The 95864-nt window shown below is 44.0% G+C and carries 82 protein-coding genes and 1 tRNA gene; 37 read left to right on the plus strand and 46 right to left on the minus strand.

Translation table 11 applies throughout. The annotated features are described in order from the left end of the window. Positions 1–136: 136 nt before the first annotated feature. Entirely contained in the window at positions 137–1357 is a 1221-nt protein-coding gene (locus F0261_RS01005; RefSeq protein WP_171336976.1) for an acyl-CoA dehydrogenase family protein, read from the plus strand. Positions 1358–1417: 60 nt separating this feature from the next. Here F0261_RS01005 and F0261_RS01010 read toward each other — a convergent pair whose 3' ends face one another. From F0261_RS01010 to F0261_RS19820, 3 genes are all read right to left on the minus strand, one after another. Next, positions 1418–1975 (minus strand): hypothetical protein, encoded by a 558-nt coding sequence (locus F0261_RS01010; protein ID WP_253819150.1) that lies wholly within the window; start codon positions 1973–1975, stop codon positions 1418–1420. Between the two features lie 110 nt (positions 1976–2085). Further along, on the minus strand, positions 2086–2325 hold the full coding sequence (locus tag F0261_RS19815; RefSeq protein WP_253819151.1) for a hypothetical protein: 240 nt from the start codon (positions 2323–2325) through the stop codon (positions 2086–2088). A 126-nt stretch (positions 2326–2451) separates the two neighbouring features. Next, the gene (locus F0261_RS19820) at positions 2452–2607 is read right to left on the minus strand and encodes a hypothetical protein (RefSeq protein ID WP_253819152.1); all 156 of its coding nucleotides are present in this window, start codon (positions 2605–2607) and stop codon (positions 2452–2454) included. A 281-nt stretch (positions 2608–2888) separates the two neighbouring features. Between F0261_RS19820 and F0261_RS01020 the strand changes: the two genes are divergently transcribed. Beyond that, positions 2889–3425 (plus strand): heme NO-binding domain-containing protein, encoded by a 537-nt coding sequence (locus tag F0261_RS01020; RefSeq protein ID WP_240618805.1) that lies wholly within the window; start codon positions 2889–2891, stop codon positions 3423–3425. Between the two features lie 8 nt (positions 3426–3433). Continuing rightward, on the plus strand, positions 3434–4699 hold the full coding sequence (locus F0261_RS20175; RefSeq protein ID WP_171336977.1) for a sensor histidine kinase: 1266 nt from the start codon (positions 3434–3436) through the stop codon (positions 4697–4699). A gap of 101 nt (positions 4700–4800) precedes the next feature. Here F0261_RS20175 and F0261_RS01030 read toward each other — a convergent pair whose 3' ends face one another. The 4 genes from F0261_RS01030 to F0261_RS01045 all read right to left on the minus strand — a co-directional run bounded on the left by F0261_RS01030 (position 4801) and on the right by F0261_RS01045 (position 11954). Next, entirely contained in the window at positions 4801–6894 is a 2094-nt protein-coding gene (locus tag F0261_RS01030) for a TonB-dependent siderophore receptor (protein ID WP_171336978.1), read from the minus strand. A gap of 150 nt (positions 6895–7044) precedes the next feature. Next, a complete protein-coding gene (locus F0261_RS01035) occupies positions 7045–8166 on the minus strand; it encodes an ABC transporter permease (protein ID WP_171336979.1) in 1122 nt (373 codons plus the stop codon). Between the two features lie 3 nt (positions 8167–8169). Beyond that, a complete protein-coding gene (gene rbbA, locus F0261_RS01040) occupies positions 8170–10902 on the minus strand; it encodes a ribosome-associated ATPase/putative transporter RbbA (RefSeq protein ID WP_171336980.1) in 2733 nt (910 codons plus the stop codon). Further along, positions 10902–11954, minus strand: coding sequence for an HlyD family efflux transporter periplasmic adaptor subunit (locus F0261_RS01045; RefSeq protein ID WP_171336981.1), 1053 nt, complete (start codon positions 11952–11954; stop codon positions 10902–10904). Before F0261_RS01045 ends, rbbA begins: the two co-directional genes overlap by 1 nt. A gap of 189 nt (positions 11955–12143) precedes the next feature. On the opposite strand from F0261_RS01045, the gene F0261_RS01050 reads away from it, so the two are divergent. The 3 genes from F0261_RS01050 to F0261_RS01060 all read left to right on the plus strand — a co-directional run bounded on the left by F0261_RS01050 (position 12144) and on the right by F0261_RS01060 (position 17022). Then, the gene (locus tag F0261_RS01050; RefSeq protein ID WP_367613844.1) at positions 12144–12746 is read left to right on the plus strand and encodes a class I SAM-dependent methyltransferase; all 603 of its coding nucleotides are present in this window, start codon (positions 12144–12146) and stop codon (positions 12744–12746) included. 37 nt (positions 12747–12783) lie between these two features. Then, a complete protein-coding gene (locus F0261_RS01055) occupies positions 12784–15360 on the plus strand; it encodes a DEAD/DEAH box helicase (RefSeq protein WP_171336982.1) in 2577 nt (858 codons plus the stop codon). 117 nt (positions 15361–15477) lie between these two features. Further along, the gene (locus tag F0261_RS01060; RefSeq protein ID WP_171336983.1) at positions 15478–17022 is read left to right on the plus strand and encodes a DNA (cytosine-5-)-methyltransferase; all 1545 of its coding nucleotides are present in this window, start codon (positions 15478–15480) and stop codon (positions 17020–17022) included. 156 nt (positions 17023–17178) lie between these two features. On the opposite strand, the gene F0261_RS20180 is transcribed toward F0261_RS01060, so the two are convergent. The 4 genes from F0261_RS20180 to F0261_RS01080 are packed head-to-tail and all read right to left on the minus strand — an operon-like array spanning position 17179 to position 24699. Further along, positions 17179–19047, minus strand: coding sequence for an AIPR family protein (locus F0261_RS20180; RefSeq protein WP_171336984.1), 1869 nt, complete (start codon positions 19045–19047; stop codon positions 17179–17181). Continuing rightward, positions 19047–20009: a PD-(D/E)XK motif protein gene (locus F0261_RS01070; protein ID WP_171336985.1), complete on the minus strand. Its 963-nt coding sequence runs from the start codon at positions 20007–20009 to the stop codon at positions 19047–19049. The genes F0261_RS20180 and F0261_RS01070 overlap by 1 nt, the downstream gene beginning before the upstream one ends. Beyond that, positions 20009–23173 carry a Z1 domain-containing protein gene (locus tag F0261_RS01075; protein WP_171336986.1) on the minus strand — a complete coding sequence of 1055 codons (3165 nt, stop codon included), beginning with the start codon at positions 23171–23173 and terminating at the stop codon, positions 20009–20011. Before F0261_RS01075 ends, F0261_RS01070 begins: the two co-directional genes overlap by 1 nt. Continuing rightward, complete coding sequence (locus F0261_RS01080) at positions 23173–24699, minus strand: ATP-binding protein (protein ID WP_171336987.1); 1527 nt, start codon at positions 24697–24699, stop codon at positions 23173–23175. Before F0261_RS01080 ends, F0261_RS01075 begins: the two co-directional genes overlap by 1 nt. A 538-nt stretch (positions 24700–25237) precedes the next feature. Between F0261_RS01080 and F0261_RS01085 the strand changes: the two genes are divergently transcribed. After that, positions 25238–25486: a DUF2960 family protein gene (locus F0261_RS01085; protein ID WP_071950446.1), complete on the plus strand. Its 249-nt coding sequence runs from the start codon at positions 25238–25240 to the stop codon at positions 25484–25486. A 60-nt stretch (positions 25487–25546) separates the two neighbouring features. Here F0261_RS01085 and F0261_RS01090 read toward each other — a convergent pair whose 3' ends face one another. From F0261_RS01090 to F0261_RS01115, 6 genes are all read right to left on the minus strand, one after another. After that, complete coding sequence (locus F0261_RS01090; RefSeq protein WP_171336988.1) at positions 25547–26176, minus strand: hypothetical protein; 630 nt, start codon at positions 26174–26176, stop codon at positions 25547–25549. A gap of 204 nt (positions 26177–26380) precedes the next feature. Then, complete coding sequence (locus tag F0261_RS01095) at positions 26381–28141, minus strand: BCCT family transporter (RefSeq protein ID WP_171336989.1); 1761 nt, start codon at positions 28139–28141, stop codon at positions 26381–26383. 202 nt (positions 28142–28343) lie between these two features. Then, entirely contained in the window at positions 28344–28661 is a 318-nt protein-coding gene (locus F0261_RS01100; protein ID WP_171336990.1) for a DUF3240 family protein, read from the minus strand. Continuing rightward, positions 28654–31722: an efflux RND transporter permease subunit gene (locus tag F0261_RS01105; protein ID WP_171336991.1), complete on the minus strand. Its 3069-nt coding sequence runs from the start codon at positions 31720–31722 to the stop codon at positions 28654–28656. Before F0261_RS01105 ends, F0261_RS01100 begins: the two co-directional genes overlap by 8 nt. Further along, positions 31719–32738, minus strand: a complete 1020-nt coding sequence (locus F0261_RS01110; protein WP_171336992.1) for a hypothetical protein — start codon at positions 32736–32738, stop codon at positions 31719–31721. The genes F0261_RS01105 and F0261_RS01110 overlap by 4 nt, the downstream gene beginning before the upstream one ends. Continuing rightward, a complete protein-coding gene (locus F0261_RS01115; RefSeq protein WP_171336993.1) occupies positions 32735–33925 on the minus strand; it encodes a TolC family protein in 1191 nt (396 codons plus the stop codon). The genes F0261_RS01110 and F0261_RS01115 overlap by 4 nt, the downstream gene beginning before the upstream one ends. 104 nt (positions 33926–34029) lie before the next feature. Between F0261_RS01115 and F0261_RS01120 the strand changes: the two genes are divergently transcribed. After that, positions 34030–34539, plus strand: a complete 510-nt coding sequence (locus F0261_RS01120) for a LuxR C-terminal-related transcriptional regulator (protein ID WP_039222446.1) — start codon at positions 34030–34032, stop codon at positions 34537–34539. Between the two features lie 193 nt (positions 34540–34732). Further along, positions 34733–35560 carry a TlpA disulfide reductase family protein gene (locus F0261_RS01125; protein WP_253819153.1) on the plus strand — a complete coding sequence of 276 codons (828 nt, stop codon included), beginning with the start codon at positions 34733–34735 and terminating at the stop codon, positions 35558–35560. Positions 35561–35604: 44 nt separating this feature from the next. Here F0261_RS01125 and F0261_RS01130 read toward each other — a convergent pair whose 3' ends face one another. Further along, positions 35605–36051, minus strand: a complete 447-nt coding sequence (locus F0261_RS01130) for a hypothetical protein (protein WP_253819154.1) — start codon at positions 36049–36051, stop codon at positions 35605–35607. A gap of 133 nt (positions 36052–36184) precedes the next feature. On the opposite strand from F0261_RS01130, the gene F0261_RS01135 reads away from it, so the two are divergent. The 8 genes from F0261_RS01135 (at position 36185) to F0261_RS01170 (ending at position 45401) form a co-directional block, all read left to right on the plus strand. Further along, positions 36185–36835, plus strand: a complete 651-nt coding sequence (locus F0261_RS01135; RefSeq protein ID WP_171336995.1) for a peroxiredoxin — start codon at positions 36185–36187, stop codon at positions 36833–36835. Positions 36836–36897: 62 nt separating this feature from the next. Beyond that, complete coding sequence (locus F0261_RS01140) at positions 36898–37761, plus strand: MBL fold metallo-hydrolase (protein ID WP_171336996.1); 864 nt, start codon at positions 36898–36900, stop codon at positions 37759–37761. Positions 37762–37766: 5 nt separating this feature from the next. Further along, on the plus strand, positions 37767–38165 hold the full coding sequence (locus tag F0261_RS01145; RefSeq protein ID WP_253819155.1) for a rhodanese-like domain-containing protein: 399 nt from the start codon (positions 37767–37769) through the stop codon (positions 38163–38165). 48 nt (positions 38166–38213) lie between these two features. Further along, positions 38214–39479 carry an alginate export family protein gene (locus F0261_RS01150; protein WP_171336997.1) on the plus strand — a complete coding sequence of 422 codons (1266 nt, stop codon included), beginning with the start codon at positions 38214–38216 and terminating at the stop codon, positions 39477–39479. 154 nt (positions 39480–39633) lie between these two features. Beyond that, the gene (locus F0261_RS01155; protein ID WP_171336998.1) at positions 39634–41031 is read left to right on the plus strand and encodes a cytochrome ubiquinol oxidase subunit I; all 1398 of its coding nucleotides are present in this window, start codon (positions 39634–39636) and stop codon (positions 41029–41031) included. Positions 41032–41033: 2 nt separating this feature from the next. Continuing rightward, positions 41034–42035 (plus strand): cytochrome d ubiquinol oxidase subunit II, encoded by a 1002-nt coding sequence (gene cydB / locus F0261_RS01160; protein ID WP_171336999.1) that lies wholly within the window; start codon positions 41034–41036, stop codon positions 42033–42035. Between the two features lie 2 nt (positions 42036–42037). Then, positions 42038–43729 carry a thiol reductant ABC exporter subunit CydD gene (gene cydD, locus F0261_RS01165; RefSeq protein WP_171337000.1) on the plus strand — a complete coding sequence of 564 codons (1692 nt, stop codon included), beginning with the start codon at positions 42038–42040 and terminating at the stop codon, positions 43727–43729. Positions 43730–43736: 7 nt separating this feature from the next. Beyond that, entirely contained in the window at positions 43737–45401 is a 1665-nt protein-coding gene (locus F0261_RS01170; protein ID WP_171337001.1) for an amino acid ABC transporter ATP-binding/permease protein, read from the plus strand. Positions 45402–45435: 34 nt separating this feature from the next. On the opposite strand, the gene F0261_RS01175 is transcribed toward F0261_RS01170, so the two are convergent. The 5 genes from F0261_RS01175 to F0261_RS01195 form a co-directional block, all read right to left on the minus strand. Continuing rightward, positions 45436–45972, minus strand: coding sequence for a DUF2938 family protein (locus F0261_RS01175; protein WP_171337002.1), 537 nt, complete (start codon positions 45970–45972; stop codon positions 45436–45438). A 6-nt stretch (positions 45973–45978) separates the two neighbouring features. Then, on the minus strand, positions 45979–48057 hold the full coding sequence (locus F0261_RS01180) for a TonB-dependent receptor (protein ID WP_171337003.1): 2079 nt from the start codon (positions 48055–48057) through the stop codon (positions 45979–45981). Positions 48058–48467: 410 nt separating this feature from the next. After that, complete coding sequence (locus F0261_RS01185; RefSeq protein WP_171337004.1) at positions 48468–50141, minus strand: bifunctional protein tyrosine phosphatase family protein/NAD(P)/FAD-dependent oxidoreductase; 1674 nt, start codon at positions 50139–50141, stop codon at positions 48468–48470. Positions 50142–50152: 11 nt separating this feature from the next. Next, a complete protein-coding gene (locus F0261_RS01190; protein ID WP_171337005.1) occupies positions 50153–51007 on the minus strand; it encodes an MBL fold metallo-hydrolase in 855 nt (284 codons plus the stop codon). Positions 51008–51017: 10 nt separating this feature from the next. Next, positions 51018–51818 carry a sulfite exporter TauE/SafE family protein gene (locus tag F0261_RS01195; RefSeq protein ID WP_171337006.1) on the minus strand — a complete coding sequence of 267 codons (801 nt, stop codon included), beginning with the start codon at positions 51816–51818 and terminating at the stop codon, positions 51018–51020. Between the two features lie 129 nt (positions 51819–51947). On the opposite strand from F0261_RS01195, the gene F0261_RS01200 reads away from it, so the two are divergent. The 3 genes from F0261_RS01200 to F0261_RS01210 all read left to right on the plus strand — a co-directional run bounded on the left by F0261_RS01200 (position 51948) and on the right by F0261_RS01210 (position 53360). Then, positions 51948–52400, plus strand: coding sequence for an Rrf2 family transcriptional regulator (locus tag F0261_RS01200; RefSeq protein ID WP_171337007.1), 453 nt, complete (start codon positions 51948–51950; stop codon positions 52398–52400). 90 nt (positions 52401–52490) lie between these two features. Further along, complete coding sequence (locus F0261_RS01205) at positions 52491–52919, plus strand: YeeE/YedE family protein (protein WP_171337008.1); 429 nt, start codon at positions 52491–52493, stop codon at positions 52917–52919. Positions 52920–52940: 21 nt separating this feature from the next. Next, positions 52941–53360 (plus strand): DUF6691 family protein, encoded by a 420-nt coding sequence (locus F0261_RS01210; protein WP_171337009.1) that lies wholly within the window; start codon positions 52941–52943, stop codon positions 53358–53360. A gap of 280 nt (positions 53361–53640) precedes the next feature. Here F0261_RS01210 and F0261_RS01215 read toward each other — a convergent pair whose 3' ends face one another. The 3 genes from F0261_RS01215 to F0261_RS01225 form a co-directional block, all read right to left on the minus strand. Beyond that, entirely contained in the window at positions 53641–54252 is a 612-nt protein-coding gene (locus tag F0261_RS01215) for a hypothetical protein (protein ID WP_171337010.1), read from the minus strand. Between the two features lie 72 nt (positions 54253–54324). Then, on the minus strand, positions 54325–55716 hold the full coding sequence (gene nhaC / locus F0261_RS01220) for a Na+/H+ antiporter NhaC (RefSeq protein ID WP_171337011.1): 1392 nt from the start codon (positions 55714–55716) through the stop codon (positions 54325–54327). 192 nt (positions 55717–55908) lie between these two features. Beyond that, positions 55909–55985, minus strand: a tRNA-Arg gene (locus F0261_RS01225). 264 nt (positions 55986–56249) lie between these two features. Here F0261_RS01225 and F0261_RS01230 point away from each other — a divergent pair. Next, on the plus strand, positions 56250–56657 hold the full coding sequence (locus tag F0261_RS01230) for a cytochrome c5 family protein (protein ID WP_014977900.1): 408 nt from the start codon (positions 56250–56252) through the stop codon (positions 56655–56657). 103 nt (positions 56658–56760) lie between these two features. Beyond that, positions 56761–59361, plus strand: a complete 2601-nt coding sequence (locus F0261_RS01235) for an EAL domain-containing protein (RefSeq protein ID WP_014977899.1) — start codon at positions 56761–56763, stop codon at positions 59359–59361. Positions 59362–59406: 45 nt separating this feature from the next. Here the strand turns inward: F0261_RS01235 and rep are convergent, their stop codons facing one another. After that, the gene (gene rep, locus F0261_RS01240; protein ID WP_014947773.1) at positions 59407–61422 is read right to left on the minus strand and encodes a DNA helicase Rep; all 2016 of its coding nucleotides are present in this window, start codon (positions 61420–61422) and stop codon (positions 59407–59409) included. A 112-nt stretch (positions 61423–61534) separates the two neighbouring features. Between rep and F0261_RS01245 the strand changes: the two genes are divergently transcribed. Beyond that, positions 61535–61786 carry an accessory factor UbiK family protein gene (locus F0261_RS01245; protein WP_014947772.1) on the plus strand — a complete coding sequence of 84 codons (252 nt, stop codon included), beginning with the start codon at positions 61535–61537 and terminating at the stop codon, positions 61784–61786. A 101-nt stretch (positions 61787–61887) separates the two neighbouring features. Here F0261_RS01245 and ubiA read toward each other — a convergent pair whose 3' ends face one another. Further along, positions 61888–62745, minus strand: coding sequence for a 4-hydroxybenzoate octaprenyltransferase (ubiA, locus tag F0261_RS01250; RefSeq protein WP_014977898.1), 858 nt, complete (start codon positions 62743–62745; stop codon positions 61888–61890). Further along, entirely contained in the window at positions 62742–63311 is a 570-nt protein-coding gene (locus F0261_RS01255) for a chorismate lyase (protein WP_014975276.1), read from the minus strand. Before F0261_RS01255 ends, ubiA begins: the two co-directional genes overlap by 4 nt. A gap of 148 nt (positions 63312–63459) precedes the next feature. On the opposite strand from F0261_RS01255, the gene F0261_RS01260 reads away from it, so the two are divergent. Beyond that, a complete protein-coding gene (locus tag F0261_RS01260) occupies positions 63460–63873 on the plus strand; it encodes a flagellar basal body-associated protein FliL (RefSeq protein WP_014977897.1) in 414 nt (137 codons plus the stop codon). Between the two features lie 55 nt (positions 63874–63928). Here the strand turns inward: F0261_RS01260 and glpG are convergent, their stop codons facing one another. The 7 genes from glpG to F0261_RS01295 form a co-directional block, all read right to left on the minus strand. Next, positions 63929–64792 carry a rhomboid family intramembrane serine protease GlpG gene (gene glpG, locus F0261_RS01265; protein WP_171337012.1) on the minus strand — a complete coding sequence of 288 codons (864 nt, stop codon included), beginning with the start codon at positions 64790–64792 and terminating at the stop codon, positions 63929–63931. A gap of 140 nt (positions 64793–64932) precedes the next feature. Next, complete coding sequence (gene glpE, locus F0261_RS01270) at positions 64933–65244, minus strand: thiosulfate sulfurtransferase GlpE (RefSeq protein WP_014977895.1); 312 nt, start codon at positions 65242–65244, stop codon at positions 64933–64935. Beyond that, the gene (gene tdh, locus F0261_RS01275) at positions 65244–66269 is read right to left on the minus strand and encodes an L-threonine 3-dehydrogenase (RefSeq protein WP_014947766.1); all 1026 of its coding nucleotides are present in this window, start codon (positions 66267–66269) and stop codon (positions 65244–65246) included. Before tdh ends, glpE begins: the two co-directional genes overlap by 1 nt. Then, positions 66266–67462, minus strand: a complete 1197-nt coding sequence (locus F0261_RS01280; RefSeq protein WP_014977894.1) for a glycine C-acetyltransferase — start codon at positions 67460–67462, stop codon at positions 66266–66268. Before F0261_RS01280 ends, tdh begins: the two co-directional genes overlap by 4 nt. Before the next feature lie 163 nt (positions 67463–67625). Further along, positions 67626–70070 carry an EAL domain-containing protein gene (locus tag F0261_RS01285; RefSeq protein WP_171337013.1) on the minus strand — a complete coding sequence of 815 codons (2445 nt, stop codon included), beginning with the start codon at positions 70068–70070 and terminating at the stop codon, positions 67626–67628. Positions 70071–70079: 9 nt separating this feature from the next. Beyond that, complete coding sequence (locus tag F0261_RS01290) at positions 70080–71255, minus strand: hypothetical protein (RefSeq protein WP_014977892.1); 1176 nt, start codon at positions 71253–71255, stop codon at positions 70080–70082. After that, positions 71252–71725: a hypothetical protein gene (locus F0261_RS01295; RefSeq protein ID WP_171337014.1), complete on the minus strand. Its 474-nt coding sequence runs from the start codon at positions 71723–71725 to the stop codon at positions 71252–71254. The genes F0261_RS01290 and F0261_RS01295 overlap by 4 nt, the downstream gene beginning before the upstream one ends. Before the next feature lie 488 nt (positions 71726–72213). Between F0261_RS01295 and F0261_RS01300 the strand changes: the two genes are divergently transcribed. Both F0261_RS01300 and coaD read left to right on the plus strand, forming a co-directional pair. Then, entirely contained in the window at positions 72214–72936 is a 723-nt protein-coding gene (locus F0261_RS01300) for a 3-deoxy-D-manno-octulosonic acid kinase (RefSeq protein WP_216600661.1), read from the plus strand. A gap of 88 nt (positions 72937–73024) precedes the next feature. Further along, positions 73025–73513 carry a pantetheine-phosphate adenylyltransferase gene (coaD, locus tag F0261_RS01305; protein ID WP_014947760.1) on the plus strand — a complete coding sequence of 163 codons (489 nt, stop codon included), beginning with the start codon at positions 73025–73027 and terminating at the stop codon, positions 73511–73513. An 18-nt stretch (positions 73514–73531) separates the two neighbouring features. Here the strand turns inward: coaD and mutM are convergent, their stop codons facing one another. From mutM to radC, 9 genes are all read right to left on the minus strand, one after another. Next, complete coding sequence (gene mutM / locus F0261_RS01310; protein WP_171337016.1) at positions 73532–74341, minus strand: bifunctional DNA-formamidopyrimidine glycosylase/DNA-(apurinic or apyrimidinic site) lyase; 810 nt, start codon at positions 74339–74341, stop codon at positions 73532–73534. Next, on the minus strand, positions 74342–74806 hold the full coding sequence (locus F0261_RS01315) for a hypothetical protein (RefSeq protein WP_171337017.1): 465 nt from the start codon (positions 74804–74806) through the stop codon (positions 74342–74344). 266 nt (positions 74807–75072) lie between these two features. Then, a complete protein-coding gene (rpmG, locus tag F0261_RS01320) occupies positions 75073–75228 on the minus strand; it encodes a 50S ribosomal protein L33 (RefSeq protein WP_012516577.1) in 156 nt (51 codons plus the stop codon). A gap of 11 nt (positions 75229–75239) precedes the next feature. Further along, positions 75240–75476, minus strand: coding sequence for a 50S ribosomal protein L28 (rpmB, locus tag F0261_RS01325; protein WP_014947757.1), 237 nt, complete (start codon positions 75474–75476; stop codon positions 75240–75242). Positions 75477–75813: 337 nt separating this feature from the next. Continuing rightward, complete coding sequence (locus tag F0261_RS01330; RefSeq protein WP_171337018.1) at positions 75814–77916, minus strand: YjbH domain-containing protein; 2103 nt, start codon at positions 77914–77916, stop codon at positions 75814–75816. Then, complete coding sequence (locus F0261_RS01335) at positions 77913–78662, minus strand: capsule biosynthesis GfcC family protein (RefSeq protein WP_171337019.1); 750 nt, start codon at positions 78660–78662, stop codon at positions 77913–77915. Before F0261_RS01335 ends, F0261_RS01330 begins: the two co-directional genes overlap by 4 nt. Continuing rightward, the gene (locus F0261_RS01340) at positions 78662–79351 is read right to left on the minus strand and encodes a YjbF family lipoprotein (protein WP_014947754.1); all 690 of its coding nucleotides are present in this window, start codon (positions 79349–79351) and stop codon (positions 78662–78664) included. Before F0261_RS01340 ends, F0261_RS01335 begins: the two co-directional genes overlap by 1 nt. A gap of 94 nt (positions 79352–79445) precedes the next feature. After that, positions 79446–79799 (minus strand): hypothetical protein, encoded by a 354-nt coding sequence (locus tag F0261_RS01345; protein WP_014977885.1) that lies wholly within the window; start codon positions 79797–79799, stop codon positions 79446–79448. A 92-nt stretch (positions 79800–79891) separates the two neighbouring features. Then, positions 79892–80569, minus strand: a complete 678-nt coding sequence (gene radC / locus F0261_RS01350) for a DNA repair protein RadC (protein ID WP_014977884.1) — start codon at positions 80567–80569, stop codon at positions 79892–79894. Positions 80570–80778: 209 nt separating this feature from the next. Here radC and coaBC point away from each other — a divergent pair, with 209 nt between their 5' ends. Next, positions 80779–82008, plus strand: a complete 1230-nt coding sequence (coaBC, locus tag F0261_RS01355) for a bifunctional phosphopantothenoylcysteine decarboxylase/phosphopantothenate--cysteine ligase CoaBC (RefSeq protein WP_171337020.1) — start codon at positions 80779–80781, stop codon at positions 82006–82008. A 115-nt stretch (positions 82009–82123) separates the two neighbouring features. Then, positions 82124–82711 carry a nucleoid occlusion factor SlmA gene (gene slmA / locus F0261_RS01360; RefSeq protein ID WP_012516568.1) on the plus strand — a complete coding sequence of 196 codons (588 nt, stop codon included), beginning with the start codon at positions 82124–82126 and terminating at the stop codon, positions 82709–82711. 243 nt (positions 82712–82954) lie between these two features. On the opposite strand, the gene F0261_RS01365 is transcribed toward slmA, so the two are convergent. Continuing rightward, entirely contained in the window at positions 82955–84592 is a 1638-nt protein-coding gene (locus F0261_RS01365; protein WP_014947750.1) for a M28 family metallopeptidase, read from the minus strand. A 189-nt stretch (positions 84593–84781) separates the two neighbouring features. Between F0261_RS01365 and F0261_RS01370 the strand changes: the two genes are divergently transcribed. From F0261_RS01370 to F0261_RS01410, 9 genes are all read left to right on the plus strand, one after another. Then, positions 84782–85117 carry a DUF1820 family protein gene (locus tag F0261_RS01370; protein ID WP_039222523.1) on the plus strand — a complete coding sequence of 112 codons (336 nt, stop codon included), beginning with the start codon at positions 84782–84784 and terminating at the stop codon, positions 85115–85117. 38 nt (positions 85118–85155) lie between these two features. Then, positions 85156–86907, plus strand: coding sequence for a DUF885 family protein (locus F0261_RS01375; RefSeq protein ID WP_171337021.1), 1752 nt, complete (start codon positions 85156–85158; stop codon positions 86905–86907). A gap of 2 nt (positions 86908–86909) precedes the next feature. Continuing rightward, on the plus strand, positions 86910–87419 hold the full coding sequence (locus F0261_RS01380; protein ID WP_014977879.1) for a hypothetical protein: 510 nt from the start codon (positions 86910–86912) through the stop codon (positions 87417–87419). Positions 87420–87666: 247 nt separating this feature from the next. Then, positions 87667–88416: a recombinase RecA gene (locus F0261_RS01385; RefSeq protein WP_014977878.1), complete on the plus strand. Its 750-nt coding sequence runs from the start codon at positions 87667–87669 to the stop codon at positions 88414–88416. After that, positions 88416–89903, plus strand: a complete 1488-nt coding sequence (locus tag F0261_RS01390; RefSeq protein WP_171337022.1) for a DNA polymerase Y family protein — start codon at positions 88416–88418, stop codon at positions 89901–89903. Before F0261_RS01385 ends, F0261_RS01390 begins: the two co-directional genes overlap by 1 nt. Positions 89904–89939: 36 nt before the next feature. Beyond that, positions 89940–93029: an error-prone DNA polymerase gene (locus F0261_RS01395; RefSeq protein ID WP_014977876.1), complete on the plus strand. Its 3090-nt coding sequence runs from the start codon at positions 89940–89942 to the stop codon at positions 93027–93029. 130 nt (positions 93030–93159) lie between these two features. Beyond that, positions 93160–93963: a hypothetical protein gene (locus tag F0261_RS01400; protein ID WP_253819156.1), complete on the plus strand. Its 804-nt coding sequence runs from the start codon at positions 93160–93162 to the stop codon at positions 93961–93963. After that, a complete protein-coding gene (locus F0261_RS01405; RefSeq protein ID WP_014977874.1) occupies positions 93944–94774 on the plus strand; it encodes an ABC transporter substrate-binding protein in 831 nt (276 codons plus the stop codon). The genes F0261_RS01400 and F0261_RS01405 overlap by 20 nt, the downstream gene beginning before the upstream one ends. A 136-nt stretch (positions 94775–94910) precedes the next feature. Then, on the plus strand, positions 94911–95441 hold the full coding sequence (locus F0261_RS01410; protein ID WP_014977873.1) for an acyloxyacyl hydrolase: 531 nt from the start codon (positions 94911–94913) through the stop codon (positions 95439–95441). Positions 95442–95864: the final 423 nt, after the last annotated feature.

A 95864-nucleotide genomic window follows, 5' to 3' on the forward strand; every position in this document is an offset into this window, starting at 1 on the left:
GCGCGCCCTATTCGATGATCACAATACATGGTTTTGCGCGCTTGGATAAACAACCCGACCATGTGATGCGAAACTCAAATACGCTGTTTCTAAGCATTACAAATTAAAGCGAACAATATAAAGATAAAGGTACCCTATGGATTTCTCACATAACGACAAAACCAAAGCCTTATTAGAAAAACTTGATAACTTCATTGCTGAACATATCGCGCCAATCGAAAATGAAGTTTATGACTTTCACCATAAGGAAAATAATCACGGCGATTGGAAAAGCTGGAAGCTACACCCTGGTACCGAGGCACTAAAAGCCAAAGCACGTGAAGCAGGCTTGGCGAATTTATTTCTGCCAGATGCTGAACTAGGTCAGGGGCTAACCACACTTGAATATGCGCCAATGGCTGAGCGCATGGGTAAATACCTCTTTGCCCCTGAAATATTTAACTGTAATGCACCTGACACCGGCAACATGGAAGTGCTGTATCACTTTGGTAGCGATGCACAAAAAGAACAGTGGCTGACACCATTGCTGGCTGGTGAAATTCGTTCAGTATTTGGCATGACAGAACCTGATGTTGCATCGTCTGATGCGACCAACATGGCCGCAACCATTATTGAGGATGGTGACGATGTCGTTATTAACGGCAAGAAGTGGTGGTCGACAGGCTTAGGCCATCCTAACGCGGCATTCACGATATTCATGGGTCTTAGCAACCCAGAAAATGACAAGCACAGCCGCCACAGTATGGTAATAGTGCCGCTAGACACACCCGGAATTACTATAAAGCGTATGCTAGATGCTTACGGCGATTACGACGCGCCATACGGCCACGGCGAAATGCACTTTGATAATGTTCGAGTAAGTAAGAACAACATTATAATGGGTTTAGGCAAAGGATTTGCGATAGCACAAGGTCGCTTAGGCCCAGGCCGCATTCACCACTGCATGCGCGCTATCGGTATGGCCGAAAAAGCATTAGAGCTTGCGCTTAAACGGGGTCACGAACGGGTTGCTTTTGGTAAGCCCATCATTCGTTTAGGAGGTAACCTAGAGCGCGTTGCTGATGCTCGCATGGCAATAGAGCAAGCGCGTTTGCTTACCCTTCACGCAGCATGGAAGATAGATAACCTTGGCGTTAAACACGCTATGACAGAGATTTCAGCCATCAAAGTAGTAGTGCCGAACATGCTGCAAAGCGTAGTAGATATGGCACTACAAATTCACGGCGGCGCAGGCATGTGTAGCGACTTCCCACTCGCCCGTTTTGCGGCTGGCGCAAGAGCCCTTCGCCTAGCTGACGGCCCAGACGAAGTGCACAAAGGTATGGTGTCGCGCCTAGAGCTTAAAAAATATCAGTAGCAAAAGCTTACACAAAAAAACGCGGCCTAACATAAGATAGGCCGCGTTTTAATTTAACGTTTAATAGTCTTTCTTGGCTTGCTCTTTACGCGCTTCGATATTCTGGTGCAACGCATCTAACTGAGCAAAACTTTCGTACAATTCAGGATGCGTAGCGATAAGGGCAGCCACGTGCTTAAAGGCATCTTTGCGCTGTTCCCTTGTAAGGAATACGATGTGGTCATCTGTCGGAAGACGACTTATATCAAAGCCGGGGGAAGAAGAAGACATTAATGCCGTTTGCGTTGCGATAGCACGAAAATCTTTCAAATAACGTGGCTCACACTGTTTTTTGGCTATCTTCGACCCTATCGGACGATGATAGCTACACAGTACATCGTACTTAGCTGTCTCGTTGATGGTGTTATATAAATCTAAAAATTCGAAGCGTTGTTTATCAAACGCATTTTTAAGCTGAGCAATGGTTTTCTGCCCTGCAACCTCTATTCGCTCCATGCTCTCTTTATCCGATTCTGGCTTGTCTGTTTGGGCAAGCGCAAAGCCTGACGCAGAAAGTAAAAAAACAGTGCCAAGCGCCTTAAAAACAGACGAGAGTGAAGCCATTGATGCGCGTTTCATAAAAGGTCCTTTTTTTTGGATGTAACACCACAGTAGCAAGCGCCTAAATTTTAAGCAAGGCGCTTATGCTTTAGTCCATGACAATTATTAGTACCTTTGTACTAGCAGCGCTATTCGCCCTTCATGCCTTCTTCTTTACGCGCTTTTATACGTTCGTGTATGGCATCAAGCTTTAAGAAGCTGTCTAACAACTTAGGGTGGGTTGCCACTAGCGCTGCCACATGCTTATAAGCTTCTTCACGGGTATCTTGTGTTAAGAAGCGTAGCGTGTCGTCGCTAGGCAAGCGGTTAAAGTCGATACCAGGCTGCGTTGACCAGGTCTGCACCGTTAAGGCACGAAAATCAATCATGTATCTGGGTTCGCACAACTTGCGAGCGATCTGACTGCCGGTAAATTTGCGCCATTTACAAATTACGTCGAACTGGGCATCTGTGTTAACGGAATTATATAACTCAATAAACGCCATTTGCTGCTTTTAAAAGGCACGCTTCAATTGAGGTGTGGTTTTCTCGCCCTGTACGTCGATAGTTTCAACAGACTGTCTATCGGGTTGAGCTAATACCGGCAAGTTCATACCAAGGCACAAAATAGCAGTACTAAAGAACAATGGTACTTTCTTCATTGATTGCATAACGTTTTCCTTAATAAGTCTCACTCTCATAACATTAGGCATTGGTTAATTTACAATCAAATTAATTAAGGTTAAGTCTGCGTTCTTCTATATCTAGCTTTTTAAAACGTAGCTGAATGTTAATCGTAGGCGTTTTTTGCGCTTGCACTTTAAGCTCGTCATTTAACGAATGCGTGAAAAGTAATATAAATTTTAATAAAAAGCTTCTCACTCTCGCAGTTTCAAAACCCTGTGCTATGTTTTTTTCATAGGTAGTGTAAAGGAGATGCCCCGTGTACGGCATGATAAACAAATTTATATCCACAACAGTAATTAATCGATACGGCCAATCTGCATGGGATGAAATAAAAACATCCTTGGGAGATTACGAGTCGACCTTTCTAGAAGTACAGCCATATAGTGATGAAGTGACATTCGGTATTGTTGGTGCGTCTGTTGAGCATCTAAACGTAGACTTAGCCGTATTTCTTCGTCAAATGGGGGAAGACTGGGTAAAAGAAACATCCCAAGGCAGCTACAAAGAAATGTATTCGCTGGTCTCAGGCGGCGCATTTGAATTTATTTCCAATTTAAACAACATGCACCAAGTAATTTCAGCTCAGCTGGAAGAGCTAGTGCCTCCATCGTTTCTATGCGAGAAAAACGACGATGGCAGCATCACTATTCATTATCACTCATCACGAGACGGCCTTGAGCCTTTTGTGGAAGGCCTACTAATGGGTGTGTGCGAACACTTTAATCAGCCGGCAATAATTTCAACCGTTAAACTGCGAGACGAAAACAACCCGTTTAGCACCTTTCGCATCGACTTTAAATGAGCTAGCCAGTGCAATCACAAACGTTTCAATTAGATTTTGATGAAAAGCTCAACATTGTTAATTTCAGTAATGCGTTTGGCAAAGTATGCCCTGAGCTTACGGTAAACGCACCGTTTTCAGAGCTATTTAAGCTTGTGGCACCACAGCTGCCTTTAAGCACCCAAATTATTAAAATGTTCAACGGGCAGCTTATTACTCTTTGCCCCATTAGAAGCCCCTCCTTCGTTTTTGGTGGCGCGTTCTACGAAGTAGATGGCAACTATTGCTTTATCGGTTATCCGCAGCTAACCAACATGGGGCAGCTGTCGAAAATGAACCTGGCGTTAAACGACTTTGTGCATCACGACCCCATCAACTTTTACATTGGCACGCTTCAGCTAAAAGAAAGCATGTATCAGGAAATGATACAGCTAAATGACGAGTTAAAAGCGAGCGCAAAACATTTGGAGAAATTGGTAGAGCAGCGCACACAGGAGCTATTGCATGCAGAGAAAATGGCGTCGCTTGGTGTGCTGGCAGCTGGTGTAGCCCATGAAATAAATAACCCGATAGGCTTCTTGTTAAGCAACTTAAATACGCTAAAAAGTTATATGGACGATATCGCCCCGCTTCTTACCAAGCTTAACAACTTGCCTGACAAAGATAAGGAGCAACTCGATACGCTCACCAACATTGCGGTGAACTGGGATAACATTGATTTCATTTGCGAAGATATAGGGCCTTTAATTGACCAAAGTATCGATGGCAGTAAACGGGTAAGTAAAACCGTAGCGGGGCTAAAAAGTTTTGCCCACCCGTCAGACTCAAAACAAGAAGTCATGTCGATTCAACAGGCTATCGATTTAACCCTGTCGCTACTTAATAACGAGCTAAGGCACAATGTAACCCTTCACTATGAACGGGAAAACGATGTATATATCAACGGTAACTTAACCGAACTAAGCCAAGTTTTTATTAACCTTGTAATGAACGCTACCCAGGCAGTAGAAAAAGACGGCGTTATTTCAATTAAAACTGAAGAACTTGAGAATTCGGTAAAAATTTACATCGCCGATAATGGCTGCGGTATTTCATCAGATAACCTACCCAAGCTCTTTCAGCCATTTTTTACAACGAAGGAAGTAGGCTCAGGCACGGGACTGGGTTTAGCCATTAGCCACGGCATTATTGAAAATCACAATGGCAGCATTTCAGTGGAAAGTAAGGAAGGCGTGGGCACCACGTTCACAATTGAACTACCGCTTGCTGATAGCGAAGCAATAGCAGAAAGTTAACGGGCGACGCCTTCGTCACAACCGTCAGTGAATGAAGACGGCGCAATACGCCCACCGCATTACGCTAAAACACGTATTAATACGGCGGGCGTATAGCGCAATTAAAACGTATACGACGCACTTAGCTGGGCGTTAATGCCTGCGCCGTAATAACCCACGGTGTGTAGGCTGTTAATGTACTTCTTATCGAAGATGTTATTGATGTTCATGCGAACAGTAAGATCTTCAGTAAACGCGCGTGATGCATACACATTACCTAAGAAATACGCGCCTTGTTCAACGTTATAATCCACATTGCTTATTTCAGACTGCCAGCGACCGCCAAAACCCAGTTCTACTTCTGGTGCTTGCGGTACTGTGTACGCTAGCTGAAAGGTTACTACGTCACGCGGTGCCCATAAGTTAGCATCGTTACCTTGCTCGTCTTCTACGTCAATAGCGGTGTAAGACGCATTAACACGCAGAGCATCGGTTACCTGCCCTGCTACTTCAATTTCAAAACCGTCAGACTCTACCGACACGCCTTTGTAGTAGTACTGAAGCGTGTCTGGGTTAGTGCCAGCGTAGGCCGCCAAATTGTCTTGCTCTGCAGTGAAGTACGCGAACGTGGTTAATAAACGGTCATCGAACCACTGGGCTTTCACGCCTGCTTCAAAGTTTTGGCCTTTAGTTGGGTCAAGGTACTGCCCGTTGATGTCGTACTGCTCTTGCGGCTGGTACACATCTGAATAACTTACATACGCGTTCACGTCTTCTGTTACCGCGTAAGTAGCGCCAACGTAAGGGCTGGCTTCGCTTTCTGAGTTATCGATAACGGCGCCAGCGTTTTGCCCTGTACGCTCAAAATCAATAGCGTTGAAACCAGCAATAACATGCATTTCATCGGTAACGCTGAAACGCGCAGAACCGAAGTAACGGGTTAGGTTTTGCTCAATGTTTGAATACTCTGAAGCGGCAAGCCAATCAGGCTCGGCAATAGCATCTAACGCATAAGGGAACGCAGGCGTTGGCCCATAGGCAGGTGTAGTGGCATAATCAAAAGCGTGAACGAAAGACACATCGTCGCTGGTAGCGTGGCTTACCCCAAAGTTCACTTCATGGTTGCGACCGAATAGCGAAAAATCACCAAAAACACGGCCTTCTACTAGATGAGAATCGCGCTCAGAATCGTATCGACCCGGCCAGCCAACCAGGCCTAAGCCTGTGTCTTTATCAATTGCGCCGTAGGCGTAAAACAGTTTGCTTTGATCTTCAAAGTCGCGGTAGTTATAGCTAAGCAGTAGCTGCCAATCGTTATCGAACACATAGTCTAGCTCTACAAACGCATTGGTGGTTTCGGTATCCCATTTCGTCCACTCTTGGGTAGTGGTATCGCTAATGTCCCACTCGGCTTGGGTGCCTTCGGTATAGTTAAACACTAGCCCGCCCCAGGTGTTGCCGTCGGTATTAGCATCTTGGTAAGACAACCCAAAGGTTACTGTAGCATTGTCGGTTAACTGACCGTCGATAACACCGTAAACAAAGCTGCGATCGTTCTCTAGGCCATCAAGGTGCGACTCTTTATCTTCAACACTGGCTACTACGCGAGCTGCCCAGCTGCCGTCTTCGGTAAGCAGCATTGAATAGTCGCCCTGTACGCGCTTAAAGTTGTACGAGCCAATGCTTGCGCCAATTTCACCGCCCTCTTCGTTAGTTGGGCGCTTGCGCACATAGTTAATGGTACCCGACGCATTACCCACACCGGTTAAAAGGCCATTGGCACCACGAATAACTTCAATTTCTTCATAACCGTACGCTTCAACAGAGCCGGTAACAATACCCCAGTCGTTCGGCAGGCCTACACCGTCAATTTGAGTGTTTTTAATTTCAAAACCACGGGCCGTATAGTTGGTACGGTTAGTTTCCCACTCTTCTACGTTGATACCCGGCGCTAGCTTTAGCGCATCGTTTATATTAAACGCACCGAACGACTGCATTAGGTCTTCAGAAAGAATGCTAATAGACTGAGGCGTTTCGCTAATTTCCATGGTTAAGCCCGTTGCGCCGCGGCTAACGCGGTTTTGACGAACGCCAACAATACGAATTTTTTCAACGTCTGCTTCTTTTACTTCTACCGTATCGCTTTGCGTAGTTTGCGCATTTACCGACAACGCAAACGCGATAGGCGTTAGTGCAAATAAACTGCTTAATTTCATGGTTTTCTCTGTTATTGGTTTTGAAGGGTTTGGATGTTTTCGGGGCAGGAGTATAAAACAGCTTAAGCTTAATTTAAATGACAATTATTTCTATTTACATTAAAAATAGAGCAATAAAACAGAGAATGGACGCAAAACTAGATAGCGCTTCTAAGCCATACTACCAATGGTGCTTTTAAACCTTTTAAGCGCTATAAAATAAAACGCACAACCAATAGCTAAAAGCGCCAATAACTGAGGATATATAACGCTAACGCCCGCCCCTCGATACAATACCCCTTGGGAAGCCATTACGAAGTGCGTATTGGGCATTAGCAACATTGCGTGTTGAATGAATTCAGGCATGCTTTCTCTTGGTGTTACACCACCAGAAAGCAACTGTAGCGGCAATAACACTAAGATGAGTAACAATCCGAACTGGGGCATAGAGCGTGCAATAGTGGCCATAAAAATACCCATACTCGATACGGCGAATAACTGTAAAGCAACAGCCACCATGAAAAGCCATATTTCGCCATTGATTGGTACGCCAAGTACCCATTGAATAATTAAATACACCGAAAGCAAGGTAGTAACCCACACAACTACCCCCGAAGCTAACAGTTTAGAAAGCATAATTTCACTGTCTGACACTGGCATAGCTAACAGGTGCTCTATAGTGCCGCGCTCTTTCTCTCGAATAAGCGCAGCCCCAGACAAAATTATGGCTACCATTGTTACAGCATTAATAAGTTCCATAACAGAACCAAACCAAAAACTTTCAAGCGCGGGGTTAAAGCGGGCTCGCATGATCAGTTCGACAGGGTAAACAGTGTCAGACTTATAACCCTGTAAATATGCGTTCACTTCATCGGTGATTATTTCAGTAATGTAACCATTACCGGTAAACGCCTGGCTAATACGCGTGGCATCAATGTTAACCTGAACGTCGGGCTGTAACCCAGCCATAATGTCTTTTTCAAACTCAGGGGGAATGGTAACCACAAAGGTATACTTACCTGTGTCTAAATACGTGTCGGCTTCATTACTTTCAATGATATCTGGCGCTAGAAAATAGGGAGGGTAAAAAGCATCTATCACTCGATTAGATATCTGCGAGTTGTCGTGATCAACAAAGGCAATGGGCGCATTGTGCAAAGATTCGGGTACCGCAGTGGCCGCAGTGTAAATGTTTACTGTAAACACATAAGCAATGAGAATAAGCATGGCCGGGTCGCGCCAAAGACTCCAAAGCTCTTTTATACTTAACTGGGTTACATTTTTAATTTCCACGGTTTAGCGCTCCTGCTTGCGCAACAAAACAGTGGCAAGCCACAGTGTAATTGGAATAGAAATAGCAATGGCAAACACTGCAAAATCAAGCGTACCAAAGCCTAACCCTTTGCTAAATATTCCCCTACTAGCAGTTAAAAAATAACTAATGGGGTGAAGCTCTCCTATTAAGCGCCCTGCCCCTTCTAAGGCAGAAACTGGCGTTATCATGCCTGCAAACTGCACAGCCGGAACCATGGTGCCAATGGTGGTAAGCAAAATTGCGGCAATTTGACTGTTCGTAAAAACTGAAGCCAACAAACCAAAGCTGGTAGAAAAAGTAACGAATAACAACGTTATAATGCATAGCACCAGCATATCCCCTTTTAATGGGATATCGAAAAGCCACACTGCCATTGCAACTAACAGCAAGAAGCTAACAAACGAAGTAGCGATATAGGGTAGCTGCTTGCCCAACAAGAACTCGATGCGTGTAACTGGTGTGACGTACAAATTGATTATCGAGCCTAGCTCTTTTTCACGCACCACCGCCAGCGACGTTAAAAGCGCAGGGATCATCAACAATAACATGGGCATTACCGCAGGTACGATTGCCACTAAGCTTTGAACATCTGGATTATATAAATAGCGTGATTCCACATTAATACTGCTGGTCGACTGCACTTGGCTAGCTTGTGAAGCTTGCTGCAAAAGCCATTTCAAGTGAATACCTGTTACATAACCCTCTATCGTTTCTGCCCGTGATGGCATAGAGCCATCAATCCATGCCCCTATTTCTACCTGTTCGCCCTTATGCAGCTTTTGGCTAAATTCGGGGGGAATTTCCACAGCCAATGAAAGCTCGCCGCTTTTCATTCGCCGGTCCATATCGGCGTAACTGGTTATAGCAGGCTGCTCATTAAAATAGCGTGAGCCAGATAAAGCATTGCGATAGTTAAGGCTAGTAGAAGTTTGATCGCGGTCGAATACAGCATAGCTTAAGTCGTCGACATCCATAGTGATGCCATAGCCAATTACTACCATTAACACCATGCTGCCTAGGAACGACATAGTTAAGCGAATAGGATCGCGAATAAGTTCAAGGGTTTCGCGCGAAGCGTAGCTTAACAACCGTCGTAAGCCTTTTGCGCGTTTGCTTGGTGGTGTGGTTTTATCTGCACTAAAACTTTCTTGCGCGCTTTGCTCTGGCTTTTGAGCCTGGTTCGCAGGCGTTTGTGCTTCAACTAAGTAATCGATAAACGCGCTTTCTAACGTATCGGCAGATTTAGATGCTTTTATGGCCTCAGGTGTGTCGGTTACCAACACTTCGCCTGCATGCATTAGCGAAATTCTGTCGCAACGTACTGCCTCATTCATAAAATGAGTAGAGATAAAAATGGTTACGCCGTCTTTTCGCGCTAAGGAAATAAGCAACTGCCAAAAGTTATCTCGGGCAACTGGATCTACGCCAGAAGTGGGTTCATCTAATATTAATACTTCAGGTTTATGAACCATGGCCACGGCTAATGACAAACGCTGGCGAATACCAAGCGGAAGGTCGTTCGGTAGGCTGTGTTGATGATGGCTTAAGGCAAAGCGGTTAAGCATTTCATCTACCCGCGAATTTAGTATCTTGCTAGCTACTTTGAATAGCTTGGCATGAAGCGTAAGGTTTTGCCGAACGGTTAATTCGGTATACAAAGAAAAGCTTTGCGACATATAACCTACGCGGTAGCGGGTGTTGATATCGTTAGCAGCAAGCGGGCTGCCCAGTAACCATGCCTCGCCAGAGGTTTGCGGCAACAGGCCAGTAAGCATTTTCATGGTGGTAGACTTACCACAGCCATTCGAGCCTAGAAAGCCAAAAATTTCGCCTTTCCCAATAGTAAAGCTAACGTTATTTACTGCCGTAAAATCGCCAAACTTCATAGTAAGATTTTTAGCTTCAATAGCGGTTTTGGTATGCTCACTAGCTTTATAAGGCTGCACAACTACGTTGCGATGCTGCTGCTTTGCGCCTGCGGGTAAAAGCGCTATGAATGCCGCTTCTAAATTGGTGGTTTGCGTTTCCTCAAGCAATGACGCTGGCGAGCCACTTGCCAGTATTTCACCTGCATTTAACGCTATTAGATGATCAAACTGTTGGGCTTCATCCATATAGGCTGTAGCTACCAGTACCGTAATATTCGGCTGGGCTTTGCGGATATCTTTAATAAGCGACCAAAATTGACTGCGGGCAAGGGGGTCTACCCCTGTGGTGGGTTCGTCTAAAATAAGTAAGCGGGGGTCGTGTATTAAGGCACAGCACAAACCGAGCTTTTGCTTCATTCCACCAGACAACTTACCAGCCGGACGCGATAAAAACGGGTAAAGCCCGGTTCGTTTGGTAAGGTTATCTATTCGAATGCGACGCTGCGCGCGATTATGCCCAAAAAGTTTGGCAAAAAACTGTAAGTTTTCTTCTACCGATAGCGTGGGGTATAAATTTTTACCTAAGCCTTGCGGCATATATGCAATGTCGGAACATATAGCGGCGCGGTGCTTTTCATCACGAATATCGCCACCAAGTACCTGCAACTGCCCCTTTTGCATAACTCGCTCGCCGGCAATAAGCGATAGCAACGTAGATTTGCCCACACCGTCAGGCCCAATAATGCCTACCGTCAGGCCTGCGGGAATAGAAAGGGCAATATTGTGAATGGCCGTGGTGCTTTTGTAGCGAACCGTTAGCGCATTGCACTCAATAATATTGCTCATTAGTCGACAAGCTCAGGTAGGTCGCTAGGCCATTCGGCGTTGTCATTTAACTTAACCCATACTTCACCTGGCAGCCCCGTTTTCACTTTCTCAATGTGCTGCTTTAACAAATCTATAGGAATTTGTGCTTTAACCCTGAACATTAGCTTTTCTCGTTCGCTTTGGGTTTCAACCGACTTAGGTGTAAATTGCGCCACATCGGCAACGTAAGAAATGGTAGCCGGAATAGCTACATCGGGCGCAGCATCAAGCACAATGCGAGCTTCACCGCCCATTGTTAGCTTGCCCACCTGCGTGGCAGGTAAAAAGAATGTCATGTATACGTTTGTTAGGTCGACCAAACTAAGTACACGGCCACCTGCGCCAACAACTTCGCCAGGCTCTACAACACGGTATTGAATGCGCCCACTACGTGGTGCTTTTAACACCATATCGTTAATTTCAGACTGAATTTGCGCAATAGTGGCATCGGCCGCACTTACTGCCGCCTGTGCAGAGTAATATTGCGCACGCGAAGCTTCAATGGTGGCATCGGCCGCTGTTAAACGAGCATTAGCAGCATTTACCGCTGCCTTTGCGCTTTCAACAGTGGTTAGATTATCTTCTGCCAATTGCTTAGACACTGCACCCGTTTTTGACAATTCATTAGTACGGGCAGCATGCGCTTCGGCGGCTTTTAGCTCGGCTTTAGTTTGTAGCAATGCAGCTTGAAGTGCTGACTTTTCGCTTTGGCGCTGTGCAACCGCCATATTTGCAGCTTCTACCGCACTTTTAGCTTGCTGACGCTGCGCCTTGGCCTGCTGAAGCTGGCTATTAATGGTAGTGGTATCGAGTTTAGCGACCACATCACCCGCCGTTACTCTGTCACCTTCGTTCACATAAATTTCTTCTACACGGCCTGCCACTTTAGCTGAAATACCAATTTCAGTAGCTTCAATGCGCCCATTCCCCGACACTACATCAACATTTTCAGGGCCACTAAAAATAGTGCTAACAACCACAACCAAAAACACAACGAACATAATAGATAAAATAAACGGCGTTTTTTTCACAGCGGCGCTCCCTGCGGTCTAACAATAAAGGTGAGAAGTGGCGAAAACGCCAAGGTTAATAGCTTAAGTATACTGAGTAGTGCACTTTAGACTTTGCGCTGGATCAAACTTTTGGTAGGTTGGCTTTACTAGCCGAGTATTAAGGCATGCGGTAAATTAAATTAAAACAACGAATGGACTCTGTTCACAGTGACAAAAACAATTGAACACTACAGCGAAAAAGCACGGCACTACTACGATTTATACAATTCGGTAGAGGCCGAAAGTGTGCACAGTAATTGGAAAGCATTTCTACAAACTGCCAAAAAAGGCAATGCGCTAGACGTAGGTGCAGGAAGCGGCCGCGACGCCAACTGGTTAGCCGAACAAGGGTGGAAAGTAACAGCAGCAGAACCTGCTGATGAGCTAAGAAATTTAGCACAGGCAAATTCACATAACAGTGTTACATGGTGTAACGCCAGCCTACCCGCGCTGAACGCCCTACCCCAACAGCCAAAAACATACGACCTGATACTGCTTTCTGCTGTGTGGATGCACTTGCCAGAAGTTGAACGACCACCAGCATTGAAACGGTTAGCTGAGTTACTTTCAGAAAATGGAGCAATGTACATAAGCCTTCGGTTCGGCCCAAACGATGAAGCACGGCCCATGCACCCCGTTAGTTATGAAGAGTTAGCGACCTTAGCGGAAAGTAACGACCTAAAGGCACGCAACTTAAACCCTGTTCCTGGTAAGGACGGGTTGCAGCGTGATGATGTGAAGTGGGTTACGGTAGAAGTGGTGAAGGGATAATGTCAGGGAAAAATGTCGCAACAACGGATTTAAATGGATGAGTTTATCAAAGTTACTAGAGCGAAAAGGTTTTCAACTCATCGACTCTCAATATACTTCATACCTATATAGTGATGCCGAGCAACAGACTGGCGTTATTCTAGATACGCAGTTTTATGGTAGTGACAAACCTCAATATCGATATCATGAATATACGGGTTGGCAAAATATGCTTATGCATAAATTTACCAAGCTTTATAGATTCATTGATGATCAAGAAGCGGACAATAAATGGCTCTTTGATACCGTTTTAGGTGAAACAAAAGAAGAATACGATTTCAAACAGTATGGAACTGACAGGCACACAAACGAAATAGATCCTACGAAGCCTGAGTATAACTTCGAAAGCCTGTTTGAACAGGTTTATGGTTCTAAGTATCTCTATGCCCTTACACGTGAATATCAGTACATCGACCTGCTTGGTAAAAGTCGCTATGTAGACTACGTACTAAAAACACAAAGCGGTGACATTGCAATTGAATTAAACGGCGAAGCTTTTCATCACCCGCTCGTTATTAATAGAAAACGGTACCTTTCTCAATTGCTTAAACAAAACTCATTAATGAAAGACGGTATAAAAGTCTACCGTTGGTCAAATGCGGGAATGGCCGACGAAAAAAAGTTTGCCGATCAAATTCGTCTATATTTTGGGACGCCCGAAACGTTCTGCGAAAAACCCTCAGCAAGTCAGTTTCGTCATATCAGCTTTTCACTTTTCAAACATCAAGAAGACGCACTATCTGACATACAAAATAATAGGGAAGCGGGAAAGGATACTTTCTTGCTGATACTGCCTACTGGTACAGGCAAGACAGAAGTATTTATTGCAGACCACCATAGGCAGCGGAAGCTGGGACGGGCTAAACGTGCATTGGTCATAGTACCTTTCAAAGACCTTCGCAACCAAACAAAATCACGTTTTCTGGAGCGCAACCCTTCCCTAATAGTATCTTCGGATATAACCGATACCGAAGCAGATGTAATCGTACAAACAACACAAGCCATACAACGAAGCTTCTTTTCTCTTTCATTAGATTACTTTGACTACATTGTGGTGGACGAGGCACACCATGCACCTGCACAAGGTCTTAAAAGAGTTTTAGAGCACTTCAAGCCCAAAACCTTACTCGGTTGTACAGCAACCGATAAACGGCTAGACCAGAAAGATTTAGCTGAGATTTTTGGTAGATATCAAATAAACATGACCCTAGAAGAGGCGATAAAACAAAACCTCTTACCCCCTATACGCGCTTTTCGATTAGAGAGTAATATTGATTTTTCACAAGTACGATTCAATGGGAAAGAATTCGTAAAAAGCGACCTCAACAAGAACGTCATTATCCCTTCTCGAGATCAGCTGATTGTTGACGTTATTTCTAAATACTTTAGCCAAGAAGACACCACTACCCGCCAATCTCTATCTTCACTTCAAGGCGTAATATTTTGCGTAGATGTAAAGCACGCGAATAGGCTTGCAGACCTACTAAATAAACACATGATTAGTGCAGAAGCAGTATCGGCAAACAGCCGCGAAGGCCTTCAAAAATATAAGGATGGGAAGCTACGGTTTTTATGTGCATGTGATTTGTTAAATGAGGGTTGGGACGCCCCCAACACTTCGATTGTCGTAATGGCAAGGCCAACCATGTCCAAAGTGCTTTACATGCAACAGTTGGGAAGAGGCACAAGAAACCACCCGGGCAAAGAAGCGCTTTATGTAGTTGACGTGGTTGATAGTTATGGACCAGTGCTTCAACCATGGAGCTTACACAGTATATTCAATTTAACTGATTACAAGCCTTTCGCTGATGTGTTCAACCCAAACGCAGTACCTGTAGGTGAAGAGATTGTTCTTGACCACCTTCATGAATCCGTAAGAATACTGAGACCCATTAAGCTATTTAATTTTGAGGATGAATTCGGCGACTATGTAAATGATGAACAACTTGCAAGAGAGCTATTTGTTTCCACGGGGACGGTTAAGAACTGGGTGAAAAATCAAAGTATAGCTCCAGACAAGCAGTTGCCGTTTGGCAATAAAATGCTTAACTATTATAAACAAAGTAGAGTTCACGAAATACGCGAAGCGAAAAACCTGAAGCTTCGTAGCGAAGCCACAAGAAGGGATGATTTTCTCGAGTTTTTAGAGCAACGAGATTACACGTTTTCATTCAAAATCATCTTTTTACTTTTGATGCTTAAGCACGCAGATAAAACTGGCGAAGTATCACTTACATTGCTAAGAGATGATTACCAGTCATTTTATAAAGACTTACTGACAAAATACGGTAAAGCAGAAAAACCAAACAGCCCTTTGAATAAAGGGGAGTTTCTAAATGACAAAAAACAGCTAACTAAAAGTATTCTGCAGAATCCATTCGAAAAGTTCGAGCGCAAAAGCTTTATGTACCACGCCAAGGATTTAGACAAACTAGCCTTTGATGCTGTTTTGTGGGAGAAGCTTGAGAGCAGCGACATAGAGTTAATTAGGAGGCAAATGCTTGAGGATGGGAAAAGTTACTTCGATAAAAATGTTGAAGGTGGCGCGTTCAAAAAGGAACTCTTTAGTGAATAGTTTTTTCAATTGATAACTTGGTGAGACTAAGTCGTTTAGAAGCAGAATAATATTAATATTGCTCAAAACTTTTAGCCTGGTATTATTGCTCAGCATTTTTTTAATATAGTGGCTATTGTGAAAACAGGCGAAGTTCTAGTAATCGATTTGTTTGCCGGTCCGGGTGGGTTAGGTGAAGGAATATCTTCTTGTCGACACAAAAATGGAAGTAGTCCATTTCAAATCGGGTTGTCTGTTGAGAAAGATCCGCATGCACATAAAACTCTAACAACAAGAGCATTTTTCAGAAAAGTAAAAGGTTTGCCCGGCGGACTCGATGATTACTATGAATATGTTAGGGGCAATCTTTCCAGAGAAGCTCTTTTTCAACGCTACCCTGAACAAGCGAGAGAAGCGAACATTGAAACTCTAGAGGGGCCAAGAGAGCTAGGCGCTGATAACAACTTAATTCATGAACGTATCCGAGAGTTAACGAAAAAGCATACCGGGCCGACGGTGGTAATCGGGGGACCCCCATGCCAAGCTTACTCTTTGGCAGGAAGATCCCGCAACGCCGGTATCAAAAACTATAAAGCTGAGAAAGATTCCCGTAACTTCCTTTATCTTCAGTATTTGAAAGTGCTGTCCATTGCCAAGCCAAACGTATTTATAATGGAAAACGTTCGCGGAATTCTGTCTGCAAAATTAAACGGCAAAGTCATGTTTCCGCAAATGTTAAAGGATTTAAGAAATCCAAGTAGAGTAACTAAGGTAAAGAATGGTCCCAAATACAAAATATACTCACTTGTTGTAAATGCGGAGAATCCCGACAATCCTCAATATAAAGATTCGAGAGATTTTCTCATAAAATCAGAAGAATATGGTATTCCGCAGGCTCGTCATAGAGTAATTTTAATAGGTGTTAGAGAAGATATAAAAGCTATACCGTCAACACTAAAAAAAGCAGACAATACGATAAGTGTAGAGAGTGTTCTAAGCGATTTACCGCCGCTTAGAAGTGGATTTTCTAAGAAAACCGAGAACGAGCAGCAGGTTTGGACTAGAGTAATCTCAAAGAACGCAAAATACTTAAAAAGATTACTCCAGAAGACTGGTATTTACTCAAAGAAAACTATTGATGATCTAGATATTGAGCCTATTAAGAAGCTGAATAGAGTCGAATCTCAACATGCAAATATCGAAGAAACCAAACTCACATCGCCCCTAAAGGATTGGTTATTGGATGAAAATCTAAAATACGTATTAAATCATGATACTCGGGGTCATATGGAGTCAGATTTGTTACGTTATGCCTTTTGTGCTGTACATGCGAAATTAAATGAAGGTATATCGCCAAAGTCGAGAGACTTTCCAAAAGAGCTAGCACCTAACCATAAAAATTGGGAATCAGGTGATCACGCGGATCGCTTTAGAGTCCAACCGGCAAATTCGTACTCAAAAACAATTACCAGCCATATCGCTAAAGATGGTCATCACTTTGTACACTACGACCCTAAACAGTGCCGGAGCCTTACTGTAAGAGAAGCCGCTCGTTTGCAAACTTTTCCCGATAACTATTATTTTGAAGGTGAAAGAACTAATCAGTATGTTCAGGTTGGAAACGCCGTACCACCGTTTTTAGCAAAACAGATCGGTAAAGTTATAATGGAACTACTGAATTAAGCTATGCAAAGTATGATTCGCTATAGCTTACTCAATAAGTAGAAAATAAAATCTCAACTTAGCTATGCATAACTTGTGAAGTCTTCCTTTTCACTTACCTTTGGTGACAAACATCGGCAGCTTTAAAATCAAAAATTTAAGCTACATAAATATTAATTAATCGATAGCCCTGTACTTCTTTATTGAAAGTTGAAACTCATTGGAATCATAAAAATGGTTTAATTCTTTAGAATTTTTAATAACATTCCACAACTCGGACTTTTTGGCATATTCACCACAGTCGTCACTTAACGAATACCGTTTTATTAAATCATTCATCAAAGAGAGTAACTTAAACAACATATCTTCTAGATCGCCGCTAATGACTTCTTGCTTCCATAGCTTATCTAAAGCAAAGTTAGCTGACTTAGGGTTTCCATCTGTATAAGCATAAATTGCGGCAATAGAGTAAGGAACAGCAGCTGAACGCAGTTGACCAATAGCATTTTTTCCAGCTCCATAGAGCTCTTCCATCTTTCTAAAAAGAATCATTTTAGCTACTAATCGCTCATAAAAATCTCTATTTATCTCAATACCTTCACCCTCTTCAGGCTCCAGCTCTTCTATAAATAATCGAAAGATTTTTTCACCGCCTTTCTTTACTAAGTATGGAATATCACCCCAAGCACAATAATATTTAGCTAGAAGCTCTTTTGTAAAACGCTTACTCGTGGGGAAGTCTCTTTTGAGTTTAGCTGGATTGTTGTCCTTTCTTACTCGTGTATTAAATTCACCTTTTGCTCGCTCAAAGAACCAATAACCGCCAGATGGTGTTATCACGGTTTCACTTAACCTTTTTAACTGAACGAGTTTAGGGCTTCTAGATCTTAAATCTACTCTCGATACCCTTGATTGACTGTTTGAATATTCACTGATTTTTGAAATTAAATCGTCTAGTTCAGAGGTCTTGTTGTTTTTGGCAACGTTTATTTTTGCCATGACTTTAACCTTGGAAATATCCAGTCCCTCTTTACGTGAAAAATAAATACTTGCTGTAGTTTGACCACCATTGACAATTTGAAAGTCTTCCAAAGAGGACAAGTACCAAGACTTCTTCTGGTAATAGACTTTGGCATCAGTAGCTGTAATAGTTAAACCGTTGTTATATGCAATAAACTTTTCTGGCTCATTTTTAATCGTAGATTTGATGCCGCGATTGACGCCTTTAAACTGTAAGAAAGATCTGACATTCTTTTCTAACAGCTGGGAGGAATAGCGCTTGTAAAGGTCAGCGAGCATATCGGCATCCAAAACACAAAGATAGGATTCAAACTCACTTTCCTCCGCAGCTTTAATAACTTCAATGTCCTTGTTAACGACGTCCTTAAACACAACTTTAAGAGGTTTACCTCTTCCTTGAGATACTAGGCAATTGGCTATGTAATTTAAGTCGATTACTCGCCTAACAAATAGGAGTTCTTTTGAAAAAACCTCGCCGTTTTGCTTTACGTTGAATGTTTTGTTTTCTTCTTCGAAATGGATGCTTTTTAAATGTGCCTCGCCACCACGGTTCATTACTGTTATTGACAACGAAACTAAGAATATTTCAATTACATCAAAGGCTTTTAAGCCCTCAATAGACCTTAGTTTAGCAACAAGTGGCTTTACTGGTTCCGAATCTTGTAAGTCATCTAAATTTCCCTTAATCGCAGAAGTGATAAATCTGATGACTTTTTTAAACTCGGTATCATATTCTGAACGCTGAGAAACGAGGATGTCATTGTCACTTTGTGACAGATATTTATCATTAATAATAAAAATCTGTAGTCGCTCGCCGGTAAAATTTATAGTGTACCCATTTAGTTTTAAGTTATCAGCTTCTGAGGAAAAATAAGCGCTGTTGATATCCTCAGAGTCAATTAACTTTGTGTCTACTAAATGAGGTGGTATTTGTTCTAGAAGTGCATATTGCTGAACAAAATCATGCTCATCCTTTGATGCTTCCAGTAACTCGTCTCGAATATCAATAAGGGATTGAAATGACACTAATACTTCTCCGTGTACAAAATAAATTCATTCAAGCTGGAAACATCTAATTTATATTTGACTGAAAATACTTCATCAACAAGCCTGCTTCGAACAATTTTTGGGAATTTTTCGTCTAGACAATTGTAATATGTAACTCTCGATGCTTTATATGAATAGTTTTCGTATCTTTTCAAATTGCGTTCATCTAGTTTCAAGGCAATTAAGCGAGCTATAAACAGCGAGAGGTCGGCACTTTTCTCTAATATAATTTTTTTTATTTTGCTATATAAATCTTCGATAGTTAGACCATTAACGTCTTTTTCAACATTAACGATACAAAGCTCTAAATTTTCTACTGCCCCGGAATCTAATTGAAATTCGCTTGCAATATTTATAGAATTTTGCGTAGAAAGCTTGCTTTTGACCTCAATACTTATATCGCTAAACGTAAAGTCATGAACTGAATCAAAGGGGCCTGTCCAAGCTTCTAAAACTCTGTCAACTTCGATTGCCTTCGAGTTTTTCTCAACAAGTTTTTTCAGAATAAATAGCTCTCCCCAAATTCCTAGAATTGTTTTTTCGCTATATACTTTTTTCTCTAATTTACGAAAAAATTGATTCCATTTGACGAAATTTTCTATCATGCGTTTCGATGCTATCTCAATTGATGACTCTTTACTTATTGCGTTAAACATTGACACTATTAGATCGTCAAATAAATCATCAAATTCTATATCAATTAACTTTATTGCGATCAGCTGTTGCGCGCGGGAATAAGTTAATACAATATTCTCATTCTCTAAAATTTCGATAGATGGCTGAAAATTATCGGGTAAATGGAGAATGAGATAACGGCATTTATCTTTGTCAATGGCTAGAAATAGTTCTAATATACAGAGCTCCGATAACCTAATAGTCTTTAACCCTTTTCCATCCAATATGGCGCTGTCAAGTTGAGCCCACTTACTACTTAAATTCATTAAATATTCACATCATCTGGTAAAGCCGAACCACCTTGCTCAAAGTCGTTACAATCGTCTTCTTCGAGTTCACTCATTTCTTGCAAATTGTAATCGCCTTTTACATATACACCGCTGGGATCTTGGTTACGGCTTATAGGCGGAAATCCTATTGCCAAGCCAATTAGAGGAACACTTAGGTCTATCCCTTTTTCCCTAACCCATGCAGAATACTCTGGAATCTCCTCGCCTTTTTCTTGCCTAAATGAATAATAAGAGTCAAAAAGATACACGATCAAAATACCCTCTTCTGGTGATAGCTTTTCGCGGTAAACTCTTTCTGGAACATTTTTTTGCTTGGCTTTTTCTAGTGCTTCATTCTCACTCAATGAAGGATCCAGCTTCATAAGACCTGAAGCTTGTTCCTTGTAGTATTCAGTGTCAGCCATATTCGCAGTGGTTTCAGTAATTGCAGCTGCCATGTCTCTACCACTAGACATTATGTTTGCAGACTTTGACGTAGCTTTGAAAGTAGAGTTTTTAATTAACTCATCGAAGAAACGTTCTCCGGGCTTTGGCCCACGTCGAACGGCTAAAGTTACATCAATTGGCAAGCCACTTTCAGCAGTACCTAGTTGGCCCAGCCCATTTGAACTTTTGGACGTACCAGTCGTTTTTATCGCAATAGTCCAATTTTGAAGAAGTCCTTTTTCGTTACACTTTTTTATGTACGCAGCCATAAGTTCGCATTTCGTAGGGTCGAAATTATTTTGAGCCTTTAAGATTTCCAGAATTAATTCAGAGTTAACTTGTTTACAAAGTAAAGTTCCCCTCATTTCAGCATCGGCCATTACCGGTGAGAGCTTGGCTTTGAATGCGCTCCAAACATTTGAAATATGGTCCTTTTCAACGTTAATTGATGTACTCATTTGTAAAGAGTCTTGATAGGACCATTTCACCAACTCCGTATTCTTCAAAATAGAAGGCCGTGTAATTTGTAGAACTCCTTCGTGTGTTCTTACTCTTAATTCGAAGTCACTTGGAGTACGGCCCAGATCATCCATTTTTTTAAATTCGGCTTTTAGTTCTTCTACACAAAGAGTTGTCGAGTCATATTTGTCTATTAAATCTTGAGAGGTAAAAAGCTTGCAGCAATCGAGATACCCGGGGCGATAACCAAACCATCGCCCCATTTGCAGTAGCGAATCTGAATAGTTAGTAGTTCGAACAAAATAACTAGTAATTAAACCCTCCAAAGTGAAGCCCCTTGAAAGCCGATTACCTCCTATAGCAATTACTTTTTTAGGATCGCTTTTTTTATAATCTAGCTCATCATTGGTTTGGCTATTCAACGCTAATATATCAATATCTTTAGCGGCATCTATCAATCCAGGTAAGACAGAGTTGAAAGAAGTAGGCGTCATGAATTCATCTACATAACCTTTAGGCAAATACTCCCTAATATTCAAAATTATGTCGTGATAATACCTTCTCCAGACCTTCTCAAATTGCAGATATACAGAGCCAGGTGCATTTGGTTTATCCATTACTAGTCGCGAAATCAAATCTGAGTAATATGTTTTAAGAAGTCTTTTTGTCTTTGACTGCCATGCCGTGAATCTAGATATATGCACAAGCATTGTATTGTGAGGTTGATACAGATTAGACGTAAGCATTTTGGGTTGGCGCAGTTCCCTTACTGCAATACCTAGAATAAAACACATAACAGCCTGCTTAAGTGAATCAGGAAGATTTTTTGGGAATTTATCTATCGCCTTTGCGGCTCTAGTTCCTTTTCTGTAATCAGAGTAGCTAATGAAATGTTTATAAGTACCAAATTTACCGTTCTTTTTTTCCCAATCAGGTTTGGAGTCAAAGCGCTCGACACCAATGACTTCTTCCTCAGCTACTTCTAGTACACGACTTGGAAAGTCATCAGAGTAATCGTCAATAGAAAATACAACCGGCAATTTAGGTACACCCTCATCAGATAGGGTTTCGAAAATTCGTTGAGCACCGACATAGTTAGTTGGCGAGTTCAATTGCACTATAAAGTCATCTGGGAACAAGTTGTTTATCTGGCTGAATTTAACTGACTTATCTTGTTGTTTAGTTTTGTAAGTCAATTCCCATGCATTATCGGGAACATCGTTTCTATCTTGAATTACATTTGCGAATGGCGTTGCTGTATACCCCAAATATGAACGTTTATGAAAAAGATCCAAAAGCGCTCTAATGTGGCCGTTTATCTTTGATGCATATTCCTGCCCTTTGTGTCCCTCATTATTCAAAGATGCATTATCAGCTTCGTCATCTATCAGTAAGAAAGGAGTAGCATGCTTGCTTTCCCCTTCAGATAAATTCTCGTTAATCCAAATGAGTAGATTTTTTAGAATACTGACATTTTTTTTGCATACTAGAATGTTTATAGGCTTCATTGAGAAATTGGCTTTCTCGAGTGGACTGCTAAAGTCTGCATCTTCTGAAGTTATAGAGTTAACTTGCTGGACAGGCGATCCAACATCAATACCAAAAGACTCGATTAGCCCGACCCCTACTTTCCCTTTTTTTCCTTCACCTATTACATCCAATTGTATTCTTTCCTGAGTTTGCACACGCAAATCATCCATAAGACCTGAAAGTACGATAATAAGCCGATAGCCGGCATCAATTGCACGGTTGATTACTGCGTTAAAATTCCCGGTTTTACCTGACTGCACATCGCCTTCAACCAACCCTTTGATCAAAAAGCTGTTTTCATTTTTAGGATCTCCCAGTTTTCCAAGAATTTTTTTCGACGAAGCCTCTATTTCTCGAACTACCGTATCCGCTCTTCCCGTATTAGATAAATGCTTCAAATATCTTGATGTATAGTTCCACTTAATTTCTGCATCTCTAGAGCCATTCAGCCATGTGTCCTTGTTTTTAGATAAAATATTTAGGTCATCTACTGTTGTTACTGTAGTAGCCAAAACTTCCTTTCTTATTGCATCAAAATACTCTTCAAAGGTTTCCTCTGATATTGACGGCCAGCCAGAGAGGTTCGCAATGGCCATCACCGCGTCTTGAGTTTTCTCATATGATTCTTCTAAAAACTTGGACAGTGAGCCTGACGTAAATTCTTTTTGGTGGCGAGCAAATTGATGTCTTATTGCGTTTTGATATTCAAATTGAAAATTTAACATTACTGCTCCAGTAACTTTAAAACATTGCTTGGAAGATTAGTCTCGCTGATTCCGAAGTTTTGTCGTATATGCTCGATAATAAAAGAGTTAGGGAACTCGTGCTCTTTGGCCTTTTCAACAAAGTGTTGAAGCGAGTTAACCTCTTGCTTTGAATAAACTTCATAGTGAGGTTGCCCTTCGTGAATATTTCGGATTTTGTTAGTAGAGTGATTCAACACACGCAGGAGCAAGTTGAAATGGCTTTTTTGCTCCTCATTTAATGACTCCCGCAACATTTCAACTAACGGGTACTCACTATTAATTTCAAGCATAGGCCCTTTATTTGTGTGAACTTTATTGAATAGCGATAAATCAACTTTCTTCTTTCGTTCAGGGAATTTGCGTAAACCTCTATTGGTGTATTCTTTCGTAGCTTCAGTGGTTAGGACGCGAATGTAACCTTCAAATGCCTCTTTTAAGTCATGCGGAATAATAACCGCCGATTTCGCTACGTTAAGATGTAATAGGTGGTCTGCACTATTGCCGATATCAACTCTCAACCTTGCAAGTTGTAGCCTCGGATATTTCTTTATTAGGCCATTCCAACCGCCGTATAAAATCAAACGATTAGCTCTGTATACATATACTCCTTCCATATCAATTAAACTTTTATTTGACGTAGTCCAGCAATTTTTTTCACTTTTTACTTCGTCAAGGGCGATAGACGGAAGTACAAATCCCTCTAACTTGATATTGTCATTACCAAATTGCTTTTGTCTGTATTCGATGCTTCTAAGACCTTTATGAGTCTCGGGAAATGGATTGAAAGACTGGATTAGATGGTTGTTCACCCTAATTTTTAAAGACTTTTTCTTATCTTCAATAAATCTATGAAATACGATACCTAGATGCTCATAAACATTTATTGAAACTTCACGATTTAGCGCTTTTGAACGGTTTTTTTCATTTAAGTAGTCTTCAAACTTATATAGGCCGGACCAAATAATAATTGTGTTCGCTTCGAATCCTTTAATAGGGTCAACATAAGAACTTCTCAATCGAATATAGTCTTGCAGTAAACGGTCTACCTCTGCATCTGAGTTTATTATTAAACGCCACTCTCCGGTTTTCTTTATAAAATCGACATCCCAAGTAAAAGCATGGTAGCGGTCTGTTCCTTTTTTTCGCGATAAAACGGTAAACTTTCTGGACTGTGAAAAAGACGCGGCTTTCATTCCTAATCCAAAACGCCCCAAATCCATCGCGCTTCTCACGTGCTCTGGTGAACTACTCGGAAATTTACAGTTTTGTTCTAACTCTTTTGGGGACATGCCTTCGCCGTTGTCACATATAAAGAGTTGAAAAGGTGACTTTTCAGTGTCTACAAGGATCTCAATACTATCGCAGCCAGCGGTGATTGAGTTATCCGCAAGATCAGCGATTGCAGATTCAAGAGAATAGCCTTGCTCAGAAATTGATTTGATTAGATATTCTGGATTTGGAATTGCGGAAACGTATCTCCGTTCAGCTTTTTTGGATACATTCATTTCAAGCTAACATTCCTTGTAAAACTTCTTCCATTGGCTAAGAACAACAGCCTTACTTTCAAAAATCGAAAGGTAACATATCAGATTTCTCAGTAAAACACATTTACTGGCCTCCTTGAACAGCACCATGAACCATTTTTAGAAAATCAGCAACATGCCCTTTCTTAACTTTCTAAACTGAGCAACTGATAGTGAGAACAGATTATCATCATAGGTGAACGTACAAGCCGATTAAATATGTTTAACCCTTATTAAGTATAAAATTCAATCTTTCGAACATAAGTATTTTTCTTATTGAGTGATTAATAGAGCTCTAGATTTCTTTTCATAATCAAAGCTGACTTAGTCGGCTTTTCGTTATTTTGTAAGTAGCGCAGGTAAAAGCCAGCACTCTTTTAAAGCGACTAAATTCTTCATCGAACACCTCGCGCTATGGTTTTGCCACCCGCTTTTTTTAACACGCTAATCATTAGCGCTAATTGCATTTATAATAGCGGTTAAATAGTTTTTGAAATACATCGACCAGCGTGAGTAGAACATGGCCCATAAAGTACGTTATAAGTTTAAAGGTGTGGCAAAAGAGATAAATTTTTCTTACAGCCGCCATCAAAATATGCATGAAGCCGTGGCCGATGCTGAGGGAATAGACCTTTCCCAGTTCCTGCAAACTGAACAGCAACTTGCTGCTATCAGCAAAGACAAAAAAACCGTAAGAAACTTCAGAGATACCGAATTTGTAAAAATGGGGTTTTCTGATTTGTACTTCTTAAAAAACGGTCAAGAATGATGGTGGGCCCGATAGGGTTCTAACCTCTGACTTTAGGGCGCAAAACGATCAATTAAATTTTCAGGGTCTACCCTCAACCAGCCCATGAAAAGCCTCAATCGCCCTATCAAAGTTTTCATCGTTGTCGAAATAAAGCTGACTTAGTCGGCTTTTCTTTATTTTGTAGGTAGCGCTGGCAAAGGCTAGCGCTTCTCTAAAACTGCTAAACTCTTCGTCGAACACTTTAAACACTTCGCGCTGGGGTTTGGCCACCCGCGTTGTGCTGCCGTTTATTTCATAGTCGAACCCAGCAAATTGAAGGCGTGAAAGGGTTTCTTTGCCTAATCGCATGCCGCCTTTTAGGCTTATTTGAAATGCGGCGTCCATTTCTTCAATTTCTTCCATGCTCCAGTGGTTAAACACCCTAATGGCCTTTTTGTACTTTTCAGCCAAACGCTTTTTTAAGGTGTTTATTCTGGGTTCTAGGGTGCCGTTGTTTTCATCTTTTAGCAGGTCGAAGCATTCATTGCATGAAGGCACGGAAATAAAGTCGGCCTGTAGGTGCCCGCTTTGCCAGTCGTGAATGAATTTTATGGGCGGGATGAAGTCTTGGCGTGCAGTCTCGCAGCCGCAATAGAAGCAGCGCCCGAAGTCTTCTGAATTCACGGCTCGTAGTGGCTGGTAGAATTTTTGGTAATTCTTTACTGACATGCTGCTATTTGCTTGAACGTTGTTGCGAAAAAATAGGGCTATTCGTGGTGGCTACGTTAGCACAGCACGCCATTTGTGAAAGTTAATTGTGGCGCGCTAAAATGAACAAAGCGCCACCTTTTGGCAGCGCTTTGCTTTATAACTTACGGATCACTTAATCACTATTTATAAGTTAACCAGTATTTATGACCTGTTCGGTATAGCCTACAGTCGCGATGGCTTACTGTGTGGGTCGCCTTCAATGTGGTCTTTCGGCCCACGCGGTTTGGGTTTTGCAGCAATGGGCACGTCATCTACGGCTTCCTCTTCAAGATCCCAGCTGCCCTCTTCGCTCCACGGGTCGTCGTCTGGGAACTCGCCTATGTTAATTTCTTTTACCGAGTAGTCGGGCTGGTAACGCATGTCGTAGTTTGCGGCCCGTACAATTGAAATGCACAGCATAAAGGCAACAGCTAATAGTGGTACGCCCCCTATTATTGATGCGGTTTGCAGGGTTTCTAACCCGCCTACAAACATAAGCACTATGGGCATGAAAGATAGCGCAAAGGCCCAGAATAAACGGTTCCAGCGCAGTGGCTCTTCGTCTACTTCTTTTTGTACTACAGCCGCCAAAATGTACGAAATGGAATCGAACGTTGTGGCGGTAAATATAAGCGCCAATAGCGTGAATACAGAAATCACTAAATAATCGAGTGGCAGCGTATGCAGCATGGCAAAAATAGCCGCTGTTGGGCTTTGTTGGTTCAGTATGGTAACTACGTCTAGTTCACCCGATAGCTGTAGGTACAGGCCGTAATTGCCCATTACCATGAAGAATAAGAAGCATCCCATAGTACCGAAGAACATAGAGCCTGCCACCATAGTACGAATGGTACGCCCCCTTGAAATACGCGCAATGAAAAGCCCGACGCTAGGTGCAAATACCAGCCACCATGCCCAATAGAATATAGTCCAGTCTTGTGGGAAGTGGGTGTTTTCAAAACCGTTAAATTCAGCGAAGGGCTCTAGCCATGTGGCCATTTTAATGATGTTACTCATTACCCGGCCAAGGGCGTCTAGGCCGGTATTGGCCATAAATAGTGTGGGCCCAACAATGAAGATAAATAGCAGTAACCCTACGGCCAGCCAAAAGTTAATGTCTGACAGCAGCTTAATGCCTTTTTTAAGGCCAACATACGCGCTGTAGCCGAATATGGCGGTACAGGTGATTAGCACCAACACCTGTGTAGTTAGCGATTTAGGTACCCCGAATAGTTCGTGTACCCCTTCGTTTATCATAGGTGCCGCTAAGCCTAGCGTGGTGGCCCCGCCACCTAACATGCCGAAAATAAAGCTGATATCGATAATTTTACCTAGCCAGCCGTGGGCCATTTTCTCGCCTATTACCGGCATAAGGGCTTCGGATATTTTAAGTACGCTGTGATTTCGTACGTAGTAGAAGTAGGCAATAGGTACCGCAGGAATAAGATAAATCGCCCAGGCTAACGGCCCCCAGTGGAATATGCCGTAGGCCGCGGCCCATTTTGCGGCTTCTGGGGTTTCGCCTTCTATGTGAAACGGCGGCGCTTGGTAGTAGTACACCCACTCAATCATTGACCAGTACAAGATAGACGCCCCAATACCGGCGCAAAACAGCATGGCTGCCCAGGATACCGGCGAGAACTCAGGCTTTTCTTCAGGCTCGCCCAGTTTTATTTGGCCAATATCGCTGAACATGATGTACACCATAAAACCACCTGCACCCACACCGAGTAACAGGTATAAAACGCCAAGTTTATTTGTAACGAACTCTTTAGCCGTGGCTACCCACTGGGCGCCTTGGTCGGGCCAAATGATAAGGGGGATGGTGACAGAAAGAAGAAGAATAAGAGAACCAAAAAAGGTCGGCTTATCAATTACGCTAAACGCGGTTTCCTGTTCAGTGCTAGCCTTTGATGAGGCTGCATCTCGGGTATTACTACTCATACACGATCCTTTGTTTTATTTTTATAGATGCCATTATGCTGTACCGCTTTAAACGGGCAATCTTCGAAAACAGTTTATCAGAATAGTGTTGTATGTGTGGCGATGGTTGCTTTTATGCGCATGCAGCTTAGGCGGGCTTAGTCGCTACAATGTTATAAGCAGGCCACACTAGCGACGTATCTCTCTTAGTACACATGCTGGCCTACAGCGTTTTTTGAACTATGTGCCCCTCATCAAATACTGGTGTTATGGTATAGCGTATGGCATTTCGGCCGTTAAGTGCCTTTAGCGCTTGCAACATGCCTTGCGCGTATTCACTGTTATGGATTACCTCTACCTTCAGCATGTGCCGCCCACCGGCAACTTGCTCGGCCTTGTTCAGATGGGCGCTCTCCCGGCTAAAACCAAAACACGTAGATACAGTAAAACCGCTCACACCATCTAACTGAATAAGGCAATCTACCACATCAGCCTCCATTTCTTTGTCGATGAACAACGTAAGTAGCTGGGATTTATCCATTTTGACGGCGCTCCAAGTAGTGATAGCCAATAGGTAAAAGATATAGTGTGATAAGCGTGGATGAAATTAACCCGCCAATTACGACTATTGCCAGCGGCTTTTGAATTTCAGCGCCAGGCCCTGATGCAAACGCCAAAGGTAATAAGCCAAACATTGCCGTGGTTGCGGTCATTAAAATAGGGCGTAATCGTGATACCGCTCCGCTTGCTACGCGCTCAGATAGCGATAACGACTGCCTTTTCAATGATTCGTAATGCGACACCATTACCACGCCGTTTAGCACTGCCACACCGAGTAGCGCTATAAAGCCCACTGAAGCCGGAACCGAAATGTATTCGCCGGTAATAAACAGTGCGTAAACGCCGCCCATTACTGCAAAAGGCACGTTGGCCATAATCAGTGCAGCCAGTTTCAGCGAACCAAAAATAGTAAACAATATCAGTACAATAACAGCGATTACCAAAGGTATTACCGTAAGCAGGTTATTCGTAGCGCGTATTTGGTTTTCAAATTCGCCGCCGTACTCTATGGCATAGCCCGATGGTAAAGACACGCTAGAACGAACAGCCTTTTGCGTTGCCTCAACAAACCCCACTAAATCTCGGCCTTCAACATTTGTGGTTACAACAGCAAAGCGCATAGCCTTTTCTCGTTCAATAACTGCTGGGCCCTGTGTGCGGGTAATGTTTGCAATAGCAGAGAGCATTAGCTCTTGGCCCGAGGGCATAAGTACCATCATGCTGTTAAGTACATCTGGTGATAGAATAGCGGCCTGCCCCTGCTCTAACTCGCCAAAGTAAATTGGCGTGCGCACTCTGCCTTTTATTACTTCTCCCACCTGAATGCCGGTAACCTGCATTTTTAGATAGCGTGAAAGTGCCGCGTTGGTCATTCCAAACGCCATGGCCACACCTGGTTTGGGAATAATGCTAAGAAAGTCACCGCCTTCAATTAGCGTGGCATTCGTGTCTACTGCGCCCTCTTGCTTTCGCACAACGTTAGCCACGTTATTTGCAATATCCGACAGTGTTTGCATGTCAGCGCCAAAAATTTTGATGGCCACCATACCCGTTGTGCCGGTAAGCATTTCAGACACGCGCATTTGGATAGGCTGTGTAAAGCCAACGTTTATACCCGGGTATGCCTGAAGCGATTCTCGTATAGCCGCTTCCAGCGCTTGCTTATTGCTAAAGCGCCAGGTATCTGAGGGTGCAAGCTGCATAAATACGTCGGTTTCATTTAAGCTCATGGGATCTAGCCCCAATTCGTCTGAGCCTGTTCGCGCTACAACTTGCTCTATCTCTGGAAACGACGCTAACAGCATACGCTCTATTTGTTTGTCTATTTCAAGTGATGATGAGAGTGATATGGTTGGCGACTTTTCAAATTGCACAATAATATCGCCTTCATCCATGACCGGCATGAAGGTTTTGCCCGCTATCGAGAACAAAAGACCGCTTAAAACCAATAAACTAAGTGCCACTACGCCTGTTAATTTAGCGTGATTGAGGACGAACGTTAAAGAGCGTCGATAGGCTAACTGAAGAGATTGCAAATACCCCGGCACACCCCCGTCTTTGGACGAAAGTAAAAACGAAGCAACCACGGGAATAAGGGTAAATGCGGTGACCAGTGACGCAATCATGGCGTAAACAATGGTGGTAGCTACCGGTGAAAACAATTTACCTTCTAGCCCGGTTAACGTTAGAAGGGGCATGAATACCACGATAACAATAACGGTGCCTGCAATTACTGGTATCGCTACCTCGCGGGTGGCACGATACACCAAATGAAGGCGAGGTAACGGTTTATTCACGCCAAGCTGCGATAGGGTATTTTCAACCACAACCACCGACGCATCTACCAGCATACCAATTGCAATGACCAACCCGCCCAGGCTCATCAAGTTCGCTGTAATGCCCGTCATACTCATAGCAAGAAACGTAAGCAGCACAACAATAGGAATAACCAGCGCAACCACGAAAGACGCGCGCAGATTGCCAAGAAATACAGCCAATACAACAATAACGATAAGCACAGCTTGTGTGAGCGCATTGGTAAGGGTGCCAACAGCGGTATCGATTAACGTTTTACGGTTGTAAAAAACGTTAAGCTCGGTCCCTTCTGGCAGCGTAGTTTTCAGCGCATTCAGCTTATGCATTACTCCTTCAACAACACTCGCTGTGTTGCTGTCTTTCAGAGCAACAATTAAGGCCTGGGTAGTTTCTTCTCCGTTTCGGGTTACCCCGCCATAGCGCGTAAGGCTGCCAAGAGAAAGCGTACCCAGGTCAGATAACTTTATCGACTGTCCGCCTACGTTACCTACTACTAACTCTGCGAGTTCTTCAAGGCTTGTCGCGCGGCTTTGCGTTCTGATCACAAGTGAGTCGGCGCCTGCTCGCACTCGCCCAACGCTTCCATTCATATTGGCTTCGGCCAGTGCTGTTTCGAGTTGATTTAAACTAAACCCATAGGCAACTAAGCGCGATAAATCGGGCGCAAACTGAAATGTTCGAGTAAACCCACCTAACACGTTCACATCGGCAACGCCGGCCACGGTACGAAGCACAGGGCGTATTTGCCAATCGAGGATATGCTTGCGTTCTTGCAGTGATAAACTTGGGTTTTCAATGGTGAACATAAACATTTCAGACAAAGGGGTACTCATAGGGGCGAGCCCGCCTTCAGCAATAGCTGGCAGTAAATTGGCCACACTTGCTAAGCGTGCGCTTACTTGCTGCCTAGCCCAATAGATATCTGTACCTTGTTCAAAATCTAGCGTTATGGATGTAATGGCGTATTTCGTGGTTGAACGCAAAATGGTTTGATGTGGGATACCTAGCAGCTCGGTTTCTATGGGCTGGGTTATTTGCGCTTCTACTTCTTCTGCGGTCATGCCATTTGCTTTCATGATGACCTTAACTTGTGTTGGCGATATATCAGGAAATGCATCGACAGGCAGGTTCAACCATGCGTTAATTCCAAAAGCAACAAGCCCAATAAAAGCGCTAAGTACAAACAATCTCTGTACAAGTGAAAACTGTATTATGCGGGCTATCACTCCATCTCTCCTAGTCCAATAAGTACACCTTGCACTGCACTTACCGATGAGGAAAGCACCGGCTGGTTATTAAGCTGTGGCGTTGCTTTGATTAAGAGCACGTCTGATCCACTTTGCCCAACTACCTCCACGGGGACAACGTTAAGCACGTTACCAGAGCGCACGAATACCGACGATTGGCCGTTCAGGTAAAACACGCTTTGTCCTGGAACTTTCAGGACGTTAAGCTGAAAATAACCGCTGACTTGCGCGCGCTGGCCTAATTTCAGGTTGCAGCTTTCAGGCAGTGGCTCAGACCACACTGAAGTAAGATACTCGTTAACTACTGCGTCTATACGCGCAACTTGAACTTGGCAGTTCGCGGTGTCTAATGCTGATATTTGGCTTGCTTCATGGGCGCTTACCATGGTCTTAATTCTGAGTGAACTATTGCTGATTATGCTGCCTAACCGCGTTGCTTCCTCGTCTTTTTCACCGTTTGCATATAAAAATAAGCCTGCCTCTGGTGCAATTAAATATCCGATATCGTCATCATCATCTGACACAAACATTTCAGCAAAATGGTCTAAGTGCCCCCAGGCAAGTTTTGCGTCGTAATAATCTTGCGCTATAGAAAACCAGGTGGACTGTGATATAGCGTTTGATTCAAATAAGGGCTTGTTCGCATTAAAACGTTTCTGGCTAATATGAAGCAAAGCAGTTTTTGCTTTTAAATTTTCAGTAAAATGATGTACTTCACTGCCTTTTAGCATCGCTAACCTCTGCCCTTTGGTTACGGCTGAGCCATCGGCTACAAGATATTGCACCTGCTGCGGCGTCATTGGTGCCATAAGGTGTAATTGGGAGCCCGGAAAAGGCGCTACAATGCCCGTCGATACCGCCTTTTGCACGCTTTGTGACGGCACTGCGTTGACGTAGGTTAAATTTAACTTTCCAAGGCTGTCGATTGAGATTTCGGTCTGAGCTACAGCAGGCAGCAGAAACAAACTTGTGAAAACAAAGGTGAATAATTTCAAAGCGTAACTCCTGCGATTTGATTAACTTTTGATATCGCTTCAGCGCGACGTAGACGATTCAGTGACAGCGTTAGCTTAAGCTCCTGCTGTGCGATAAGTTGCTCTAACCAAAATGTTTTGGGCATGACGCTACCTTGCTGTTGGTACAGGTCGGTGATCTCTACGCCCAATTCAACCTGACTCTCCAGATTGTTAGTAGCTTCAGTAAGATAGTTAACCTGTTGCACAGCGTTATTGAGCTGCGTTTGTAGGCGTGTGTACGTTTCGGCTAATGCTTCGGTAAGTTCGTCGCGCGTTGCTTTCCATGAGGCATAATTGTTAGCAGAACTGCCCTCGCCCATTGGCAACGGAATATTTATACTGACACCAAGCAGATTTTCATTGCCCGCTGGCCCTCTAAGTTGCCTTGCTATAACTCCCAGCACCCAGGGCGAAAGTGATTGATCAGACTGCGCCAAGTTAATATCAATCTGAGATTGAGTTAATGTAAGTAGCCTTAGTTCAGGGTGTGTTTGCAGTTTATTCTCAAGATCACCGGCTAAGGCTTCAGTCATTTGCTCCGGTAATACGTCCGTACCCGTGACTTGTTTGTATTGTTTCTGCGCTTTTTCTAACGCCATTTGCGCTTTTTTCAAAGCCAATTGCTGTGAAAGTTTTTCCTGCTGCCACCGCAATAAGGCGATGCGGTCGAGCTCGCCAGTGTTTGCTAAGCGTGCTATTACATCGTCTAATGAAGCTATCCACTCTTGCTTTTTTAAAAGCCCATCTACTTCGGCTTTTGCAAAAAGACGCTGCCACAGTGCCTCTCTTATTAAACCGCTTGTCATGAGTCTGAACCGCGTTTCCTGAAGATTATCCAGCGCGTTGGTAATAGACAACTGCTGAGCGTCTAGCTCTCTGCCTGCAGGTGACCGAAAGGGTAAAAATACCCCTACCTCATATTCATCTGTACCACCTTGTGTATCGCTTGGCAGTGCAATAAGCTGCAAAGAGGCTGGCCCCTGTAACCAACGATTGATGCTTTGTACGTTATGCTGCAGTTTTTCAGGGTTAACGTTATAGATTTGCTTTAAGCGCTGTGTAGTATTATTGGTGATAGCACTTAACGTTTCAGCCGCCACGCTGCTGATTGTAAATAAGCTCGATACGAGAAAACTTAAAAGGATGAACAGATAACGGGTATTCATACGCAAACGCCAGAGAAACTAATATCTATAGTATTCTCCTTTATGTGTCTTATCGTCATTAGACATATGTCCCATGAAGCCTTAACTAGCTGTTTTTAAAGAAAATGAAAGATAAAGTAATTACTAGCCTTTTACTGCTCATCATGTTTTTAAACTTCAGAGATGTCATGGTCGATTTGTCATTGAATGTGCCTACTTCACACATTATTGAGGAATCTATGATTGTGTTACTTGCGGGTTTGATGGCTGTTTATCTCATCTTTGATATGCGTAGACGTACCCGAAAAACGAAACTGTTACTCGCTGAGCTTAATACCGCCAATGCACGATTGAGCTCTATGAATAACAAGCTGCGAAATGTGAAAGCGCAATACTTACACGAGGTCGAAAACCAGTTCAATGATTGGAGCTTAACCCCGAGCGAAAAAGAGGTAGCCTTATTCATGCTAAAAGGCTTAAGCACGCAAGAAATTGCAGCGGCAAGAAATACAAAAGAGAAAACCGTTAGACAACAAGCATCGGCAGTTTACGCAAAGTCTCAACTTGACGGGCGCTATGCACTAGCCGCTTGGTTTTTTGAAGATATTCTTCAACAAGAAGATAAAGCGGCATAGCTCTTCGAATAAAGACAAACCCAATTGTTGAATGAGTCGAAAGTTCGGGCGTAGAAGCAGACTTTTAGGTTTGAGCGAGGCTGAGCCAGTCCGTTATTTAAGTTTATTATTTCAACCGGTCTCAATTTTCAATGTCTAATATCAATGTAGGCCTATTTCCGACGTTGTTATCAATAAGTTGTTTTTTATGTTTATGAGTATTTCAATAGGCCCAATTGCCCTAACAGTTGACTCCCTTCTAACGATAGTGAGTGTTCTTTCACTATGGCTGCTAACTGCTTTTTTCACTCGCAAAGCAACATACCAAAAGTTTGCCATCGACACGTTATTCTACGGTCTGTTTGCAGGATTGCTCACAGCAAGGATTGCGTTTGTTATAGCCCTATGGGAGGTGTATCAAAAAGACCTGCTGTCTGCATTTGATATTCGAGACGGTGGTTTCAACCAATCGATAGGTTGGTTTGCAGGGATGTGCATTGTGTTATTTAGAAGCAAAAAGTACAGCCAACTGTTTTCTATATACATAAAATCGGCAGCTATTACGGCTGTTGCAGTTTTCCCTTTTTTTGTTTTTAACTCAATGCTAAGCAATCAAAGAACGATTGAAACTATCAACGTTTACAATGCTGACAGTACACCCATCGAGTTAGTTTTAAACAATAACAAGCCTACTGTTATAAACTTTTGGGCGTCGTGGTGCCCGCCTTGTAGGCGAGAAATGCCAATGTTGGAATACGCGCAAAAAAACGATGTAAACATAGAGTATATTTTTGTAAATCAGGGAGAAGCGCCGAGTAAAGTACGACAATTTTTGGGCAAACAAAAAATTGATTTGAAAAATACATATTTTGATTTTACTGGCAGCACAGCAAAAGAGTTAGGCGCTTTCGGGCTTCCCACCACCTTATTTTTTAATGCCGGCGGTAAATTGGTTGACAGCCATATGGGCGAATTGTCCGAGGCAAGCCTTCAATATTACTTAGACCCCTTACGAAAAAAAGCTATCAACAGCAGTGATTAAGCGGAAGCCTGGCAACTATAAGCCAAGGCTTCCATTTCGCTATACTAGTACGTTAAGTTCTTAAAATTGCTATTTAGTAAGCGCTCTGCTACCTCAACGGGTTTAGCAACGGTAATTCCTTCTATTAGTGCATTGTCAGAACCCGGTTTATTAGGAAGATAAAGCGGGCAAAGCTCTACTTTTGCGCCTAACTGGATTAACTTTTTAAGCATCATTGACGGTGAGGCGTCCATTGGCTTCATCGGCTTCGTTACAGTACTGCGTAGCGCCAAATTACCCGCAGGACCACATAATGTAATATGTGCTTCTTTTCCATGTGCCTTCATTGTTTGAAGCGATAGCACCATCGCCATCATCTGAGCCTGTTCATTTTCTGATGTAATTACTACCGCTAGACCGTCAACCAAGTTGTTCTCTTTTGCCTCAACGAGGCTTGAAGCGTTGGCTAAGAGCGCTCCTACAACAAGTGCTTTGAAAAATTTTATCATCATTTTATTCCTAACTAATTTCATTAAACGATTAATCCGATGAAGCTATTCAAAAAAATACATTAGAAAAACCTCATGACTCACTATACATTAAATGTGTAAGTTAAATACACCTTTAAACAAAGAGAGCTTAATCATGACGACAGAAACTCAAAACAACGTAACTTTCCCACAGCTTAACCGCCCTGCTCCTGACTTTTGTGCAAAAACTACGCATGGTCAAAAATCATTGTCTGATTACAAAGGCAAGTGGTTAGTGCTTTTTTCTCACCCTGCTGACTTCACGCCGGTATGTACTACCGAGTTCATTGGTTTTGCTAACGCAGCTGACAAGTTTGCTTCACTTAATACTGAGCTACTTGGTCTTTCTATCGACAGCTCGCATTCGCACATTGCTTGGGTTCGCAACATTAAAGAGAAGTTTGGCGTAACTATTCCTTTCCCAATTATTGCTGACTTGTCGATGGAAGTAGCGAAGGCTTACGGCATGGTTCAGCCTGGTGCAAGCGACACCTCTGCGGTTCGTGCAACTTTCATTATCGACCCAGAAGGTATTCTGCGCGCCATGGTGTATTACCCAATGAGTAACGGCCGTGCAGTCAATGAATTTGTAAGATTGGTTGAAGCTCTACAGACCAGCGATGCAAACAGTTGTGCTACCCCTGAAAACTGGAAGGTTGGTGATGAAGTGATTGTTCCACCCCCTCACACTATCGAAGATGCCGAAGGTCGTGAGTCTGCGGGCTACAACTATGTCGACTGGTACTTCTGTAAAAAAGCGCTGTAAGTAAAACGCTTTTATTGGTGGCATGAAAGCATGCCACCCAACTCTGAATTTAGGAGATCACCATGAATATTGAAATTACTTCATTCTTAGATAATGACAGTGAAACTTTTACCTATGTAGTCGAAGATAAAGCTTCTTCAAAAGCGGTAATCATCGACCCTGTATTAGATTTTGACTATAGCGCGGGCCGCGCACACACCGCCAGTGCACAGAAAATTGCAGACTTTGTAGATGAACGAGGCTTGTTAGTAGAATGGGTTTTGGAAACCCATGCCCATGCTGATCACTTATCAGCCGCACCATTTTTCAAACGCAAATATAACGCGCAAATTGGTATAGGCGCGCGCATTACTGAAGTACAGAAAATATTTAAAGCGCTGTTTAATTTAGAGAAAGAGTTTCTGCCTAACGGTGCTCAGTTCGATAGATTATTTGAAGAGGGTGACACTCTTGAAGTGGGTAACATGCGCTTTGAGGTTATGCATGTACCTGGGCACACACCAGCAGATATTGCCTACTTACTTAATAACGAATCGGTATTTGTAGGTGACACAATGTTTATGCCTGATGTAGGCACCGCACGATGTGATTTCCCTGGTGGCAGTGCAACTACCCTGTACGATTCAATACATCGCATTTTGGCATTACCTGAAGAAACCAATATCTACGTTTGCCATGATTACCCTACAAAACACCGCACTCATGAAAGCAAAGTAACGGTTGGCGAGCAGCGCGAATACAACATTCACGTTAAAGATGGCGTTTCAAAGGATGAGTTTGTAAAAATGCGTGAAACTCGAGATGCGACTTTAAGTATGCCTAGACTCATTTTGCCTTCTATTCAAGTTAACGTGAGAGCAGGCGAGTTACCACCACCAGAGAGCAATGACGTTAGCTACATCAAAGTACCCATTAACCAACTGTGAGGTGAATGATGAAAACACCAAAAGTATTCATTAGCGAAGTGAAAGCTGCGGTTGAGGAAGTAACGGTAGACGATTTAATGGTGGCACTAACCCAACCGGACGTTATTTTGATTGATGTTAGGGAAAGTGAGGAATACCAACACGGTCACATTAATGGCTCGGTGAACTTTCCTAGAGGCATGCTTGAAGCAAAAATATGCAGCCACCCGCTTCTTGCCCACCATTGCGAGGAGCAAGATGCGATTAACGACTTGGCACAGCGCAGTGTTTACTTAATTTGTAAGACAGGCGGCAGGTCTGCGTTAGCCGCTAAATCGTTAACTGATATGGGCCATAAGTATGTGTTTTCTGTGGCAGGGGGCATGGATGAATGGCAACGTAAACAGCTGCCATTGAGTCATTAATGTGCACGGTACAGTTGAGATACCTGATGAGACAGCAGTTCAAGCAAAATGTCTTTAGTTAAGCTTTCCACCCTGTCGTTGGGTTTAGTTCTCGTATTCTTACCTAACACTGTAATAGCAAATAAAACACCCGAACATAGCGTTAGCATAACGACTAATGTTCGGGTTAGATACGAATACGTAAATAATCAATTGCCTGCATCTAACGCAGCTGACGATGCGGTTGTAACAAGAATATCTTCACATGCTGTTTACCAATATGGCCCACTACAGTTTGAGGCTGAACTCATGGACAGCCGGATTTTTAAACAGGGCCGATATACACCAGTGGGAACAGACGATTCTAATGCGTTTGAGCCTGTCCAATTCGCGGCGTCTTGGCAAGGTAAAATAGACGAAGAAAATTTAGAAACGATTGCGGTAAAAGCAGGCCGGTTTACGATGGACGTAGGAAGTAGGCGACTCATAGCTAGAAATAGATTCAGGAATACGCTCAATACCTTCGACGGCGTGAAAATTGACGCCTTTCTATCAAACCTATCAATAACAGCGTTCTATACCTTCCCTGTTACCCGAAATCCCACTTTAGATGTTCATCAAAGCATCAATGATATTGAGCTTGACTCATCAAGTTCAGACGTGCGTTTCTATGGAATTCATGCAAGCCTAAAAACATCTGTTGGTGACGTCGAATTTTATGGGCTTCAAGATCAAGACTCACTAAATAGAACACAAAGACAAACCTTTGGTAATCTGGCCAACATAAAACTTTCACAACAATTAGGTATAAATTACGAAGTAGCTTTACAGCGCGGAGATTATCGATCACAACCTATTAGCGCCAACTTTTTCCACATAGCGCTATCTTCAACATTCAGTCGAGCTATTGTGAGTGTGTTTTATGATTTTGCATCGGGTGATAATGCGTCAACAGACTCGTTTGAAGGTTTCAGCACACTGTTTGGCGCAAGAAGGTTCGAATATGGGCCAACAGGCATTTTTGGTTTATTTGCGCGCAACAATATGGCATCGATGGGCGTTTCATCTGATATTCAATTGAATGAACGCAATAACCTCTATATGCAGATACGTACGTTCGATATACATCGAAGTGGCGCTTCAGGCCGTTTGAACGGCAAATTACTCGATAATGGTGACTTTCTAGGCACGCTGTCTGAGCTACGTTTTCGAAGCCAAATAGCTGAAAGCGTGCAATTTGAGTCAGGAATAGCACTTGCCAATCTAAACAGAAAAGTGGTCACAGGCGAACGACTCACTAGTTACGCCTATCTGCAGGCTAGCTATGCTTTTTGAGAGCCCCAACAAAACATTAAATATACTTAACACACAAATTTATATGTATATTTAAAATATACATTTGAGAAGTTAGAGCGTAAAATACCGTTATCAGCCCTAAATAGGGTGAATTAAAAACCCTGTTGCGTTTATCTCTAAAGAGGCCAGCATTATGGAATTAGATCCTCTCGTACTGTCGAGAATACAGTTCGCATTTGTGGTGTGTTTTCACGCCATATTCCCAGTGTTTACGATTGGTCTGGCAAGTACTATTGCTGGATTTGAAACACTTTACTTCAAAACTGAAAACCCAATTTGGCAACGTTTGTCAAAATTTTGGATACAGGTTTTCGCCGTTGTTTTCGGCATAGGCGTGGTTTCCGGTATTGTTATGTCGTTCCAGTTTGGCACAAACTGGAGTAACTTCTCGTATGCCACGGCTAACTTCTTAGGGCCGGTGCTAAGTTACGAAGTCATTACGGCTTTCTTCCTAGAAGCCGCTTTTCTTGGCGTTCTGCTTTTCGGTCGAGAGAAAGTACCACAAGGCGTACACCTATTTGCCGCTATCATGGTGGCAACAGGTACGTTTATCTCTTCGTTTTGGATATTGTCAGCCAACTCACTGCTGCAAACCCCAGACGGCTTGGAGCTTATCGACGGCATTTACCATGTGAAATCTTGGGCTGATGCACTATTCACAGCATCTTTCGGATATCGCTTTACACACATGGCCTTAGCTTCATTCCTTACTGCCGCGCTTGTTGTAGCTGGCGTTAGTGCATGGTTCATTTTGCAAAAACGTGAACTAGAAGCAAATAAAAAAGCGCTGTCAGTAGCGTTATGGTTCTTGTTGTTCCTTGCTCCACTTCAAACTGTTGTAGGTGACTTCCATGGCTTAAACACCATGAAACATCAACCTACGAAAGTTGCGGCGATGGAAGGTAACTGGGAGACAAGTACAGGTGTTCCTCTACTGCTTTTTGCTATTCCAGACAAAGAAGCACAAACCAATCATTTTGAATTGAAAATTCCTAAGTTAGCCAGCTTCATACTCACTCACGACTGGGATGGTGAAGTGCCGGGGTTAAAGGCGGTACCTAAAGAAGAACAACCTCCTGTATTTGTTGTGTTTTGGTCGTTCAGGGTCATGGTTGGACTTGGATTGCTAATGGTATTGTTCGGCGTATGGGGGCTTATTTATAGAATGGGCGGCAAAATTTATACATCGCCAGTTTTCTTACAAGGCCTTAGATTGATGAGTATAAGCCCGTTCTTTGCGGTACTGGCAGGCTGGATTGTCACTGAGGCTGGAAGAGCACCTTGGCTTATATACGGCCAAATGACGCATGCAGAAGGGTTAACGCCTTCGTTAACCGGTGGCATGGCACTGTTCTCGTTAATTGGATATGTAGTGGTATATGCTTTGGTGTTCAGCGCGGGTATTTACTACTTGCTTAAAGTGTTCAAAGGCGGACTTGAGAAAGCTAACGCCCCTCATGAAATGGATGAAGTAGAACGTCCAGCTCGCCCATTTTCTGCTGGCCACGTGGCTATTGATGGAGACTTATAAAAATGGAACCAACATTTGATTTGACCTTAATTTGGGCTGGCATCATTGGTTTCGGGATCATGATGTACGTGCTAATGGATGGCTTTGACTTAGGCCAAGGCATTTTGTACCCCTTCGCACCCGACGAACAAGCGCGTGACAAAATGATGAATTCTGTCGCCCCAGTGTGGGATGGCAACGAGACTTGGCTAGTATTGGGAGGCGCGGGACTACTCGCGGCCTTCCCGTTAGTTTATTCGGTCTTTTTACCCGCTCTTTATATTGGCGTGTTTTTAATGCTAGCAGGGCTTATTTTCAGAGGTGTTGCCTTTGAATTTAGGTTCAAGGCGAAAACGTCTAAGTACTTATGGAGCTATTCATTTTCTATAGGGTCATTCGTTGCGTCGTTTGCGCAGGGTGCGGTAGTAGGTGCCTATATTCAGGGTTTCGAAACTGAGGGTTTTGCTTACTCAGGTGGCCCCCTTGATTGGTTAACGCCGTTTACCGTATTAACAGGTTTTGGTCTTGTCGTAGGCTATGCGCTTCTAGGCAGCACCTGGCTCATTTTGAAAACAGACGGTGCGGTACAGCAATGGGCATATAAAATTACGCCTAAGCTGCTTATCGCTTTGCTTGTTGTATTTGGTGTAGTGTCTTTTTATACGCCTTATGTAGATAGCACAGCAATGGTCAGATGGTTTGAAGGTTTTAGTATTATTTGGGCACTTCCGGTATTGGTATTATGGTGTGCCTATGTAGTATTTCGTTCGGTTAAAAAGCAGCAAGATGGTGTGCCTTTCGTTGCAACTATGGGTATCTTCTTGTTCAGCTACCTTGGTTTACTAGTGAGCAAATGGCCTTATATTGTTCCACCAAACTTTACTATTTACGACGCCGCGTCTTCTTATAATTCACAACTGTTCTTGTTGTTAGGCTTCTTGTTTGTTATTCCCATTGTATTAGCCTACACCAGCTGGACCTATTGGGTATTTAGAGGAAAAGTGGGCGACGCTGGTTACCATTAATCATGACTCGTAGTACCCGAAGCGCGCCTGACAACAAAGCTGTATCAGGCGCGCAGTTTTTAAAAGAGCAAGTAGCCAGCCAACGCTCCCTTTTAAATCAATCAGTGTTTTTTGGTTCGATAGGGTCAGTGCTTATGATAGTGCAGTGGCTGTTGGTTGCACTCATTGCACACGACACGCTGGTGAACCAATCTCCTCTCAGCACTATGCCTGGCTACTGGCTGCTTCTTTTAGCCGTAAGTGTTGTAAAACCATTGTTAACATGGAAACAAACTAACCTAGCGCAAGACGCAAGCGCCAATGTAAGAAACCATTTAAGGAAAACATTGCTTAAACGGTGGAATACTACCAGCCCCATGGCGTTACAGAGCCTGTCTAGCGGCGCATTGGCATCGCAGTGGGTTGAAGACATCGAGGCTACCGATGGCTATTTTTCCCGTTATTGGCCTCAACAAATGCTTGCTGCTGTAACGCCCCTACTCATTCTTGTTACTGTTGCCTATTTGAATTGGCTTTGTGCCATTTTGCTCTTAGTATCGGCGCCTCTCATTCCACTATTTATGATTTTAGTAGGCATGGGTGCGGAGCACGTGAACGAAAAGTATGCGTTGTTACGCCAGCGTTTAGCCGGGCACTTTCTCGACCGCGTTGCGAACCTTTCAACTATTGCGCTTTTAGGCGCGCAGAAAAATATGTCTGATGAGGTTGCCAAGCGCGGCGATACGTATCGTAACGTTGTTATGAAAACTCTTAAGCTGGCGTTCCTTTCTTCAACCGTACTGGAGTTTTTCACCAGCGTAGCCATTGCAAGCCTTGCTATTTATATTGGTTTTTCACTTTACGGGGCAATTAATTGGGGGCCAGCACAGTCGTTAACGTTGTTTTCTGGGCTTGGTATTTTGTTGCTTGCTCCCGAATTTTTTAAGCCATTGCGCACGCTGTCGACTTACTATCACGACAGAGCCAGCGCTTTAGGCGCCGCCAATAATATGGTGTCTTCACTGCAGCACTTGGAAGAACAAGAATTAGTATTAGGCTACAGCGATGGCAGACAGATTACAGCTTCAAGTGAAGTTACTCGCTTAACACTTAAAGACGCCGTAATTGGATATAACGGCGATAAAGAGAAAAAACCTGCCCTCGATTTTTCTTTTTCCGGGCGAGGTTTACTGGTTTTTTCTGGCGAATCGGGGTGTGGTAAAACCACCCTTCTCAACACCATTGCAGGTTATTTACACCCAGTGTCGGGCAGTGTTGAACTAGCACTTAAAGAAGCGCACTCCATTGCCTATTTGCCTCAGAAAGCATGGATTAAAAACGCTACCGTTCGAGAGAATTTATCCGTTTCGGCCTCCTCTGCATCAGATGAAGAGATGTTAAGGGTGCTTAAAAAGCTTGAGTTGTCAGACGAGCTTTTAACGCATCATAGCGGGCTAGACACAGTGATAGGTGAACACGGACAAGGATTATCTGGCGGGCAAATGCAGCGTATTGCGCTAGCAAGAGTACTGTTAAACCCACCCGAACTCATATTACTTGATGAGCCCACGGCAAGTTTAGACATAAAAAGTAGGCTCGTAATTATAGAGGCATTAGACGAGCTTAAAAGCCGCGCCCTTGTAGTGGTTGCAACACACGACTGTGAACTTGTCGCAAAAGCCAGTAATCATTTTGACTTAACCAATAAGGCCTAACGGTAATATGAAGTTTTGGTTTTCAATTATCTTTAAGAATGAACGTAAACGCCTGCTAATTGGGCTCTTTTGGTCGTTTTTTACTATGCTTTCTGGCGTGGGGTTACTGGCGCTTTCCGGTTGGCTCATTACTGCCACGGCGTTGGCTGGAATAGCCATAGGTGCGGGTTTAATTGTAAAGCTTGATATGTATATGCCGGGCTCTGGGATCCGCTATTTTGCCCTTAGTCGGACCATTGGCCGATATATTGAAAGGCTATACAATCACGATACTATTTTGAGGCTAATTGCGACATATCGCGTAACGATATTTAATGCGCTTTCCCATAGGCCACTTCACGATGTTAGGCAAACATCCGACAGTGAGTGGCTAAGTCGGCTCACCTCAGACTTAGATGCTCTTGATAGCATATTAATTCGCTACACTATTCCAACTCTTGCCACAGGGCTTCTTTTAGGTGTAGTAAGCGTATTTTTGTGCTTTATCTGGTTTGAGTTTGGTGTTGTTTTTCTAATTGCTTCAACCCTAGCCTGGTTACTTCTTATATTGTTTTCAATACGGCAAACCAAAAGTGCCGCCTCGCAAGCCATTTCGCACTTAAATCGTACTAGAGAAACATTGATTAGCCATCTCAAGGGCGCTTTTGTACTAAATAGCCAGCACTTGATGAGTCATCATTCACAAGATACTAGCCACGCACTCTCGCTATTTGAACGGCATCACAATAATTTGCAAAAACGTATTGCTCGAATTCAGATGATAACCGATTCAATATTTGGTGGTGCCCTTGTTGCTACTCTTTATGCCAGCTTATGGGCTGTAAACCACCACGTTATTGAGGGGCCAACAGCTATCATGTTGGCACTTTTGTTCGTTGGCGTGGCTGAACTATTACAAGCCACACCAGAGCAGTTCAGCGCGTGGGGAAAAACCGACTATGCTAGTAAGCGACTATCAACATTGGCCAGTGAAAGCTGTGATAACGATAACACTGATATTACAGCAGTAAGCGAGGTGTCATGCGTGGTAAGCAATCACCCACATATTCCCGCGAGTGCATCACGCAAGATAAGTTTTAATTTGAATGATAGCCCCCCTCTTTTTATCACAGGCCGTTCTGGGTCGGGCAAGTCAACATTAGCGAAGCTTATGTTTAAGCTTGTACCGTTAGATAAATCGAACGCTAGCGTAATGATAAATAATATATCTGTACAAAATATTTCGTCAGACAGCTTGTATCGTCACTGTGCATATCTAGAGCAAACCTCTTCGTTACTGTCTGGCAGTTTGTACTACAACTTAACGCTGGGGCTTGAAAGCATAGAAGACAGTAGAGTGTTCGATGTACTCTCGCTAGTTGAGCTACAAACGTGGGCTGATTCGCTTCCCGAGGGATTGAATACCTGGTTAGGTGAAGGTGGAGCAAAGGTCTCAGGTGGACAAGCGAGACGTATTTGTTTGGCTAGGCTACTACTTAGAAGCCCTGAGCTTATTGTATTAGATGAGCCATTTAATGGGCTTGATAGCGCTATGGCAGAGCGCATCTTCATGCGTATATTGCCTTGGCTTACGGCACGAAAATCTATTGTTTTACTTCATGAAGTACCCTCGTTTATCGAGCAGCAAAGTATTGATTACCATTCACTTAATGTGGATTTATCAGCAGCGTAAAACCTGATTCGCCCTTTATTTAATTACCTCCTTTTTATACATTATAGGTATCTTGTATCCGCCTGCTTAGAAGCCAGCCTGCGGCATAAAGACCCACTGAGAAAATAAAATGGGATAACAGTACCTTCGACTGAAGCATGGCGGGGTTAGGTGTGTGTAAGCCTGCGATACCATATCCCATTCCTGGATACATAAGAAAAAAAGGAATACTGCACGTTGCAAAACCCACGATAAACGCTGGCAAGAAAGATGGTTTCAGCACCCATTTAACGCCGGTAAAAATGAGCATAAGCAAAGCGAACCCGATGCCTATTGCGTAATGCCCAACCCACCCCAACATTAATTCACCTGCTTTTGGTGACGCGGCTTTAATTGATTGATGAGAAAATACGCCATCTGTCATGTAAATAACCCACCGTCCGATAAATTCATACCGCGTTAGTGGCTTATCTAGAATAATGTGTTGTAGATAGTTCATAGCATCCAAAAAGGCGGTTGCCGCTACACCTAACACTACCGATAGAATAAGAAGTGAGGTTCTGTCATCTTTGTTTGCTAAAGTGATACTCATGGTCAATTACCTAAGTTGAGCCGACAGGCTAAGCTGAATATTCCTACCCATACCTAATGCATAGCCCTTGTAGGTATCTAAAAAGTCTCGATAAGCCTCATCAGTTACATTATTTACTTTTACGCTAAGCGTAACTGGATGCTTGTTTATCTGTATCTGTGTTGAAGCCCCAACGTTTATCAAATGATACTGTTCTGTCGATGCCGTACCGAAAGGGAGAAAATCGTACTGAGCAAAGGGTTCAAATTTTCCTGCAATCGACTTGTTGTTTTTGTATTCGTGCTCGATAACAAAATTTATATCGCTAAATAATGATAGTTCGCCAAAACTGTAGTTAATTCGCTGATAAAAGCTATTTGCTGGCATTAGTGGCAGCTCAGTACCAACACTAGCTAGTTCACTGTTGATAATATTGGCGTTAAACTCCCAGTCGATATGTTGGGTTATTTTGAAGTTTGCGCCTAACTCAACGCCCTCTATCTGGGCGTCTCCCTGCCTCATTTCAAACAGAGGCAAACCGGACGGCTGATGCGTGGTGCCGGTATCAGCTTGATAAATGTAGTCTTGAAACGTATTTTGATAAAACGTGATAGATGCCTGTATATTTTGACTTATGTAATTCAACCCAACTTCTTTGTTGAACGAGTATTCTTCTACTAGTTCGCTGTTGCCAGTTTGATAAGCCGCAACACCACCATGTACACCACCCGCATATAAATCAAAAATAGATGGGGCTCTAAACCCTCTTCCTATTCTCTGAATGAACAGCCAGTTATCACTGAGTTTCCAACTTAAACTCATAGATCCTGTTAATGCTGTCCAAACTCTACGGTCAAAGTTATCAACCCACTGCTGACTTTCGTTCTGTGGCTCCAAGGCTATTTTGTCCCATCGGCCACCCAATTCGGCAATGAGAAAATCGTTTTCAAACTTCTCGTAAGCATATAAGGCTATGTAGTCTACCGAGGCATCTGGGACTAAGGTGCCAACGTTGGTTGTCTGATCTTTGTATATGTATTCAGCACCGAATTGACCTTTCCACGCTGTACTATAGTCATGCTCAAAAACCAACTTACTTTGGGTGCGCTCTAACTCAATGTCTAAATCGCTGTTGGCGTTGCTTAACTTTTCGAATGATATTCCTGTGCCAGCAGTGCGCTCATTCTTCTGCCAATTAAGAATAAAATGAACATTCCATTGGTCAGAAAGGTGAAGGGCCATATCAGACAAGACATTCTTGTTGTCTAGATGCTGGCCTGTTGGCACATTATTAGGTTGAAGAAAATTCTGCTCGTTTGAAAAACCTGTGTACCTTACCGTCCAATCGAAAGCGTCTGAAACGAACCCGCTAGCCAAACTGATACTTTCAATATCAAAGTTAGTAAAAGGTATTTCGCCTGAAAAGCGAGGGAGGCTACTGACACTCGTTGAATTAATATCTGCAGAAGGCGTTTCAAAGTTATCGGCTTTTTCACGGTGATATGAAGATGCCCACCCCCACTGTGCTTTGCCGCCATCTGCGTGTAAAGACGTACCGAGCTGATCGTTATTAGTGCCGTATTTAAAGCTCAGAAGGGCAGAAGACAACATTGATTCGCTGTACATGGGAACTTGAGCGCTTATTACGTTAACGACACCGCCCATTGCATCTGACCCAAAAATAACGCTCATAGGCCCGCGTACTACATCTATTCTGTGCGCGTTAACCGGATCAACAGTTGGTGCATGTCTAATTCCAAACTGTTGAAAGTCTTGAGGTACGCTATCTTGCAGCACTCGTACGCGGTTTCCTGTTAAGCCTCTTATCACTGGCTTTCCCGCTTGCCCGCCTGTACTTACCGTATCTACTCCGGCCATATGTGCAATTGAGTCGCCTAAAGAAAGGCTGTGATGCCATAACTTGCTTTTACCACTTAAAATAGACGCGGCTATTGCAGTTTCTTCTACTTTCAGTGCCATTGGCGACCCCGTAACGCGGACCCGTTCGATCTCATGCAGATGGTTATGAGATTGTGGGGTATCTTGTGCATTTACAAGAGAGCTGATTATTAATCCGATCACGCTCATGGTTACTTTCTTGCTCATCTCACCCTCTCAAACGTTATAACATATCAATGCATGGAAGCGGCAAATCGAAAAAAAGCGCCACCTCTGAGAGGTGGCGAAGTAGTTTCGACCATATCCAAAATGGAAAAGACATGAAATGCCTTGTAATAGGCTAGACAACTTCCTGTTTTGAACTGCGCTAACTCATTACGCCTTTATAATATATATTTCAAATACACATTACAATATTGAATAAAGAATTATTTATATGTTTGCTTTTAGTTTTGAAAACTGGAGGCGTGCGAGAGATAGGAACAAGCAGCATTTTATTTAGCATCGCCCTTTAATAAGCGGTGCTTACGTAAAACTCAAGTGCAGTCCATTTTCTAAAATAAAAAAGCTCTAGCCTTTTTACCAGGCTAAAGCTTCCTGTCGAATTTAATGGCGAGTTACTTATTAATATGCTGAGTTTCTGGTTTAGCCAGCCATTCTCTGCCTTTCAGCATGCCTTCCCAATAAATGGGTGGAAGCAACTTTTCTTTTAAATACCATGCTAGGCGCGACGGTTTCGTACCATCAAGTACCCACGTTGGCATGCTGTTAAGAATTTTGCCGCCGTAGCCAAATTCGGCCAATATCACTTTACCTCGCTCTACAGTAAGCGGGCAGCTGCCATAACCGTTGTAAATGGCTTTATCTGTTTGCACACCGCGCTCGTAAAGTAAGTTAGTGGCAACCACGGGGGCTTGCATGCGCGCCGCCGCCGCGGTTTTAGCATTAGGTGCGTTTATGGCGTCGCCAAGGGCAAAGATATTTTCAAACGATTTGTGCTGTAGCGTAGACTGGTCGACATCAATCCAACCAGTGCCATCAACAAGCGGGCTGACTTTGATAAAATCTGGCGGAGACTGGGGCGGAACCGCGTGCAGCATGTCGAATTCAGTTTCAACGAGCGGGGCGTCTGGGTCTGCCACCTTCTTAAATGAAGCCACTTTTGCTTTGCCATCCACCTTTACCAGCTGGTGTTCAAAGTTAAGCGTTGCGTGGTATTTTTTAACGTATTCCATAAGTGCTGGCACGTACTCTTTTACACCAAAAAGTACGGCGCCCGTGTTGTAGAACTCAACGTTAATATCGTTTAGCACGCCTTCTTTAAACCAGTGGTCGCAAGACATATACATGGCTTTTTGCGGCGCACCTGCACACTTAATTGGCATTGGCGGCTGTGTAAATACTGCCTTCCCCTTTTTAAGGTTTTTTACCAATTCCCATGTGTAGGGCGCCAAGTCAAAACGGTAGTTTGACGTCACACCATTTTCACCTAGGGTTTCGCTTAAGCCTTCCACTTTATTCCAATCTAGCTTAATGCCGGGGCAAACCACCAAGTGTTCATATTTAATGGTGCGGCAGCCGTCTACCACAATCATGTTTTCTTTTGGCGCGAAGGCTGCTACACCGGCTTTTATCCATTTAACATTATTAGGAATAACAGAGGCCACAGTGCGCACGGTGTCGTTAGCGTTAAATACGCCCCCGCCTACTAGCGTCCAGCCTGGCTGGTAGTAGTGCACTTCATTGGGCTCTACTATGGCAATATCTAAATCTGGGCATCGCGACTTCAAACTAGACGCAACAGCAACACCGCCCGCGCCCGCCCCTACAATGACTACCGCATGAGAGTGATCGGCATGGTCGCTGGGTGTTTCACCGCCGTTTTTTAGGCGTCGCACTACCCCGCTAAGGTCATAGCCGGCTTTCTGCGACATACAGAGTATGTCTTCATAAGAAAGGGTTTTGGTCGCAGTCATGGCCCATAACGTAATAGAGCGTGTGCCTGTTCGGCAGTAGGCGAATACGGGGCCCTCTAGTTTTTGTAAGTTCGCTTCAAACGCTATTGCGTCTTGCTGGGTTACTTTTCCGCTAACTACTGGCTGATATACGCAGGGTAAACCCAGCGACGATGCTTTGGCTTCTATTTCCGCAAAGGTAGGTTGGTCTGCCCCTTCACCATCAGGGCGGTTACAGATAATAGATTTAAACCCTGCTGCTTTTATTGCCTCTAGATCATCCACTGAAATTTGAGGGCAGACAGATAGTTGTTGTGTTACGTTAGCATATTGCATAACTCACCCCTTCAAATGGCATTCACAGGAATTTTAATGAACTGCTTACCACCTTCAGATTTTTCGCCGAACTGGCCGTTTCGAAGGTTTGCTTGAATGGCGGGTAACAGTAATTTAGGTACCGCAAGGGTTGCATCTCTTGCCTCGCGTTTTTCCACATATTCCTGAAGGGTTACGTCTGGGCGAATTTGCTTGTTCGTTTCCTTAGCTTCTTTGATAGATACCGTTGATAGCGGGGCTACACCCTCTTTAGGATAATCATGACCAAGGTAAACGGTGGTGTCGTCAGGCAGGGTAAAGAAGCGCTGGATGGTGTTATAAAGTTGCTCGGCGCTGCCTCCTGGGAAGTCGCAGCGCGCCGTTCCTAAGTTAGGGGCAAACATGGTGTCGCCTACGAATATTTTGCCGTCTACCAAGAAGCTTGCGCAGGCTGGAGTGTGCCCCGGCGTGTGCCATACTTTTACTTCATATTCACCGATACTGAAGGTGTCACCTTCTTCGAACAGTACATCGAACTGACTGCCATCGCTCGGCGTGTCGTTGGCCGTTTCAAATACGTCTAGCCAGGTATCTAACACTGTTTTAATACCTGAGCCAATACCAATTTTGCCGCCAATTTTAGACTTTAAATAGTGCGCCGCGGTAATGTGATCGGCGTGCACGTGGGTTTCTAAAATCCACTTATTCTTAAGCTGGTTTTGGTTGATGAAGTCGATAACTTTGTCGGCGCTTTCCATTGACGCGCGACCCGAAAAGATATCGTAATCGGCAACCGAATCTATCACGCCACACTCTTTGGAAGCGGGGTCGAATAGCACATAAGTAAACGTGGCCGTTTTGTTATCGTAAAATGTTTCAACGTTCATGGGTGTTCTCCTAAAGAAGTTCTTTGGTCATGATGAAAACGGCAATAACTAGAGTGAAGAATGCAAAGAACTTCTGCAAAGCTGCACCGTCTAGTTTTCCCGCTACCTTCGTGGAGACAGCCATCCCAATAAACGTGGCTACCAGCATAAGCGGCAGCAAAGGCATCTCCAATTGAATTCCGGTTTGTAGGTCGCCAATGAAGCCAAGCAACGACTTTAAGGCGATAATGAATAGCGACGCGCCCACCGCGTTCTTCATGGGCATGCCTAAAATAAGTACCAAGGCAGGTATAATTAGAAAGCCCCCGCCCGCGCCGAGTATGCCGGTAACAACACCAACTACGGCGCCTTCAATAATTATCAGCCCAACGTTGGGTTGTTTGTTCTCAATAACTTGTGTTGCTGGCGCCGATTTGCTGTAAGCCTTTTTCAACATCATGGCTGCCGAGGCCAACATCAGCATGGCGAACAGCACCATGATGCCCAGATTTTTGTCTATGGTTAGCGATTGAAAAGCGATAGTTTCGGGAATGGCGGGCATGAGGAAGGCCCGTGTTAGATAAACAGCAATAATGGAAGGTACAGCGAATAAAATAGACGCTTTAACGTCAACTAAACCTTCTTTGAAATACCTTACTGCGCCGAATGCGGCTGTGGCACCCACAATAAGCAATGAATAGCCGGTGGCGACATCTGGCGTGACGCCCATTAGGTAAACAAGGATAGGCACGGTAAGGATAGAGCCCCCTCCGCCTATTACGCCTAAAACCATTCCCATAAGAACAGCAGCGATGTAACCAAGAATAATCATATCGACACCTTATTTCATTTTGATATATGATAGAACAAAATATACAATAAAGTACATTCTAAATATATATTTAATTTTTATGGTGCGGTAAAATTCATCGATTAAAACAATCGCTTTTTTAGATAACCCATGAAAATCAATACTTTTAGTAATTTAGCGTTTCGCGTTTTGATCTATCTCGCGTTACGAAAAAATCAATTGGTAAAGACAGGTGAAATTGCAGATGCGTACTTCGTATCTTTTAATCACTTAAAAAAAGTCATCACCTTGCTGATCGACAAGGGATACATTATTGGCACAAAGGGACGCGGGGGCGGCATTCGTCTGGCAAAAGATGCCAAGCTTATAAATATAGGTGAAGTTTTTAGGTTAACGGTTGAAGACGTGGCATTGGCGGAGTGTTTTGCATCACCAACGAATAAATGTGTTATCTCGCCCACATGTCGCTTGAAAACAATTCTTCAAGACGCGGCTGATAAATTCATCAGCGAGCTTGACCAATTTACGCTGCATGATTTGGTTAAAGACAGAGAGGGCGCACTCGCCATGCACCTTGCCATCGATTTTATAGAAGTTGAATAGCTGGCCTTATTTAGGTTGCTGTTCGTAATATGTTTTTTATGATAGCGCTTTCTGATTAAGGCATTACACAAGTAGGTTTAGGAGAGAAAATTGGAAAACTGGACATCAACTCCCTTCGAGCCGTTTGCCGGTTTAGCAGGCGGGCTGCTTATTGGTTCATCTGTGGTTTTATTACTGCTTACTCTAGGCCGTATTGCGGGTATTTCAGGTATTGCCGCAGGCGCGATGACACAACGCGGCATTGAACGCTACTGGCGCTTGGCGTTTTTAATAGGTGTTGTGCTATCTGCCGTGCTTTATATTGGGTTTACCGGCGGTATGCAGGTTCAAACTCAAATGAGCTCGGCGTGGCTGGTTGTTGCTGGCTTGCTAGTGGGCTTTGGCACACGCCTTGGCTCTGGCTGCACATCGGGCCACGGAGTGGCTGGCCTTTCAAGGTTATCACCCCGCTCTATTGTTGCCACGCTCACGTTTATGGGTGCGGCTGTACTTACCACCACAATTATCAGACACCTGTAAATTAACCGAGGAGAGAATATTATGAGAGCAATTATCGCCTCTCTACTTTGTGGGCTGTTGTTTGGCTTAGGCCTGTTAATTTCAGGTATGAGTAACCCTGCTCGCGTGCTTAATTTTTTAGATTTAAGTGCCAACTGGGATGCCACGTTAGCTTTTGTAATGGGCGGTGCTATTTTGGTGGCTGCGCCAGGTATGTATTGGGTGCGCAAGCGCAACAAGCCTTTGTTTGCCGAGAAGTTTGATATACCAACTAGCAAAACTATCGACGCTAAATTGATATTAGGTTCTGCCGCATTTGGTATCGGCTGGGGTATCAGTGGTTTTTGCCCAGGCCCTGCCGTAGTTGCTATTGCGTCGCTTCAAACTGATGTTCTGTTGTTTGTAGGAGCAATGATCATTGGCATGTTGGCGCAGCATTGGTTGAAGCCTAAATCGGCATAAGAGAGCAATTCGCTTTTACACTTCATACATAAGCTGTTGGTCCACTTGTGCTTGCATAAGGCGCTGTTTTGTTAGCAATGCCTGTTGCGAGTTACTTATTTCTTGGTAGGAGATGATATCCACATTATCCCCTACCAAGGATAATCCCTGCCTTATCCGTCTATGGGTATAGCATATAGAAGCGCGTTGGCGAAGTTTCTCGCTGTGTTTCTCGCTCCCCTATTTACCTTGTTAAAGCGCTATGTGAATAAATCAACCTGCTAGGCCGCTTAGGTCATAGCTATTCCAGAATAACGAGTGCTGTTGAAAATGCAGCGATACTTAGCGGGCCTTGCGTCACAAACTCGCTCAATTCACCCGCATCGCTCTTCCAAAGCTTAACTTTTGTTGAAGCCATAAACCCTAGTGGAAGGGGCATTTCATGCGTATCGTAAGACAAGTTCACCGCAGTATAGATTCGCCTTTTCTCTGTTATCACGGAAAAAGCCAGAAGCTGTTTTATCTCATCAACATGGTAAACACTGAATGTACCAGCAGCGTCAGATTTCAACGTTTCTGTTAGCTCTAATGCTGTATTTTTCTGTAGGGAAAAGTTGTGCAACAACAGCGCATTGTCTTTATCTAAGGGTAGCGTTAAAAATAGTGTAGTGAGCAGCGCAATCTCTCTTTCATCAAGAGGTTGCTTACATTGGCTACCTTGCTGCTTAAAAGCTACCTGTGAAGGCTCAGATGAAAAAACATCGCTTAGTACATTGGCTAACCTGCTTACTGAGCGCTTCTCATCTTTCTCCTTCAATAAATTACACACTGCTTGTGAAATTAATCGCGCTCGCTTTTCATTAAACGCCGAAGTTTGAGCATCGCTTTGCGTATCAGCTTTTTCTGTGAACATGAAAAAACTGATGCCCCCAACAAATAAAGCACAAAATAAAAGCCATTTTAGTGGGCCGAGCCGGTTCAACGTTTAGCCCCCCTTTCCTTTCAATAAGCCCACACCCAAAGCGGCCATGGTTACGGCAATAACGCCGTTTAGATAGTTGAAAAAAGCATAGGGTGCATAGTCGAGAACCTCAACCCCAAGGGTGGCAGAATAGAACGCGCCTGCGGTTGTCCAAGGTATAAGGCCTGTGGTCATGGTGGCGCCCTCTTCTACCGACCGTGACAGCACGGCAGGGTCGAGCTTTTGTTGTTCATATTTTGCTTTGAATAACTGGCAATTTAATATGATTGAGATGTAGGCTTCGCCCATAGCCACATTGCCTAAAAAGCCAGAGGCTATGGTTACCGCTATTAAGCTTGCTGTGCGCTTCACCCGTTTAATGATGCCCGCCAACAGCGCCGCTAAAAACCCCGCGCCGTGTAATATACCGCCCAGTGCGATTGCCATTAAGGCCAGCAGTAAGGTCCAGCTCATACTGCTGATGCCGCCCCGCCCTAAAAGCGCATCTAAATTCGGTATACCCGTATTTTGAGGGGTGTTTTCCCACAGTGCGTTAAGCACGCTAATGGTATTAGTATCTTGATAGAAAATGGCGATGATGACGGCCAGCAGAATGCTGAATGACATGGTGACTTCAGCAGGGACTTTTTTAATGCTTAGCACCGTAAGTAGCACCAACGGTAACAGTGTTATATAGGGTGCAAGGTTATAGTGCTTAGCAAGCGCGGCTTTAATTTCAAATACCTGACCTGCGTTTAAACTTTCGCTTGCGTAGCTAAAACCTATGACTAAAAAAATAACGATCGAGAGAAGGAAAGTAGGCAGTGTAGTAAACAGCATGCCATACATATGCCGATAGAGGTTCGTGCCCGCACTCATTGCAGCGAGGTTGGTGGTATCAGAAACCGGCGACATTTTATCCCCAAAGGTTGCGCCACATACCACCATGGCAGCTACAATGGGAGGCGGTATGTTCATGGTAGCGCCAATGCCCATTAGCACCACGCCCATAGTCCCTACGGTTCCCCACGATGTGCCTGTAGCTACCGACATTACCGCACACAAAATTAATCCCACCGCCAGAAACACACTGGGGTTTAGCCAACTTAAACCGTAATAAATTAGCGTTGAGATAGTGCCGCTTTGCATAAAGCTGGCGATAACCATTCCGATAAGTATGAAGATATAAATGGCCGGCATGGCCCGCGTTAATGCGCTGGTCATTAATTCGCGAATTTGCAGGTACGTGTACCCCAAACTAAAAGCATTCGCCCCAGCCCACAGCAAACATACAAATATGAGCGCATGCAGGCTAATACCCAAGCCGAACAATCCACCTGCTATCAGTGCGACAATAACACCAAAACAAAGTAGTGACTGAGGAAAGCTCGGGCGTTGAATAGAATGTGGCGACATTATTGGCACGTTGATACGCTTAAAAATGAACTAGTAAAAAACAGTATAACGACTTTGCTATGCGTTGGAATGACTTTGATGTTGCATTGGATTGGGCGTTAGAGTTGCAGCCACGTCTAAGGTAGGCGTGCCCGATTCTGATATAGAAATGCTTAAGGGGATCATTCCATCATAGGTCATCAGAAAATAAAATGGCCCGCCCTAGAGGATTCGAACCTCTGACCTCGGCCTCCGGAGGGCCGCGCTCTATCCAGCTGAGCTAAGGGCGGATCGTGCTACGGTTGTAATAACCGTGTACGTTCGCAAAGGAAAAATACGCAGTTAAATGTACGCTGCAAACGGGGCGTAATAATACTGACGGCACGGGCTGGCTTCAACTCATTTATTAAAATCTCTTTAGGTGGCTTGGAACAAGTGTTAAAAATCCTTACTTTTTATGGGTAATTGGCTTCAAATAGTTGTTCAACCCCAATTAACCGTTATAATCTGGCCAGTTATATTTTAAACAAATTCATCATTGCCTGGAGACAGATGTGAAATTAAAGACTTGGTTAACTGTTGCTGCTACTGCGCTAACTGTTTTTGCAGCACAAGCACAAGAAATGAGTAACGATGAAATTGCCGATCGCATTAAGCCGGTTGGTCAGGTACACGTAGCAGGCGCAGCGGCTGAAGGAAGTGCTGGCGCAGCTGGCGGTGCAAAGTCTGGTGAAGACGTTTACAACTCTGCATGTGTTGCATGTCACTCAGCAGGCGTTTTAGGAGCTCCTAAAGTTCACGCTGCAGCAGACTGGCAACCACGTTTAGACGAGCGCGGTCTTGATGGCGTATGGCAAAACGCATTGAACGGTATTAACGCTATGCCTCCTCGTGGTACATGCGGTAACTGTTCTGATGACGAAATTAAAGCTGCAATCGAGTATATGATTGAAGGTATCTAATACCCGCTAAATCGTAACAACTTGATGGAAAAAGTAGCGTTTTACCCTCTAATCGGGTAATTTAACTCTTTGGGGAAACGTTACTTTTTTACTGGCGAGCGGAATGTCACAAGATTCGACGCAACATGAGTTGACGGAAGAAGAACTGCGCGAACTTATACCGCAGCTTCAGCAACTCACTGACAAGTACAAGCGCGCTGAACGTGTTCAGAAGGCGCTTTTCGACATTTCTGAGCTTGCCAGTTCTGTAAGTCACCTTAATCGCCTTTATTCCGCTATTCATGAAATCATTGCCGATTTTATGAATGCCGATAACTTCTTTGTCGCCTTTTACGAACCCGACAGTAACGTTGTCGATTTCGCTTACTTCATTGACGAATTCGACGAACAAACCGTTCGCCAGCTCCCCGCTGAATCGTTAATGGACGGCATGACCGGTTACATTCTCAAAACCGGCGATCATCTATTTTACAAACGTGACGATGAAGAAAACTTTGCCTCTCAGCATGATATAAAGCTAGTTGGCTCACAGCCGTTTGAGCTGCTGGGCGTGCCCCTTAAACGAGGAAGCCAAGTCATAGGTGCCATGGTAGTGCAAACTTATGATGAAGGTGTGCACTATACGCAAGAAGATTTAGAAGTACTGCTGTTCGTTTCTCAACATATTGTTACCACGGTTGATAGAGTAAAAAATCGTGAGCTCACTGAACGCACCATCCGCGAACGCACCCGCCAACTGCGAAAAATTAATGACGACCTCCAAGAAGAAATATTAGAGCGCCAAAAAGTAGAGTCGCTACAGCAGGCTTTATTCGAGATATCTGAACTGGCAGCTAACCTTGAAGGCGATATGGATGTGTTTTATTCCAGTCTGCACGAAATTTTAGCCCGGCTAATTAGCGCACCTAACTGTTACATTGCCATTCTTGATAAGGAAAAAGAGCTACTCGCATTCCCGTATTTTAGTGACGCACAAGAAAAGAACATAAGTTCAAGGCCTTTAGGGTTAGGACTTACTGAATTCGTTCTGCGAACGGGGCAAGCTGAGCTGGTTAACCCGCCCAGAGTATTGGAGCTTGCAGAGTCTGGCGATTTGGATGTGTCGGTTGCGCAAACCATGCTAAACAGTGCGAACTCGTGGTTAGGTTCGCCGCTTGTTGTAGATGGAGAAATAGCAGGTGTTATTGCCGTACAAACTTACGGTAAACACGCAAAATATAATTCTCGCGACCAAGAGCTTTTGCGCTTTGTATCGCACCATATTGCTGTAGCCATTGAGCGTAAGCGCAATACCGAGTCGATGCAGCGCTATAACGTTGAGCTTGAGGAGCGCGTTAAAGAACGCACAGCCGAGCTAAACCGTGCTAATAAGTTCTTAAAGCAACAAATTGAAGAGCGTAAAGAGATTGAGCTTAAGCTTATTCACGATGCGCATCACGACTCGTTAACTGATTTGCCTAACCGTGCCATGTTCACTAGCCGCTTAGAGCTGGCTATTGCCAGTAAGCAGCGTTACAGCGAAAACATGTTTGCGGTGCTGTTTATCGACCTAGACCGTTTTAAAGTTATTAACGATACCCTAGGTCACCACGCCGGCGATGAGTTCTTAATTGAAGTAGCTAGACGTATTGCGCTGTGTATTCGTGGTCACGACCTGCTAGCGCGCTTAGGCGGCGATGAGTTTGTTGTACTGCTTGATAACTTTGAAGATGAAGCAGACGTAGAAGAAGTGGCTAGCCGTATAATCTCATCTATTTCCGAGCCGTTCTTGCTTGATGGTCGGGAGATGTATTCAGGTGCAAGTATTGGTATTGCGCACTTAGAAACCTACTATCGCGCCGCTGATGAAGTGCTTCGTGATGCCGATGCCGCTATGTATCAAGCAAAAACGCTAGGCCGCGGACGCTTTGTTATGTTCGACAAGAGCATGCGCGACAGGCTTATTGAAGAACTTGAGCTTGAAAATGAGTTCAGACGTGCACTGCGTGAAGAAGAGTTCGATTACTTCCTACAGCCCGTTATAAAGCTTAATGACGACAGCACACTGTATAAAGAGATGTATATTCGCTGGTCGCACCCTGCCTACGGCAAGATTGCCAGAGAGCAGTTTAGACAAGTGGCAGAACATAGTGGCCTTACGCTAGATTTAGACCTGTTCCAGCTAACCAAAGCCTGCGAGCTGTTAAACCATTATAAAAACACCGACGACCCGATAAATAAAATAGCGGTTAACGTTTCAATTAATCATTTGCTACAGGCTTCTATGGTAAACCAGATGATTAATGTGATTGAAACATCAGGTATTACGCCTAGCCAGCTGGTATTTGAGTTTGATGAAAACGACTTAAATCGCCGCTCTCAGTTCATTCTTCCTGCTATTAAGAAGTTAAAACGTGCGGGCGTAACTTTGGTGCTTGATAACTTTGGAAGCGGATTGGCTTCACTGAGTTATTTGTTTGCCTACCCCTTCGACTTCATCAAAATTGATCATCGCTTTGTTAAGTCACTGCCTCGCTCTCAACGAAACTTAAAACTTATTCAGTCTGTTATGCTTATTTCAGAGCACTTGAAGTTTCAGGTTATTGCTGAAGGCGTAGACTCACAGGCACAGCTAGATGCACTTAACGAAATTGAATGTATTTATGGCCAAGGCAAAGTATTGAAGTACGCCAAAGTGCTGGATATGACGTCGCTAGCAAGCTGACAGTTAGTACTTACTTGCTAGCGTAACCTTGCCTCAATTAGCAGGCTACTTTTTCCCTAGAATATCTCGTAGATTAGCAATTCCCACCTGTGCTTTTTGCTGGCGCTCTTCTTTTGTAGCCTTCGGTTTCTGATTTTCCCACTGTACATCGTCGGGCGGCAGTTCGAATAGAAAGCGGCTTGGCTCTGGGTTAATCACTTCACCAAACTGTCGTCGCTCTTTAGCAAGGCTGAATATAAGCTCGCGCTGGGCGCGAGTAATTCCCACATAAGCAAGTCGGCGCTCTTCTTCTACGTTGTCTTCGTCAATGCTGCTTTGGTGCGGCAATAAGCCTTCTTCCATGCCCACTAAAAATACAATAGGAAATTCCAAACCTTTTGAGGCGTGTAGCGTCATTAACTGAACTTGATCCCCTTCCCCGTCGTCTTCGCCACGCTCCATCATGTCGCGCAATATCAGACGGTTCACCACTTCGGTTAAGGTCATGGGTTGGTCTAGGTCATTGCCTTCCAGCATATCGTTAACCCAGCCGAATAAGGTACTTACGTTGGCCATGGCCATTTCGGCGGCTTTGGGGCTGGCGCTGGTTTCATATAGCCATTCTTCGTAGCCCATAGTGCGGATCATGGTGCGAACCGCGTCAGCGGTGTTGCCACGCTCCGCGTTGTCCGATAGTTCTACTATCCAGCGGGCAAAGGTAGAAACCGAATGAAAGGCTTTATCGGGCAACACGCTATTTAAGTTAGGGTGCGTCGCCGCTTCGAACATAGATACGCCCAAGCTATTTGCAAAGTTACCCAGTTTTTCTAGCGTAGCGCGGCCTATACCGCGCCCTGGCGTGTTGATAATGCGAAGCAAAGCGTTGTCGTCGTCCTGATTCACCAACAACCGTAAATACGCCATGATGTCTTTTACTTCAGCACGGCCAAAGAACGACATACCACCGCTGATTTTGTACGGAATGCGGTTACTCATTAACAGCTTTTCAAAAATACGGCTTTGGTGATTCCCACGATACAAAATGGCGTAATCTTTAAACTGGGTGCGGTTCATGAACTTGTGCGCCAGCAGTTCTGCCACCACGCGCTCACCTTCATGCTCTTCGTTCTTCGCCTCTATCACTTTCAGCGGCTCGCCGTACTGCAGCTCTGAGAACAGGGTTTTATCGAACAAATGCGGATTGTTCTGAATAAGAATATTCGCGCAATGTAGAATACGGCCTGACGAGCGGTAATTTTGCTGTAGCTTAATGACGTTTAAGCGCGGAAAGTCTTGCTGTAACAGGTGCAAATTCTGCGGCTTAGCGCCACGCCATGAATAGATAGACTGGTCATCGTCGCCCACCACGGTAAAGCGCGCACGCTCACCTACTAATAGCTTTACCAACTCGTACTGACTGGTATTGGTATCTTGGTACTCATCCACCAGCAAGTAGCGAATTTTGCTCTGCCATTTGGCTCTTATTGCTTCGCTACTTTTTAAAAGCAATGTAGGTAATAAAATTAGGTCGTCGAAGTCTAGCGCGTTATATGCCTTAAGGTTGTCTTGGTAACGCTTGTAGGCTTCTGCAAACTCTCTCTCGCCCGTGCTGGTTGCTGATTTTAATAAAGCATCAGGCAAGATAAGATCGTTTTTCCAGTTCGAGATGCAGCTTTGTAAAAGCTGAAGCTGATCTTTATCACCATCGAGGGTGTCGGACGTCAAATCGTTAAGCAACGCGAACGAGTCTTTATCGTCGAATAACGAGAAACCTGGCTTTAAGCCAAGATCTTTCACATGCGCTTTAATAATGGTTAAGCCCATGGTGTGGAAGGTCGACACTTTTAGCCCGCGCGCCTCTGGCTTGCCCAAGGTTTGCGCTACACGTTCTTTCATTTCACGTGCTGCTTTGTTGGTAAAGGTTACCGCTGCAATATACCGAGCTGGCATATCGCAGTTTCTAACTAAATGAGCAATCTTATTGGTAATTACGCGCGTTTTACCACTACCCGCCCCCGCCAGCACCAAACATGGGCCAGACACAAAGGTTACGGCAGACTCTTGAGCTTCATTTAGTTTCATTTAATACCTAGAACAACGTACATTTTTGGCGCGACACAGTTTTCATTGCATGTCGTGTCGATACCGATAGAATAGCTTTCATAATTTGAGCTGCGCATTATAAGGGAATTCCATGTTGGATCCGAAGAAACTCGAAGATTTAGCGAAACAAATTGCTGATGCCGTTCCACCTGGCGTTAAAAACATGGCTGAAGAAGCCGAAGGTCGAGTAAAGGCGGTATTGCAGTCGCAGCTGTCTAAGCTTGATTTAGTGACTCGCGAAGAGTTCGATATTCAAAGCCAAGTGCTTATTCGCACTCGTGAAAAGCTAGACGCTATGGAAAGCCGCATTGCTGAACTTGAAGTGAAGCTAGCGGAAAAGTAGGCGTTCAAAGCTTACAGAAACTCAAAAAGCGCCTTTATGGCGCTTTTTTTGTGGCTGAATACCATAAACAATGGTTTGTATTGGGCTAGTTACTTTTACTGTTACACCAAATAAAAATGCAGTGCCGTTCCTAGCGTGATCGCTAAACCAATATAGTGATTTTCAATAAACGCGGTGAAGCAGCCTTCACGCTGACGGCGTTTAATAAGCTGATACTGGCGCACGCATAACAGAGCCGAAAACAGCACGGCTATGTAGTAAGGCCAAGTTGCGTTAATAGCACAGCCTATACACCACAAAATGGCAAGGGCAGCGGCCTGTAGCAGCATGACTATGAGCACGTCGTTTTTGCCGAACAATATGGCCGTAGACTTGATGCCTATTTGTAGGTCGTCATCGCGGTCTACCATGGCGTACATGGTGTCGTAAGCTACCGTCCATAGTAAGTTAGCAATAAACAACCACCAGCCGTACGCTGGTACTGTTTCTGTCACAGCCATAAATGCCATAGGAATGGCCCAACCGAACGCGGCACCCAATACCACCTGCGGTAAATTGGTGTAACGCTTCATAAAGGGGTAGCTTGCTGCCAAGAGTAAGGCTACCACCGACAACGCAATGGTTTGCCAGTTAAGGAATAACACTAAGACAAATGCTAAAGCGATAAGCGCACCAAAAAGTTGTAGCGCTTGTTTAGCCGACACTTCTCCGGTTGCAAGCGGACGTTGGGCAGTGCGCTTTACGCTACCGTCTACTTTTCTGTCTGCATAATCGTTAATCACACACCCGGCTGAGCGCATGACAACGACGCCAGCTACAAAAATGAGCGTAATGCCTAAAGGCGGTAAACCTTGTGCAGCCATAAGAAGCGCCCACAGCGTAGGCCACAGCAGCAAGTAAATACCTACGGGTTTATCAAGGCGCATCAGTCGCGCATAGGCGTTCCAATTGTGCTTCATAATTGCTTTTCGCTTTCCTTTTCGTTTTTAGCAGAGCGGCTATACGCCGGTGAGGAAGGAAGAAATACCTCTGCTACTATCATGCTGTAGTTGCCTAACGTAAACAACGAGCGCCTGCCCCACAAGGTTTGATTACTGTTAATACCAAACTGCGAAGCTGGCACTGTACACAGTTGAAACTCTGAGCGTGTAAAGCGTTTATCGTTAAACAAACGTTTTCCTAAAGGCTCTCGACCAAGATCTGAAAGTTCGCTGTCAACAAAGGCTTGAGGAATGATAGAACGTGCAAACACCCACGGCTTATGATCGCCACATAGGAGAATTTCTCGCGCTTGATAATGGGTTTCACCGTTGTCGAGTAACAACGACAGTTCATTGTCGTGAGGAATCTGCTCGTGCTGGCCAATAAGCTCTAGAGAAAAGTGGTTGCTTAAAGACTGCACTCGCTCGGTTAACGACCCAGTGTCTAACAGCCAGTTTTTTAGCTGTGCATTAGGAATTGTGATGCCAGAAGGTGCTTGCCAGTCAACCGCCAAACCCACTGGAAAAGTGGCATTAAAACTCACACGAAAAGCCCGAATAATGAATCTGTTAGTATGATAACACGTCATGTTCAATTATTTTCACTCGGTTAAACTTTTGCAGTAGTGTGTTTAATCAGAGTTTTGCTACACTACCAAGTGAATTTATTACTTTGGTGTTTCGGACTTCACTATGCTTAAGTCTTTAGTTTTACGCGTATTTGCGGTTAGTTTTTTCGTTCTTGGTTGTAACGCAGCAGTGGCGCAAGACAAAGCCAACTATGCTTATTTGGGCTTAGAGCCAGAGATTGTTACCAACTACATTAGCGATAGCGCACAAAAGCTTGGCTATGTACGCGTGTCAGTTGAATTGATGATCCACGATGTTAATCAGCTTGAAATTGCTGAACACCATATGCCGTTACTTCGCTCTACTGCCATTGAAATATTCGGCCAGCAACCGGCAGAGAAAGTTAAATCACTAACTGGTCGTGAAGATATTCGCCGCGCTATTCTTAAAGCGTTGCAAGAGCACATGAAGCAAGAGACGGGCGGCGAAGTGGTGAAAAACGTTATCTTCACCAAATACTTATACCAAGGCGGTTAAAAGTAGATAACGGGCTAAAAGGCTAACGTATGCCTTTTAGCTACATAAAACGCCACTAGCGTTTACCCGACCCAAGACTTAAGGCCCCGGCGAGCAAACATCCAGAAATAAGCCCCGCTGTATGTGCAGCATTCGCCATGTTTACCCACAAAATATCGGCATAACCCAGTACCAACCACACCAACATAAAGCCTACAATTGAATTTGGCAGCGACAAGCCCCAACTTGGTCGCAACCAGCCTAGCCACCACACAAAGCCCATTACGGCATACACCACACCAGACAAGCCGCCAAACAAGAACAGGTTGCCTTGCACAGGGTCACTAAACAGCGCTTGTGCGGCGTTCGAAATAGTGGCCGACACTAAGAACACAATAAGCAGCATGCTCATGCCAAGGGTGCGTTCAATTTTAGCTCCCAGCATGCCCCACCACAGTAGGTTAAATATAATGTGCAGCGCCGAAAAATGAATGAACGCAGGGCCTAGTAATCGCCACCATTCGTGATTTTGCGACAAAATGGAAAATGGCTGCATCAATAAATGCTGTGCGATAGGGGCAAACAGTCCAAACAACGACAGTAAATAAACCGCAACACACAGAATAAATACCACCGAGGTAAAGGGCGCTTTCACGGCATCGGCAATGATATTACCCACGGAAAAGCCATTACCCGAAGGCGCCAGCCGTACGTTCTTGCCATTATCCCATGCGGCTTGCTGGTACTTCGGATCGGTAGGATTTGCCAAAAAGCCATCCGCAATAATTTTTGCACGGTCGAGATGGTCGTGATTATCTAATACCACCACGAACTCTTTATCGTGCTGTACTACAGCGGCCTGAATGTGCTGACTGATTAAATAATTGGCGAGAAGATGTGCAGGACTTTGCTGATTGAATGCAATTAAAGGATGAGCCATAAGCTAGTTGTTACCCCGAAACAGAAGAATATGAATGCGATATGACATATACCAAGGGCGCGGTATATAACCTCTTTATACTGAAATACTGCAGTAGCTGCAAAAAATAAAGGTGCACATTGTGCACCTTTATCAAATCGCTATGCCGTGACTACTGGATTTGCCAGTCGCCATGCTTCGAAGCCACCGTCCATACTATAAACGGTTTCAAAGCCTTGCTGTGCAATCACTTGGGCCGCCTGCTGGCTGCTTACGCCGTGGTAGCACACTACAATCACTGGGATATCTTTGGGCGTTTGGTCGATAAACGCTGCAAAGTTGTCGTTGTTCAGCTGCGCTGCGTTAGGCATGTGTCCATTAGCAAACGATTGAGGATCGCGAATATCCACAATGGTTACGTCACCTTGAAAGTTTGCAACGTCGTTTACGCTAATGTGTGAGAATGTTGTCATTATTGCCAGTCCAGAATAACTTTGCCTGAGTGTCCAGACCCCATGGTATCAAACCCTTTCTGAAAGTCATCAATAGAAAAGGTGTGTGTGATGATAGGCGATAGGTCTAAGCCGCTCTGCAGCAAGCTCGCCATTTTGTACCATGTTTCGAACATTTCACGGCCGTAGATGCCTTTTATCACCAAGCCTTTGAAAATAACCTGGTTCCAATCGATGGCAACATCTTGTGGAGGTATTCCCAGCATGGCAATTTTGCCGCCATGGTTCATTTTGTTCAGCATGTCTCTGAAAGCCACCGGCACACCAGACATTTCCAGACCCACATCGAAGCCCTCTGTCATACCAAGTTCGTTCATTACGTCTTTCAAGTCTTCCTTGCTTACGTCAACGGCGCGGGTTGCACCCATTTTTTTAGCAAGCTCAAGACGGTAAGGATTAATATCGGTAACCACGACATGACGAGCACCTACATGCTTTGCAACTGCAGCAGCCATAATACCTATTGGGCCGGCACCGGTTATCAGTACGTCTTCACCCACCAAGTCGAAACTTAGTGCGGTGTGAACAGCGTTGCCAAACGGGTCAAAGATAGACGCAAGGTCGTCACTAATGTTGTCTGGAATTTTAAACGCGTTAAATGCAGGAATTACCAAGTATTCAGCAAAAGCGCCCGGGCGGTTTACGCCTACACCTTCAGTGTTGCGACACAAATGTACACGACCTGCACGACAGTTACGGCAATGGCCACAGGTAATATGTCCTTCGCCCGAAACACGGTCGCCAACCTTAAACCCTTTCACTTCTTGGCCCATACCTACGACTTCGCCCACATACTCGTGGCCTACAACCATAGGTACCGGAATAGTTTTCTGTGACCATTCGTCCCAGTTGTAAATGTGCATGTCGGTGCCGCAAATAGCGGTTTTGCGAATTTTAATCAGTAGGTCATTATGTCCTACTTCAGGTTCTGGCGTGTCTTGTAGCCAAATACCTTTTTCTGCTTTCGCTTTAACTAGCGACTTCATGAAATTACTCCCAGTTCACGGCCGACTTCAATAAATGCATCTACCGCTTTATCAACGTGTTCAAGGCTATGACCTGCTGACATTTGCGTACGAATGCGGGCCTGACCTTTCGGCACAACAGGGTAAGAGAAACCGATAACATAGATGCCTTTCTCAAGCATCTTGTCTGCCATTTCGCTAGCTAAACGGGCATCGCCTAGCATAACAGGAATAATAGCGTGATCTTTACCAGCTAATGTGAAGCCCGCTTCTTCCATACGCGTACGGAAGTGATTGGCGTTGCGCCATAAATTAGCGCGAAGCTCGTCACCTTCTTTCATCATTTCAAACACTTTAAGCGATGCTGAAACGATAGGTGGCGCAACCGAGTTTGAGAAAAGATAAGGACGCGAGCGTTGACGTAACCACTCTACGACTTCTTTTTTGCCCGAGGTGTAACCGCCAGACGCGCCGCCTAGTGCTTTACCTAGAGTACCGGTGATGATGTCTACACGACCCATAACGCCACAATACTCATGGCTGCCTTTGCCGTTTTCGCCAAGGAAGCCCGTTGCGTGACAATCGTCTACCATTACCATGGCGTCATACTTGTCGGCCAGGTCGCAAATAGAGGCTAAATCGGCAATCACGCCGTCCATTGAAAACACACCGTCGGTGGCAATAATTTTGAAACGTGCGCCATCGGCATCAGCTTGCTTTAACTGCTCTTCTAATGCTGCCATATCGTTATTGGCGTAGCGATAACGCTTAGCTTTACACAGGCGCACACCGTCAATGATACTGGCGTGGTTTAACGCATCAGAAATAATGGCATCTTCAGGGCCTAATAGCGTTTCAAATAAACCGCCATTCGCGTCGAAGCACGATGGGTACAAAATGGTGTCTTCTGTACCGAGGAAGTCGCTGATAGAGGCTTCCAGCTGCTTGTGAATGTCTTGTGTACCGCAAATGAATCGTACAGATGCTACACCAAAACCATGGCTATCCAGGCCTTTCTTTGCTGCTTCAATCAAGCTTTCATTGTTTGCAAGACCAAGGTAGTTGTTGGCACAAAAATTAATAACGTGCTCGCCGTTAGCAACACCAATATCCGCTTGTTGTTGCGACGTGATAACACGCTCTTTTTTGTACAAACCATCTTCTTTCGTGGCTTCAATTTGCGATTGCAAATGAGAAATAAATGCCGCAGACATGCCATTCTCCGAGTGTAGGTATATTAAAACTGTTAGTTTAATGAAAGCGCGTTAAAGGGTACACACCCGTGCGCTGTATTTAATGGGTTTGTCGACTAAGTTTGTAAATTATTCAGCACACTACATTGATGGAGCGTGCGCCTTTTGAAACAGTCAAGCAGCCCTAGGCGGATTCTTTCCAAAAACCAAACTCTACTTTTTCGCTTAATACGTCCCAAATGTTAACCTCGGGAATAGGTCTGCTGATAAGGTAGCCTTGACCTAGGTTGCAGTCGAAATGACACAGCAACTCGTACTGTTCACTGGTTTCAATTCCTTCTGCCACCACTTGCATTCCCATGTTGCGCACCATAGAAATCGTAGAGTGAACAATATTTCTATCATCAGCACTGCTGGCGATATTTGCCACAAACGAGCGATCTATTTTGATGTAGTCGGCGGGTAACGATTTAAGATAACTCAAAGACGAATAGCCCGTGCCGAAATCGTCGATAGCCAGCATGCACCCCATGTCGCGAATATTTTGCATGATGGTGGTTGCACGCTTGATGTCCGATACCAATACCGTTTCGGTTAACTCTAAGCAAACTTGGTCGGGCGCTATGTCATTTTTGATAATTTGCTGCTGCAAGAATTCAGGCAAACTCGGGTCTAAGAACTGACCCGCTGACAAATTAATCGCCATCTTCACGTCGGGGTAGCCGCTATTTTTAAGCTCTCTAATTAAATAAGTTGAGCGCGTAATTACCCAGTAATCAAGCTCAAGCATGAATGACGTGTTTTCTAGAAGCGGTATGAAATCTGCCGGGGAAATATTACCCTTTTTAGGGTGATGCCAACGCAATAGCGCTTCAAAGCCCACCAGCCTTCCCGTGTGCATCTCAATTTGGGGCTGAAGCGCTAAGCTAAACTGATTGTCTCTGAGGGCTTCACGCGCCTCTGACTCCAGCTCAACCTTCTGCATTACTTTAAGGTTCATGGTGGCGTCATACACGCGATACTCCGCCCCTTTTTTGGCTTTGGCTTCGTACATCGCAATATCCGCATGCCTTAGCAGTTCTACTGGCGTGGCGCGAGAGTGGTTGGTGATAGCAATACCGATACTGATGGATACGTAAAAGGTTACGCCATCTACAATGATTGGCTCTTTAAACTCTTCTATCAGCTTTTTGGCTACCGTATCTACGTGCTTTTTGCTTTCGATATTTGAAAGTAAAATAACAAACTCATCACCGCCAAATCGAGATGCAATATCCGACTCTCTAATCGGCTTGGAAATACGCATAGCAGCAGCTTTTAAGAGTTTATCGCCGACGTCATGACCGTGACTGTCGTTAACCTTTTTAAAGTCATCAAGGTCCATGAACATCAGTGCCACTAACCTATCGTCGCGAATTGAACTAGCTAGCTGCTTTTCTATTTGAAAAGTCAGCATATTACGGTTGGGAAGTCCGGTTAACACATCGAACATCGCCATTTTTTCAAGCTTCGCTGTGTTAATAGCCATTTGTCCGTCAAAGCTTTCTAGCTGGCGCGCCAGATTATTTGCCGCGTCTTCAACAACGTCCAATTCATCTGTGAATTTGAAAATAGGCGACTTCCTTCGTTTAGCTGCAATGGTGTAAAACTCGCTAAACTTGTGTTCGGCCAGCATAGGCAAACGTTCGCTTACATCTAACAAGCGTATTCTGTATTGATTTAGGAAAAGGTAAAGCAGCGAAGAGAAGATAAAAAATAGCGCAACAGCGCTAGAAATAACTATGTACTGGTATTGTTCGTTTTGACGCACCATGGCCGACACGTCTTGCACAATAAGCAAGTAAGGATGATCACCTGATGCGTGATTAAAAGGCAATAAACTAACCAGCAACTGCTGATTTTCCAGCGCAACGTTCATGCCTCTAATAACTAAATCGTCAATTCGCCAATTATCGGGTAACGCATCAAATAGAGATTGTAAGTACTGTCGATTAGCCGCAGACACTTGGCTTGCCACCCTTAATTCTGACAGCTCAGATGAGGTTTCTTTGTGCTGGACAACAGCAACTTTGTGCACATCGGTAGCGCGACTAAACAGGTATAGCAGTTCTCTCATCGACGTGGACACAACGATGACGGGCAGTGTTTCACCGTTTGCCATGATTGGAATTGAAATGTAGTGCGTGCATACCGAGTCACAGGACAATAGTGAGCGGCTTTCAAACGACACCCGAGTGGTATTCACTAACTTTTCAATGGTTTTATTTACTGGCTGTAGCGGGTTACCAACAACACCGTGTTCGTCAAACAAATACAGCGATTCAACTTGAAAGTTAAGGGTCAGGTATTCACTAAGACCGCTAAGCGTTTGTTGTAGCGATTCAAGGCTATCTGCGTTGCCTCCACTCTTATGGCTGATGATATCAATAAGCGTGATCATTCTGCCGTGCAGAATGTCTTCAAAAAGCTGAACCCGTCGTTGATTACTGACCTGGTTTTCCCGTTGCTGGAGCAGAATTCGAGCGTCAGACTCCTGAATAAGAACCGTTGATATAACTACAGCCACAGTTAATACCATAGCCAACAAAATTGTGATGGTTTTAGTGGTGAAAGATACCTGAACCTTCATCTAATGCCCTTAAAACCAATACATCAATTGCACTGACCACATTTCCCAATGCTTATCGGCATGAGACGCTACATCTAAGTTCAGTAAGCTCACTACCCTTGTCGCACCTTCAACCCAATGATACTCACCTTGAAGTCGCCACTTCGGTGCAATGTCCCAACGCAACCCTAGGGTATATGTATCTTGGTAGCCAAAGTAGGCGGGGATCTCGCCGCCGGTCATCGCCTCTAACTGCTTTCCATCTCGATCTGATTTGTCGTTAATGTATGTGTCGTAGCCAATAAGACCACTTATATTGTTATTAAACAAATACCTAAACTGAACAAAACCGCCCTCGCCCGTGCGTTTAAAGGCAAAGCCAGGGAAGAATAGCCCTTTATTATCCTGAACTTCCCTAACTAGCTCCGCTGACACTTCCCAGCTTGCTGCAAAGTATTGCGCAGACAGCATAATACGCTCTATATCTGCATTACCTGCAACACGGTTTTCATCCTGAGAAGGTGTGTACCTGAAATCAGAACTCAACCAGCTGGCACCTAATTTCCATGTCATGGTAGCCGGTTGCCAGAATACGCTGGCTTGATGAACAAAGTCTTGCTTAATGTCGCCTTTTGCTTCATCTCCGAGTAAAAAATCTCGCTGGGAGTCGTTAATATTAGAGCGACCGTAACTCCAGTTTAATTCCCAGATGTTCTGAGTACCATAGTGTGAGAAACTGGTTTGGATACCGTTGCTTCCCAAAGCAACGTCGCGAAACCCGTCAAAGTACACAGACTGGGGAAGAACAGACGTGTAACGTGTTTGTGGCACATCTCTGGTCACTGAATACAGCCAGTGGCGATTTTTGAAGCGACCAATGTGGACTTGCCCTTGCCACTTACCGGGCAAGTCAGGCAATTTCCAGTCAATAAACAAATAATCTAAACGAGCGCCCTGCTCAAAACGATTCCCGCCGTCTAAATAATTAATTTGCCCGGCAACAGAGATGTTTTCCGCTATTCGATAGTAACCATTTAGCCCAACTTCGGTGAGCTCACCTGTTGTTGCGTTATCGTCAGTTATAAAGTTACTTCCATTTGACTGAGTAACACCTTGAGAGACATAACCGTGCCACGAAAAATCTCCCTGTGAAGCAAGGACAGGCATGCTTATCATTCCAAACGCGAGAGCGATGTATTTATTCATTCTGTTCCTACCTCTACGCGTCTTAATTTCACAATTTCGGTATGTTCAACATAGCCGATAGCGCCTGTGGTACTTTCTAACGCCTCTATCAACGCCTGGTAAGACGTGACCCTAACGGGTGTAACGCCCTGCCCAGAATAGGTAATTTGATCCCATAAGCGAGATAATTGATAAGGGAACATCTGAAGTACTTCACGACAAAACTGCTTGTGGAGCTCATCGTTATCTTGCAATACAAATACCGTGATTTTAGTACCATCGCTCCAATATTGACGATGGCCGGTAAATATCTGACGAAGCTCAGAGCGGTTTAGCTCTGAAACCATGACACTCTCATTAACCATGACGTTTAGTTCTGCTGCGTGTGCCGCAGGCATGCCCGAAAACAGTGCAATATTCAGTAATAGCACCAGTCTAAGTTGAGTATAAGCAAGAACAGTGGATAGCCATCGCAAAGCGGGCTTTTTCATTCAGTAACGACTCCCTGTTATTTCAAAGGAACACTTCGCAACGCTAAGTGTAGATAATATTTGATAGTTTTACCTTACAATTAAGTAAATTAAGCGACAATTAGCTTGTGATGGTGCCCTGGTCTATCAACAGTATTTTTTCCTATTGTTCGTATCTTTTAGCATGCGCTATGTGAAGCCTATTTGCTCGAGTATTACCTTTTCGCGCCAAATAAATGCTTATTTTTCAGATAGAACTCTCCGGGACGCCGCAATTTAACATGCTCATTCCAAAATGATGAATATGGTCAACGATACTCGCGTATGAGCATAACGACTTAGGTTTTTATACTTAAGACGTTGAATTAGATTCACTATTTCAACGAATAATCTTAGTACGTAAAAACTATGAGCGCGTAAACAGACTTTTTTACCTCTGAAACGCGGTCATTGCTGAAAAACCAAAATAAATCATTAGAATAAAGAATTTACCATAAGTTGTGGGCGACATGGCGACAATACGACGAGACATAGGTGCTGGGCACCACTTTATTTTCGACGACACTTTAGTCAGTCACCCCAATGCGGAGATGTTTACCCCCGACTTTTGGCAGCTTCAAGACAAAATAACAGGTCAAGCCAAGGGACGTGGTACAACCATTTTCATTGAGCATGAGGGTCAGCGCTGGGTTTTACGTCATTTCAAACGTGGTGGCTTGGTGGGCAAAGTGCTGAGCGATCAATATCTGTTTATTGGTGTTGAGCGTTCTCGCCCGTTTGAAGAGTTCAGGCTGCTCGAATATATGCGAACACAAGATCTTCTTGTGCCTATTCCGGTTGCGGCGCGTATACACCGCCGAGGCCTGATTTACCGCGGCGATTTAATTACTTTAAGTATTCCAAATAGCAAAGATTTACACCACGCACTGTGCGATAAACCACTGGATAAAGATGAGTGGTATGAGGTTGGCCGAGCGCTGGCAGCTATGCACAATTGTCAGGTGTATCATCATGATGCCAACGTTCGAAACATCATGATTGATAGCGATAAGCAAATATGGCTTATCGATTTCGATCGCTGCGAGCAGCGTCAAGGTAACAGCTGGAAACAAAGTAATTTAGACAGGCTGCTGCGCTCTTTACATAAAGAGAAAGCAAAGAACCCTGTCTTTCACTGGCAAGAGAGCGACTGGTCAGCGTGTATGAATGGTTACCGCGAGGCAGTGAAGTAATAAGGTAAGCGGATTGGTATACGCTAATAATGTGTTACATTAGCCACGTTGAACACATAAACCCTCTACAACGAAAAGATTCGACTTTATGCACACTAGAGCACTTTACCCTGGTACTTTCGACCCGATCACTAACGGTCATGCCGACCTTATTGAACGCGCATCTCAGTTATTTTCTCATGTGATTGTAGCGATTGCTTCTAACCCAAGTAAAAAGCCACTGTTTACGTTAGAAGAGCGCGTAGAAATGATAAAAAAAGTCACTGCTGACTTACCAAATGTTGAGGTAGTGGGGTTTACTGGTTTATTGGCTGATTTTGCTGACGAACAAAATGCCACAATTCTCATTCGTGGTTTACGCGCAGTTTCTGATTTCGAATACGAGTTTCAACTCGCAAATATGAATCGCCGTTTAAATCCCAAACTAGAAAGTGTCTTTCTTACTCCTGCTGAGGAAAATTCATTTATCTCGTCCACCCTAGTAAAAGAAGTCGCTCTTCACCGCGGTGCAGTGAGTGGCTTTTGCCACCCAGTTGTTGAGAAAGCTTTAAAAGACAGGCTGAGTAAGAAAGATTAAGCACCAATAGTAAGTGTATTAGCGTTGGCAGTGAGTACAGAAAAAGGTATTTCGCTGCCCAATAACCTTACTTTCAATGGCTTTGCCACACACTTCACAAGGCTCGCCTTTTCTCCCATACACATTCAAGTGCTGTGCAAAATACCCAGGCTTACCGTCGGTTTGCGCAAAGTCTTTTAATGTTGTGCCGCCTTGTTCAATGGCTTTGGCCAATACTTGCTTAATGGTTGCGGTTAGCGACTGATAACGAGCAGCGCTAATGTTTCCTGCGGCTCTTCGCGGGTCAATACCAGCTAAAAACAGTGCTTCGTTCGCGTAGATGTTTCCTACACCTACCACAATGGCATTGTCCATGATGAAGTTTTTAACGGGGCCTTTTCGATTGCGCGATAGTCTGAATAAGCGCTTATCGTCAAAGTCGTCTGTAAGCGGCTCTGGGCCCAAGTTATCAAGCATGGCTATTTGCATATTAGGGGCCTGAAATAACACTGCCCCAAAGCGCCTTGGGTCGTTAAAACGTAAGCACTTACCGGTGTTTAAAACAATGTCTACGTGGTCATGCTTAATAATTGGTGTCGATGCATCGATAACGCGTAATTTACCCGACATACCTAAATGTAAAATTAACGTGCCTTTGGCTGTTTCAATAAGTAGATATTTAGCGCGGCGTTTTACAGCAATAACGCTCTGCCCTTCAACGTTCGCTACCTCTTGTGGAATGGGCCAGCGCATTCTTCGCTCACGCACCACCACCTGCGTGATGGTATTGCCAATAAGATGTGGAGAAACGCCCAAACGGCTTACTTCAACTTCTGGTAGTTCAGGCATTTACAGTATCCAAGGTAAAAGATTATCAAGTTCGGTGTTGGTTAATGTGTACCAATTATTTTCAAATTTGATCACAACAGGTGATGTATTCGGATAGATGGCGTAAACATTGCCGTTATTATTGCCTGCAAGCCATACTACGACGATATAAGGCTGTACGTTGGTAATCGCTTCGGGTACGTCAGTGGCCGGCTCAAGCCTTGCCCGCTGCCAATATGAAAACTGAACATCCGGCTTGATGGCGAGAACTGTATTTTGACCTGACTGGCGCCACTGCTGTCCAACTCGCTCTAAGCTATGGCCATCGTGCTCTATTTTTAACACATAAGCGTCTTCAGGTAGCAGGCTGCGAGATTGAACAACGTCCTTCTTAGGTACAAGACTGTCTAAGTTGAACAATGCAATCATGATAAGCATGGCAATAATGACCACGTTATTCATTGCTCGCTGAGAAATTCTAGCCACCTGATTTTCCGTTAAATATGAGTCCTAAAATTAGGAATATAGTAATACCTAGCCAATATATAAGCTAATTCAATTCAAAGAAAACCTAGGACCTGCTGGAAAAAAGTAAGTGGGAGAAAGCAGTGATCGCAAGACAAACACATGGGATCGTGGTTCGTCGAATGTGGGATCCGGTGGGATCGTGACGTGATGAAGTAGAAATATCTTCTTCAAAAAGCAAAAAACCCAGCAAGGGCTGGGTTTTCGTGGAGACAAAAGCAAGCTAATTACTTGATTTTGGCCTCTTTGAACATAACGTGCTTACGCACAACGGGATCATACTTTTTGATCTCCATTTTGCCAGGCATGTTACGCTTGTTTTTATCAGTAGTGTAGAAGAAACCTGTACCTGCTGAAGAAACTAGTTTAATTTTATCACGCATTGTCGGCTTCCTTAGATTTTCTCACCACGGGTACGGATGTCAGTTAGTACTGAATCAATACCTTTCTTGTCGATGATACGCATGCCTTTTGCAGACAAACGTAGTTTTACAAAACGGTTTTCGCTCTCAACCCAAAAACGGTGTGTTTGAAGGTTTGGCAAAAAGCGACGACGAGTCGCATTTCTTGCGTGTGAACGGTTATTACCAACCGTTGGACGCTTACCTGTTACTTGGCATACTCTTGACATTGTATTTGTCTCCAGAACAACGATAACTGTCGCGTCAGTTAATCCCAAGCGCTCAAACAGTGGTTGGGTCAAATGACGTATTACTATAAATTAGAGGGCGCATTTTATACAGCAAAGGCAGGATCATTTCAATAAGAAAGTACAAAAAGGTTACTTTTTGGCTTTTTTTTGCTCGAAAAACTACCAGCTCTCATTTTTCACGGCCCGTATTGTACTTTTCCCTAAGCGGTTAGGCTATGAATAAATACGCAATCTACGCTTTAATTTTATATTCGCATTTAAGCATCTAAGATATCCGCACGAGAATAAACGCCACACGAACGCGGCGTATTTCTATTTAATCAAAAAATGGTGACCTTATTTCAGTCATGTCAATCAAACGAGTGGGTCGACGCAGCATTTGACCGCCATCACGAGAAATCGGCACCCATGGGAATAATCCGCGACCTTTGGTAGGTTCTAACAAGAACAGATCTGTAGGTATCGAAATGTAGAAGCCTTTGGTGAAGCTTCCCTCGCCGTATTCTTCTGACGATACATCAGTGAATGCCGCATATGCACCAACAATGATACCGCTATCGAAACGCTTCGCATAATCAATATTCACGCCTTTATCTTTGGCTAAGAATTGTCCAGCACTTACGGTAATTTGCGTGTCGTCTAAGAATTCTGGCTGCCAATAGACACTAGCGTGTCCAGTGACCGCTGTGTAGTCTTCCAGACCTGTTTGACTGTAAGGATCGCGCTGTTTTACGTAAGCAATATCAAGTCCGTAAGCTAGATTGCTATCAACGGGACGATACAGTATTTCACCGCCTACGCCAGCAAACATGGTTTCTAGATAACCCGCGTAGGCTTGAGCATAGAGGTCTTCTGCAATGGTGTCTTTGTAATGTAAGAATGTTGTATCTAGCCATACATCGTTTGCTGACACATATTCACGAACTCGAGTACGCACGCGAGGAAGCGACACTTCTTCGTTGTCTACCAAGTAGTTAAACTTGTCGAAGTTATCTAGAAGCGTAACCCTGGCGCTGCTCATGATTGCGAAGTTTTCGTTAAAGGCATAACCGCCGTTTAGCAATAATCCGGTTTGATACAGATAGAAATCTTCTGGGTTACCGAATGATTGGGTAAAGAAGAAATCCGCGCTGTAATAGAAGCCAGATGTATTGGCAGGATCATAGGCGTCGAGCACTTCTTTTGAGGGTGATGTTCTGACGTAGGTTTCAGTGATATCTGCGTCAACAGATTCGTAACGCGCTGCAGCAATAAAGGCCTCGGCATCCACCTGCGTGTCAACTAAAGGAAGACCTGCGCGATTGTCTACTACATGATAGGTTTTTACGGAATCTGGAAGCTCTGAGGCCGCCACGCGACCAATTCGCTCAATGGCTTCATCCTGGTCACGATAGGCAACCTGTGTACCGTAAAACGTAGCGCTGTCCTCTTTAATTTCAGCATCAGACAGTACAAAGCCCCCCGACCGGTAAAGGTCGTTGTAAAGACGGGATTTATCAACATTTTTCACGTCTTGTGGCACCTTTCTACCCATCAGGTTCTTAGGTGGTTCATCGAACTTTATTTGCGAAGCCGTATTCATATTAAAGCGATACGTAACGCCGAAACCAACAGTATTACCTCGTTGATAGTTCAACGTGAAATCGAAGTCTTTATAACGATACACTGCACCAACATTCCAACGAGAATCTTGCTCTAGCTGTCCAGCTCTGTCACGAGAATAGTCATTCCCTTCGAACTCAAGCTTTAGCGTTAGCGGCTCCCATGGTGTTTGGTATTCCACACCACCGAAAAATGCGGTTGTTCCTTTGAAAAACTGATCGTAGTCTACCTTACCACCGCGGCCAGAGAAGCCCCCTGGGCGTTCACAGAAACTGTCTTTAAGCTCGCAAAACGGATTGCTGATGTCATCGGCTGTACCGAGATATCCCCAGCCTAAGCCCAGGTGAAAGTCGAATGGACCGATAGATTTACTGGCGTTGACGTATTCACTTTCAAAAAAGCCTGTTCCACCAAAGTCTCTGAAGCCGACACTGATATCTGGCAGATAGTAGCTTTCTTTCCATAACCTGAATTTAACGTCTAAGCCTTTATCTTTCAGCGTTTGATCACCACTGAATGATTCAACTTGACTGTAAAGTCTTGTGCGCACGTCAGTATAACGGGCAGTTGCTTCCATCCAATCATAAAGCTGAATGTTAACGGACCAGAAGCGATATTCGCCGTTGTCGGTATAGTTAATGGCCATTCCACCTTCGTCTCGCATACGAGCCGTTGGGGTTTGAATAAGACCATTTCCGCCCTGCACCATCTGCGAAGGGGTAACGCGAACTTGAGTATCAGCAAAAGCGGTAGAAGAAAGCGCGCTGCCAATTACAAGCGCGAGTGTTTTTTTCTTAGAAAGTAGTGGCGCACTCATTGAGGTAAAACCCTATGTACTGCTAAAGCGGCTACGCGCTCATTTAATTGCTTAAGTTTATTGCTAAAGAGTTCTGATGAGATAGGAACATAGACTTGGCTGCCCGGCATAAGCTGCCCAAAATCTAAATTCCAATAAGCAATACCCTTTTCTTCAATATTTCCCATTGGATCAATTACGTAGACATGACTTCTGTCGGCATCAACCGCTTTTTTCACCGTGTGAACAGCCGTATAAACCGACGTATCGCTTTGATGCTTGTACGCACCAGGCTTTACAACAGCGCCAGAGAAATGCACAACGTCAGGTCTTCCATTTAGTCGAATCCAGTATTTACCTGGCTGAAACATAGGGTTGTCTTCAAAAAACAACCTTGCTCGATTGTAGGAAATTGGCATGTCTATGCGTGTAGACACCGTCCATGAGCTTACCTGATCATAGAGATTTTGAAGGGCTTTATGTGTTTCAGAATCGGCATCAAATTGATTGAGCAGTCCGCTAATTTGAGATAGCGCTATCTCTTTCTCTTCTTCAGCTTTAGGATTAGCTAAATCAAAGCCTGAAGCTGAAGGCCAGTACCAATCACCATTATCAGCGACAATGGACAGTACGCTTGATAGTCGTATCGGCCTGTCGAACTGATAGGTTTGCTTGTTTATCATGACACTAACAAGGTTATCATTTGCATATAACTTGGTAGCTGCAGTAAGGCCTAGGGCAATAAAAAGCGTATAGATATACTTCATTATTGCGTTGCTCCTTGTGTCTTCATCTCACGTACTACTCGGCTTAAATAAACCATATCGTAAACGTCTCCTTCAGGGCTGAACTGCTGCTTTGAGGCCAGAAGTTCCTTCGAGTATTTGTGCAAGAAATACGTGTTTTCCCACGACAACCCTACGTCGATAAATGGCGTGTATTCAGAAAATTCTACGGTTTCGATAACCTTAATTACCGGAACAGAAAAGCCTAAATATTCGCGAGTTTCTTCCCCTTCTATTCGCCAAGATGAGTCAACCGGCACACCGTAACCTATGGAAGCAATATCAACTTTGCGTTTCCAATTGAATGGCAGAACATTGTTGGTGGCAAGCGGATTGTGCTGAAGATTTCCCGTGTAGTATAGGTCGTGATCCAAACCTTCAGTTTTAACGATAATGCCATGGTGCATGGTGAAGATGACTTTATCACCAGATACCCACCGGTACTTTTCACCATCGATATACGCAAGGGCAAGCGAGGCTGCGTCTCTTCCGCCCGCTTTAATTTGCATAAGATCAGCTTTACTAGCAGCAATCTCTTCAACTGTATAACTAACTGTTCTATCTTTTAACGCGAGCTTCAGCGTGTTGTAATACGCTAGTGACGTGGTGGAACATCCGGAAAGAAAAAGGCAAACAACACCCGAGAGGGCAAATAAAGTGTGTAGTTTCATTAAAATGCGCCGACAAAAACTAAAAACAAATGAACTTTGCTATAAAAATAAAAAAAGCCGCTAAAAAAAGCGGCTTTTTCGAATACTCTTAAATTTACTGTACGGTCGGTGCGTAAGTAAATGTAACAGGTACGGTGATGGTTTTTGTTACAGAACCAGAGGTAGTTACAGTAACAGTTTCGGTTGTACCTACGCACACACCATCAACGATTTGGTCGTCACCTTCACAAGTAGGTTGACCTGGAGTAGTGCCGCCATTTCCTGGTGCATCAGCAGAGTTGTTGTTTACAACACCCGCAACGATACCCGCAACAACAACACCAGACGCGATCACACCGCCGCTTACGCCGCCGATGCCAGTAGTACCACTACCACCTTCACCATCTTGAGCGTTAACACCTGCAACCATAGTTGCAGCTGCAAATAATGCAATGATTGACTTCTTCATAACAGTCCTTTAATAAAATAACCCACTAAATCCTATGCTAAATCATTTTCAACCTTTTGACTAGATTATAATCGACAAATGACTTAGATTTCTTATCTTAACAAGCCTCGCTGTGCGAATGAAACAGTTTCTTTATCACCAACCACAAAATGATCTAAAACTGGCACATCGATCGACGCCATTGCGCTTTTGATCTCTGCGGTTAATCGTATATCCGCATGACTAGGCTCAGCAACGCCTGAAGGATGATTATGAACCAAAATGATCGCGGCTGCATTATCGATCATTACTTGTTTGATCAATTCTCTTGGATAGACCGCTGCACTGTTGATCGTACCGTTAAACATAGTGCGAAAAGCAATAAGCTGATGTTGGCTATCAAGCATTAAAAGCGCGAACTTCTCACGCTCACAGTCTCTTAGCTTTGCCTGTAGATAACGTTTAGTATCATCTACATTATTAAAAACATCCTGACGCTTCAGCTTTATTTCTAAATTGCGTTTAAATATTTCAAAGCCCGCCTGAAACTGCGCATACTTGCACGGTCCAACTCCCGTTATTTTGGCAAACCGTTCTTTCGTTGCTGTTACCACACCCCGTAAGCAGCCTAGCTCGTTGAGAAGTTCATGTGCCACAGACACAGCGCTTTTTCCTTTCACACCTTTTCCCAGCAAGACAGCGATGAGTTCAGCATCACTTAAGTTTTCAGCCCCATGCTGCAATAATTTTTCTCTTGGCCTTTCATTCTTTGGCCATACTTTTATCGACATTCATCTAGCCCGACTATTCTATAAAAGGTTGTTTATAGATGAATGGTGACAAAGAAACGACTGTATAAAAGACGGGTTTATTAATGGTTTTTACCACCTTTAAAGACTGCTTATACGCCGCTTTCGAAACAAGACCTACTTTCGTTCAGCTATCCGATTTTCTGTCACCATGGTAGGCTAACGCTAATTTAGAGATTTTGTGTTCTTCTATGTCTATTGCTAACAAAAATATTTTGCTAGGTGTTACTGGCGGGATTGCCGCTTATAAAGCACCTGATCTTGTGCGCAAGCTTACTGCGTTAGGCGCAAACGTGCGTGTGGTTCTAACAGACTCTGCTGCAGAGTTTGTTAGTTCATTATCACTTCAGGCCGTGTCAGGAAATCCAGTGCATCGCCAGCTGCTTGACCCTGCTGCCGAAGCCGCTATGGGGCATATTGAATTGGCAAAATGGGCCGATATCTTACTTATCGCTCCCGCAACTGCGAACACTATTGCCAAGCTTGCTCACGGTATGGCAGATGATTTGCTGACTACACTGTACCTTGCAACAACAGCGAAACTCTTTATTGCTCCTGCCATGAATCAGCAAATGTGGAAAGCGGTAGCAACAAAGCGCAACATCGATATTTTAAAAGAACACGGCGTAACCTTTATTGGCCCAGCAAGTGGTGAACAAGCCTGTGGCGATGTGGGTTCAGGTCGAATGGTTGAGCCTGTTGATATTGCCAATGTAATAAATGACGCAGAGAGAAACGCTTTATCCCTTTCTTCGTCGCTAATGGCGTTATCGGGAAAGAATATTACGATAACAGCGGGACCAACTAGAGAGCCTTTGGACCCTGTACGATATATTTCAAATCACAGCTCAGGAAAGATGGGGTTTGCCATCGCTCAGGCAGCAGCACTCGCGGGGGCAAATGTAACCTTAGTGGCAGGTCCTGTGTCGCTTGAAACGCCCGAACGCTGTGACCGTATTAATGTCACAACCGCAGAGGAAATGCTTAATACTTGTCAAACGCTTAGAGCCTCCACAGATATATTTATTAGTACGGCTGCTGTAGCAGATTACAAGGCCGTGAGCGTTGCCGACAATAAAATTAAGAAAACCGGTGATGAGTTAACACTTACTTTTGTTAAAAACCCTGATATTCTAGCAACTATATCCACCAGCCAAGACAGACCATTTTGTGTGGGCTTTGCGGCCGAAAGCCAAAATGTAGAAGATTATGCGCGCTCGAAGCTAGCCAAAAAGAAGCTAGACATGATTGCGGCTAACGATATTACTGCCGAGGGTCTGGGGTTTAACAGTGATAAAAATGCACTGCACGTAATATGGCAAGATGGTGATAAACGATTACCTGCAACCAGTAAAAGCGAGTTAGCGGGTCAATTACTTGCACTTATTGCAGAGCGTTACGCTTTAAACAATAAAAACTAACAGATGCTTATTAAGTGTCGATAATAAAAACGATAAATATAAACGCTTTGGTGTAAGCCAACTTAACATGGAGCCCGAGTTGCTATAACTCGGTAGCGGAGGAAATACTTTCGTCATGCCTGCTGTCAAAAAAACAAATCGCAGAGCTCAAATTCTGCAAGCACTTGCTGGAATGTTAGAAACCAGCCCAGGTCAACGTATCACTACTGCTAAATTAGCGGAAAAAGTGGGAGTGTCTGAAGCGGCACTTTACCGTCACTTTCCAAGTAAAGCGCGAATGTTTGAAGGGCTTATCGAGTTTATTGAAGAAACACTTTTCACGCGCATCAATAAGATTGTGAATGAAGAGAAAGACTCGCTTACGCGTTGTCAGCTTATTCTTCATCTTATTTTGGGCTTTGCTGAGAAGAACCCGGGTATTACTCGAATATTAAATGGTGATGCCTTAATGGGTGAACAAGACCGGTTGCGCGCGCGCATAGCAAAGCTTTTCGAGCGTTTAGAAACGCAGCTTAAACAAGTGCTAAGAGAGCGCAAGCTACGCGAAGGTAAAACCCTTTCTGCAGATGAAGCGATTATCGCTAACATGATGATTTGCTACACCGATGGCCGTATTAATGGCTTTATCCGCAGTGGATTTACGCGTAAGCCAACTGAGCAGTTCAATGAACAGTGGGCTGCTTTCAAGCAAATGTTTGTTTAGAACCCAATTAAGTTACGACTAAGGCGCTTTCAAGCGCCTTTTTTCTTGCTTGTTTCTCATTCTATATTGCATTAACACTTTTCAAAATTAATGCAAAAAGTGAAATTAAATCAGACAGCTGTCGAGTTCAGCTCTCAGCGTTCCAACATGCACATAATTCATTACTTCAGTCACTATCCATAAACTACAGGCACAAAAAAGCAGCATAAAAATGCTGCTTTTTAATGTTTAATAAATATGGACTTACTTGCTAAACGTGTTTCCAAAGAAATCGCCGTCGTTCCACTTAGGCTTGTTCTTTTGGTTTGCTAGTGTCCAACCAATTTGCGCGTTAACCTTGGTGAAAGTCTCTGCCGCATTCCAGTTGAATGGTTGGTTAATGTCGTCGCTAGGCTTATGGTAGTGCGTAGATAAGAACTGACCAAACACCTTGCTGCCATCTACGTTAGGATCTTTAGACTTCAGACCCGGCACCATAAACACTGAAGGCACACCTTGCTTTACAAACGCATAGTGATCTGAGCGAGTGAATAACGCTTGCTCAGGCCATGGATCAGGGCTTAGTTCAATGTTGGCATTCGCCGCCGCTTTTTCCACTGATTCTTGCAAATCACTGTGGTTCGCGCCAAACGCAATAACGTCTGCAAACTCGTAAGTCAAAATTGGCATATCTAGATTTACGTTCGCCACCATTGAAGTAACCGGTACAGTTGGGTTACGAGCAAAATAGTCTGCACCTAGCAGGCCCTTCTCTTCACCCGTTACCGATACGAACAGAATTGAGCGCTTTGGCTTTTCTTCCATTTCGCTAAACAGGCGTGCAGTTTCTAACATCACTGACGTACCAGACGCATTGTCCATGGCACCATTGTTAATGTTGTCTTTCTTCACGGTCTTGGCAAAACCGATATGGTCAGAGTGAGCAGAGAAAACCACGTACTCGTTTTTAAGCTCTGGGTCAGAACCTTCAAGTACACCCACAACATTTGGGCTAGTGATGGTGTCGTGTACGCTCGTCTTACTGATATCAACCACGCCGTTTAACGCAAAGCCTTGCGGTACTTTGTCGGCTTCAAGTTGTGCATAAACGTCATCAAGGCTCTTTTCTGCGCCTTCAAATAACTTACGCGCAGCGCCTTCACTCATGTAAGCGCCACCTTTAAGCTGAGAAAAGCTATTTGCAGGCTGACCACTGTCGTCTAACCATGCCATACGCGGCGTATGGATGTAGTTCAAACGGCTTTGATAAGGGCGTACCTTTTCATTTTTAGGCGTTGTAATAGTGATCATGCCAATAGCGCCATTGTCTACCGCATACTTTTGCTTTTGATAGCCAGATGCAAAGTGAGCGCCCTCTTCTGATGGAAAGTCGCTTGGCTTACCAGCAAGCGCTACAACAACCTTACCTTTTACATCTAAGTCTTTGTAATCGTTGTGAGATAGCTCGTCTGCCACAATGCCGTAGCCCACAAAGACCATTTCACCTTTTACATTAGCCTCGGTGCTAAGCAAGCTTGGGCTAGCTAGATATTCTTTCGGGTAGTCAAAATCGACGGTTTCGCCGTTTTGCGTGAAAGTAAACTTGGGAGACTCTTGAACCAGATTCGCTTTGCGAAACGCTACGTTTTGCATGTAGCCGTCTGTACCCGCTGGCTTCAAACCATATTTAGCAAATTCGGTCGCAATATATAGCGCCGCAATTTCATGGCCACGAGAGCCCGTGTCACGACCTTCAAGCAAATCATCTGCTAGGAAAAACAGATGCGATTTGATTCGCTGTGTATCAGGGTTAAAAGCATTGTCTGTCGATGCGTGGTTATGGGCAGTAGCAGCAAAGGTCATTGCTGTCATTGCACTACCTATAAGGAGTTTTTTTATCATTCTAATTTCACCATATAACTAAGTGTGCATCATGGTAACGCAGTTAATAGGCGGAATACCATTAAACTGCTTACGTTTACCATGTGTTTCCTACCGTTGCTCGCATTTTATGAGCAAGGTAAAATTGTCAGTCGCATGCCGGCTCCGTTTCCGGATATTGTTATGTTTTTTTAGTGAAGAGCAGCATCTATGTCGAAAGACGATATTCTTTACCGCGTTCAGTTCATCAGCAATGGAGAACGTTACGAACTTTACGTTAGAGCCCTTACTCAGGGCGCTTTGTTTGGCTTTATCGAGATAGGTGACTTTGTGTGGGATACCCACACAAGTGTTGTTGTAGACCCTAGCCATGAAAGGTTAAAAGCCGAATTTTCTGAAGTAACAAAAACTTATGTTCCTATGCACAACATTTTGCGCATTGACGCCGTAAATAAAAAAGGTTCGGCCAAAATTACTAAATTAGAAAATAAATCTGATAAAGTAACTGCTTTCCCTAGTCCAATATATACACCAACGAAAGAGTAACCGCCGGGTCATTCCGGTGAAGGTTGCCGGAGACCCTTATGTATCGCTATGTTTTAGCAGCATTATTATTTATTTGCAGCGTTAGCTCATCTGCAAAGGACCTTAACGATGAAAGCTTGTATCAATTACTTGACGATATTTGGCAATACGAGCTTTCGGTTTCCCCGCTTCTAGCTTCTCGCGAAGGCGATACTTCACTCGCTCACGTATTACCAGACAACTCACCCAAAGCCCTGAAAGCACAAAATGAACAATGGCGTACTTTTCAAAAGGCCTTAAGTCAGTATAAAAAAGAAGACATCTCTACTGATGCCTATATTGCCTTGCTGATGCAACAATATCGTTTAGCTAACTATGTGGACGAATATACGTATCGCGCGCATTTAGTGCCTATCAATTCAGAATATGGCTTTCACGGTGCAATGGCCTCGCTTCCTAATTTATCCACCTTTAAACGCGTAGAAGATTATCAGGCCTATATTAGCCGCCTAAATGCGCTGAAACCTTATTTTGACCAACAAATTGCGTACATGAAACAGGCGCTAAAAGAAGGCTACACGCAGCCTAAAGTCGTGCTGAAAGGGTTTGAGAACTCGGTGGCGTCATACATTGTTGAAAATGCAGTGGACAGTGGCTTTTATTCTCCATTTACCCGTTTTCCAGAGTACTTTACTGCCGAGCAAAAATCAGCGCTAACGGAGCAAGGCAAGACAGCAATAAACAGCAGCGTATTGCCTGCGTATCAAATGTTCTTCGACTTCATGGTAGATGAATACATTCCTAATGCCCGTGAAGATATTGCCGCGAATAATTGGCCTGATGGCGTGGCGTATTACGCCAATAGAGCCAAGCATTACACCACCACGGATATGACGCCTCAGGAAATCCATGATTTAGGTTTGTCTGAAGTAAAACGCATTCGCGCGCAAATGCAGCAAATTGTGGATGAGCTTGGCTTTGATGGCGACATTAACGACTTCATTGCGTTTTTACGCGAAGACCCGCAATTCTATGCCACCAGCGCTGAAGATTTACTGAAAGAGGCGTCGTTCATTGCAAAGAAAATGGACGCAAAGCTTCCTTCGCTCTTTGAGTATCTGCCAAGAACGCCTTACGGTGTAGCGCCTGTACCAGACGCTATCGCGCCCAAATATACAACGGGCCGTTACATTCATCCTAGCCGCGATGATCAGCCAGGATATTACTGGGTAAACACGTATGCCCTCGATAAGCGCCCTTTGTATGCATTGCCTGCACTGACCTTGCACGAAGCAGTGCCTGGCCACCACCTTCAAATATCGTTGGCAGCAGAGCTTGAAGACTTACCTATGGTACGTCGTAACACCTATATTTCAGCGTTTGGTGAAGGCTGGGGTCTGTACTCTGAGTTTTTAGGTATTGAAGCAGGTATTTACGAAACGCCGTACGACAACTTCGGTCGCTTAAGCTACGAAATGTGGCGTGCGTGTCGCTTGGTTGTGGATACCGGTATGCACACGATGGGCTGGAGCCGTCAACAAGCGGTTGATTATATGATGGAAAACACCGCGCTTTCAGAACACAACGTAAATACTGAAATAGACCGCTATATCTCTTGGCCAGCGCAAGCCTTGTCTTACAAGATTGGTGAAATCAAAATTAAAGGCCTTCGCAAGAAAGCAGAGAAAGCATTAGGCGAGCGTTTTGATGTGCGTAAATTCCACCGCGCCGTGTTAGAAAACGGCTCAGTTCCATTGTTTATCTTGGAGCAAAACATCAATACGTTTATAGAAGAACAAAAGGCACAATAAACATGATCGTTGCATTTGGTGTTATTGGATTACTTATCCTGTTTTTAATTTACTTTGTGCTGCGAGCGCAGAATTTACAGAAAGAGCTGGCGCTATCGCGTCACTCGAATAAACAGACCAATAACAAGGTTACGTATGCTTATCGCAACCTTGTTCTTGTTACAGATGCGTTGGAAAAAAACCTTACTGCGCGTATTGAAAGTGCCTATAAAAGCCGCCTTATCGACCAAACTCAATACAATGCGCTGCACCCGCTTATGCGCAACTTTTCAACCATTATTATGGCTTGTTGTGAAAAAGGCATGTCTCTTGAAGAGTCTTTAAATAAAGCGTTGCAGAATGAAGAAGTCACTCTTGAGGAAATTCGTGAGGTGGTGAAAGCACTCCCTAGCAACGTGCGTATGGTGTGGTCAAAAAATACGGCCGACGGCTTCATTGCTTTTTGCCAAACCGTTACAGCAACAGTAAGTGGCACGACTGCAAAGGCTCAAAAAGAACCATCTGAAGAGTAACATTTTACTCTACGTCCCTCGTTAGCGCTTATACAGCGCTAACTGTATGGCAGGGTCGTCTGCTTTGCTATGTAGTAAGGCCTGCGACCCTAGCCATGTTCCCACTCTTTTAAAAGTTTAATCTTTTTACCTTTCCAAACTAATCAGTAAGTTAGCACTTAAAACAACAAGTCAAAAACCTTTTGTCTTGAAAAGGGTTATTGCTGCACTATAATACTGTATAAAAATACAGTTCATTTTGAGTACCATGAATAAATCGTTATCCGTGCTTAATAACCATCCGCATATTTGGCGGGCCAGAGATCAGAGACAAAGTGAAACCAAGTTTTCACTGGGTTTTCCGCGTCTGGATAAAGCACTTAACGGTGGCGTTGCATCTACAGGTCTTGTCCGTATCTCTTCGTTAACCGGCATGGGTGAACTTTCACTCTTTAAACAGGTTATATGCCAACACCGTACGCATAAGCTGGTGGTATTTATTAACCCTCCCGGGCTACTACAGTCGCCGTGGTTAGAAAATCTGGGGCTTAAAGCGCAACAAGTGCTGGTAGTAAAACCAGGTTCTGAACAAGAGTCGTTGTGGGCAGCGGAGCAATGTTTAAAAAGTACGGCTTGCCATTGCGTAGTGCTGTGGAGTAATGCTGTAAATCAAAAAGAAGCACGACGCCTACAGGTAGCAGCAACGCATAATGATGCGCTGTGCTTACTGTATACTCCACCGCAACAGCAGGCATCACAGTTAGGTTATCCGAAGGCCAGCTTAAGTGATTCACAAGCCACTCCTTCGAATCAAAGCGACAGTGCATTACCCATTACGTTGGATATCGCGCTAAAGGGTAAACCCCACGCTTTGGCGGTGAACATACGCAAGCAGCGTCATGGGTGGCCCAAAGATAACATTGTTATTTCCCACCGGTGGACACCCGACAATCAGGCCATTAAATGGGCCATGGCACACAACACGCTTTCCGATCAGGCATTACACTCTGTGAGCTAATGATGCTGTGGGCTTATATTTACTGCTATCAACTAACTTTAGACAGCCATATCAAAGCGGCTAGAAGTAAGCGTGCACATAGCCAGTTGTCGAAGCACGAAACTAACAACCAGTATTCAGCGTTAGCGTCGAATACTCCCGTTGCAGTGTACTGCAGTAAAACAAACAAAATTACGCAGTGTAATGATATTGCGAAAAAAGAAGGCATTGAAATTGGGCATGGACTAGCCCAAGCGGCGGCGCTATGTCCTTACGTACATATTCTGCCTTTCAGTGAAGAAGCCGAAAAGCATATGCTGACGCAGTTAGCCCATCGGCTTTATCCACTGGCTTCTGACATCGTATTAGACAACCACATTCACTCGAATAGTGTCAGCGGTCTGGCAGTAAGGCTAGATAACCTAACTCATTACTATGGCGGCCATACGCCACTGTGGAAAACCTTAACTCAAGCTCTGGCTGAAGCAGATATTCGTTATCATTTTGCTAGCGCATGGACAATTGAGGCTGCAAAAGTATTAGCGCTTCATAAATTTAATACCTACTTACATACATCCGATGACATAAAAAAAGCGCTAAGTGCGTGCCCGCTTTCTATTACGGCTCTATCTCCCAAAGTCATTGACTCGCTGGCAAGGGTGGGCGTTTCCTGCGTAAAACAGCTGTTGGCAATGCCGGTACAAGAACTGGGTCGACGCTTTGACAATAACACTATTATGTATCTTACTGCGTTAAGGGGAGAAACCTTTCCACGCGTTACGTTATTTAGGCCTTTGGAGCACTTCGATAACTTTATCCTATTGCCTTTTGATATTGAAAACACGCAGCATCTAACCCCTTTTGTCAGCCAGCAGTTTGAGCATTTGTCTCACTATTTACGGGCAAGAAACTTATATACATCCAGCATCAGTGTACATATTCATTTCAGAGAAGCACCTGTAATGGATATTAATATACGTTCGGCACTTCCTCAGTCCTCAGTACAAAGTTGGCTGCCGTTGTTTAGTCTTAAAACTGAGAATCTGGTGTTGCCTGAGCCAGCCACAGCCATTGCACTCACCTGTCAGCAATTTGAAGAAATGGATACGCAGAATGGCGACTTTTTTAGCGACAGGTTTAACGATATTGCACAAAAGCAATTAATTGGGCGCTTAAACGCGAAGCTAGGCGATAACAGTACGTTTCAACCTCACGCTGCTGACAGCCATCAGTTTGAATATATGACAGTGAAAGAGTCGAGCACCGGTAACTGTGCCGGTAATTACGCTTATAGCAGTGACATTACGCCCACCTTCACCTTTGATGTACCTAAACCGCTTATTCAGGCTACCCAAATTTGCTTTGGCCCCGTGCGATTACACAGCGAGTGGTGGCATGACAGCCCAACAAAGCGCGATTATTTCATCGCCCAAACTGAGCAATGCGTAAGGCTTTTAGTGTTTAAAGATGAAGAGAGCCGCTGGTGGGTACAGGGCCTTTTTTGCTAGCGGTATGCGGTTAAAGAAAAGGGTAAAGGCAATATCATGAAATACAGTGAGCTCTTTTGCCAAAGCAATTATAGCTTTCTTTGCGGCGCCTCTTCCCCCGCAGAGCTTGTTACCACGGCATCTTTCCTTGGTTACGACGCGCTTGCCATTACCGATGAATGCTCAGTGGCGGGAGTAGTACGAGCTTTCGATGAAATTAAGCATCAGGGTCTACCGATTACGCTTATTGTGGGTAGTTACTTTGTATTTGATGACACTTTATCTTTTGTGCTGTTGTGCCCGAACAAAGCGGCCTATAGCGAACTGTGCCGAATTATTACTAACGCGAGGCGTCGCTCTGAGAAAGGTGAATATCAACTAGCTGAGTGGGACTTGCGTACCATTCGCCATTGCAAATTTATTTGGCTACCAAGCGGCAAAGAAGCTAAAGACAAGCATTGGGCTGAATGGCTGCAAAAACACCCGAGCATTGATGCCTATATTGGCGCTCAGCGCCTATTAGACGGACGGGATCACCACAGGTTTGCACATTACAATCATCTACAGTCTGCCTACCCTTTTCCTGTTATTGCCTGTACAGGTGTACTCATGCATCACGCCGACAGACTGCCGCTTCAACATGTATTGCATGCTACTAACGTGCATACCAGTGTAGATAAAATAGGTCGGGATGCGTTGAGTAATGCAGAGCGTTGTCTGCGAACCGTACAAAAAATTAAAAAGCTTTACCCTGAGAAATGGATTGCCAATACCAATGCCCTTGCCCACGCATTCACATTTTCTTTAGAAGAGCTGCGCTACCACTATCCTGCAGAGCTTGTACCTGAAGGATATACGCCCACTTCGTATTTGCGGGAACGTGTAGAGGCCGGCATAAAAGTGCGCTTTCCTGAAGGTATAACCTCTGATATCCGCCAAACCATAGAAAAAGAACTTACGCTTATTGCCGAACAAGAGTACGAGTATTTCTTTTTAACCATTTACGACATTGTTCAATTTGCCAAGCGACAACGCATTTTGTATCAAGGGCGCGGCTCTGCGGCCAACTCGGTAGTGTGCTATTGCTTGGAAATAACCGCGGTAGACCCAAGGCAAATAAGTGTGCTGTTCGAGCGCTTTATTTCCAAAGAGCGTAACGAACCGCCAGATATTGATGTGGATTTTGAGCATCAACGCCGTGAAGAGGTCATCCAATACATTTATCAAAAGTACGGCCGGGAAAGAACCGCTATCGCGGCTACGGTTATTTGTTATCGCTTTAAGTCAGCGTTTAAAGATGTGGGTAAGGCGCTGGGCTTTAGCGAATCACAGCTTGATTTTGTGGTAAAGCAGATTAATCGCCGAGACAGCGTTATTCCGTGGAAATCCCAGCTGGCAGGGCTTGGGCTAAACCCTGAAGAGCCTAGGGTGCAGCAGTTAATTACCCTTACCGAAGCTTTACTGGGAACGCCCCGACATTTGTCGCAACATGTAGGCGGTTTTGTTATTAGCGCAGGGCCGCTCTACGATCTTGTTCCTGTTGAGAACGCCGCGATGGAAGAACGCACTATTATTCAGTGGGATAAGGACGACATTGAAACCTTAGGCCTATTAAAAGTCGATGTGCTGGCACTTGGGATGTTAAGCGCTATACGTCGCGCATTCTCGCTTATCAATAAACAGTATCCTGTTGAAACCAGTATTCCGTTCATTACTAAGCTTGGAGATGACAAACAAGTTTTCGATATGATTTGTCGGGCCGATACGGTAGGCGTTTTTCAAATAGAATCACGGGCTCAGATGTCTATGCTGCCAAGGCTAAAGCCTCGTCGCTATTACGATTTGGTCGTACAAATAGCCATTGTACGGCCAGGTCCGATTCAGGGTGATATGGTCCACCCTTATTTGATACGCCGACACGGCAACGAAACCATTAGCTACCCATCTAAAGATGTGGAGAAAGTTCTGTCTCGCACCATGGGCGTGCCTATCTTTCAAGAGCAAGTGATTCAGCTTGCCATGGTTGCAGCTGGCTTCAGTGGCGGAGAAGCCGACCAGCTGCGGCGCGCCATGGCGAGCTGGAAAAAGGACGGCAGAATTTTTGAATTCAGAGACAAGCTTATTAAAGGTATGACGGATAAAGGCTATGACAGTACGTTCGCCCACAACTTATTTGAACAAATAAAAGGCTTTGCAGGTTACGGCTTTCCTGAATCTCACTCAGCGTCTTTTGCCGTATTAGCTTACGTGTCTTGCTGGTTGAAGTTTTACTTTCCCGTTGAGTTTTACGTAGCGCTGTTAAATAGCTGGCCCATGGGGTTTTATTCCCCGTCCCAATTAGTTCAAGACGCTAAGCGTCATCACATACGGGTAGAAGCGCCCTGTGTTAACCACTCTGACGTTGAGCATTCTCTGGTGGTACAAGGCCAAGAAAAATACATTCAGCTTGGCCTTAAGCTTATTAAAGGCTTAAGTGAAGCATCGTCTCAGCTTATCGTGGAAAACCGTTCAGATAAGGGCTACACCAATGTCGAGCAGTTGCAGCAGCTTTCGCTTAAAAGTAATGAACTAGAGGCACTGGCTAGCGCCGATGCTCTTCGCACGATTTCAGGCAATCGGTATGAAACCCGCTGGCGAATTATGGATACCCAAACCCGTCTACCACTTTTCGATACCGACGAATTTTATGCAGATAAAAATACCACACCGCTGGGTGCTGCACCGACCGAGGCAGAAAACTTACTTGAAGACTATGCCTCAACCGGCTTATCAGTAAATAACCACCCTATTTCTTTACTCAAGAAGCAGCATAAGCTTAAAGACATAAGCTGGTCTAATTCACTTAAAGACAAGACAAATAAATCAGTTGTAAAAGTGCTTGGCGCAGTAACAGGTCGTCAAGCACCAGGCACTGCCGCAGGCGTTACCTTTCTAACTTTAGAAGATGATATAGGCAATATGAACGTTGTGGTGTGGCAAGCTACCGCTCGCGCTCAGCAACAAACATTCTTAAAAGCTAAACTGTTACAGGTAAATGGTATTATTGAACGCTCCAAAGAGGGAGTTATTCATATCATCGCAGGTAAGCTTATTGATCGGACGCCGTGGCTCGAAAAGCTGTCATTAAGTTCAAGAGATTTTCACTGAATATTTTACACCCGCAAAACGATAAATTATGGTGTATAGATACGCGATTTATTTTTGTATTAAAAAACTTCCTCTCAAGGAAATGCTTCAAAGATAATTTATTTGTATATTGTAAATTGCTGTAGTCATTTTGGAGTTTAGAATGATGCGATGTATTGGGCTTTTCATTGGCTGTTTGTTTAGCCTTAATATTTATGCAGATAAATATGTGATTGGCGCACAAAACTTAGCTTATTTCCCCCATTACGATTTTGCATCATCAACAGATAAAGGGGTTGCCTGGTCAATTTTAGAAGCTTTTTCTGAAGCTTCGGGACACGAGTTTGTGTATTTAAGCTTGCCTATAAGACGGCTTCAACTCGAGTTAGTTAAAGGTAATGTTGACTTTGTATACCCTGATAATAGAGGCTGGTATAACAGCATTACCACTTCAAATAACAAGTATTTTTCCCTCCCATTAACCAGCGCAGTAACGGGGACAATTGTAAAACGACAGAACGCTGGGAAAGGCATCGAAAACATTAAAAACCTCGCCATGCCGTTAGGCTTCACACCGGTAAATTGGCAAGAAAAAATAGACACTCAACGTACCCAAATAACTTGGGTTACGGATATTCAACAAGGCTTGGCGCTTTTGTACCAAGAACGTGTAGACGGGTTAGATTTAGAGTATTTCGTTAGCCAGCGATCTGCTCCTCTATCATATGAGCAAGACGCATTTACTTTAGATTTGACACTTCCACATAATGAAATTCCTTTTTCCCTGTCTACGCTTTATCATCAAGACATTATTAATGAACTTAATAAGTTCATATCCTCAAATCCAGAATTAATTGATAGTATAAAAACAAAATACGGAATAACCCCTTTCGAGCAGTTGTCTCAGAAGCTTTTGATAGAACAAGGATTGAAAATTGAAGAGGTTTGGAAATAGTATTCGTCGCTTTGTGCAAATGGTGGTACTGCCAGTTGCATGCACACTTTCAAGCCCTTTTGTTTCAGCCGACACCTATATCGTAGGCGCTCAAAATATTGAATATTATCCGTATTACAACTTTTCATCGGATCATGAAAAGGGGTTGGGTTGGGCTATTCTTGAAGCATTCTCCAAGCAAAGCGGACATCGCTTTGTATACTTGAGCATGCCAGTTAAACGCCTTCAAATAGAATTGAAAAAAGGCAATGTAGACTTTGTCTTTCCTGATAACGCCAGATGGTATGATCAAATAACCCATAGCCTTAACAAAGTGTATTCTGAACCTCTAGCAGAAACATTCGCCGTGACTTTGGTTAAAACAGATAACCTTGGTAAAGGAGTTACTCATATAACAAAACTTGCCACGCCAGACGGATTTTCCCCTGTAAAGTGGGAACAGCAAATTAAGAACGGTACCGTTAAAGTAACAGGCGTAAACAGTATTTATGATGGGCTTAATCTTCTACAGAGCGATAACGTAGATGCTTTAGATGTGGAATATAATGCCGCTAAAAACGTTGCTCGTCGCTTTCCGCAAATGGGACCATTTGCCGCTGATTTAACCCTGCCACACAACGTTGTCTCATTTTCGCTATCAACCTTAAAACACCCCGAGATCATTGCCGAGCTCAATACATTTATACTTTCAGAATCTGAAAGCATAAATGAAATTAAAGCGAAGTATGGTATTGAAGATACAAAGCAACTGATTGAGCGTCTGATTGAAGAGCAACATGTAAGTGCAGATACACGCTGGACACCTTTGTAAAAACTTCAACAGTGTCAGTAAATTACACTACTCGCGTGGAATAGTTCGGCATTTAGTTTTTATTATCCCTTTGAAATTACGATAGTTTTTAATTGGAAAAAATTTTGCTTGTTGATTATCAGATCAAGGAGCAATTATGAAACAGGCATCACTACTTCTATTTTCTTTTTTCATTATTTTCACCGCAAGTAGCGTACAAGCGAAACAAACCGTGAGTGTAGATTATATGCACGGCTTTGACGATATCGATGGTATGCGCTTCGCATACAGGCCACTTGAACAAACGCTTACTACTGATTGGTTTGGCGACCTAAAGCTATATTGGGAAGTGAGTGCCGTAGTGTGGGAGTATGGTGAAAACGATACACATAGCACAAGCTACGGCGCGTCATTAACTCCTGTATTTATGAAACAGGTTTCAACGCTCTATGACAAATATCCCGTATATATAGAAGCGGGGATAGGAGCGAGTTACATAGGTAATCAGAAAGTCGCTGGTAAAGATATTGGATCTAACTATCAGTTCGAAGACAGATTAGGTGTGTTTGTAGAGATCGATAAGAAACAACATATCGCACTGCGCTATATGCACTTTTCAAACGGCGGCTTTAACAACGACAACCCCGGATTAGACTTCCTGAACCTATCCTACGCCTACCACTTTTAAAGAAATGGGGTCAGAGTACATTTCTACACTGCAAACAACGACGCTAGGCTGTGTTGTTACACTGTTAAGATCATTCATTCAAAAAAGTACACTGACCCCATTATTCTATATTCAAGCTGACGTGTCCCTCGGCCTCTTTATGATAAGGGAGTAAAGCCTTTAGGCTCCCCATAGCATGGGTTGGAAAACAGAGGAGGAGATATTGGGGGTCAGAGTACATTTTCATTCCGCAATCATTGGGTCAAGGGCTGTTTTGATTTCGAGGAGAATTGGAAGTATTAATGTACTCTGACCCCATTATTTTTCTTTCTGCGGAAAACAAAAAACCCGCCGTTAGGCGGGTTCTTCTTAATTGGGACCTGGCAGTGTCCTACTCTCACATGGGGAAACCCCACACTACCATCGGCGCTAATACGTTTCACT

The organism is Alteromonas sp. 07-89-2, from assembly GCF_013113925.1.
Classification (GTDB): Bacteria; Pseudomonadota; Gammaproteobacteria; order Enterobacterales; family Alteromonadaceae; genus Alteromonas; species Alteromonas macleodii.

Coding starts and splice junctions, on each gene's coding strand:
- F0261_RS01005 (WP_171336976.1), top strand. CDS start 137: ATGGATTTCTCACATAACGACAAAACCAAAGCCTTATTAGAAAAACTT.
- F0261_RS01010 (WP_253819150.1), bottom strand. CDS start 1,975: ATGAAACGCGCATCAATGGCTTCACTCTCGTCTGTTTTTAAGGCGCTT.
- F0261_RS19815 (WP_253819151.1), bottom strand. CDS start 2,325: ATGATTGATTTTCGTGCCTTAACGGTGCAGACCTGGTCAACGCAGCCT.
- F0261_RS19820 (WP_253819152.1), bottom strand. CDS start 2,607: ATGCAATCAATGAAGAAAGTACCATTGTTCTTTAGTACTGCTATTTTG.
- F0261_RS01020 (WP_240618805.1), top strand. CDS start 2,889: ATGATAAACAAATTTATATCCACAACAGTAATTAATCGATACGGCCAA.
- F0261_RS01030 (WP_171336978.1), bottom strand. CDS start 6,894: ATGAAATTAAGCAGTTTATTTGCACTAACGCCTATCGCGTTTGCGTTG.
- rbbA (WP_171336980.1), bottom strand. CDS start 10,902: ATGAGCAATATTATTGAGTGCAATGCGCTAACGGTTCGCTACAAAAGC.
- F0261_RS01055 (WP_171336982.1), top strand. CDS start 12,784: ATGAGTTTATCAAAGTTACTAGAGCGAAAAGGTTTTCAACTCATCGAC.
- F0261_RS01070 (WP_171336985.1), bottom strand. CDS start 20,009: ATGAATTTAAGTAGTAAGTGGGCTCAACTTGACAGCGCCATATTGGAT.
- F0261_RS01075 (WP_171336986.1), bottom strand. CDS start 23,173: ATGTTAAATTTTCAATTTGAATATCAAAACGCAATAAGACATCAATTT.
- F0261_RS01080 (WP_171336987.1), bottom strand. CDS start 24,699: ATGAATGTATCCAAAAAAGCTGAACGGAGATACGTTTCCGCAATTCCA.
- F0261_RS01085 (WP_071950446.1), top strand. CDS start 25,238: ATGGCCCATAAAGTACGTTATAAGTTTAAAGGTGTGGCAAAAGAGATA.
- F0261_RS01090 (WP_171336988.1), bottom strand. CDS start 26,176: ATGTCAGTAAAGAATTACCAAAAATTCTACCAGCCACTACGAGCCGTG.
- F0261_RS01095 (WP_171336989.1), bottom strand. CDS start 28,141: ATGAGTAGTAATACCCGAGATGCAGCCTCATCAAAGGCTAGCACTGAA.
- F0261_RS01100 (WP_171336990.1), bottom strand. CDS start 28,661: ATGGATAAATCCCAGCTACTTACGTTGTTCATCGACAAAGAAATGGAG.
- F0261_RS01115 (WP_171336993.1), bottom strand. CDS start 33,925: ATGAATACCCGTTATCTGTTCATCCTTTTAAGTTTTCTCGTATCGAGC.
- F0261_RS01120 (WP_039222446.1), top strand. CDS start 34,030: ATGAAAGATAAAGTAATTACTAGCCTTTTACTGCTCATCATGTTTTTA.
- F0261_RS01125 (WP_253819153.1), top strand. CDS start 34,733: ATGAGTATTTCAATAGGCCCAATTGCCCTAACAGTTGACTCCCTTCTA.
- F0261_RS01130 (WP_253819154.1), bottom strand. CDS start 36,051: ATGATGATAAAATTTTTCAAAGCACTTGTTGTAGGAGCGCTCTTAGCC.
- F0261_RS01135 (WP_171336995.1), top strand. CDS start 36,185: ATGACGACAGAAACTCAAAACAACGTAACTTTCCCACAGCTTAACCGC.
- F0261_RS01140 (WP_171336996.1), top strand. CDS start 36,898: ATGAATATTGAAATTACTTCATTCTTAGATAATGACAGTGAAACTTTT.
- F0261_RS01145 (WP_253819155.1), top strand. CDS start 37,767: ATGATGAAAACACCAAAAGTATTCATTAGCGAAGTGAAAGCTGCGGTT.
- F0261_RS01150 (WP_171336997.1), top strand. CDS start 38,214: ATGTCTTTAGTTAAGCTTTCCACCCTGTCGTTGGGTTTAGTTCTCGTA.
- F0261_RS01155 (WP_171336998.1), top strand. CDS start 39,634: ATGGAATTAGATCCTCTCGTACTGTCGAGAATACAGTTCGCATTTGTG.
- cydB (WP_171336999.1), top strand. CDS start 41,034: ATGGAACCAACATTTGATTTGACCTTAATTTGGGCTGGCATCATTGGT.
- cydD (WP_171337000.1), top strand. CDS start 42,038: ATGACTCGTAGTACCCGAAGCGCGCCTGACAACAAAGCTGTATCAGGC.
- F0261_RS01170 (WP_171337001.1), top strand. CDS start 43,737: ATGAAGTTTTGGTTTTCAATTATCTTTAAGAATGAACGTAAACGCCTG.
- F0261_RS01175 (WP_171337002.1), bottom strand. CDS start 45,972: ATGAGTATCACTTTAGCAAACAAAGATGACAGAACCTCACTTCTTATT.
- F0261_RS01180 (WP_171337003.1), bottom strand. CDS start 48,057: ATGAGCAAGAAAGTAACCATGAGCGTGATCGGATTAATAATCAGCTCT.
- F0261_RS01185 (WP_171337004.1), bottom strand. CDS start 50,141: ATGCAATATGCTAACGTAACACAACAACTATCTGTCTGCCCTCAAATT.
- F0261_RS01190 (WP_171337005.1), bottom strand. CDS start 51,007: ATGAACGTTGAAACATTTTACGATAACAAAACGGCCACGTTTACTTAT.
- F0261_RS01195 (WP_171337006.1), bottom strand. CDS start 51,818: ATGATTATTCTTGGTTACATCGCTGCTGTTCTTATGGGAATGGTTTTA.
- F0261_RS01200 (WP_171337007.1), top strand. CDS start 51,948: ATGAAAATCAATACTTTTAGTAATTTAGCGTTTCGCGTTTTGATCTAT.
- F0261_RS01210 (WP_171337009.1), top strand. CDS start 52,941: ATGAGAGCAATTATCGCCTCTCTACTTTGTGGGCTGTTGTTTGGCTTA.
- F0261_RS01215 (WP_171337010.1), bottom strand. CDS start 54,252: ATGTTCACAGAAAAAGCTGATACGCAAAGCGATGCTCAAACTTCGGCG.
- nhaC (WP_171337011.1), bottom strand. CDS start 55,716: ATGTCGCCACATTCTATTCAACGCCCGAGCTTTCCTCAGTCACTACTT.
- F0261_RS01235 (WP_014977899.1), top strand. CDS start 56,761: ATGTCACAAGATTCGACGCAACATGAGTTGACGGAAGAAGAACTGCGC.
- rep (WP_014947773.1), bottom strand. CDS start 61,422: ATGAAACTAAATGAAGCTCAAGAGTCTGCCGTAACCTTTGTGTCTGGC.
- F0261_RS01245 (WP_014947772.1), top strand. CDS start 61,535: ATGTTGGATCCGAAGAAACTCGAAGATTTAGCGAAACAAATTGCTGAT.
- ubiA (WP_014977898.1), bottom strand. CDS start 62,745: ATGAAGCACAATTGGAACGCCTATGCGCGACTGATGCGCCTTGATAAA.
- F0261_RS01260 (WP_014977897.1), top strand. CDS start 63,460: ATGCTTAAGTCTTTAGTTTTACGCGTATTTGCGGTTAGTTTTTTCGTT.
- glpG (WP_171337012.1), bottom strand. CDS start 64,792: ATGGCTCATCCTTTAATTGCATTCAATCAGCAAAGTCCTGCACATCTT.
- glpE (WP_014977895.1), bottom strand. CDS start 65,244: ATGACAACATTCTCACACATTAGCGTAAACGACGTTGCAAACTTTCAA.
- tdh (WP_014947766.1), bottom strand. CDS start 66,269: ATGAAGTCGCTAGTTAAAGCGAAAGCAGAAAAAGGTATTTGGCTACAA.
- F0261_RS01280 (WP_014977894.1), bottom strand. CDS start 67,462: ATGTCTGCGGCATTTATTTCTCATTTGCAATCGCAAATTGAAGCCACG.
- F0261_RS01285 (WP_171337013.1), bottom strand. CDS start 70,070: ATGAAGGTTCAGGTATCTTTCACCACTAAAACCATCACAATTTTGTTG.
- F0261_RS01290 (WP_014977892.1), bottom strand. CDS start 71,255: ATGAATAAATACATCGCTCTCGCGTTTGGAATGATAAGCATGCCTGTC.
- F0261_RS01295 (WP_171337014.1), bottom strand. CDS start 71,725: ATGAAAAAGCCCGCTTTGCGATGGCTATCCACTGTTCTTGCTTATACT.
- F0261_RS01300 (WP_216600661.1), top strand. CDS start 72,214: ATGGCGACAATACGACGAGACATAGGTGCTGGGCACCACTTTATTTTC.
- coaD (WP_014947760.1), top strand. CDS start 73,025: ATGCACACTAGAGCACTTTACCCTGGTACTTTCGACCCGATCACTAAC.
- mutM (WP_171337016.1), bottom strand. CDS start 74,341: ATGCCTGAACTACCAGAAGTTGAAGTAAGCCGTTTGGGCGTTTCTCCA.
- rpmG (WP_012516577.1), bottom strand. CDS start 75,228: ATGCGTGATAAAATTAAACTAGTTTCTTCAGCAGGTACAGGTTTCTTC.
- rpmB (WP_014947757.1), bottom strand. CDS start 75,476: ATGTCAAGAGTATGCCAAGTAACAGGTAAGCGTCCAACGGTTGGTAAT.
- F0261_RS01330 (WP_171337018.1), bottom strand. CDS start 77,916: ATGAGTGCGCCACTACTTTCTAAGAAAAAAACACTCGCGCTTGTAATT.
- F0261_RS01335 (WP_171337019.1), bottom strand. CDS start 78,662: ATGAAGTATATCTATACGCTTTTTATTGCCCTAGGCCTTACTGCAGCT.
- F0261_RS01340 (WP_014947754.1), bottom strand. CDS start 79,351: ATGAAACTACACACTTTATTTGCCCTCTCGGGTGTTGTTTGCCTTTTT.
- F0261_RS01345 (WP_014977885.1), bottom strand. CDS start 79,799: ATGAAGAAGTCAATCATTGCATTATTTGCAGCTGCAACTATGGTTGCA.
- radC (WP_014977884.1), bottom strand. CDS start 80,569: ATGTCGATAAAAGTATGGCCAAAGAATGAAAGGCCAAGAGAAAAATTA.
- coaBC (WP_171337020.1), top strand. CDS start 80,779: ATGTCTATTGCTAACAAAAATATTTTGCTAGGTGTTACTGGCGGGATT.
- slmA (WP_012516568.1), top strand. CDS start 82,124: ATGCCTGCTGTCAAAAAAACAAATCGCAGAGCTCAAATTCTGCAAGCA.
- F0261_RS01365 (WP_014947750.1), bottom strand. CDS start 84,592: ATGATAAAAAAACTCCTTATAGGTAGTGCAATGACAGCAATGACCTTT.
- F0261_RS01370 (WP_039222523.1), top strand. CDS start 84,782: ATGTCGAAAGACGATATTCTTTACCGCGTTCAGTTCATCAGCAATGGA.
- F0261_RS01375 (WP_171337021.1), top strand. CDS start 85,156: ATGTATCGCTATGTTTTAGCAGCATTATTATTTATTTGCAGCGTTAGC.
- F0261_RS01380 (WP_014977879.1), top strand. CDS start 86,910: ATGATCGTTGCATTTGGTGTTATTGGATTACTTATCCTGTTTTTAATT.
- F0261_RS01385 (WP_014977878.1), top strand. CDS start 87,667: ATGAATAAATCGTTATCCGTGCTTAATAACCATCCGCATATTTGGCGG.
- F0261_RS01390 (WP_171337022.1), top strand. CDS start 88,416: ATGATGCTGTGGGCTTATATTTACTGCTATCAACTAACTTTAGACAGC.
- F0261_RS01395 (WP_014977876.1), top strand. CDS start 89,940: ATGAAATACAGTGAGCTCTTTTGCCAAAGCAATTATAGCTTTCTTTGC.
- F0261_RS01410 (WP_014977873.1), top strand. CDS start 94,911: ATGAAACAGGCATCACTACTTCTATTTTCTTTTTTCATTATTTTCACC.